97 protein-coding genes, 3 tRNA genes and 2 pseudogenes (1 of these 102 running past the window's edge) are annotated in these 115,343 nt (G+C 61.1%); 49 read left to right on the plus strand and 53 right to left on the minus strand.

All coding sequences use genetic code 11. The annotated features are described in order from the left end of the window. The 5 genes and pseudogenes from CAY35_RS05545 to CAY35_RS09865 all read right to left on the minus strand — a co-directional run. On the minus strand, positions 1–397 hold a 397-nt coding region (locus tag CAY35_RS05545; protein ID WP_109303691.1), incomplete at its 3' end, for a hypothetical protein. A 172-nt stretch (positions 398–569) separates the two neighbouring features. Further along, entirely contained in the window at positions 570–2,123 is a 1,554-nt protein-coding gene (locus tag CAY35_RS05550) for an SLC13 family permease (RefSeq protein WP_109303692.1), read from the minus strand. Between the two features lie 138 nt (positions 2,124–2,261). Further along, complete coding sequence (locus tag CAY35_RS05555) at positions 2,262–4,790, minus strand: excinuclease ABC subunit UvrA (RefSeq protein ID WP_109303777.1); 2,529 nt, start codon at positions 4,788–4,790, stop codon at positions 2,262–2,264. Positions 4,791–4,875: 85 nt separating this feature from the next. Next, positions 4,876–5,244 (minus strand): TetR family transcriptional regulator C-terminal domain-containing protein, encoded by a 369-nt coding sequence (locus tag CAY35_RS05560; protein ID WP_258265653.1) that lies wholly within the window; start codon positions 5,242–5,244, stop codon positions 4,876–4,878. Positions 5,245–5,364: 120 nt separating this feature from the next. Then, positions 5,365–5,460: pseudogene (locus CAY35_RS09865) on the minus strand (TetR family transcriptional regulator); the annotation flags it as partial. Positions 5,461–5,828: 368 nt separating this feature from the next. Here CAY35_RS09865 and poxB point away from each other — a divergent pair. From poxB to CAY35_RS05575, 3 genes are all read left to right on the plus strand, one after another. After that, positions 5,829–7,541 carry a ubiquinone-dependent pyruvate dehydrogenase gene (gene poxB / locus CAY35_RS05565; RefSeq protein ID WP_109303694.1) on the plus strand — a complete coding sequence of 571 codons (1,713 nt, stop codon included), beginning with the start codon at positions 5,829–5,831 and terminating at the stop codon, positions 7,539–7,541. A 392-nt stretch (positions 7,542–7,933) separates the two neighbouring features. Further along, positions 7,934–8,194, plus strand: a complete 261-nt coding sequence (locus CAY35_RS05570; RefSeq protein WP_109303695.1) for a type I restriction endonuclease subunit R, EcoR124 family — start codon at positions 7,934–7,936, stop codon at positions 8,192–8,194. Positions 8,195–8,556: 362 nt separating this feature from the next. Further along, on the plus strand, positions 8,557–11,280 hold the full coding sequence (locus tag CAY35_RS05575) for a choice-of-anchor M domain-containing protein (protein ID WP_109303696.1): 2,724 nt from the start codon (positions 8,557–8,559) through the stop codon (positions 11,278–11,280). On the opposite strand, the gene CAY35_RS05580 is transcribed toward CAY35_RS05575, so the two are convergent. The 6 genes from CAY35_RS05580 to CAY35_RS05605 form a co-directional block, all read right to left on the minus strand. Further along, positions 11,277–11,903 (minus strand): hypothetical protein, encoded by a 627-nt coding sequence (locus CAY35_RS05580; RefSeq protein ID WP_146191923.1) that lies wholly within the window; start codon positions 11,901–11,903, stop codon positions 11,277–11,279. The two genes, CAY35_RS05575 and CAY35_RS05580, sit on opposite strands and share 4 nt — an antisense overlap. Positions 11,904–12,149: 246 nt before the next feature. Further along, on the minus strand, positions 12,150–13,526 hold the full coding sequence (locus tag CAY35_RS05585; RefSeq protein ID WP_258265654.1) for a short-chain fatty acid transporter: 1,377 nt from the start codon (positions 13,524–13,526) through the stop codon (positions 12,150–12,152). Next, positions 13,523–14,524 (minus strand): 3-hydroxyacyl-CoA dehydrogenase, encoded by a 1,002-nt coding sequence (locus tag CAY35_RS05590; RefSeq protein WP_109303698.1) that lies wholly within the window; start codon positions 14,522–14,524, stop codon positions 13,523–13,525. Before CAY35_RS05590 ends, CAY35_RS05585 begins: the two co-directional genes overlap by 4 nt. Beyond that, the gene (locus tag CAY35_RS05595; protein WP_109303699.1) at positions 14,517–15,230 is read right to left on the minus strand and encodes an SDR family NAD(P)-dependent oxidoreductase; all 714 of its coding nucleotides are present in this window, start codon (positions 15,228–15,230) and stop codon (positions 14,517–14,519) included. The genes CAY35_RS05590 and CAY35_RS05595 overlap by 8 nt, the downstream gene beginning before the upstream one ends. A 56-nt stretch (positions 15,231–15,286) precedes the next feature. Further along, on the minus strand, positions 15,287–16,351 hold the full coding sequence (locus CAY35_RS05600; RefSeq protein WP_109303700.1) for a cyclase family protein: 1,065 nt from the start codon (positions 16,349–16,351) through the stop codon (positions 15,287–15,289). A 317-nt stretch (positions 16,352–16,668) separates the two neighbouring features. Next, the gene (locus tag CAY35_RS05605; RefSeq protein WP_309136527.1) at positions 16,669–18,177 is read right to left on the minus strand and encodes a short-chain fatty acid transporter; all 1,509 of its coding nucleotides are present in this window, start codon (positions 18,175–18,177) and stop codon (positions 16,669–16,671) included. A 269-nt stretch (positions 18,178–18,446) separates the two neighbouring features. Here CAY35_RS05605 and CAY35_RS05610 point away from each other — a divergent pair, with 269 nt between their 5' ends. After that, positions 18,447–18,677 (plus strand): amphi-Trp domain-containing protein, encoded by a 231-nt coding sequence (locus CAY35_RS05610; protein WP_070491850.1) that lies wholly within the window; start codon positions 18,447–18,449, stop codon positions 18,675–18,677. Between the two features lie 179 nt (positions 18,678–18,856). Continuing rightward, complete coding sequence (locus CAY35_RS05615) at positions 18,857–19,426, plus strand: hypothetical protein (RefSeq protein ID WP_109303701.1); 570 nt, start codon at positions 18,857–18,859, stop codon at positions 19,424–19,426. 124 nt (positions 19,427–19,550) lie between these two features. Here the strand turns inward: CAY35_RS05615 and CAY35_RS05620 are convergent, their stop codons facing one another. Further along, positions 19,551–20,117: an NADPH-dependent FMN reductase gene (locus CAY35_RS05620; RefSeq protein WP_109303702.1), complete on the minus strand. Its 567-nt coding sequence runs from the start codon at positions 20,115–20,117 to the stop codon at positions 19,551–19,553. 231 nt (positions 20,118–20,348) lie between these two features. On the opposite strand from CAY35_RS05620, the gene CAY35_RS09600 reads away from it, so the two are divergent. Then, the gene (locus tag CAY35_RS09600; RefSeq protein ID WP_180754698.1) at positions 20,349–20,507 is read left to right on the plus strand and encodes a hypothetical protein; all 159 of its coding nucleotides are present in this window, start codon (positions 20,349–20,351) and stop codon (positions 20,505–20,507) included. A 105-nt stretch (positions 20,508–20,612) separates the two neighbouring features. Here the strand turns inward: CAY35_RS09600 and CAY35_RS05625 are convergent, their stop codons facing one another. Both CAY35_RS05625 and CAY35_RS05630 read right to left on the minus strand, forming a co-directional pair. Continuing rightward, positions 20,613–23,339: a YhgE/Pip domain-containing protein gene (locus CAY35_RS05625; RefSeq protein ID WP_109303703.1), complete on the minus strand. Its 2,727-nt coding sequence runs from the start codon at positions 23,337–23,339 to the stop codon at positions 20,613–20,615. A 94-nt stretch (positions 23,340–23,433) separates the two neighbouring features. Further along, the gene (locus CAY35_RS05630) at positions 23,434–24,186 is read right to left on the minus strand and encodes a TetR/AcrR family transcriptional regulator (protein WP_109303704.1); all 753 of its coding nucleotides are present in this window, start codon (positions 24,184–24,186) and stop codon (positions 23,434–23,436) included. A 145-nt stretch (positions 24,187–24,331) separates the two neighbouring features. Between CAY35_RS05630 and CAY35_RS05635 the strand changes: the two genes are divergently transcribed. Beyond that, complete coding sequence (locus CAY35_RS05635; RefSeq protein WP_109303705.1) at positions 24,332–25,375, plus strand: DUF808 domain-containing protein; 1,044 nt, start codon at positions 24,332–24,334, stop codon at positions 25,373–25,375. A gap of 259 nt (positions 25,376–25,634) precedes the next feature. On the opposite strand, the gene CAY35_RS05640 is transcribed toward CAY35_RS05635, so the two are convergent. From CAY35_RS05640 to CAY35_RS05650, 3 genes are all read right to left on the minus strand, one after another. After that, positions 25,635–26,918, minus strand: a complete 1,284-nt coding sequence (locus tag CAY35_RS05640; RefSeq protein ID WP_146191924.1) for an MFS transporter — start codon at positions 26,916–26,918, stop codon at positions 25,635–25,637. An 82-nt stretch (positions 26,919–27,000) separates the two neighbouring features. Beyond that, positions 27,001–27,990 carry a PDR/VanB family oxidoreductase gene (locus CAY35_RS05645; RefSeq protein WP_109303707.1) on the minus strand — a complete coding sequence of 330 codons (990 nt, stop codon included), beginning with the start codon at positions 27,988–27,990 and terminating at the stop codon, positions 27,001–27,003. Between the two features lie 8 nt (positions 27,991–27,998). After that, entirely contained in the window at positions 27,999–29,099 is a 1,101-nt protein-coding gene (locus CAY35_RS05650; protein ID WP_109303708.1) for an aromatic ring-hydroxylating dioxygenase subunit alpha, read from the minus strand. 116 nt (positions 29,100–29,215) lie between these two features. Here CAY35_RS05650 and CAY35_RS05655 point away from each other — a divergent pair, with 116 nt between their 5' ends. Continuing rightward, positions 29,216–29,806, plus strand: coding sequence for a PadR family transcriptional regulator (locus CAY35_RS05655; RefSeq protein ID WP_109303709.1), 591 nt, complete (start codon positions 29,216–29,218; stop codon positions 29,804–29,806). On the opposite strand, the gene CAY35_RS05660 is transcribed toward CAY35_RS05655, so the two are convergent. Both CAY35_RS05660 and CAY35_RS05665 read right to left on the minus strand, forming a co-directional pair. Further along, entirely contained in the window at positions 29,803–30,663 is an 861-nt protein-coding gene (locus tag CAY35_RS05660; protein WP_109303710.1) for a cytochrome c biogenesis CcdA family protein, read from the minus strand. The two genes, CAY35_RS05655 and CAY35_RS05660, sit on opposite strands and share 4 nt — an antisense overlap. Positions 30,664–30,691: 28 nt before the next feature. Then, positions 30,692–31,525: a DsbA family protein gene (locus CAY35_RS05665; RefSeq protein WP_109303711.1), complete on the minus strand. Its 834-nt coding sequence runs from the start codon at positions 31,523–31,525 to the stop codon at positions 30,692–30,694. Between the two features lie 125 nt (positions 31,526–31,650). On the opposite strand from CAY35_RS05665, the gene CAY35_RS05670 reads away from it, so the two are divergent. From CAY35_RS05670 to CAY35_RS05710, 9 genes are all read left to right on the plus strand, one after another. After that, the gene (locus CAY35_RS05670) at positions 31,651–32,088 is read left to right on the plus strand and encodes a BCCT family transporter (protein ID WP_375231759.1); all 438 of its coding nucleotides are present in this window, start codon (positions 31,651–31,653) and stop codon (positions 32,086–32,088) included. 350 nt (positions 32,089–32,438) lie between these two features. Beyond that, a complete protein-coding gene (locus CAY35_RS05675; protein ID WP_109303713.1) occupies positions 32,439–33,962 on the plus strand; it encodes an ABC transporter substrate-binding protein in 1,524 nt (507 codons plus the stop codon). 31 nt (positions 33,963–33,993) lie between these two features. Next, positions 33,994–34,947, plus strand: coding sequence for an ABC transporter permease (locus CAY35_RS05680; protein WP_181377505.1), 954 nt, complete (start codon positions 33,994–33,996; stop codon positions 34,945–34,947). Further along, positions 34,947–35,759: an ABC transporter permease gene (locus CAY35_RS05685; RefSeq protein ID WP_109303714.1), complete on the plus strand. Its 813-nt coding sequence runs from the start codon at positions 34,947–34,949 to the stop codon at positions 35,757–35,759. Before CAY35_RS05680 ends, CAY35_RS05685 begins: the two co-directional genes overlap by 1 nt. 179 nt (positions 35,760–35,938) lie before the next feature. Continuing rightward, on the plus strand, positions 35,939–36,913 hold the full coding sequence (locus CAY35_RS05690; RefSeq protein WP_146191925.1) for a hypothetical protein: 975 nt from the start codon (positions 35,939–35,941) through the stop codon (positions 36,911–36,913). 66 nt (positions 36,914–36,979) lie between these two features. Next, positions 36,980–37,882, plus strand: coding sequence for a hypothetical protein (locus CAY35_RS05695; RefSeq protein ID WP_146191926.1), 903 nt, complete (start codon positions 36,980–36,982; stop codon positions 37,880–37,882). A 117-nt stretch (positions 37,883–37,999) separates the two neighbouring features. Continuing rightward, positions 38,000–38,512: a MarR family winged helix-turn-helix transcriptional regulator gene (locus CAY35_RS05700; protein ID WP_109303717.1), complete on the plus strand. Its 513-nt coding sequence runs from the start codon at positions 38,000–38,002 to the stop codon at positions 38,510–38,512. 47 nt (positions 38,513–38,559) lie between these two features. Next, positions 38,560–38,976 carry a YidH family protein gene (locus CAY35_RS05705; RefSeq protein ID WP_101629865.1) on the plus strand — a complete coding sequence of 139 codons (417 nt, stop codon included), beginning with the start codon at positions 38,560–38,562 and terminating at the stop codon, positions 38,974–38,976. After that, the gene (locus CAY35_RS05710) at positions 38,976–39,425 is read left to right on the plus strand and encodes a DUF202 domain-containing protein (protein WP_109303718.1); all 450 of its coding nucleotides are present in this window, start codon (positions 38,976–38,978) and stop codon (positions 39,423–39,425) included. Before CAY35_RS05705 ends, CAY35_RS05710 begins: the two co-directional genes overlap by 1 nt. 6 nt (positions 39,426–39,431) lie before the next feature. Here CAY35_RS05710 and CAY35_RS05715 read toward each other — a convergent pair whose 3' ends face one another. Continuing rightward, entirely contained in the window at positions 39,432–40,304 is an 873-nt protein-coding gene (locus tag CAY35_RS05715) for a LysR family transcriptional regulator (protein ID WP_109303719.1), read from the minus strand. Between the two features lie 131 nt (positions 40,305–40,435). On the opposite strand from CAY35_RS05715, the gene gabT reads away from it, so the two are divergent. The 7 genes from gabT to CAY35_RS05750 all read left to right on the plus strand — a co-directional run bounded on the left by gabT (position 40,436) and on the right by CAY35_RS05750 (position 50,263). Beyond that, positions 40,436–41,779, plus strand: a complete 1,344-nt coding sequence (gene gabT / locus CAY35_RS05720; RefSeq protein WP_109303720.1) for a 4-aminobutyrate--2-oxoglutarate transaminase — start codon at positions 40,436–40,438, stop codon at positions 41,777–41,779. Positions 41,780–41,875: 96 nt separating this feature from the next. Further along, the gene (locus CAY35_RS05725) at positions 41,876–43,366 is read left to right on the plus strand and encodes a flavin monoamine oxidase family protein (protein ID WP_109303721.1); all 1,491 of its coding nucleotides are present in this window, start codon (positions 41,876–41,878) and stop codon (positions 43,364–43,366) included. Positions 43,367–43,410: 44 nt separating this feature from the next. Next, positions 43,411–44,316, plus strand: coding sequence for a universal stress protein (locus tag CAY35_RS05730; RefSeq protein ID WP_109303722.1), 906 nt, complete (start codon positions 43,411–43,413; stop codon positions 44,314–44,316). Between the two features lie 59 nt (positions 44,317–44,375). Continuing rightward, positions 44,376–46,040, plus strand: a complete 1,665-nt coding sequence (locus CAY35_RS05735; RefSeq protein ID WP_258265655.1) for an APC family permease — start codon at positions 44,376–44,378, stop codon at positions 46,038–46,040. Next, positions 46,037–47,083, plus strand: coding sequence for an agmatine deiminase family protein (locus CAY35_RS05740; protein ID WP_309136528.1), 1,047 nt, complete (start codon positions 46,037–46,039; stop codon positions 47,081–47,083). Before CAY35_RS05735 ends, CAY35_RS05740 begins: the two co-directional genes overlap by 4 nt. Further along, positions 47,080–48,864, plus strand: coding sequence for an amidase (locus tag CAY35_RS05745; RefSeq protein WP_109303724.1), 1,785 nt, complete (start codon positions 47,080–47,082; stop codon positions 48,862–48,864). Before CAY35_RS05740 ends, CAY35_RS05745 begins: the two co-directional genes overlap by 4 nt. A 19-nt stretch (positions 48,865–48,883) precedes the next feature. After that, positions 48,884–50,263 (plus strand): NAD-dependent succinate-semialdehyde dehydrogenase, encoded by a 1,380-nt coding sequence (locus tag CAY35_RS05750; RefSeq protein WP_109303725.1) that lies wholly within the window; start codon positions 48,884–48,886, stop codon positions 50,261–50,263. A 140-nt stretch (positions 50,264–50,403) separates the two neighbouring features. Here the strand turns inward: CAY35_RS05750 and CAY35_RS05755 are convergent, their stop codons facing one another. Continuing rightward, positions 50,404–51,300: an NAD(P)-dependent oxidoreductase gene (locus CAY35_RS05755; protein WP_109303726.1), complete on the minus strand. Its 897-nt coding sequence runs from the start codon at positions 51,298–51,300 to the stop codon at positions 50,404–50,406. Positions 51,301–51,447: 147 nt separating this feature from the next. Next, positions 51,448–53,421: a primary-amine oxidase gene (locus CAY35_RS05760; RefSeq protein WP_109303727.1), complete on the minus strand. Its 1,974-nt coding sequence runs from the start codon at positions 53,419–53,421 to the stop codon at positions 51,448–51,450. Between the two features lie 216 nt (positions 53,422–53,637). Between CAY35_RS05760 and CAY35_RS05765 the strand changes: the two genes are divergently transcribed. The 8 genes from CAY35_RS05765 (at position 53,638) to CAY35_RS05800 (ending at position 62,950) form a co-directional block, all read left to right on the plus strand. Then, on the plus strand, positions 53,638–54,267 hold the full coding sequence (locus CAY35_RS05765) for a TetR/AcrR family transcriptional regulator (RefSeq protein ID WP_109303728.1): 630 nt from the start codon (positions 53,638–53,640) through the stop codon (positions 54,265–54,267). A gap of 12 nt (positions 54,268–54,279) precedes the next feature. Then, complete coding sequence (locus CAY35_RS05770) at positions 54,280–55,263, plus strand: AraC-like ligand-binding domain-containing protein (protein ID WP_109303729.1); 984 nt, start codon at positions 54,280–54,282, stop codon at positions 55,261–55,263. Between the two features lie 224 nt (positions 55,264–55,487). Further along, a complete protein-coding gene (locus CAY35_RS05775; RefSeq protein WP_109303730.1) occupies positions 55,488–57,023 on the plus strand; it encodes an APC family permease in 1,536 nt (511 codons plus the stop codon). A gap of 156 nt (positions 57,024–57,179) precedes the next feature. Beyond that, a complete protein-coding gene (locus CAY35_RS05780) occupies positions 57,180–58,610 on the plus strand; it encodes an aldehyde dehydrogenase family protein (RefSeq protein ID WP_109303731.1) in 1,431 nt (476 codons plus the stop codon). A 328-nt stretch (positions 58,611–58,938) separates the two neighbouring features. After that, complete coding sequence (locus tag CAY35_RS05785) at positions 58,939–59,922, plus strand: ABC transporter substrate-binding protein (protein ID WP_109303732.1); 984 nt, start codon at positions 58,939–58,941, stop codon at positions 59,920–59,922. Positions 59,923–60,070: 148 nt separating this feature from the next. Further along, positions 60,071–61,042: an ABC transporter permease gene (locus CAY35_RS05790; RefSeq protein WP_258265656.1), complete on the plus strand. Its 972-nt coding sequence runs from the start codon at positions 60,071–60,073 to the stop codon at positions 61,040–61,042. Positions 61,043–61,052: 10 nt separating this feature from the next. Then, positions 61,053–61,841 (plus strand): ABC transporter ATP-binding protein, encoded by a 789-nt coding sequence (locus CAY35_RS05795; RefSeq protein ID WP_109303733.1) that lies wholly within the window; start codon positions 61,053–61,055, stop codon positions 61,839–61,841. 182 nt (positions 61,842–62,023) lie between these two features. Further along, entirely contained in the window at positions 62,024–62,950 is a 927-nt protein-coding gene (locus tag CAY35_RS05800; RefSeq protein ID WP_109303734.1) for a cytochrome b/b6 domain-containing protein, read from the plus strand. A gap of 60 nt (positions 62,951–63,010) precedes the next feature. On the opposite strand, the gene CAY35_RS05805 is transcribed toward CAY35_RS05800, so the two are convergent. The 3 genes from CAY35_RS05805 to CAY35_RS05815 all read right to left on the minus strand — a co-directional run bounded on the left by CAY35_RS05805 (position 63,011) and on the right by CAY35_RS05815 (position 68,399). After that, positions 63,011–63,700 (minus strand): HAD family hydrolase, encoded by a 690-nt coding sequence (locus tag CAY35_RS05805; protein WP_181377506.1) that lies wholly within the window; start codon positions 63,698–63,700, stop codon positions 63,011–63,013. A 240-nt stretch (positions 63,701–63,940) separates the two neighbouring features. Further along, positions 63,941–67,264: a S8 family peptidase gene (locus CAY35_RS05810; protein WP_109303736.1), complete on the minus strand. Its 3,324-nt coding sequence runs from the start codon at positions 67,262–67,264 to the stop codon at positions 63,941–63,943. Between the two features lie 316 nt (positions 67,265–67,580). Continuing rightward, the gene (locus tag CAY35_RS05815) at positions 67,581–68,399 is read right to left on the minus strand and encodes a hydroxymethylpyrimidine/phosphomethylpyrimidine kinase (RefSeq protein ID WP_233430855.1); all 819 of its coding nucleotides are present in this window, start codon (positions 68,397–68,399) and stop codon (positions 67,581–67,583) included. 139 nt (positions 68,400–68,538) lie between these two features. Between CAY35_RS05815 and CAY35_RS05820 the strand changes: the two genes are divergently transcribed. Further along, positions 68,539–69,273 (plus strand): queuosine precursor transporter, encoded by a 735-nt coding sequence (locus CAY35_RS05820; RefSeq protein WP_101629885.1) that lies wholly within the window; start codon positions 68,539–68,541, stop codon positions 69,271–69,273. A gap of 38 nt (positions 69,274–69,311) precedes the next feature. On the opposite strand, the gene tgt is transcribed toward CAY35_RS05820, so the two are convergent. The 8 genes from tgt to CAY35_RS05860 form a co-directional block, all read right to left on the minus strand. Then, a complete protein-coding gene (gene tgt / locus CAY35_RS05825; protein WP_109303783.1) occupies positions 69,312–70,523 on the minus strand; it encodes a tRNA guanosine(34) transglycosylase Tgt in 1,212 nt (403 codons plus the stop codon). 151 nt (positions 70,524–70,674) lie between these two features. Further along, entirely contained in the window at positions 70,675–71,580 is a 906-nt protein-coding gene (locus tag CAY35_RS05830) for a DUF6707 family protein (protein WP_109303737.1), read from the minus strand. Further along, a complete protein-coding gene (locus CAY35_RS05835) occupies positions 71,577–72,119 on the minus strand; it encodes an NUDIX hydrolase family protein (RefSeq protein ID WP_109303738.1) in 543 nt (180 codons plus the stop codon). Before CAY35_RS05835 ends, CAY35_RS05830 begins: the two co-directional genes overlap by 4 nt. 70 nt (positions 72,120–72,189) lie before the next feature. After that, complete coding sequence (locus CAY35_RS05840) at positions 72,190–73,293, minus strand: NADH:flavin oxidoreductase/NADH oxidase (protein WP_109303739.1); 1,104 nt, start codon at positions 73,291–73,293, stop codon at positions 72,190–72,192. A gap of 77 nt (positions 73,294–73,370) precedes the next feature. Next, complete coding sequence (locus CAY35_RS05845; protein ID WP_109303740.1) at positions 73,371–74,114, minus strand: glutamine amidotransferase; 744 nt, start codon at positions 74,112–74,114, stop codon at positions 73,371–73,373. 26 nt (positions 74,115–74,140) lie between these two features. Beyond that, positions 74,141–75,601, minus strand: coding sequence for a hypothetical protein (locus tag CAY35_RS05850; protein WP_109303741.1), 1,461 nt, complete (start codon positions 75,599–75,601; stop codon positions 74,141–74,143). Further along, positions 75,558–76,196 carry a DedA family protein gene (locus tag CAY35_RS05855; RefSeq protein WP_109303742.1) on the minus strand — a complete coding sequence of 213 codons (639 nt, stop codon included), beginning with the start codon at positions 76,194–76,196 and terminating at the stop codon, positions 75,558–75,560. The genes CAY35_RS05850 and CAY35_RS05855 overlap by 44 nt, the downstream gene beginning before the upstream one ends. Further along, positions 76,193–77,200 carry a pseudouridine synthase gene (locus CAY35_RS05860; protein WP_109303743.1) on the minus strand — a complete coding sequence of 336 codons (1,008 nt, stop codon included), beginning with the start codon at positions 77,198–77,200 and terminating at the stop codon, positions 76,193–76,195. The genes CAY35_RS05855 and CAY35_RS05860 overlap by 4 nt, the downstream gene beginning before the upstream one ends. 160 nt (positions 77,201–77,360) lie before the next feature. Between CAY35_RS05860 and CAY35_RS05865 the strand changes: the two genes are divergently transcribed. The 3 genes from CAY35_RS05865 to CAY35_RS05875 are packed head-to-tail and all read left to right on the plus strand — an operon-like array spanning position 77,361 to position 79,959. Then, positions 77,361–78,128 (plus strand): metal ABC transporter ATP-binding protein, encoded by a 768-nt coding sequence (locus tag CAY35_RS05865; protein WP_070491859.1) that lies wholly within the window; start codon positions 77,361–77,363, stop codon positions 78,126–78,128. Beyond that, the gene (locus tag CAY35_RS05870; protein ID WP_070491791.1) at positions 78,125–78,961 is read left to right on the plus strand and encodes a metal ABC transporter permease; all 837 of its coding nucleotides are present in this window, start codon (positions 78,125–78,127) and stop codon (positions 78,959–78,961) included. Before CAY35_RS05865 ends, CAY35_RS05870 begins: the two co-directional genes overlap by 4 nt. Before the next feature lie 8 nt (positions 78,962–78,969). Beyond that, positions 78,970–79,959: a metal ABC transporter solute-binding protein, Zn/Mn family gene (locus tag CAY35_RS05875; RefSeq protein ID WP_181377507.1), complete on the plus strand. Its 990-nt coding sequence runs from the start codon at positions 78,970–78,972 to the stop codon at positions 79,957–79,959. A gap of 2 nt (positions 79,960–79,961) precedes the next feature. Here the strand turns inward: CAY35_RS05875 and CAY35_RS05880 are convergent, their stop codons facing one another. The 7 genes from CAY35_RS05880 to CAY35_RS05910 form a co-directional block, all read right to left on the minus strand. Continuing rightward, complete coding sequence (locus CAY35_RS05880) at positions 79,962–80,402, minus strand: hypothetical protein (protein ID WP_070508043.1); 441 nt, start codon at positions 80,400–80,402, stop codon at positions 79,962–79,964. A gap of 158 nt (positions 80,403–80,560) precedes the next feature. Then, positions 80,561–85,498, minus strand: a complete 4,938-nt coding sequence (locus CAY35_RS05885) for an Lhr family ATP-dependent helicase (protein ID WP_181377508.1) — start codon at positions 85,496–85,498, stop codon at positions 80,561–80,563. Positions 85,499–85,648: 150 nt separating this feature from the next. Next, complete coding sequence (locus CAY35_RS05890) at positions 85,649–86,062, minus strand: hypothetical protein (RefSeq protein WP_109303745.1); 414 nt, start codon at positions 86,060–86,062, stop codon at positions 85,649–85,651. Beyond that, on the minus strand, positions 86,059–87,063 hold the full coding sequence (locus CAY35_RS05895) for a prolipoprotein diacylglyceryl transferase (protein WP_258265657.1): 1,005 nt from the start codon (positions 87,061–87,063) through the stop codon (positions 86,059–86,061). Before CAY35_RS05895 ends, CAY35_RS05890 begins: the two co-directional genes overlap by 4 nt. Continuing rightward, positions 87,042–87,410, minus strand: coding sequence for a hypothetical protein (locus CAY35_RS05900; RefSeq protein ID WP_258265658.1), 369 nt, complete (start codon positions 87,408–87,410; stop codon positions 87,042–87,044). Before CAY35_RS05900 ends, CAY35_RS05895 begins: the two co-directional genes overlap by 22 nt. Positions 87,411–87,425: 15 nt before the next feature. Continuing rightward, entirely contained in the window at positions 87,426–89,087 is a 1,662-nt protein-coding gene (locus CAY35_RS05905; protein WP_258265659.1) for a radical SAM protein, read from the minus strand. Between the two features lie 95 nt (positions 89,088–89,182). Then, on the minus strand, positions 89,183–89,641 hold the full coding sequence (locus CAY35_RS05910) for a 23S rRNA (pseudouridine(1915)-N(3))-methyltransferase RlmH (RefSeq protein ID WP_181377509.1): 459 nt from the start codon (positions 89,639–89,641) through the stop codon (positions 89,183–89,185). A gap of 38 nt (positions 89,642–89,679) precedes the next feature. On the opposite strand from CAY35_RS05910, the gene CAY35_RS05915 reads away from it, so the two are divergent. Both CAY35_RS05915 and CAY35_RS05920 read left to right on the plus strand, forming a co-directional pair. Further along, on the plus strand, positions 89,680–90,336 hold the full coding sequence (locus tag CAY35_RS05915) for a GNAT family N-acetyltransferase (RefSeq protein ID WP_109303749.1): 657 nt from the start codon (positions 89,680–89,682) through the stop codon (positions 90,334–90,336). Positions 90,337–90,386: 50 nt separating this feature from the next. Continuing rightward, complete coding sequence (locus CAY35_RS05920; RefSeq protein WP_181377510.1) at positions 90,387–91,115, plus strand: phosphatase PAP2 family protein; 729 nt, start codon at positions 90,387–90,389, stop codon at positions 91,113–91,115. 90 nt (positions 91,116–91,205) lie between these two features. On the opposite strand, the gene CAY35_RS05925 is transcribed toward CAY35_RS05920, so the two are convergent. Both CAY35_RS05925 and tadA read right to left on the minus strand, forming a co-directional pair. Then, positions 91,206–91,296, minus strand: a tRNA-Ser gene (locus CAY35_RS05925). 62 nt (positions 91,297–91,358) lie between these two features. Next, positions 91,359–91,862, minus strand: a complete 504-nt coding sequence (gene tadA, locus CAY35_RS05930) for a tRNA adenosine(34) deaminase TadA (protein ID WP_109303786.1) — start codon at positions 91,860–91,862, stop codon at positions 91,359–91,361. Positions 91,863–91,945: 83 nt separating this feature from the next. Between tadA and upp the strand changes: the two genes are divergently transcribed. Continuing rightward, entirely contained in the window at positions 91,946–92,584 is a 639-nt protein-coding gene (gene upp, locus CAY35_RS05935; RefSeq protein WP_101629962.1) for a uracil phosphoribosyltransferase, read from the plus strand. 9 nt (positions 92,585–92,593) lie between these two features. Here upp and CAY35_RS05940 read toward each other — a convergent pair whose 3' ends face one another. The 3 genes and pseudogenes from CAY35_RS05940 to CAY35_RS05950 form a co-directional block, all read right to left on the minus strand. Then, entirely contained in the window at positions 92,594–93,409 is an 816-nt protein-coding gene (locus CAY35_RS05940; RefSeq protein ID WP_146191927.1) for a sensor histidine kinase, read from the minus strand. Continuing rightward, positions 93,394–94,176 carry a HAMP domain-containing protein gene (locus CAY35_RS05945; protein WP_109303751.1) on the minus strand — a complete coding sequence of 261 codons (783 nt, stop codon included), beginning with the start codon at positions 94,174–94,176 and terminating at the stop codon, positions 93,394–93,396. The genes CAY35_RS05940 and CAY35_RS05945 overlap by 16 nt, the downstream gene beginning before the upstream one ends. 49 nt (positions 94,177–94,225) lie before the next feature. Continuing rightward, positions 94,226–94,965: pseudogene (locus tag CAY35_RS05950) on the minus strand (response regulator transcription factor). A gap of 527 nt (positions 94,966–95,492) precedes the next feature. Between CAY35_RS05950 and CAY35_RS05955 the strand changes: the two are divergent. Together CAY35_RS05955 and CAY35_RS05960 are read left to right on the plus strand one after the other, a co-directional pair. Continuing rightward, positions 95,493–96,281, plus strand: a complete 789-nt coding sequence (locus CAY35_RS05955; protein WP_109303752.1) for a winged helix-turn-helix domain-containing protein — start codon at positions 95,493–95,495, stop codon at positions 96,279–96,281. A 121-nt stretch (positions 96,282–96,402) separates the two neighbouring features. Continuing rightward, positions 96,403–96,915 (plus strand): SixA phosphatase family protein, encoded by a 513-nt coding sequence (locus tag CAY35_RS05960; RefSeq protein WP_258265660.1) that lies wholly within the window; start codon positions 96,403–96,405, stop codon positions 96,913–96,915. 94 nt (positions 96,916–97,009) lie between these two features. On the opposite strand, the gene CAY35_RS05965 is transcribed toward CAY35_RS05960, so the two are convergent. Beyond that, positions 97,010–97,083 (minus strand) — tRNA-Arg (locus tag CAY35_RS05965). 313 nt (positions 97,084–97,396) lie between these two features. Between CAY35_RS05965 and CAY35_RS05970 the strand changes: the two genes are divergently transcribed. Both CAY35_RS05970 and CAY35_RS05975 read left to right on the plus strand, forming a co-directional pair. Then, entirely contained in the window at positions 97,397–99,232 is a 1,836-nt protein-coding gene (locus tag CAY35_RS05970) for a phosphoenolpyruvate carboxykinase (GTP) (protein ID WP_109303754.1), read from the plus strand. Positions 99,233–99,334: 102 nt separating this feature from the next. Continuing rightward, on the plus strand, positions 99,335–99,778 hold the full coding sequence (locus CAY35_RS05975) for a thiol-disulfide oxidoreductase DCC family protein (RefSeq protein ID WP_258265661.1): 444 nt from the start codon (positions 99,335–99,337) through the stop codon (positions 99,776–99,778). 6 nt (positions 99,779–99,784) lie between these two features. Here CAY35_RS05975 and CAY35_RS05980 read toward each other — a convergent pair whose 3' ends face one another. Continuing rightward, positions 99,785–101,191: a phosphomannomutase/phosphoglucomutase gene (locus CAY35_RS05980; protein ID WP_109303755.1), complete on the minus strand. Its 1,407-nt coding sequence runs from the start codon at positions 101,189–101,191 to the stop codon at positions 99,785–99,787. A gap of 103 nt (positions 101,192–101,294) precedes the next feature. On the opposite strand from CAY35_RS05980, the gene CAY35_RS05985 reads away from it, so the two are divergent. The 4 genes from CAY35_RS05985 to CAY35_RS06000 all read left to right on the plus strand — a co-directional run bounded on the left by CAY35_RS05985 (position 101,295) and on the right by CAY35_RS06000 (position 106,014). After that, entirely contained in the window at positions 101,295–103,454 is a 2,160-nt protein-coding gene (locus CAY35_RS05985; protein ID WP_258265665.1) for a RecQ family ATP-dependent DNA helicase, read from the plus strand. Positions 103,455–103,477: 23 nt separating this feature from the next. Continuing rightward, a complete protein-coding gene (locus CAY35_RS05990) occupies positions 103,478–104,425 on the plus strand; it encodes a hypothetical protein (protein ID WP_109303757.1) in 948 nt (315 codons plus the stop codon). A gap of 126 nt (positions 104,426–104,551) precedes the next feature. Further along, a complete protein-coding gene (locus tag CAY35_RS05995; RefSeq protein WP_101629907.1) occupies positions 104,552–105,097 on the plus strand; it encodes a YbhB/YbcL family Raf kinase inhibitor-like protein in 546 nt (181 codons plus the stop codon). Positions 105,098–105,282: 185 nt separating this feature from the next. Further along, positions 105,283–106,014, plus strand: a complete 732-nt coding sequence (locus tag CAY35_RS06000; RefSeq protein WP_109303789.1) for a VIT1/CCC1 transporter family protein — start codon at positions 105,283–105,285, stop codon at positions 106,012–106,014. Positions 106,015–106,117: 103 nt separating this feature from the next. On the opposite strand, the gene CAY35_RS06005 is transcribed toward CAY35_RS06000, so the two are convergent. The 3 genes from CAY35_RS06005 to CAY35_RS06015 all read right to left on the minus strand — a co-directional run bounded on the left by CAY35_RS06005 (position 106,118) and on the right by CAY35_RS06015 (position 109,493). Further along, positions 106,118–106,879, minus strand: coding sequence for a hypothetical protein (locus CAY35_RS06005; protein WP_109303758.1), 762 nt, complete (start codon positions 106,877–106,879; stop codon positions 106,118–106,120). A gap of 238 nt (positions 106,880–107,117) precedes the next feature. Then, positions 107,118–107,206: transfer RNA gene (locus tag CAY35_RS06010), tRNA-Ser, on the minus strand. A 127-nt stretch (positions 107,207–107,333) separates the two neighbouring features. Next, on the minus strand, positions 107,334–109,493 hold the full coding sequence (locus tag CAY35_RS06015; RefSeq protein WP_109303759.1) for a prolyl oligopeptidase family serine peptidase: 2,160 nt from the start codon (positions 109,491–109,493) through the stop codon (positions 107,334–107,336). A gap of 36 nt (positions 109,494–109,529) precedes the next feature. Here CAY35_RS06015 and CAY35_RS06020 point away from each other — a divergent pair, with 36 nt between their 5' ends. Together CAY35_RS06020 and CAY35_RS06025 are read left to right on the plus strand one after the other, a co-directional pair. After that, positions 109,530–111,566, plus strand: coding sequence for an FAD/NAD(P)-binding protein (locus CAY35_RS06020; RefSeq protein WP_109303760.1), 2,037 nt, complete (start codon positions 109,530–109,532; stop codon positions 111,564–111,566). Between the two features lie 165 nt (positions 111,567–111,731). Further along, on the plus strand, positions 111,732–112,115 hold the full coding sequence (locus CAY35_RS06025) for a hypothetical protein (protein WP_146191928.1): 384 nt from the start codon (positions 111,732–111,734) through the stop codon (positions 112,113–112,115). A 698-nt stretch (positions 112,116–112,813) separates the two neighbouring features. Here the strand turns inward: CAY35_RS06025 and CAY35_RS06030 are convergent. The 3 genes from CAY35_RS06030 to CAY35_RS06045 all read right to left on the minus strand — a co-directional run. Next, entirely contained in the window at positions 112,814–114,037 is a 1,224-nt protein-coding gene (locus CAY35_RS06030; protein ID WP_109303762.1) for a DUF3631 domain-containing protein, read from the minus strand. A gap of 478 nt (positions 114,038–114,515) precedes the next feature. Then, positions 114,516–114,719, minus strand: a complete 204-nt coding sequence (locus CAY35_RS10030) for a helix-turn-helix domain-containing protein (RefSeq protein WP_109303764.1) — start codon at positions 114,717–114,719, stop codon at positions 114,516–114,518. A gap of 187 nt (positions 114,720–114,906) precedes the next feature. After that, positions 114,907–115,343 carry the 3' portion of a hypothetical protein gene (locus CAY35_RS06045; protein ID WP_146191930.1) on the minus strand. Its footprint extends 430 nt past the window's final position, so only the last 437 of its 867 coding nucleotides appear in the window; its start codon lies beyond the right edge, outside the window; its stop codon occupies positions 114,907–114,909.

Raw genomic sequence — 115,343 nt, forward strand, 5'->3', positions numbered from 1 at the left:
CATCAGGCTCCACCGGATACCTCTGTCCACGTAGCTCAAAAACAGCTATCGTTCCCCTCTTCATGAGGGAAAAGGTGGCTGTTTCCTCGCTAAACTCCCCTTGCCCCTTACCAGTGGACACATAGCTCTCAAGAGTATTGAGTAGTTCCTGCCAAAAAATGGCGACGTTCGTCCAGGCGTCCATTGGCATAATCTGAACCCCGTTAAGCGTGAAGGAAACCCAGCCTTCACCAGGGAAACACTTATCTTTCTGCCAATGCCACCAACGAGCCGCCTCACCTGGATTAGCGGAAATAGATACCAGATGTTTGTCATGTTGCTTGGCGAAAAGCTCAAGAAACGTAACCTTTGTCCCTCTGAGGACAAAAGTTTCGATCTCCAGTTTCGTCTCATTCATCCAATGATTCATACGTTCCGCACCTACCGACGGTAAAACCGCATGACGCGGCTCGTGGGCATCACAAGCTTATATTCGCCGCCGGGGAAGTGCCCGCACCGCCCGCCGCGGCTCCCATAACGAAAAGGCGCGGAAGGGCCAAGCCCCTCCGCGCCTGCCTGGCGTGTTCGCGCTACAGCGAGACTCCGAACACGAGTGGTACGAGAGTGTACAGCACGAGCATGACCATCACGATCGAGATGAGGTTGAGCCAAATTCCGGCCCGGACCATTTGCTTGATGGTGACCTCGCCGGAACCGAAAGCGACAGCGTTCGATGGCGTCGCAACCGGCAGCATGTACGCCGAACAGACAGCGAGCGTCACGGCGATCGTCATGAACAGCGGGTTGATGCCCATACCCAATGCAACGGCGCTGAAGATCGGGAAAAACGCCGCGGCAGTAGCAGTATTCGATGTGAGTTCAGTGAGCACGAGTGCCAGCACAATAATCGCGACGAGCACAAGCACCTTCGGGAGCGCGGTCCATGCCGAAACCTGGCTTCCGATCCATTCGGAGAACCCAGTAACAGTGAACATTTCAGACAGGGACAGCCCGCCGCCGAACAACAGGAGTAGGCCCCACGGGATTTCCTTGGATGAAGACCAACGTAGAAGTGGTTGAGCAGTTGCATTCTCGCTACGTTTCCTAGCTGGAACCAGGAAGCAGGCGATTGCTGCGGCCATCGCAACCTGTGCATCGCTGATGCGTGTAAGGAAAGCGAGATTCGTGGCAACCCATTCGAGGTTCTTGACAAGCGGGACTACGATCCAGAACAGGATGGCGATGAGGAAGATCCATGCAACGCGACGTTCAGGGGTGCTCATCTTTCCGAGCTTGCGGAACTCGTTCTCGATCATTTCTTTGCCGCCGGGTAGCTCGTTGATTTCCGGGCGGAAGACGAACTTGGTGAGGACGAGCCATGCGATCCCTGTCATGACAATCGCCCAGGGAACACCTACCAGCATCCATTCGCCGAAGGTGACCTCGATGCCGTGCGCTTTCTCCAGGTGGCCCTTCATGAGCGCCATTGGCGGCTGGCCGATGAGTGTTGCGGTGGAACCGACCGTGACGCCGTAAGCGACACCCAAAAGCAGGGATGCGGCCAGGCGTGGGCTCGCCGCGTTCGGGTCTACTTCGCGAACGAGTTTCAGAATCGATAGGGCAATCGGCACCATGATGACTGCGGTTGCAGTGTTGGAAACCCATGCAGAAATGAATGCAGAGGCGATCATGATGCCCAGAACAATCTGCGACGGACGTGTACCCACCACCCGGATGGTCCAGAGCGCGATCCTGAGGTGTAGCTGCGATTTCTCCGTTGCTAAGCCGAGGATCACACCACCCATTACCAGGAAAACAACCGTGTTGGCGTAGGGTGCAGCGACCTCGCCCATCGGTGCCATTCCGAACAGCGGGAATACGGCCAGTGGCAGCAGCGAGGTCACTGGGATTGGTGCGGCCTCAGTCATCCACCAGATCGCCATCCAGAGCGCGACGCCGGCTACCGCTTTGCCTTCAAAGCTCAGCGAATCGGGCAGAACGAAACCCAGAATGAGGCCGGCGATGGGACCGAGGGCGAACGTCCACCAGTTACGGCGGGTTGATCGGTCCAGTGGGTCGTTAGAGGCGTCCTGCTGTCGTCCTTGTGGCGCAGCAGACGCGGTTGAGTTGAGATCGGCAGACATGTCGTCCTTTTGTGTACTTATGAGAGCTGGAACACAGTTTGCTGGTTGAAGCTTATGCTTCGATTAATGTTCCGTGAAGTACCCATTCGGGTGACATTGAGAGCCTGTGGATATAAGTCTGGTGAGGGCGCGCCAGTATCAGCCCAAGCCTGCTCGTTCGGCCAGTGCCCGGGCAGTCACCGAGCGTGAACCTGGATTCACGCCCTGCTGGGCGACCGCCGCCGGCGTCCCGGTGGCCAGGATCTGGCCGCCCTCATCGCCAGCTCCCGGGCCGACGTCGATGACGTGATCAGCCTGCGCAACCACCCGGAGGTCGTGCTCAACAACAACCACCGTCGCGCCGTCCTCGACCAAGCGACGCAACTGGGCGAGCAAAAGATCAACGTCCGCCGGATGCAGCCCCGTCGTAGGCTCATCCAACAGATACAAGCTGTGCTTGCGGCTAGAGCCGCGCTGCATCTCCGACGCCAGCTTGATGCGCTGAGCCTCACCACCCGAGAGCTCCGGGGAACCCTGCCCCAGCCGCAGGTAGCCCAGGCCGAGCGCGTGCAGGAACTCAACGGAGCGCAGAATCCGCGGCTCCTCCGCGAAGACCTCCAGCGCCTCATCCACGGTGAGGGTCAAAACATCAGCGATGCTACGGCCGTTCCACTGCACCTCAAGGATCTCCGGCTTATAACGCTTGCCGCGGCAGACCGGGCAGGTGGTGTGCGTGCCAGGCAGGAACACGAGCTCAACTTCGATGCTGCCCGCACCATCGCACTCCGGGCAACGGCCCTTCGTTGTGTTATAGGAAAAATCAGATACCGACATGCCGCGACGCTTAGCGTCCGGGGTCGCGGCGAAGATCTTGCGGACGTGGTCGAAAAGGCCCGTGTAGGTCGCGACGGTGGAACGCACGGTGCGGCCAATCGGCTTCTGGGTGATGTGAACCAGGCGGCGGATCTTATCGAGCCCCGTTGCGTTATCCACCCGGAAATCCCGTGACTCATCGGGCTCCGCTACAAACTCCGCATCTGGCTCCTCAGCAGAGGCCTCATCGGCGCCGACGACCTGTTTAGCCGAGCGGGCCGCCGCGTCAGCCAGCACCCCGATGACCAAGGTGGACTTGCCGGAACCGGACACACCCGTGACCGCGGTGAGCGCGCCGAGCGGGAAGTCGACGTCGGCCCCGTCGAAAGCGCGCGCGTGCACGCCGGTCAGGGCGATGGATTCGCCGGTTCCGGCCGGGGTGTCTGTCAGTTCCGGGAAGTCCGCGTTCAGCGCGGCAGCAGTGGGGGAGCCCAGCTGCTCTGCTTTGGCGCGGAACTCGCTCGTGGGGCCGGAGAACACCAGTTGACCGCCGCGCTCGCCGGCGCGCGGGCCGATGTCCACGATCCAATCGCATCCGGCCACCAAGGACATGTCGTGCTCCACCAGAAGCACCGAATTGCCCGCGTCGATGAAGCGCTGGAGAAGCTCGGAGACCGCTTTCCGCTCCACGACGTGCAGGCCTGCCGAGGGCTCATCCAGCACATAGGTTGTGCCGAACAGGTTCGAGTTCAACTGGGATGCCAGCCGTAGGCGCTGATGCTCGCCCGCGGACAAGCTGCGTGCTGGGCGGGAGAGGGTCAGGTGGCCCAGCCCCAGCTCGATAGCCGCGCGCACCGTAGGCAGAACCTGATCCAGCAGTAGCTTTTCGGCCTCGTCGTGCTCGTTCCACTGCTGCTTGCTGATCCCCTCCACGCGCTGGAGGCGGTCCTCCAACGCGGCCAGCACGTCCTTCAACGCCAAGTTGTTGAATTCGTCGATCGCGTAGCCGGCGTAGCTGACCTGCAAGGTGTCCGGCTGGAAGCCGCGGCCCTGGCAGGTAGGGCACGTCGATGAATGCATGAAGGAAAGCACGCGGCGGCGGTTCTTATCCGACTCCGTTTCCGCGAGGGTGTCGGTGAGGTAGGTGGCTACCGAGCGCCATTTGCCTTTATATGACCCGTGCACGGCGTTTTCGTCCCGCACAGGGTGGACGGTGACTACCGGCTGTTCGTCGGTGAACAGGATCCAGTCGCGGTCCTTTTGCGGAATGTCCCGCCACGGGATCTCGAGCGGGTAGCCGAGGGTTCCCAGGATGTCCCGGAAGTTCTTGCCCAGCCATGCTCCGGGCCACGCGGCGATCGCGCCGTCCCAGATGGACAGGCTGGGGTCCGGCACCATCGACTCCTCTGTGGGCCGGTGCACGGTGCCGGTTCCTTGGCATTCGGGGCACATGCCGGCGGTGGTGTTGGGGGAGAAGGCGTCGGAGTCGAGCCGGCCGTATTCGAGCCGCTCGCGCATGCCGGCCGGGTAGGTCCCGGATCGCGAGAAGAGCAGCCGAATACTGTTCGACATGTTGGAGATCGTGCCGACGGAGGAGCGCGCCCCGCCCAGGGTGGTGGACTGTTGCAGGGCCACCGTCGGCGGCAGGCCAGTGACCGACCCGACGCGCGGGTTGACTGCGCCACCGATGAGCCGGCGGGCGAAGGGGGCGACGGATTCCAGGTAGCGGCGCTGCGCCTCGCCGTGGATGGTGCCGAAAGCCAGGCTGGACTTGCCGGAACCTGAAACGCCGGTGACGGCCACGAGGGTGTCGCGCGGCAGGTCGACGTCGATGTGTTTCAGGTTGTGTAGGTGCGCGTCACGCACCCGGATCATGGGATCGTGCCCCGCACGCACCGTTGCGTGCGGAACTGTGTGCGGAACCGTGAACTCGGGCTGGGCGTGAGTCATGGTGGCCACTCTATCGGGCAAGCCGGGCCGGTGTAGGTGGTGAAGGCTCGACGATGAGCGCTAGGCCCGCATCGAGGTCTGCCAGTAACTGCTGAGCCGAGTTTTTCGGGCCGTTGAGGTAGTAGATCGTGAGCCCGTTGACGAGTGCCGTGACCAGCCGAGCTCCTTGTTCAGGCGATAGCTTGCCGTTCAGTTTCCCATGCTGTTCAGCTGTCGCGAGCTCGTTGCATACTAGCGCCCGGAAGCTCTCCACCTCGGCGTCGTATAAGTCGGCTAGCCAACCGCGTGTGGATGCCGCGGCGCCCACGATAACCCACACTGCAGCGTCCTCGCGCTGGACAGGGCCAATCGGTAAGAGCTCGGCTAGTCGGCCGTGCATGGCCGCATGAAAATCTGCCGCGTCTGTCTTTTCAAGTGCCCGGGACTCCTGCCGTTGAATAGACCTAATGAATGCTTTCGCGATGATGTCGTTTCGCGTCCCCATTTGATACTGGACAGTCCCAGGTGCGACCCCCGCCTCTGCGGCGACATTGCGCACGCTCAGAGCATCGAGTCCTTTGTTGACCATCACTCGAATGGCGGCGTCGGCTATCAGCGCTTGGGAGCGCCTTCATCGCCTACCGAATTCCGCACCTGACCATTGGAGTACGCCATGTCAGACTTCCTAGCCCTCGCTGGTCTTGCGCTTGTCGATAGTTTGAGCGTAGGAACCCTCGTCATTCCTATTGCACTCATCATCATGTGGCGCCGAGTTCGCATCGGTTTGATGGGGTGTCTACCTTGCGACGATCGGTGGGGCCTACTGTGACGAGGTTTCGCATGAAGCTGAAGGTTCGCGCAAACTGTTTACTTCCCGCCATCCGCGTGGGTACGTTTCGTGTAGCGAGTAAGAGAAATGCCTCGTGAAGGTCGGTTGAAGATGTGCCGGTGTTACCGGGGTTCGGGAAGACGGAAGGCTGAACGATGGCAACTATTGCTGAGAACGTGGTTGAAACTCTTGGGGCGAGTGGCGTAAAGCGAGTTTATGGCGTTGTAGGAGATTCCCTTAACGGTTTCACTGACGCGATCCGAGATTCAGATATCGAGTGGGTCCATGTCCGTCACGAGGAAGTCGCAGCCTTTGCGGCTTCGGCTGAAGCGGCGCTGACCGGTGAGCTTGCGGTGTGTGCCGGTAGTTGCGGACCGGGAAACCTTCACCTCATTAACGGGCTTTACGATGCTCAGCGGTCACGTGTGCCGGTCCTAGCGATTGCGGCTCAGATTCCCGGTGGGGAGATCGGTTCTGGCTACTTCCAGGAAACCCATCCTGTTGAACTGTTCCGGGAATGCTCGGTCTACGTTGAAGATGTAAGGTCGGCGGAGCAGATGCCGAGGGTTTTGCGGATTGCTATGAGAGAGGCACTCTCAAAGAGGGGAGTGGCTGTTCTCGTTGTTCCAGGTGAGATTTTCCTGGAAACAACGAAAGCTGCCGCCGAGGTAATCGTGGAATCCAAGTCGCACCAGGTTCCGGTAGAAGCTGATCTGGTTCAGGCTGCCAAGCTTCTCAATGACTGCAAGAAGGTCACGATCCTGGCGGGAGCAGGCGCTGAGGGCGCGCACGACGAGCTAGTAGCGCTTGCCGATAGGCTGCAGGCTCCCATTGTTCACGCCCTGCGCGGTAAAGAGTTTATCGAATACGATAACCCGTTTGATGTGGGGATGACCGGGCTGCTGGGATTCGAATCAGGGTATCGGGCTATGGAAGCCTGCGATACTCTCTTGATGCTGGGGACTGACTTCCCGTACCAGCAGTTCTTCCCAGAAGATGCCACGATCATTCAGGTTGATATTCGTGGAGAACAGATTGGTCGGCGTACCCCTGTCGATCTCGGTCTGGTGGGTGGAGTCAAAGAAACGATCGACCACCTGCTACCCAAGCTGCAAGAGAACAAGTCGAGCAAGCACCTCAAAGCGATGCTCAAGCATTACGGGAAGACCCGTAAGGACCTTGATGATCTGGCTACGCCTTCGCGTCGCACTATTCATCCCCAATACCTGACCAGGTTGATTGATGAGGGGGCTAGTGATGATGCGGTATTTATTCCCGATGTTGGTTCCCCGGTTATTATGGCTTCCCGGCACCTGACCATGAATGGGAAACGGAGACTCATTGGCTCCTTTATTCACGGTTCCATGGCCAATGCCCTACCCCAGGCTATCGGCGCTCAACTCTCTCACCCGGATCGTCAGGTGATTGCCTTGGCGGGCGATGGTGGGCTCTCCATGCTCATGGGTGACCTTCTTACGCTCACAACGTATGACCTGCCGGTCAAGGTTGTGGTTTACAACAATTCTTCGCTGAACTTTGTTGAATTGGAGATGAAGGCAGCAGGGTTCGTGACTCACGGAACCGGTCTCGATAATCCGAACTTTGCTTCCCTTGCGGAGGCGATTGGGATGAAAGGTTTCAGGGTGGAAAAGTCGAAGGACCTGCCCAGGGCGGTTGAGGATTTCTTGGCCCATGATGGTCCAGCGATTCTCGATGTGACAACCGAACGCCAAGAGCTCACCCTGCCTCCCACGATTGATGCCGAGCAGGTCAAGGGCTTCACGATGTACGCAGTCCGTACGGTGCTTGACGGCAAGGGAGCCGAGCTCGTCGACCTGGCAAAGGCCAACCTGCGGCAGCTGTTCTAGGTGGGATAACGTTTCCTCACAAACTGGATGGGGAGCTCGCCGATGCTATGTTGCAGTGTCCAAGTGCTTCCCATCCGGGTAAGGCAATGCCTGATAAAACCGCGTCGCGAAGTAGCGCAGTTACGGAGCTTCATGCCCGCCGAGTAGAACCGGCTCGGCGGACATTACTAATCGGGAGACACTCTACGCACTAACCCTTAGAATGTATGTCAGGGTCTTTTCTGGGTTTCCAAATCAAAACTGGAAACGTTCGTCGCATCTGAATGGCTCAGACATTCTGGTCTGTTTGTCACACTCTGCCCCTTCGAGGCATTTAGCCTGCTTTGTTGGCCTTGAAGTGTCCCAGGTTTTGTTCCGTTTGAGTAGATGGGAAAATCTAGGATACTTCAGTACTGCAGGCGGTTGAATCGAGCCCGACCCCGCGCGATAAACGCGACCTGTTCATGGACTTCATCGAACTCGTCAACACGGACGCGAGCGTAGCCGAACAGTGGGTTGCCTTCATCAGCCAACGCCGCGAACAAGAACTCGGAACCCTCATTGAAGAAGAGCGACTCCGTGAACCTGCCGCGAGGGACTTTATGGAGAGTGCCTTCGACGCCGGGGAAGTCCCCGCATCGGAACCGACATCGGCAAGGTACTGCCGCGCATGAGTTTCTTCGGCAACACCACCGGCGGTGAGAGCCGCACCGAAGTCAAGGAACGCGTGCTCGACAAGATGACCGAGTTCCTCGAACGCTACGAACCGCTCGGGTGAGCGGTGCTAACCGCCGGCAACTGCAAGTACGACCAATCGCCCCAGATGAACTGTACGTAAGCCGCGTAAGGGGGCTGACAGCACTAGCCATGTGGCACGACAAGCGCTAGCGATGTGGCGCCGCGCCCGCGGATCCGCTAATGTTGTCTCGCCAGCTATTGCAAATGAGAATGATTAGCAATATGCGAATCATTAGCAACTGAATCATTCGTAACAGCGTCATCACCAGCAGAGTTATCACCAGCTAAGGAGCGGTTCATGCGCGTCCTCCGGGCAACCCGTGCCTCCATCGCCGCTGCGGCCATCGCGGCAACCACCTTCGCCACCGCATCGAGCATCACGGCATCGCTGACGCTCGGCGCGGCCCCTGCCTACGCAGGCCCGGACGACAACCGCAGCGTCGAAACGAAAGCGCACATCGACGCCCCTAAGGTCTTCTGGAACAAGCAAGCTGGCACGTTCGCGATCAACTCGCAGGCCAACGGGAAAACCGTTCCGCTCGAAACCACCGCCAACTGGGTGGGCCGCGGCTACAACGACGACGGCAGCCAAAACTATACGTTCCCCATCACCTCGGACCCGCGCCTGGACTTTCTCGGCAAGGACGGCCAGCTGCTCTACATGGCGCCGCAAGTTCCCGGGCCGGGCAACAGCCCCATCTGGTCGGGCTTCGGAGCGGACACCGCGGTGCCCATCGAGCAGTTCCAAGACGGCAACTTCGCGCTGGAAATGGTCGGCTTCAACGGCCCCGGCCAGATGAACATGTTCAACTACTCGACGTACGGAAGCCTGCCGGTGACGCGCCTGTTCTCTTCGCATGACAAGGTGTCCCGCACCGTCTGGCTGGACCCGGGAACGCACACTCACAACATCACAACATTCAGCAAGCCCGGCCGCTACGAAGTCACATTCGACGCCACCGCACGCACAACCAGCGGCAGCTTCATCTCCTCGAAGCCAACGACGCTGGTGTGGCGGGTAGGTGGCACGAACCCTGCCGATGAAAAACTCGGCGACGTCCGCACCGCATACAACAAGGCCGCCGATGTTGCACCAGCCGATGTTGCGCCGGCGGAGGGTGCAGCGGCGGAAGGCTCCGAGGCATCCACGCCGACGTTCACCATCGCCCCGCATACCGGCAATGAACGCGACGGCGATAAGAACCTCACCGACCTGACCTTTAACGCCGGCACTGAAGCGGCGGAAGGCACGGTGGTGTTTTACATCGACGGCTACCACCTCGCCGAGGTTCCGGTGAAGAACGGCACTGCCACGTGGAGTGAGATGATCGGCTCCCAGACCTCGTCGTTCCAGGCGGTGTTCGTGCCAACCAAGGGTGCGGCCCGCTGGATCAGCGCGCCGTTGACCTCCACTACGGGGCAGAAGGCCGTGTCCACGCAGGATGCCGGCGAGTTCCCGGAGGAAACCCCGGATGCTCCGGCCGGTGACTTCTCGAAGGGCGAGGTTACGGTCGGTTCGCGCGACGTATCTGTCACTGCGCGGCAGCAGGGCAAGAGCGACCTCATCAATATCGACACCAAACCCGCCGACGATTCGCTGATCTATAACATCACCGGCGGCTTCTATGAAGAAGGCTACGACGAGCCGACCTGCCCCGTTGAAGGCGTGAGCGGCCCAGGCCGCCGCACACTCGTAGCGGCCAATGAGTATTGCAAGGGCGACGACTATTCGCTACGCCTCACGTTGGAGCCCCAGCCGCGTGCCGCGATCGGCAACACGGACGTGATCGACCTCGGCCAGGTGAGTGGCGAGGGCACAACGGTTGAAACGCGGTTCTCAGGCGTCGGGGAAGGCACCGAACCAGCGCCGAGTGAGCCGGCGCCGGGCGACCCGGGTGAAGGCGACGATGGCGGCGAGGACGGGAACGAAGGTTCCGACGGCGCGATCCTGGACACGCCTGTGACGATCAACAACGGCCACGTGGACCTGCGGGCCATGGAGGTTGGCGGGAAGTTCTCGGTGGCGTTGGGTGATGATTCGCGTCAGCACGCCAAGGAGTCCGTGACCCGAACCATCAACTCGACGACCCTGGAGGTCACCAAGCTCGCGAAGGTCAAGCGTGAAGGCAACGTACTGGCCGATGAAAGCTATGACGTTCTTGGCCCGAAGGGTAGCGAGCTGTATGTTCTGCCGCAGGGTCAGCAGCCGGGGCGTGTGTGGCCGGGCTTCTCGAGCGAGGCTTTGGACCGCGTGAAGTACCCGGAGGGTGCAACCATGACGCTCACCCCGGTGAGCGCTCCTGAGGGCGGCAAGTGGTTCGCCTACACCGAGAACCTGGGCGCCATCAGCCGCATGTATGCCTCGAGTGATAAGGCCTCGGATGTGCCGCTGCCTCCGGGCACGCACATGCACACCGCGTGGGCGTTCACTAAGCCGGGAACCTACACGATCGACGTGACGGCCCGAGCCAAGCAGTCCGGGGACGGCGAGCAGCGTGCGCGTGCCCGCAGCGCTGCCGCAAACAACGATGGTGGGGAGGCTACCGCTGAGACGCAGCGGCTGACGTTCGTGGTGGAGAAGAAATCCGCCACCGAAGAGCCAGGCGATTCGGCACCGCCGGTGGAAGAACCAACGGAACAGCCAACGGAACAGCCGACGGAAGAACCGACGGAAGAACCGAGTGAGCAGCCAACGCCGGGCGAGCAGCCGGGTGGCGAGCCGACCGAGCAGCCAACTGAGCAGCCAACTGAGCAGCCGGGCGATGATGTGGCGCCGGAGGAGCCTACCGGCCAGCCGACCGAGGGAATGGCTCCGAGCCAGCCAGCCGTCCCAGCGCAACCGGAAGCCACCGACAACGCAAGCACCCCATCGGAGGTTGGCTCCACCGATAACGCTGGTGCTGCATCGAGCGGGGGAGCGCTGGCGCGCACGGGTGCAGAGGTTGTGCCTGCCGCGCTTGCGGCTGTGACTGTTGTGGCGGGCATGGCGTTGTTGATGGTGATGCGCCGCCGACGTGCCTAAGGCGTCTTGAGGTGAGCCTCGTCGTTCCCTTTCTTACGAGGGGAGGCGCTCGTGGATGTGGTTTTCATTTTCGCGAGGAAGCCGCGCAACGTGATGAGTACGCCGTAGATGACGGAATACAGAACCAGGCGGTAGAGGAACGTGAGGAAGTCGTTGATGTCGCGGAGCTCGTTGCCCTCTGCATCCACGATGATGTTGTCGCCGGTGACGGCTGTTTCGCCTTGGGTGGGGTGCTCGATGATGACGCTAGCGGAGAGGTATTCGCCCTCGTTGAGGAACAGTGCCTCAAACGGCGCGTTGTAGATCGGGTTGCCAGGGACGTCCGTGAACGCGCTGACGATGGCCCCGACTATGAATAGGAGGGTACCGAACACGGTCCACCCCTTGCTTGGGAGGAGCAGTATGAGGAAGATCCCGAGGAGAATCCCTGATGCGACCCACGGCACTTCCAACATCACTACGACCAGGAGCATGAACAGTTGCATCCCTAGGTAGAACAGCCCGAAGATCAGGAGTAATCCGAGGACGCCGAAGATAATTCGGATCTGAGGCGGGACCTTCTTGAGAAGCCTGCGAGCCATCGGAGTTTTCGAAGTATTCGGTGCTTCTGGTGAGGTTGTCACAGCGACGTCCTTTATCTTCGGTGCAGTCACCGCTTTCGCTGGTGGAACTGCAGGAACCTGACGCTAAGGTTAAAGAAAGTACCTTTTGAGATCACGCTAGCTGCCCATGGTGAACTGGTCAGCGACCGTCGGTGAACGGCAGGTGAACCCGGGGGTGGTGTGTTGACGCAGAGACGGAAGCGGGGGTTGTCGCGACGCATCGCGACAACCCCCGCTTGTGTGTTTAGCCTGTCTCTGGCCGGTGGTTTAGGCGAGCATGAAGCCCCAGACCAGAACCGATACAGCGAAGATGATTCCGAGCACGATGAGGATCAGGACCATGTAGCCCATGACGTCACGCAGCTTCAGCCCGGAGATAGCGAGCACTGGCAGGACCCAGAACGGTTGAACCATGTTGGTCCACTGGTCACCGATCTGCACCGCAACTGCAGTCGCAGCGTGATCCGCACCCAGCGCAGCCGCAGCCTCCGCCATCACCGGACCCTGAACAGCGAACTGACCGCCACCAGACGGCATCAGGATGTTCAAAATACCGCCAGAAATGAACGACCAGAACGGCAGCGTTTCCGCGCTAGCGAACGTACCGAACGCATCAGCGAACGCAACTGCCAACCCGGACGCGCTCAAGATACCCATGATGCCCGCGTAGAACGGGTACTGGATGATGATGCCGGCAACAACCTTGACGCCATCGTTGACTGCCGCGAGGAACGCGGAAGGCCGCATGAACAGCAGGATTCCGAGGAACAGGAACATGAAGTTCACTGTGTCCAGGTTCAGCGTGCCGCCCTTGACGAAGTAGCGGACCGCGAACAGCATCGCAATCAATCCGAAACCGATGCCAACAACGCGGGAATTGTTCAGGCGGCTAGCAATGGTCGGAGTGCTCTCCTGCACAGGCTTCACCGAAACCGCAGGGAAGTCTTCGCGGTTGATCTCGCGAACCTTCGCCGGATCCTTCGGGTGCAGCAGCATGTTGAAGATCGGCAAAATGATAAGCACTGCCAGGTTCGTCAGCAACAGATACGGGGAGAACAGCGTATCCGTCAACGGGATCAGACCAACCTGCTCCTCCATGAAGTTGCCAGGCGTCGCGAGCAACAGCGGAACCGAACCAGACAAGCCGATGCCGTACACCGCGAACCCGGAATAGCCGGCCGCAATCGCAAGCGGATAGTGCAGGCCCTTAACGTTCATCGCGAGCTTCTGCGCAACGATGCCGCCCATGACCAGGCCGAAGCCCCAGTTCAACCACGAACCGATGCCGCCCACCAGCGTCGCCGCAACAATAGCGGCCCGCGGCGAAGAGATCTTTGAGGTCAGCACGTCCAAGAAGCGGTCCACCGGCGGAGTCTTAGCGAGCACATAGCCCGCCAACAGCACCACGGTCATCTGCATCGTGAAAGACAGCAGACCCCAGAAGCCCTCACCCCAGTAGTCAACAACCTGGAACGGGCTGGAACCCTGGAAAATAATCGCCAGAATCATCGTCAAGACCGTCAAGATCATGGCGATCACGAGCGGATCCGGCAAATACCGGTCCATCAAATTAGAGAAAAACTGGGCCGTCGCTTCGAGCGGTCCACGCCTCCGTTTTACGGTTTGAACCTCATTGTTCATCATTCCCCCAAGGGCTTATTGAGTGATTTTTGTTTTAGAAGTTGTTCATCGCGCCACAAGACGCGCTGTTCCCATTCGCTTGGCGAAAGCAGCTCGCCGCGCTGGCGAGCCACCTCCGCGACAAGGTCCTTAGTCCACGGTGTCCTGTCGCCAATGTCGTGTTCCATACGCTGGTACGACGGGCCCATTCGTTCCGCGTGAGCCTCGATCCCACCGCGAGTGTTGAGGTCCACCGTCTCGAAAGGCCCCATGAAAGCCCACCGCCGGCCCAAGCCGTCACGAACCACTTTGTCGATGTCGTCGACGTCCGCCACACCCTCCCGCACGAGTGCGTAAGCCTCCCTCAGCACAGCTCCCTGGAGTCGGTTGAAGAGGAAACCCTCAATCTCCTTGTGCAGAACCACAGGTGAAAGCCCCGCTTGCTCATAGAGCGCGCGAGCCCGCTCAACCGCGGCGGGGGAGGTGGCGGGGTTAGGGACCAATTCGATCACCGGGATCGCGTAGGGCGGGTTACCCGGGTGCGCTACCAGCGTCTGTTCCTCGATCCCGGTTCCTGCCGCGGATTTCGACGTCGGGATGAACGAAGTCGACGAGCACACAACGCAGGCCTGAGAGATCAGCTGAGCGAGCTCACTGAACAGTGAACGCTTCATCTCAAGCTTCTCCGGGATGCATTCCTGCACTAACGCCGCGCTAGCGACGGCTTCGTCGAGACAGTCCGTGGTGGATACATGTTCAACCAGTGCGTCAATATCGCCTGTGAAGAGATCATGCTTCTGCAGCAGCTCGCCGCGCTCGCGGATCTCCTGCGGGATCGCGTTCCGGCGCTCTTCCTCAGGCTCAAAAATAGAAACACGCATCCCTGCTTGCGCAAACATCACAGCGAAAGCAACCCCGATGGAGCCGCCACCAACCACCGCGATGTTGCCCTCGCTAACGGCATCGGCAGATACCGCGTTGGCCGATGCGTTGGTTGAACACACATGCTGGTCATTAGTCATGGTGTGCTCCTACAGTCATGCCGCCACATACATACAACGTCTGGCCGGTGATGAAGCCGGCGTCGGCGCTCAGCAAGAAGCCAACGGCGTGAGCGACATCATCAGGAGTGCCCATACGTCCAACTGGAATCCCGTTAACGATCGCCTTAGTGCGCTCAGAATCCGCTGGGTTCGCGTCCATGAATAACTCAGTAGCGATAGGCCCAGGTGCCACCGCGTTCACTGTGATGCCCCGCTTACCTTCCTCGAGAGCCCACGTGCGCGTCATGCCTTGAAGACCGGCCTTCGTAGCGGAATACGCGGTACGTAGCTCCTTGCCCAGAGCAGCGCGCGACGCGATATTCACGATCCGGCCGAAACCAGCCTCACGCATTCCAGGTACCAGCGCCTGAGCACATAAGAACGCGCTCCGCAGGTTGAGCGCAACAGCGTTGTCGAACTCTTCAACCGTCTGATCGCTGAGAGAGTTGGCGAAAACAGCGCCAACATTATTGACCAAGCGGGTAATCGGGCCGTCAGCAAGAGCCTGCTCCAGAGCAGTGCGGGTGGATTCCGGGTCGGAAAGATCGCAATCGATAGCGTCGTCTCCGGCACGATCCAGGATGACTGTTTCGTAGCCGGCCGCGTGGCATTTCTTCGCGATCGCGGCACCAATACCGTTGGCCCCGCCAGTAATTAGGACACGTTCAGGGGTAGCAGTAGACATCAGCAAACCTTCTCAAATAGGGGAGCGGAAGTTCGTGGCGAGTTAGTTCGTGGAAGCTAGATCGTGGCGATCGGGTTGAGCGGCGAACCAGCCGCGCCAGGAAGGTGAAGCGGCGGGGCAGTGAGCAAGAACGCGCTCCGGCCAGCCTCACGCAACGCCTGGGCGAGCTCTTGGGTGTACCAAAGTTCACCGAGCGGAACCCCGAGCTTGAAAAGGCAATGTTCGTGGAGCGGCAGGATCGCGGCCGGGCCCTCAGCAGGCAGTGCTGGATACAACTCAACCGCAGTGTTATCCGCAGCGATCGCCGCGATGCCCGCATCAGTGATCCACTGCAGCAACCGCTGATCCCGCCCATCGAGCCCAGCACCCAGCGATTCGAGCTTCTGCGCGTCAGGCTTGCCGCCCATCGCCATCAGCTCCGTCGCGAACCCGGTGTGGACCACCATGATGTCGCCCGGGCGGATATCCAGCTGGTCTGTGTGGATGATCCGTTGCAGGTCGTCGAAACCGACCGGCTTCCGGTCGCGGCCCAGGTGCTTCTCCAGGTCCACCAGAACCGCGCGTCCTTGGATAGGGTGCTGCGCCATCGAATGGATGCCGAGCGGGCCGAAATCGGCCGTCGATGTGGTCGGATCAGTGACGCTGCAATCTTCCGGACGCTGCGGAGCGTGGACATCAGTTCCAGCCCGGTAGCCGTTGTAATAGACGGGCTCCGGGACGCCGTCACCGTCCGCATCGAACATAGACCCAGCGTGAGCCAGCGAATCCCACTGAGTTGAGTACTGGTTGTGCAGCACCACGAGGTCATCGTTGAGCACGTCGGTTGCGCCCTCATGCACCTGGCTGATCTGGCAATTCGCGTTGACCAATCCGTTGCGCAGGTTAGGCCGGTGTACCGGCGGGAAACGGTTCGGGTTCAAAACGGTGCCGCCAGGCAAAGTGAGAGGCAGGCTCAGCGAAAAGGTGCGGTAGTCGCGGACTTCGGCGAAGCCCTCCCGGACCTTCTCCGGGGTGAGTAGATTTAGCCGTCCGAGCACATCGTCGGGTCCAAAGTCACCCCAGGTGGAGCCTGCAGGCTTCGACACCCAGCGGTTATTTTCTGTGTTGCGGTGCGTAGCCATAGAACCTCCATTTATATGCGTCTGCTTCAAGTTCTAGGTGATTTATGCAAGAACTGTCTAATTGTCTGTGCATATGAATCTTGATTAAAAACCTATGACGCTTAGAGCTGGGTGCCTCATGCCTGTTTAACCGCGAAATCACGCGATTCTTCGGCGGGTGCAGGGAATGGCTCTAGCGGTCGAAAGGGCGCGGAGTTGACGTTATCCACGTCACGAAAGCGAAATAAAAGCGGGGGTTATCGCGACGCATCGCGACAACCCCCGCTCGTGTGTTTAGTCAGCCCTCGGGCTGGAGACACAGCCTAGTGGCTGGTGGGTTAGGTGAGGAGGAAGCCCCACACCAGAACGGAAATCGTGTAGATGATTCCGAGCACCACGAGGATCAGCACAAGGTAACCCATCACATCGCGCAGCTTCAGCCCGGAGATCGCGAGTGCGGGCAGGATCCAGAACGGCTGGATCATGTTGGTCCACTGGTCACCAATCTGAACGGCCATCGCCGTGGCCGCCTGGTCCGCGCCCAGCGCGGTCGCCGCCTCCGCCATCACCGGCCCCTGAATAGCGAACTGGCCGCCACCCGAAGGCATGAACAGGTTCAGGAAACCAGCGGAAATGAACGACCAGAACGGTAGCGACTTCGCGGTAGCGAACGCACCGAACGCATCGGCGACAGCGACCGCCAAACCAGACGCACTCAAGATAGCCATGATGCCCGCATAGAACGGGTACTGGATGACGAGGCCGGAAATAATCTTGATGCCGTCATTCACGGCGTTAAGGAATGCCGATGGCCGCGCGAACAACAGGATCGCGAGGAACAGCAGCAAAATGTTGACCATGTCCAGGTTCAGGTCGCCGCCGCTGAGGAAGTAGCGGGCCACATACACCATCGCGATCAACCCGAAACCAATGCCAATAACCCGGGAATCATTCAACCGGCTAGCAATAGTCGGGCTCTGAACCTGCGTGCGCTTCGTCGAAACCGTTCCGAAAGCAGCCCTATTAATCTCGCGGACCTTCGCCGGGTCCGTAGGGTGCAACAGCATGTTGAACAGCGGCAAAATAACGAGCGTTGCCAACGTCGTCAGCAACAATTGCGGGGTGAAAATCGTTTCCGGCAACGGGATCACACCCACTTGTTTCTCCATAAAGCTGCCTGGCGTAGCCAACAGCAGCGGGACTGGAGCCGAAATCCCAAAACCAAATACAGCAAAACCTGAATAGCCCGCGGCAATAGCGAGCGGATAATGCAAGCCCTTAACGTTCATCGCGAGCTTTTGCGCAACAATGCCGCCCATCACCAGGCCGAAGCCCCAATTCAGCCAAGAACCAACACCAGCAACCACAGTTGCGGTGGCGATAGCGACGCGCGGCGAATAAATCTTAGAAGCCAAGCTGTCCAGGAAGCGGTCCACCGGTGGTGTCTTCGCGAGCACATAACCCGACAACAGCACCAAAGTCATCTGCATTGAGAAGGCCAACAGGTCCCATAAACCTGCGCCCCAGTAATCGACAACCTTGAGTGGGTTAGTGCCTCGAACTATGACCGCTAAAGCCATCGTCGTGACTGTTAGGAATATCGCTATGACGAACGGATCGGGTAGATATCGATCCATCAGATTCGAGAAGAACTGCACCGCCGCTTCAAGCGGCCCTCGTTTCTTCTTACCGGTCTGTAATTGGCTGGTCTTTAGTTGTGTGGATTGTGTCTGTGTTTGTGTTTCCGTTTGTGCGGATTGTGTCTGCGTTGTCTGCAAGCTATCTTCGTCTGGTTCGGCTTGCTTTTGACGCTTCCGCTTGAGGGTTAGAACCCCGTTTTTCATCATTCCCCCTAAGGGCTCGTTGAGTGTTGGTTTTTACACACTTTCAACGCCGCGCGGCATCGCGTTAACGCCCGGCGAAGAGGACCCCTTTCCGTAGCTACAAACTGGTATGCCGCGGACGTTGAGAAAGAGCGTATGCACTGCGGGAGGGTGGGGCGACGAACATGACGAAATAAAAACTGGGGCGTGCGAATACCCGGACTATGAACCTGACGATGGACTTGGTTGCGTAATGTCACCTTGCGTTTCCTTGCGGGTGTTTGAATGGGTTCATGAGCGAGAAACTTTTTGAACACGAATCCGAAGAGTCGATGAGCCGCGAACAGGCCGCCGCCCGCCTGCGCGACCTCGCCGATGCGCTCGAACGCCAAAACAAGGTGCGCGTCCAGTCCGGCGAAACCGACGTCGTCGTCGACGTGCCGGACCATGTGGGCTACGAATACGAAATCGAAGTCAAGCAAGGCGGAAAGTCCGAGATCGAAGTCAAGATCTTCTGGAAGTAGGGCCGCCGGGGCGGGTTATTCCCGCGCGTGAAAGCTGAAGAGCCGGGCATAGATTCACCGTGCCCGGCTCTTCAAATTCCAAGTCATCAGTACGGTATTTTGCGAACGCGGACTATGATGCTTCTACAGTGTGAAGCTGTTGCGAGTTACATACCTTTTGGGTCTAAAGAAAGTAAAAAATGAAGCGTTTTCCCGTACTGATGCTTGTTGGGCTCCTCGGTTTGACGGCATGCTCGTCGACTGCTCCGGAGCACGTTCCCGCCAGTGATAATCCTTCTGCAGAAGCCGAAGCCCCGCAGGGCTCTGAAGAGACGCAGTCCGCTGAGGAGAAAACTCAAAAGAAGAAACTGACGGTCCCTTTCGGCGATACGTATAAGTGGCCACATGGTCACGAAATCACTGTTGGAAAACCCGAAGAATTCACCATCTCAAATGAGTTCACCCGAGAAATGTTCGAGGGCAAAACAGTGAAACTCAAAGTGACTCACGTTAATAACAGTGAGGAACCTTACGAGGCTTCTGATGTTGTGTACTCCGCGACCTCAGGGGGCAAAGCTGCCGAAGAGGTATTTGCCACTGAAGATGACATCGACATGCCGATGGTCGAAATCACGCCGGGCGATTCACTTACTTACTACATCGGGTTCCAAGTGGAGGATCCGAAAGATCTGACGTTGAAGGTTCTTCCCGAAGATTACTCAAGCATGGACGTAATAGAGCCGGGTCGATTCAGCACCCGCGCGGAATAGAAACTACTGAAAATACGATGGCCGTCGGCCGGAATCAGATCCGGACGACGGCCATCGTCGTTAAACGCCGAGTGCAGCGCTAGGTGTGCAATAGCCGCGGCTGTGGCCGCAACCGAAACAGCGGCTACGAACGCAGGGTGCGCATCGCGCCTTCAACTCGCTGAAGCTCTTCAAGCATCGTCTTCGCGGCGGCTACGTGGTCCTCGGTGGCGACGAACTCGCCGTCCTTGAGGTACTTGCTGAAACCATGCAACGCGACCTGCTCGGTGAGCGGGAACAGCTTGAGCGTGGACGTGATCGGCTTCAGCGTCTGCACCGCACGCATACCGCCCGAAGCGCCGCCGTAGCTCACAAAACCGAGCGGCTTGTAGTGCCACTCAACCCACAGGTAATCCAGGGCGTTCTTGATCGCGGCCGAGAAACCGAAGTTGTATTCCGGCATCACAAACACAAAAGCATCCGAACCGTCCACGAGCGCCGACCACTTCTTAGTGTGCTCATGCTGGTAGTCACGCAGACGCGGATGCTTCGGCTCGTCCATCATCGGCAAGTTGATCTCGCCGAGGTCAGCAACCTGAACCTCAAACCCGTCAAACTCGCGCGCGACCTTTTCAAACCACCGCCCGACCGGCAACGCCTTACGGCCTGGTCGGGTACTAGCAATCACGATGGTCAACGTCGGCTTAGACACGAAGCGGCCTCCAAAAGATCTTTGAAATTTGTTCAGTGGACATTTTAGGTGAGGGGTAGCCGCACGATTCCACGCACTTCCACGGCCTAAAGCTTTCCCCACTACACGTGAAGCACCTCACACGAGACAGTGGATAACACCGAGACAGTGGAGCTCCCCAAAGGGATACATACCACTAAGGACCGCACCACAGGCCAACACCTGGGTGAACCTCGTGAAAGGAGCAGGACCGTGCTCACCAAGATCAAAAACAGCCTCGCCAATACCCGCGTGTGGGGCATGAACATGCTCGCTAGCGAAACCCGCATCATCCGCCTCAACCACAACGGAAAGCGCAAAGCCACACACTGCCCGGAATGCAACGAGGCCTGGGCCGGCTGGGCTGTGTAACGCTCCAGCGTCAACAAACACTCCAACGCCAACAAACACTGCAGCGCCAAAACACGGGGGCGCGGCCAGCAATAACGCTGGCCGCGCCCCCGTTTCAGTGTCTACTTAGGCGTCGACGTCGGCGTCGGCTTCCGCCTCAGCCTTTGCTTTCGCCTCGGCTTCAGCTTTCGCGGCCGCGGCTTGCGCTTTCTTCTTTTCGCGCACCTTCCGCTTCGCCTTCTTCCGGGCCAGCCGCATCTTCTGCCGCTCAATAGCCCGAGCGCGCCGCTCAGCAGCCTCCGCCTTAATCTCGGCGTGCTCTTCCTTCATCCCCTCAATCGCAGAGGACTTACCGCCACCCGGAAGCCCCGGCGCGAGCGTCGCCCAGTCACGTACCGCCTCAACACGCGTCACCAAGAAGCACGCGAGCACCAGCATCAGGAACCCGGTGATCAGCCACCCCATCAGGATGCTCGCCGCCGCCGACGTACCGAGGATCACGCCGCCACCAATCAGGGAACGGAACGCCTCAACCGTGTACGTCATCGGCAAGTAAGGGTGAATATCCCGCAGGATCCCCGGCATCGTCTGCCACGGATACGTACCGCCCGCTGAGGCGATCTGCAAGACAATCAGGATCAGCGAAAGGAACCGGCCCGGCGCACCCAACAAGCTCACCAAGCCCTGGTTCACCGCGAGGAACGCGAGCGAACCCAACGTCACCAGCCCCCACAACAGGAACGGGTGCGCCACCTCAAGCCCGAAAATGAACTGCACGACGACGGTGATGACCGCCGCCTGAACGATCGCCATGATCGCGGCACGGCTATAGGACGCGAACGCCATCTGAATGAACGAATACCACTTGCCGCGGTACTTACGCACCAAACGCTCAGGGATCGGCGCGAGCAGCATGAAGAACGCGATACCGCCAATCCACAACGCGAGCGACATGAAGTACGGGCTCAAACCCGTACCGTTATTCGCCATCTCATTGATGCGCTCCAGCTCACCCGTAACCGGCGCCGAGTTGACCTCGGAGAGCTTCTTCTTCTCATCCTTCGTGAACGCCGGGACCTTGCCCGCGCCGTCCTTCAGGCCATCCGTGAGCTCACCCGAACCATCAGCCAGCTCACCCAAGCCGTCATGCAACTGGTTGGAGCCATCGTGCGCTTCCTTCGCGCCATCATCGAGCTTGCCCACGCCAGCCTGCAACTGACCCGTGCCATCCGCAAGCTTGCCCGCACCCTTCGACAACTCACCGGCACCATCGTTGAGCTTGCCGATGCCAGCCACCAACTCAGGGGCCTGCTGCGCCAACTGCTTGGTCCCGTCCTTGAGCTTCTTGGCGCCGTCAGCGAGCTCAGGGGACTTCTCCGCCAACTGGCCCAAGCCATCCGAAAGCTTGGTCGCGCCATCATTCAGCTTGCCGGTCGCGACGTTGAGCTCGCCCGCGCCCTTCTTGAGCGCGGCATTGCCTTCACGCAGCTTCTGCAGGATCTCCTCCGGAAGCAACGGCTTCTTGCTGCCATCCGTCAAACCGGCGTTCTTCGCGGCCTCACGCACCGAATCGATGCCCGAACGAATAGCGGCAGCATCCTGCTGCGCCGTGCCGAACCGCTCAGCGAACTTCGGATTATCCTTCAGGAACTGCTGGAACTCCTCCGAACCCTCCAGGTCCTTCAGGAAACCATCCACACGCTTCGCCGCCGGATCCAGATCGATCGTGACGTCCGGACGCAACGCATCGAAATCCTTCTGAGCCTTCTCGGCGGCCGCCAGCAATTGATCGTTCGCGCCGGTCAGATCCTGCGCACGCTTATTCAGCTCAGTGATCTTGCTGTTGAGCTCACCCGTGCCCGAACTCAACTGCTTGGAACCCGAGAACAACTGCTGGATCGCATCATTCGCGGTACCAGCACCCTTAGCGAGCTTGCCGGCACCAGCATCCAGAGCCTTCGCCGCATCGGGCATTGACGCGGTCTTGGACTTCAACTCGCCCAAGCCGCCAGCCAAAGTGCGCGCGCCATCGGCAAGCCGCACCGCACCGGCGTTCAGCTCACCCGAGGCGTCCCGCAAGCTCTTGGTGCCATCGGACAACCGCAACAGGCCAGAGCTCAACTCACCCGAGGCGTCGCGCGCCGAATTCGCGCCATCAGTAACCTTGCCCGAACCATCCGCGGCATCCGTGAGCGAACCGTTGATCTCCGTGAGGCTCACATACACGTTCTCCAGGTATTCCTTAGCGAACTGCGAGCGCAACTCCGTGGTCAGCTTCTCCTGAACCGAAGAGGCGATCTGCCCCATGATGAAGTTGGTTGAGTCGTTCGTCTGGATAGTCATGTGAGCGGAGGCCGCGTCAGTGATCGAGGCCTCCTTCTGCGAAGCCTTCGCCGCGTGCGCCAGATGCTCCGAGAACCCCTCCGGGATCGTCAGCACCGCGAGCGCTTTGCCGTGCTCCAACGCATGCTTCGCTTCCGCGGCCGTGGCGGTATCCCAGTTGAGGTTCTTCTTCGAATCGTCCTCGACCAGCTTCTTGGTGAGCTCATCGCCCACGTTGATGCTCTCGCCCTTGACCTCCGCCGCGGTGTCCTCATTCACGATCAACGCGGGAACCTGGTCAAGCCTGCCCGTCGGGTCAAGGTTGGAGAGGATCAGCATCGCCGCGTAAATCAACGGGATGCAGCCCACCGCAATCAGCGAAACCGTGATCCGGCCATACCGATGCAGGAACCCCTTGAAACCGGTCGGTTCGCTGTGTTCGGTGGCGGGGCTGGCGTGGTCAACGCCGGCGCCGTCATGCGGCATTGATTCCGATGCGGGTTGTTGCTGTGAATCTGTGTGTGAAGCCATAATTGTCAGCTCTTAATCTCAGCTCGTAAAGCGGTGGGGCCTCAATGGTGTGGGATGAGTCCGTGGTGGGGGGAGGGGTGGCGCCGCCGCCAGGTCAGTGCCCGGGCACGCGTTCTGGGTGCAGGATTCGGTGCGCGAGGTTTTGCAGTGTCTTGGCTAGTTGCTTGGCGGTTTCGCCGCGGGTTCCGGCGAGCCATCCGATGGCCGCGCCAACCACCCCGTCGGCGACGAACTTGATCTTCTGGGCCAGCGTAGGGTCAGACGTGTCCGCGAGTTTGATCTGGGAAAGGTCTTTGCTCATGAACGGGTTGTCGTTGCGGTTGAGCCCTTCTTCGATCGCGAACCCATTCCACAGCTGACGCGCGAGCGCTTGCGTGATCGCGTGCATCACCTGATAGTTGCTTGGCCCATGGAGGACATTCAGGAAGAAGTCCCGGTCGTCCTGAAGGTGGTTCAGTAGCCGGCGGATTGCGTCGGGGCTGTTTTTCTTATTGGATGTGGTGCCCCGGTGCGGCGCCGGATCACCAGGAGCGGCAGGGCTACCGATCGCGTCCCCTTCCCATGCGGTGAAGAGGAGCTGCTCGAGGTTGTGGACGGCTGTGGCCTCGATGAGGCCGGTGAGGTCGCCGAAGTGCTGGTATAACGTTGGTCGTGACGTGCCCGCTTCCCGCGCGGCCATGGAAGCGGTGATTTTTTCGATGGGCTGGTCCCGTAGAAGGTCATCCATCGCGGCGATGAGGTTCTCGCGTGAACGCGCAACACGTGGGTCAGTGTGCGGATTGGCGTCAGATGACGAGTGACCGTCGATTGCGTTGACTTGCTCGCCCGTCGTAGCGTTGATTGTCACGAGCCCTCCGTTCTTTAGTGCTGAGTCGTTCAGTGTACGCCCATTCGAACTCACCTAACTATTCGAAGTTACTCAGTATATATTACACCTGTAAAAGAGGGTTTGCGAGTGAAGTGCGCTACACATACCTATTGAGGAGTATCCCATGGCTGGTGGACTTGCCGCCCTGTTCGATGATGTCGTCGCGATCGCTCGCGCCGCTGCCGCATCGTTGGATGATGTTGCCGCCGCAACCGGCAAGGCCACCGCGAAAGCCGCCGGCGTTGTGGTTGACGATGCGGCCGTAACCCCGCGCTATGTCCAGGGCATCACGCCGCAACGCGAGCTCCCAATCGTGTGGAAGATCGCGCGCGGATCCATCATCAACAAGCTCGTGATCATCTTGCCGCTCATCATGCTGATGAGCGAGTTCACTCCCTGGCTTTTGACTCCTCTGCTCATGGTCGGCGGCCTTTTCTTGTGCTTCGAGGGCGCAGAGAAAATTTGGGAAGTCCTGACCGGACACTCAGAGGATAAGAATCCTCCTGCCTCATTCCAAGGAGCGGCCGAAGAGAAGCAGATCGTGCGCGGCGCCGTCCGCACCGACCTCATCTTGTCTGCCGAAATCATGGTCATCTCGCTGTCTGCAGTGGACGAGATGGGTTTCTGGATGCGCCTCATCTCGCTGATCGTGGTGGCGCTGGTCATCACTGTCGCGGTGTATGGCGTGGTTGCGTTGATCGTCAAAATGGACGACGTCGGCCTCGCCCTGGCCAAGAAGCCGTCCACTGAGAAGCTTGGTGTTGGCATCGTCAAGGCGATGCCGGTGGTCATGAAGACCCTCTCGATCGTCGGCGTGGTCGCGATGCTGTGGGTCGGCGGGCACATCCTGCTGGTCGGCATGCACGACCTCGGCTTCCACCCGATCTATGAATGGGTGCATCACCTCGAGGTTGCGGTCGCTGGTGCGACCGGCGGAGCGGGTGCCGCGCTCGGCTGGCTCACCAACACGTTCTTCTCCGCCGTGCTCGGTTTCGTGCTGGGTTCCGTTGTGGTTGGCGTCGTTGCTTTGGTGCACACCGCGATGCGCGGGAAGGGTGGCGCGGAAACTGGCGCTGGCGAGGTCGCCGAAGGCCAAGATGGCGGCCAAACTAGCGCTACAGGCGAGGGAAAGGGTGACGAGTCCGATCCTCGTGTAACAAAGCAATAACTTTTGCTTCAAGCAGTGGATAAAGGTTTAAGTGTCACATAGATTTATACACAGGTGGCTCACAGAAGTTCGGCTGTGAAGTTGCCGCTGACCTCGGCGGATGCGCCTTGGGAAAACAGCCCCGAAGCGGCGAATGCCTCGCCGCACCGGGGCTGTTTCGCATTTAAGACGCACAGCGAGACACAAAAGAGCGTTGGGGCGACCAGCTCAAGCTGATCGCCCCAACGCGTTACTTATGTGAATTAGTTGTGTGAGTTCGCTATGCGACTTTTTCTTGTACTTGTTCTGTTGTTACAGAATCATTCGATCCAGCTTTGGGGAGACGGCTCAACGTGAAGATCGCCAGCCCCGCGATCAGCAGCACCGCTGCGGACAGCATGAACACCGCCTGCGGTGTCCAGCCGCCGTCGAGCAGCGCGCCGATTGCCGTTGGAGCGATGATCGCTCCAACACGACCCACGCCCAAGGCCGCGCCAACACCCGTACCGCGGAGCCCCGCTGGGTATGACGCAGGGGTGATGGTGTAGAGGCCGGCAACACAACCGTTGACCAACATGCCCACGAGGACACCCAGAGCGAAAGCCAAGAAGAGCATCGAGGTAGAAGAAATGAAGCCAACCATTGCGACGGCAGAGAAGATCACGAACCCGACCATCACTTGGTACGGAGTCCACTTGCTGCACAGCATGCCGTAGACCACGGAACCCAAAGCCCCGCCAAGCGTGAGCGCGATACCGCCGTAAACGCCCTGCTGCTCCGTCATGCCTGCCACAACCAGAAGCTTCGGAGTCCAGGAGTTCACAAAGTAGAACGCGAACATCGTTGCGAAGAACGCGACCCAGATGAGGATCGTGGTCGCCTTGAAACGGCCGATCAAGACATCAGTAATCTTGGCCGCTGGCTCGGCTTCGCCGGCGCTTTCGGTTGGTCGGCTTCGCGCCAACTCAGGATCGATGTTGAGGCGCTGAGCGACGCGCAACAGCTTCTGCTGCGAACGCTGATCGCGCCGGGTCTCGAGGAAGTCCACTGACTCCGGCAGGTACATAATCACGACCAACAGGGTCAGTCCCGTGAGTACACCGCCAAAGACGAAGACCGAATGCCAGCCGTACTGGCCCAGGAGCCATGCTGCTCCCATGCCCCCGAAGCCGGCGCCGATTCCGTACCCAGCGGTGTAGATGCTGATAGCAAGACCACGGTGTTTATCGGAAGCGTATTCGTTACAGATGATGTTTGCGCCTGCCAGGATGCCGCCAACACCTAGACCGGTTACGATGCGCCAGCAGGCGATCATCGTGGCAGAGTCAGCGCTTGCCGTCAGAAGCATGCCGACGGTGGCCAGAGCGGCTGAAGCAATCAGAACTGGCCTGCGGCCGACCTTGTCCGCCAAAGGGGAGAGGACGATCGCGCCGACGGCCATACCGATGAGGCCAGAGCTTAGGAGCATTCCGAGCTCGGCGCCGGAGAGCCCGAATTCATTAGAGACAGCCGACGCCGTGAAGGCCATAGCCAAAACGTCGAAGCCGTCGAGGGCGTTCAACATAGTGCAGACACCCACAATGAACACTGCTGCGGCCGCATCGGGGTTGAGTTGAGTACCGTACGGAGAGAAGAGTTCATTGGTGTCAACTCACTTCGATCGTGACAGCAGCGTTGCTGTTCTGGGTGGGAGTGATGCGTGAGACGCAACAGCACATGTTCTGTTGAGGTTCTTCGTTCTTCTGACGCTCGGAGAAGAACACATCGCGATGATCGACCTTGCCTTCAAGCTCCAAGATCTTGACCTGGCACAGTCCACATTCGCCTTTGCGGCAATCGAACATCATGTCTGCGCCGGCACGTTCTAGTGCTTCCAGCAGAGATTCGTCTTGCTCGACCTCGGTCGTTATGCCCAGGCGCGGCACCGTGACTGTGAACGGTTCTGGGTCGAACCAACCCGAATTGCCGAAGGTTTCGAAGCGCAGGTTGGTGATGTCTAGATCGGTGTCGCTCCAAGCGCGGCGCACAGCGTCCATGAGCCGGATGGGCCCGCACATATAGAACTCCGTGTCTTGTTCAATTGAGCCCACTAGAGTCGGCACGTCCAGAGTCTTGCCCTCAGCATCAACATAGATGGTCGCTTGTTCACCGTGATCGGTCAGGATGCGATCAAGGTAAGCCATCGCACCCCGGTGCCGACCTGCATAGATCAGCTGATAATCGGCGCCGAGGCGGCGCAATGTGTCGGCCATCGACAAGATTGCTGTGACCCCAATACCGCCGGCCAGCAACACATACTTCTTCGCCCCAATGCGCAGGGGGAAGTCCTGCTGCGGCATGCTGACGCGAAGCTGATCGCCGGGCTCGAGGGCATGCATCGCCTCGGAACCGCCTCGTGAATTAGGCGTTCGGAACACCGTGAGCGCAATCGTCTTGGCACCCTTATCGACATCAACGATGGAGTAGGAGCGCTTCAGGCTACGGTCTTCCCACGGGACAAGAACATCCAGGTGCTCACCGGCTTTAACATCGACCCCGTAGGGGACATTCAGTTCGATCCGGGCAATATTCTCAGCCACAGGAATCGTGGCCGCTACCGTTGCGTCGAACCACGTTTTTTGGTGCATAGTAGCCATGGGCGCTCCTAAGCTTTCGGAGCAACGGTCGTGGCGCGACCCTCGGCCTGGAGTGCTTCCTCCAAGATTCGACGCACCCACATGCCCCCGGCATCGATGTTCAGCGAATAGAACTCGTGGTCCGGGTTCGCCTCGATGGCTTCCTGCTGTGCTTTGAGCATCTCTTCGTCTTCTCCGAATACTCCGTGCACGCCGTCACGCAGCTGAGTGGTGATCAGCTGTGAGTCGAGGCAGTAGTTGCGCATGAAAGCCCAGAAGTAATGGCAGGACCGATCTGATTCAGGGCTGATGGTGTTCATGACAAAGCCGTTGACGCCCTGGCTACGGTCACCTTCTGGCGCGCCAGTGCCTGCTTTAGCGACGCCCACGTCGATGCAGATCGTTGATGGGTAGGTGTAGTGGATGATCTGCCAGCGGTCCACCTTGCCTTCGAAGCCCGGGAACTTGTCGCGCATGTTCTTCAGCCAGAAAGGTGGAGCGTCGATGTTGCGCATCCAACGCGTCACGGTCACGGTGCGGCCATCGTGGGTCGTTTCGAACTCAGCGTCTGAGAGTTCGTCTTGACCGATCGACGAGGAGTGCACGAATTCTTCGTGCGTGAGGTCCATGAGGTTGTCCAGTACCAACTGATAGTTGCAGTCGGCGTGGATGGTCTTGCCGTCACCGGCCCACTCGGTTGAGCTCATCTGGCTCATATCGGGGATGTCATCTGGGTTGGCGAGCTCTGGGTCGCCGAGCCAGACCCATACGTAGCGATAGCGTTCCTCAACCCGGTATGACGGGACCGTTGCGGACGGGTTCAAGGTTTCCTGCGCCGGCATGTGAGTGCAGCGACCTGCCGAATTGTACTGCAACCCGTGGTACGGGCATTGGATCTCATCGCGGCCCATGAGCTTGCCCTTAGAGAGAGGTGCCAGGCGGTGCCAGCAGGCGTCAGCCAGAGCTACAGGCTTCCCGTCCGTCGTGCGGTAGAGCACCAGAGGCTTCTTTGCGATGGTCCGCGCGAGCGGCTTCCGATTCACCTCATGATCCCAAGCTGCAACGTACCAAGCGTTGAGCGGGTGCGGAAAGATTTTGGCGGTGGTAATGGTCTCTGGCTGCGCCGTCATGATGCTCCTCCAACTAGCTGCATGTATAAATAACTAAAGAGTTAGTTATTTTGTGAGGTGAGCCACACATTACTTCAGCTGGGTATGCTTTGACAAGAGGTTGGAAAGGAAAATCTATGAGCCTGCGATCCGCACTGTTGGCGCTACTGTCTTCAGGGCCGATGACCGGCTACGACGTGGTCAAGCGGTTCTCCGGGTCAGTCGGGTATCTGTGGCAGGCGAAAGATTCACAGATCTATCCGGCCTTGCGCAAAATGGAAGAGGAAGAGCTACTCGAAGGTGAGCTCATTCCTTGGGGTTCGAACGGCGCCATGAAGACCCAGTACAGCGTGACAGAGGCCGGGCTGGCCGAGTTGCGCAGATGGCAGGCGTCCGACCATGAATATGGTCTTGAACGCGACCCGATCGAGTTGCGAGTGGCCTATGGGGAGTGGGCAGATCCGGGGGATCTAGAGCGAATGCTTGAAGCGCATATTGCTCACCATGAGGGCGAGATCGAGCAGGCCCACAAACAGGTTGAAGACATCGAAACCAGGAAATCTCCCGTGATTCAGCGGCGCCTACAGAACTACTCGGAAGCAGACGCGCAACGGATTATCCGTTTCAAAGTGCTGGCCTACGAAGGGCGCATCGCTCGCTCCCAAGCAGAGATCAAGTGGGCCAAGAAAACCTTGAAAGAGCTCGGGGGCCTAACTGAGCGCTCCTAATCCGAGCCCTGCCGCGCCTTCTGGTCTTCCTGCTCGCGTGCCTTCTCGCGGGCGAACCACCACCACAGCAACAACAGCGCAACCGCAACGATCACGATGATGTCAATCCACACATCGGACAGTGCAGCCGCCTGCGTTTGGAGCCACATCTGCGTCTCCAGCGGAACCAGCTGGGGCGCGGTCACCAAACCATTCGTGGTCCAGAACAGAACACCCACGGCGATCATCAAAACACCCGTGATCACCGAAACCACGTGGAACTCACGCCCCGCAACCGTGAAGGTGCGGCCCCGCAAAACGCCGCGGCCCCGCGTGCCCAACCGCTGCCACAACACCGCGATCACGAACAGCGGAACCACCATGCCCGCGCCGTACACCGCCATCATGAGCCCAGACATCCACGCGCTACCCGACGTCGCCGCAAGAGTCAGGACCGAACCCAAAATAGGTCCCGCACACGCGCCGGCAAGCCCCGACGTCAAACCCAACAGCAGGCTCTTGACCAGCCCTGTGGCCATCGACGTCCGCTCATGCACCGCATCGGACCCCGGGACCCAACGCGCAACATCGAACCCCAGCCCAAAAATCTGCAGCACACCCAAAACAATCAGCACGATGGCCGCAACAATGATCATCGGCGTGCGGTACTCGTTGAACAACTGAGCCAGCGCCCCCACACCCAAGCCCAGCGGGACCAGCACCGCGACCATGCCCACAAAAAACACGAGCGAATGCACCACAAGCCGCGCACCCGAACCCACAACAGTCCCGAAATACGCCGGCAACAACAACGCCGAACACGGGCTCAACAACGCAAGAGTCCCGCCGATGAACGCCGCAACAACCCCGATATCCATGACGTATGCCTCCTAAAGCAGGCGCCGCTTACTCGGAATCCTGCTGGGAACGCTCCTGGTCCAGCTGCTGCTCAACAATCAGCTCAAACTGCTCGGTCGGCTGCGCGCCGCTCACCGGCTGCGTGCCCACAATGAACATCGGAGTCGACGTCACACCCAGCTCCGCCGCCTTATGCTGATGCTGCGCCACAAGATCCGCGATCTTCTGCGAACCCATGTCCGCCTTGAACTTCTCCGCATCCAAGCCAAGCTCCTCGGCGATCTCAACCATCTTGTCCTCAGGGAAGCTCTTCATCGGCTTCCCGCCCGGATACAACGCCTTCTGGAACTCGAGGAACTTACCCTGCTCACCGGCCGCCGCTGCGGCCTGCGCCGCCTTAACCGACTCCTCGCCGAACACATTCGCCTCACGGAACTCAATCCGCAAGTCGCCCGGCTCAACATACTTCTCCATCAGAACCGGCAACGTATTCGTGGTCCACAAAGCACAGAAACCGCACTGGAAATCCGAATACATAATCATCTGAACCGGCGCATTCGGCTCACCGACCGCCAGCGTGTCATCCGGGTTCCGCTCCGGCAACGACCTAATCAGCTCAAGCCGAGCCTGCTCCTCGCTGTTCTGCTCACCCTGGTTCTTCCGCTGCTCGTTGACCGCGGCATCCTCCGCCGCATAATCCGGGACGTTGCCCTTGTTGCCGTTGCCGCCGTCGCCACCACGCAAACCCAACACCAACGCAATCGCCATCACAGCCGCCACAATCACGATGGCGGGGAACAGATACTTACGCCATGCCGGTGCGGTGCTCTCAGCGGTTTCCGATGGGGCGGCTTCCGTTGGGGTGGGGGACTGATTAGGCACGAAGGCTCCTTAGCCGGGGTCTCCATTAACAGGGCCCTAATAAACAACAGGGCTCTAATAAACAAGGTATAGGCGCCCCTATTTTCCCACGGAACGTCAATAACACAACCATTGCGCTATCCGCTATTCCAAGCACTGGAAATACATGCCAATTTGCGCATATTGACGCCATGCTGCTCTCCGCGATCTTCTTCATCACCTCCTCGGACTCCGGTTCCCTCGTGATGGCGATGCTCGCAACCGGCGGCGACAGCGAACCACGCTCGTGGATCCGTGCGTTCTTCGCGGTCGCAACCTCCGTGCTCGCAGCAGCCCTGCTGATGGCCGGTGGTCTCGAAGCGCTCCAGGCCGCTTCGATCTCTGTGGCTCTGCCGTTCTCGTTCGTCATGGTCCTCCTGGCAATTTCCACATGGAAATACCTTGGCGCCAACGTCCGGCGCAACGACAAGCTCCGTCGCGAAGCGTTCATCGAAGAAATCGGTGAGGCATACGGGCTCGAAACCGAAGCAACCGAATCCACCACCAAGAGATCAGACTCGTGGTGGCGCGGCCTACGGAACTAATCCGGGCGTAACGCTCCGGCTTTAAACACAGCGTGGGGAAGGTCGTTCAGCGGCCTTCCCCACGCTGTGTTTAAAGCGGTAACTGACCCCGGGCCGGCCTACCCCTTAGTAGACGGAGCCCCCGTGCAACGGAGCGCGTAAAGATACGCAAAAACCGGTAGGCTATTGTGCACTTGAATGCCCCGCTCGCTCCCGAGCGCAAGCAACCGCGACCACGCGGAAGGTACACACGCCACCGCGTTCACGCATCACACTGAAAGGCCGTAGCCATCAGACGCCCCGCACTGTTCAAACGAACTCACGCACGCAACAGCGAAACCCGCGCGCACCGCGGCACGCGACGCACCGGCGTGCTCGCACGAGTCACAGCCGTGCTCGCCGCCGCAACACTCGCACTCACCGCATGCGGCGCTGGCGGCTCCAGCAAGCAAAACGAAGGATCCAACGGCAAGGGCAACGGCACCAACAAAACCGCGGTCACCGTCGGGCTGACCGCGGCACCTGCCAACCTTGACTTCACCACGACATCGGGCGCCGCCATCCCACAAGCGCTCATGACCAACGTGTATGAAGGGCTCGTGACCGTGGACCAAAACGGCGACCTCCAGCCGCTGCTCGCCGAATCCTGGGACGTTTCGGAGGACCGCACCGAATACACCTTCACCCTGCGCGAGGGTGTAACCTTCTCCAACGGGACCAAGTTCAACGCGGAAACCGCTAAGTTCTCGATCGAACGAGTCAAGACCGACGCCTGGAAGAACGGCCTCAAAACCGGCATGGACGTCGTTGATAAGGTAGAAGCCGTCGACGACACCACGCTCAAAGTAACGCTCAAACACCCGTCCAAGGCATGGCTGTGGGACATGGCAACGCTCGTCGGCGCACAGTTCGCACCCGACGGCGTAGACAACCTCGCAACCAAGCCAGTAGGCACCGGGCCGTTCACCGTGACCAAATGGGATAACGGCCGTAGCCTGACACTCGAAGCGCGCGAGGACTACTGGGGCGAAAAACCAGCCTCCAAGAAAGTCACGCTGCGCTACTTCGCAGACGCCACCACGGCCGCAAACGCGCTCAAGACCGGTTCCGTAGACGCCATCCCAGCGTTCCAAGCCCCAGAGCTCATCCCAAGCTACGAAAAGAACCCTAAGTTCAAGGTTCAGCGCGGCACCACGACCAGCAAGGTCATGCTCGCGATGAACAACAAGAAGCCGCCATTCAACAACCTCGACGCGCGCAAAGCGATCATGTACGGCGTCAACCGCCAAGCAGTCCTCGACTCCGCATGGGGAGGCTACGGCGACCTCCTCGGCGCGCCAGTTCCGCCAACCGACCCGTACTACGAAGACCTCAGCGGCGAATACCCATACGACCCAGAAAAAGCCGCCAAACTCGTCGAAAAAGCCGGCATCAAGGGCGAAACCGTGACCATCGCAACGCCATCGCTCCCATACGCGACCGCGGCAGCGCAGGTCATCGTCTCCGACCTCAAAAAGATCGGCCTCAACGCCAAAATCGAACAGCAAGAGTTCCCGGCCGTGTGGCTCGACAAGACCTACACCAAAGGCAACTACACGCTCTCGGTGATCGCCCACGTCGAACCTAAGGACCTCCTCAACCTGGTCCGCGGCGACTACTACTTCGGCTACGACGACTCCCGCATCGCCAAGCTCCGCGAATCCGCAGACACCGCAGGCGACGAAGAATGGGCCAAGCTCACCAAGGAACTCGTCCGCAAGGTCTTCATCGAAGACGCCGCCGCGAACACGCTGTTCCTCATGGCGGGCATCACCGTCATGGCTGCAGACATCGAAGGCATGCCGGAAAACACCCCGACCACCGCACTCGACCTCACCAAGGTCCACCACAACTAATGTGTGCGCCACTCATGTGCGGGGGTAAGCGGTGATCCGCAGCCTGGCCCTGCTCGCGTTGCGGATGATCACAACGCTCATCGTCGCCTCCATGATCCTCTTCGCCCTGTTGAGGATCATGCCGGGCGACCCTGCGCAAGTCGCGCTCGGCCTGCAGGCATCCCCGGAAGCGGTCGCGGCACTGCGCGCCGAATACGGCCTGGACAAGCCACTCGTGGTCCAATATCTCGAATGGATCGGCTCGTTCCTGACCGGCAGCGCGGGCGAATCCCTGGTCACCGGCCAAGACATGACCCCCATCGTCGCCGACCGCTTCGCCGTCACGATGTGGCTCGTGATCCCGTCGGTAGCGCTGAGCCTGCTTGTGGCCGTGCTGCTCGGCGCGTGGTCGGCGCGCCGCGCCGGAAAGCCCGATGCGGTCCTCATCTCACTCATGACCCAAGGCTTCATGGCCGTGCCCGCGTTCCTCGCGGGCTTGTTGCTCGTGTTGCTCTTCTCGGTGAAGCTCGGCTGGTTGCCGGCCTCCGGCTGGGTCGCCCCCAACGAAGGCTTCGGTACGTTCCTTTCGCACCTCGTCCTTCCCGTCATTGCGCTCTCGCTCGTGCAAACCGCGGTACTGACCCGCTACGTGCGCACCTCGATGGCCACCGTGCTGCGCAAAGACTACATCCGCTCCGCCCGCGCCCGCGGCCTCAGCAAATCCGCGGCGATCCGCCGCCACGGCCTCCGCAACGCCGCCATCCCCGTGCTGACGGTTGCGGGACTGCAACTGGCAGCGGCAGTCATCGGCGCCGTCGTGATTGAGCGAGTCTTCGACATCCCGGGCCTCGGCGACCAACTCCTCATCAGCGTCGAACATCGTGACATGGTCACGATCCAAGCCATCGTGATGCTCTTGGTGACCGTGACCGTGGTGATCAACGCGATCGTCGACGCCCTGCTGGTGGCGGTTGATCCGCGGCTTCGCGTCAAGGCGGTGGCGTGATGCGCAAACTCCCCGTAACTCTGTGGGCTGGCAGCGTCCTGATTGCGATGGTCGTGCTGCTAGCGCTGTGGTCGTGGGTTATCGGTGCCCCATACGATCCGGTGGCAGCCGACGCGACCGCGCGACTGCAAGGCGCGAGCGCCGAACACATCATGGGGACCGACCGCTTTGGGCGCGACATATTTTCGATCATCCTCGGAGGTGCGCAAGTCGCGCTATCCGTGGGCGTGGTTGCGGCGCTCATCGCGTTGATGGTCGGAACCCCGCTGGGCATGTGGGCAGCGATCCGCCGCGGCTGGGTTCAAGGGGCAGTGACCCGTTCGTCTGACGTGATTCAGGCGTTCCCTTCGCTGCTTTTGGCGATCGTTTTCGCGGCCTCCTTCGGGGCGTCGCCCATGGTTGCTGCCGTTGCGATTGGCATCGGCGCGATCCCTGGATTCGTGCGGATGGTGAGAGCCGTGACAGCACGTATTCTGCGGGAAGAATATATTACTGCGGCGCGGGCAGCTGGCCGGAACTGGTTCAGCATCGCGTGGCGGCACGTGCTCCCGAACCTCGCAGGGCTTTTGCTCGTCGAGATCGCGGTGACATTCTCCATCGCGATCCTCGCTGAATCTGCGCTGAGCTACCTTGGCCTCGGGACGCCTGCCCCTGAACCATCGTGGGGTCGAATGCTCTACGAGCACCAGGTGTTCATCGAAGTAGCACCCATGACGCTGGTGTGGCCGGGGCTTGCAATCGCGATCAGCGTTCTAGGCCTCAACCTGTTCTCCGAAGGCCTGCGCGACGTGCTGCAAGAGCGCCGCTCTTAGGCGCGGTTTTCGCGGTTACAGGGCTTGAAAATCCCTTGATCTGTGCGGCTGAAAATTGAATGTTCACCTGTTGCTTTCCTGGTGTTTTCCGTTCTTTGTGCCTATGCATAGAAAACTCAGTAGTCTAAACTGCGACTATCAACAGCCTGAGACCCGAGTCACAGCGAAGGATGAACGACGTGTCGTCACGCGAGAACAGCACACCTGAAGGCAACAACCCCGAGGGCGCCGGCAATCCGGAGAGCGCTGGGATCCAGCCGCCGGCTGGCTACACCCCGCCGCCACCAGCGCAGGACGGCCACGGTGGCAACACCCAGGGCGTTCCGCCGCAAGACGACGCGACCGCCGTGTTCCCGTCGACCCCATACGGCGCCAACGACGACCAGACCCGCGAATACTCCGCAGTTTCCGGGCCGGTCGCTCCAGCGGCGCAACAGAACCAGGGCTACGGGCAGCAGGGTTATGGCCAGCAAGGTCAGTACCAACAGGGGTACGGCCAGCAGGGCCAGTACCAGCAGGGCTACGGACAGCAGGGCTATAACCAGCAGGGAGGCTACGGCGGCCCAGGCCAGGGTGGGCCAGGTTATGGCGGTCCCGGTTATGGTGGTCCTGGCCCGGGTGGCCCAGGCTATTACGGTCAGCCGGGCGACGAACAAGGTGGAGACAAGAAGAAAAAGGGCGGCCTTGCGTGGCTTTGGTGGCTCATCGGCGTTCTGCTTGTCCTCGTTGCCGCGGGCTTGGTTTACATGTTCGTGTGGGGGCCTTGGAGCAACCAAGAAAACGGCGGCAACAATGATCCATCGCCGAGCGTGACTGAGCCCGGCGGGAACAACAATGGAACCCCAGGCTGGAACACCGAACCCCCAGGTGGCGATAACCCTGGCGGCGACGACTTCTTCACGACCGACCCATTCGGTAACTCCGGTAACAATGGCGGTGGAGATACTGATCCGTTCGGTAGCAACTCGGGTGGCGGTGACACGGATCCGTTCGGTAGCAACTCCGGCGGTGGGGACACCGATCCGTTCGGCGGAAACAACTCTGGCGGTCCATCAGAAGATCCGTTTGCTTCGGCGAGCGACATACTCCGTGAACTCGAAAACCTGCCAGAAATAACGATGCCTCCAGTTGAAGACCTGGGCGTCAAGCGATGACCTGGGCGTGACTCCCGGTTTCCAAACCTCACCCCATAGCAAGGCTCACACCCGGAAGGTAATGCCATGACCTCAGGAAACTCGATGCCCCCAGGGCCGAACTCGCAGCCGGGTCCACAGCCAGGTCCACCGCCAGGTCCGAACTCTGAGCCGCAACCAGGCCAGTACCCCGGCCAGCAGTACCCCGGCCAGCAGTATCCAGGTCAAGGTGGTCCGGGCTACTACGGTCAGCCGGGCGACGAGAACGGCGGCGGCGACAAGAAGAAAAGCCGCGCGTGGCTGTGGTGGCTCATCGGCGTCCTCGCGGTCGCGATCATTGCCGGCCTCGTTTACATGTTCGTGTGGGGGCCATGGAGCAAGCGCGAAAGCAACACGATCGACGTTGACCGCCCAACCGCACCAACTGAGGCGATGCCAACCATTCCTGCACCGCCATCTGTGCCAGGTGGATCTACCGGCCCTAACCCGACCGAGGATCCCTTCGGGCCAAGCACTCCTGGTTCAACCGACGACCCATTCGGGCCAAACCCGACGTCCCCAGGTGGCACCAACCTGCCTTCCTATGACCCAAGCCACAACCCGTGGTCCAGCGCTCCACCATCTAACTTTGGCTCTCTTGACCCGAACACCGGAGCAACGCTCCAGTCCTTCAAGGACGTTCCGCAATACTGCGAGTGGCAGTTCGGGAAGTCCTCATGGCGAGCAACTGACGACGGCATGACCTACCAAGGGCCGAACAGCGGCGAGGCCTTCACTGACGTCACCTGCGGCATGTCCCTGATCTCCCTGAACAGCAGCAACCAGGCACCAGGCGTTGAGAAGATCATGGACGCCATGATCCATGGAAAACAGGGCAAGGGCACCATCGAAGGTAACGACCTTGGCAACTTCTTGCCAAACAACAAGCCGTTGCGCATCGACTACGAGATCAACCAAAACAACATCAAGATCGAGGTATCGGCGAAATAACCCGCCACCACAACTCACCTCGCTCATACTCAACGGAGGCCGCGGCATCGACATCGAGCCGCGGCCTCCGCTTCATCCGATCCACGCATCGAGGTCCTGGCCGTTAGACTCATCACTATGTCAGCCGCACTCCCTAGAGACCCCATCGCGTCCGCCCAAGCCAACTGGGAGAAATCCGGATGGGGCGAGGTCTCCGAACCCATGGCGACCGTGACCAGCATCGTCCGCGCCAACCAAATCCTCACCGGCCGCGCCGAAGCCCTGTTGCGCCCGTTCGACCTCACGTTCGCGCGGTACGAAATGCTCATGGTCCTGCGCTTCGCACGCCGCCCCATGGCGATGTCCAAGGCCTCACGCGTGTTGCAAGTCCACCCCACATCGGTCACCGCGGCGGCAGAGCGGCTTGAACGCGACGGCCTCATCACCAAGACCCCGAGCCCCGACGACGCCCGCACCGTACTGCTCGCCATAACCGAAGCTGGCCGCGAGCTCAGCGAAGAAACCACACAGATCCTCAACCGGGAACTCTTCGCCCAAACCGGTTTCACGCAACGCGAGATAACCACACTCAACCGCATCCTGCGCAAATTCCGGCAGAAAAACGGGGACTTCGCCGAACCCCTCGGATAACGTCACAATCCGCGGGAACACACACGCGGGTGGGTTAGATTGGTGTCATGTCGAGTACCCGCCGGAAAGCCTCCGCAAGCGAACCTGTAGCGCCACCAGCACATCAGAGCGCGATCGCTCGCCGTGTTTTCCCCACGGGTAAAGAACCAGACCCACGCTTCACCCTCGCGAACGAGCGCACGTTCCTCGCGTGGATCCGCACCTCGCTCGCGTTCGTCGCAGGCGGTGTCGCACTCGAGGCGTTCGAGGTCGGCAACTGGGATCCCGTGCTCCGCAAGTCGGTGGCTATCGCGGTGATCGCGATGGGCTTGCTCATCGGTCTGGGTGCCGCGTTCCGTTGGTTGCGTGTTGAGCGCGCGATGCGCCACGACCATCCGCTACCTGTCCCGCTGATCATCCCTGTGCTTGCGCTGATTGCTGCCGCAGGCTCGGGTGCCGCTGTTGGTTTGGTGCTGACGAACTGATGCCGGAACACGGAAGCGGCGAGAGGCGGGCGACCCGAGTCCGCCTCAGCACTGGGTGGCACACCGTCAAAGAAACGGGTGTCACGATCAGTCGCGCTGTGCGTCGTCGTATCCCGATCAAGCCGCCGCAACCACTTCCAGAACCCGTCGACGTAGGCCTGCAGCCGGAGCGCACATCGTTGGCATGGTCTCGCACGGGCTTTGCCGCGCTCGTCGCAGGGTTTATGGGTGTCCGCTGGTACGGGCAGATGGGGGCGCTGTTGCTCGTGGCGACCGCGCTGACGTTCGTGGGGGCTGTGTGGGTTTCGACGACCCAGCGGGGCCGTCTGCGCCGCATGGCTGAGTCATTCGAAGAGCGGCAACCGCCACCCGTGGTGCCGGTCATTACGATGACGCTCATGGTGGTGGGCATGGCCGTGATCGCGATCATCGTGGTGTTGCGCGTATAGCCGCCCCTAGTTTGCGTACCGCTTGATCACGAAGACCCTCAGCTGCTCCGCGAGCGCTGCGAGCTCTTGATGCGCGTAGTGGTCGGCGCGCCAGGCGGCGTGCAGGGTCACGGTGAGCTCATGGCCTCCGTTGGTGATACGTAGCGGAACGAGATCGAAGCTCGGGTCCTCGGTCACCACAGCGACCCCCTCCGTCGCGACGAGCGCTTGGGCTACGCGGCCTGAGTTGGTTTCGATGATGTCGGGCTGTGAGAGGCCAGCGGTTTCGCATGCGCCGTCGAACACGCGGCGGGCCTTGAATGCCCGCGATGGAATGTGGATGGTGTGCTGGGCGAGCTCCTCGAGCGGAACGCTGCGGCGCTGAGCCCATGGATGCTGCGCGGAAACATATGCCCACACCGGCATCTTTTGAAGCTGAACGTGGGGGATGTCGGCTGCCGGAGCGGAGGGCATCACTGCTAGATCGGACGTAGCGATCGTGTCCTGCAAGCTCGCATCCAAGGACGCCTCAACAATGTTTGGTTGCCACTCGGACTGCTCCAGTGTCGCCACGAACGGAATCACAACGTCGATGAGCGTGGTGCCTGGCGCGGCGAACGTCACTTCACGCATGCCGCCGTGGGCGAGTAGATCCGCGAAGTCGAGATTGTGCTGGAACTCGGTCAGTAGCTTCTTGGCGGCGGGGAGAAAATCGCGGCCAGCTTTGGTGGGAGTGAGTCCGGACGGAACGCGATCAAACAGCACAAGCCCGACGTCGCGGCTGAGCTTCTGAAGCTGTCGCGTGACTGCCGGCTGTGTGATGCCGAGGTCTCGAGCCGCGGAGGATACGGAGCCGGCTTCGGAGACGGCTACGAAGGCTTTCAGGTGCTCGATGTCCATGATTCCCAGTCTATGCGTATTCGTTATGGGGGTTATGCCGATAACTGATTAGACAGTCATAATGATTTCGGATCAGAATGTGATGTACGCAACTTTCTGCGATCCGTTTTCACCGGGAGGTTCACACCACAATGCACGCGGACAACACCAACGTCAGCACCCCGCTCGAACAGAGCCGCCACCTCGCAACTGACCTCCCGGGCCCTAAAGCCCAGGCACTGGCCGAACGACAGCGCGCATCGGTATCTGCCGGCGTCGGCGGGACCATGGCGACCTACGCTGTCCGCGCCGACCGCGGCATCATCGAAGACGTCGACGGCAACCGCCTCATCGACCTCGGCTCCGGCATCGCCGTGACCTCCGTGGGTGCATCCCACCCGAAGGTCGTCGCTGCAGTCCAGGATGCTGTCGCGAACTTCACCCACACATGCTTCATGGTGACCCCGTATGAGGCCTACGTTGAGGTCGCTGAAAAGCTCAACAAGCTCGCCCCGATCTCCGGCGAAACCCGCACTGTGCTGCTCAACTCCGGCGCTGAAGCCGTTGAAAACGCCGTCAAGATCGCGCGCTCCGCAACCGGCAAGTCCGCCGTCGTCGCATTCGATCACGCCTACCACGGCCGCACCACGCTCACGATGGCGCTGACCGCGAAAGCCAACCCGTACAAGAAGGCGTTCGGTCCTTTCGCGCCAGAGATCTACCGTGTAGCCGGCTCCTACCCGCTGCGCGACGGCCTGAGCGGCGAAGAAGCCGCGGCTCGAGCCATCAAGCAGATCGAAGTCCAGGTGGGTGCGGACGACCTCGCCGCGATCATTATGGAACCGATCCAGGGCGAAGGCGGTTTCATCGCGCCAGCGCCAGGCTTCCTGCCGGCGATCGTCGAATGGTGCAAAGCCAACGGCGTCCTGTTCATCGCGGACGAAGTCCAGACCGGCTTCGCCCGCACCGGCTCGATGTTCGCGTGCGAACACGAAGGCATCGAACCAGACCTCATCACCACAGCGAAGGGCATCGCCGGCGGCATGCCGCTCTCCGCGGTGACCGGCCGTGCCGAGGTCATGGACGCCGTCCACACCGGCGGACTCGGCGGAACCTACGGCGGTAACCCAGTCGCCTGCGCCGCAGCGCTGGCCTCGATCAGCGTCATGGAAGAAGAAAAGCTCGCCGACCGCGCGCAAGAAATCGACCGCATCATCACCGAAAAGTTCACCGCTGCGCAGGAAAAGGACAACCGCATCGCGGAAGTCCGCGGCCGCGGCGCGATGAAGGCCATCGAATTCGTTGACCCAGCCACGGGCGAACCAGATGCGGCACTCGCAGGTGCGGTCGCCAACGCAGCCCGCGCACAAGGCGTCGTAACCCTGACCTGCGGAACCTACGGCAACATCATCCGCCTCCTGCCGCCGCTGACCATCAGCGACGAACTGCTCACCGAAGGCATCGACATCATCCTCGAAGCCCTCGCACAGAACTAGCCCTCGCGCAGAACTAAACGGCACCGCGCAGAACCAAGCGGCGTAGCCAGCACTAGAGACTCAACTGACAATCCATACCAACAGGAAGCGATAACAATGACGAACGCTCAGAACCCAACCATCGACCGCGACGTGGTGGTCATCGGTGCAGGTCCAGCAGGACTCATGGCCGCATACACCCTCAAGAAGGCCGGTAAATCGGTCGCCGTCCTGGAAGCACGCGAACGCGTAGGCGGCCGCACCTGGAATGGTAAGGTCGCAGGAACTGACGGCAAGGAACACTTCATCGAAATCGGTGGCCAGTGGATCTCCCCAGACCAGACCCGCCTCTCCGATCTGGTTGAGGAACTCGGCCTCAAGACCTTCTCGCGCTACCGCGAAGGCATCTCGATCTACGTTGACCCTGAAGGCAACCGCCACGAGTACACCGGCGACCGCCTCCCAGTGAATGACGCGACGAACAAAGAGATGGATAAGCTCATCGACCTGATGAACTCCGTCGCAGAAGAGGTCGGCGCAACCGAACCGTGGGCCGCTGAACGCGCTGCGGAGCTCGACTCGATCTCCTTCAAGGACTTCCTCGCTCAGCACACCGACGACCAGGAAGCGATCGACAACGTCTCGATCTATGTCGCATCCGGAATGCTCACCAAGCCAGCGCACACGTTCTCCGCGCTGCAGGCGGCACTCATGGCCGCATCGGCGGGCTCCTTCTCCAACCTCGTGGACGAAGACTTCATCCTCGATAAGCGCGTTGAAGGCGGTATGCAGTCGGTATCGCTGACGCTGGCCAAGCACCTCGGCGATGACGTGTTCCTTGGCAGCCCGGTCCGTGAACTCGAATGGGCCACCCCAGACCCATCGACCGCCGATGAACTCAACAACATCGCCGCCGATGTGCGCAACGGCGTGGAAAACGGTGTGCTCGGCCCAGTGACGGCGGTGTCCGACAAGGTCACCGTCAACGCGAAGGCCGCCGTGCTCGCGGTGCCACCAAACCTCTACAACCGCATCCAGTTCGTTCCGCCACTGCCGCGCGAACAGCAGGTAGCGCACCAGCACATCTCGATGGGCCTGGTCATCAAGGTCCACGCGGTCTACGAGACCCCGTTCTGGCGTGAAGAAGGCCTCTCCGGCACCGGCTTCGGTGGCGGCCGCCTGGTCCAGGAGGTCTACGACAACACCAACTACGGCGAAAACTTCGCCGGCGGAACCAGCGGTGAAGAGGATCCATACGGAACCCTCGTGGGCTTCGTCTCCGACGTCTATGCCGAAGAGATGTGGGCCCTGCCAGCGGAGGAACGCAAGCAGCGCATCCTCTCCGCTATGGCTGACTACCTCGGCCCGAAGACCATGGAGCCGATCGCGTTCTACCTCTCCGACATGGCGGCAGAGGAATGGACCCGCGGCGCGTACGCAACCAGCTACGACCTCGGCGGCCTGAGCCGTTGGGGCCACCTGCAGAACCAGCCAACCGGCCCGATCTTCTACGCATGCTCCGATATCGCCGCTGAAGGTTATCAGCACGTCGACGGCGCTGTGCGTATGGGTGAGGCCGCGGCTCATGCGATTCTGGAAGCACGCTAACATTCACGCGCACCCGACAACCGGGTGCTGTTGAGGAGGACACCGTGCCAGTTCCATCCCGTCGAATCCTTGTAGGTTACGTCGCTACCGCGGCGGGCCGTGACGCCCTGAACTTGGGCATCACGCTCGCCGTGGACCGCGACGCCGAGCTCCACGTGACCATGGTCGCTCCGGAAGCTGAGCCGTACGCGGCCGCAGTCTCCCAGGGCGCTGGCTACGAGCGCGTATTGCGCCGCCAGTTGCAGGAATGGGTCGATGAAGCGGTCGCTTCGGTCCCAGAGGGCGTCCGTGTGTTCGGTCACGTGGTGTCTGCGCATTCGGATGCGGAGGGGCTGCTGGCTCAGGCTCGGGCGGTCGATGCGGGTGCGATTGTGATCGGTGCCCGCGGCGGCGGTGTTTTGGGCCGGTACCGGATCGGTTCGGTCGCTCAGGCGTTGCTGCATAGCTCGCCGGTCCCGGTGGTGTTGGCGCCTCGTGGTTACAGCGGCCACGGCCCGCTGAGCCGCATCACGGCACTGTTTGGCGATCGCCCTGGCGGTATGCAGGTGATCGCTGAAACCCTTGCGGCCGCCGATGCGACGGACACCCCGGTCCGGTTGGTGACGTTCGCTCAGGCGTCCACTACAGGTAAGTCTTCGGCCGCACACACAGGTGTTCCAAACGCGGAAGCGATGAAGTCTTTCGTTCTGGGGCAACTGGATCGGCTGGAGAGCGACGAGCACGGTGAGCGTGCTCGCGCGATGATTAGCTCCGGTCAGGCGACCACCGAAGTGGTTGCTGGCGAGGAGATCGAGAAGTCGGTGCGCCGCCTCGATTGGGAACCGAATGAGGTCGTGGTTGTGGGCTCGTCACGCTTGGCCCCTGCTGGGCGGGCGTTCTTGGGCTCTAAAGCTGCACGCGTTCTGCGTGCGATCTCGGTTCCCATGGTGGTGGTTCCCGCACCGCGGTGAGTTACTAGCGGCCGCGGTCACGTTGGGTCGCGGTTCTGATGGAAGGGGAGGGCGCGTCCATGGCCACCTCAACGGACAAACAAAAGAGCAGCGCAAGCTTCTCTGGCAAGGGGCTTGCGGCCGGTAAGGTCGGCGTGCTCGGAGCCGTCGTGATCGGTGTTTCGTGTATCGCACCGGCTTATACCCTGACGTCAGGCTTGGGCCCAACGATCTCCGAGGTGGGGACACACGTTCCCGCGATCCTTCTGTTGGGTTTCATCCCGATGCTGTTGGTCGCCTTCGGTTATAAGGAGCTCAACAACAGGGTCCCGGACTCCGGGACGTCGTTCACGTGGGCAACCAAAGCGTTCAACCCGTGGATCGGGTGGATGGGCGGCTGGGGCTTGATCGCGGCGACCGTGATCGTGCTTTCAAACCTCGCGGCCGTTGCGGTGGACTTCTTCTATCTGATGCTCGCGCAGCTGTTCGGGGACCCCTCCATCGCAGATCTCACACGGAACCTGTGGGTCAACATCCCCACGACCATCGTGCTGATCGCGCTCGCCGCGTGGATTTCCTATGTGGGTGTTGAGGCGACCAAGGCCGTCCAATATGTGCTGGTGGTCATCCAGATTGTTGTGCTGGGCGGCTTTGTTGTCATGGCGTTCCGCGGCGTCAGCGAGGGTACGGCCTTCGATGCGACGCCGGTGAGCTTGGACTGGTTCAATCCGCTTTCCGCTGGGGACTTCTCAGTCATCGCGGCGGGTGTTTCGCTTTCGATCTTCATGTTCTGGGGCTGGGACACGACCCTGACCATGAACGAGGAGACGAAGGACCCTAAGACGACCTCGGCGCGCGCATCGATCATCGTGATGCTCGTGATCATGACGGTCTACATCGGTGTGGCACTCGCCGTGGTTGCGTGGGCCGGTACGGGTGATGAGGGCCTCGGCGCCGGCAACCCTGAGAACCAGGAATCGATTTTCGCGGCGCTCGCCGGGCCGGTCATGGGTCCGTTTGCGCTCGCGATGGCGGTGGGCATCATGGCGTCGTCCTTTGCGTCGCTGCAGTCGACGATGGTCTCGCCTTCCCGAACGCTTCTTGCGATGGGCTATTACGGGGCGTTGCCGCCGAGCTTCGCGAAGATCTCTCCGAAGTACCGTACACCGTCTATGGGCACGATCTTCTCAGCTGCCGCCGCCGGAACCTTCTACATCGTGACCCGCGTGCTGAGCGAAAACGCGCTGTGGGACACGATCACCGCGCTCGGCCTCATGGTGTGTTTCTACTACGGAATTACCGCGCTCGCGGCGGTCTGGTACTTACGCCACGAGCTCTTCGAGAGCGCCAAGACGGTGCTGACTCGCCTCGTCTTCCCGCTGCTGGGCGGCATCATGCTGCTGGTCATGTTCTTCAAGACCGCATATGACTCACTCGACCCAAGCTACGGTTCCGGTTCATCCCTTGGCGGAATCGGCATGGTTTTCATCCTCGGGATGGGCGTTCTTGTGATCGGGGTCACTATCATGATCATTACGGCCATCAAGAACCCAGCGTTCTTCCGCGGTGAAACTCTGCCGCAAGTGGACTCCACGACCGACACCTACATGGGTGACGTCGTCGGGGCCGCCCTCGAAGACGGCGACGCAACCACCGCATCTGCCGCTGCTGGATCAAATGTAGCCAACGAACAGGCCGCCACCGCTAAAGCTGCCAACAACGTAAAGGATGAGGAGCAGAAGTGACCAACCAGTCCGCCGCCGCACATGTGATGCCTCCGGAGTGGGAACGCCACGAACGTACGTGGATGTCTTTCCCGACCCCGAATGACACGTTCGGCGAGCGTGGTTCCGAGTCGCTCGAGCGTGCGCGCGACGCGTGGACTCAGGTTGCGCTCGCGGTGGCTCGCTACGAGCCGGTGGTCATGGTCATGGACCCTGCTGATGAGGCCGATGCGCGGGCTCGCTTGGGTGAGAACGTCACGTATTTCGCGGCTCCGCTGGATGACGCGTGGATGCGGGATTCCGGTCCGACGTTCGTGCGTACCACCGACGGTGAGCTTGCCGCGGTCAACTGGGTTTTCAACGGCTGGGGCGCTCAGGACTGGGCTGCGTGGGATCACGATGCACTGCTCGCTTCGCGCGTCGCCGCGCAGGCTGGCGTGCCGCGCGTGGACTCGCAGCTTGTCAACGAAGGCGGCGGGATCCACATCGACGGCAAGGGCACCGTGCTGTTGACCGAGTCCGTGCAGATGGACCCGGGACGCAACCCTGGTGTGGATCGCGAAGAGATCGAGCGCGAGATCCACAGCAAGATCGGCACGACGCACGCCGTGTGGGTTCCGTACGGCCTGACCCGGGATAACGGACAGTTCGGAACCCGCGGCCACATCGACATCGTCGCGTGCTTCACTCCGGCCGGGGACGTCCTGCTGCACATGCAGAACAACCCTGACCACCCGGACTACAAGGTGTCCCGTACCATCAAGGAAGTGCTCGAGGCTGCGACCAACGCTGAGGGCGAGCCGCTGCGGATCATCGAGGTCCCGGCGCCGCAGGTGCTGACCGATGACGAAGGCTGGGTCGACTACTCCTACATCAACCACTACGTCGGCAATGACTGCGTGATCCTGTGCGGCTTCAACGACCCGAATGACGAGGTTGCCGTCAAGATCATGCAGGAAGCGTACCCAGGCCGCACGGTTGAGCTCGTTGATGCGCGCGAAATCTTCGCGTGCGGCGGCGGGATCCACTGCATCACCCAGCAACAGCCAGTGGTGGGCGCATGAGCAAGGTTTTTGATGCGGGCGACGTTGTTGTGCCGTTCGATGTTGCTGAGGCGAGCATCGCCGAGCTGCGTGCCGCGCTTGAAGAGGGCCGGGTGACAGCTGTCGAGCTGGTGACCGCGTACCTGGACCGCATCGATACCTACGATGGTGAGCTCAACTCGGTCATTGTGCGTAACCCGGATACGTTGGCTGAGGCGGAGGCCTCGGATGCGCGCCGACGTGCCGGTGAGTTGGCGTCGCCGCTGGACGGGATTCCGTACACCGCGAAAGAGTCCTACATGGTGCGGGGGCTCACGGTTTCGGCGGGTTCGCCCGCGTTCAAGGACCTCATTGCGCAGCGCGACGCGTTCACGATCGAACGGCTGCGTTCCGCTGGCGCGATCTGCCTAGGGCTCACTACGATGCCGCCCATGGCTAACGGCGGAATGCAGCGTGGCCTCCACGGCCGCGCCGAATCCCCGTACAACCGCAGCTACCTCACGAGCGCTTTCGCGTCGGGTTCTTCCAACGGATCCGGTACCGCGACGGCCGCGAGCTTCGCGGCGTTCGGGCTGGGGGAGGAGACCTGGTCTTCAGGCCGCGCCCCGGCATCATGCAACGCCTTGTGCGCCTACACGCCGTCCCGCGGCGTGATTTCGATGCGCGGGAACTGGCCGCTGGTCCCCACGATGGACGTGTGCGTACCCCACACGCGGTCGATGGCGGACATGCTCGAGATCCTCAACGTGATCGTCGCCGACGACCACACCCACGAGGGTGACTTCTGGCGCGAACAGCGCTGGGTCGATGTCCCGAAAGCCTCCGATGTGCGTCCCGCCGACTATCGCGAGCTGGCAGAGCAGCGCCCGCTGGCTGGCATTCGCATCGGCGTCCCGGGCATGTACATCAACCAAGATGAGCACGCTGGAACCGGCGGAGACCGAACTGGCGACACCGGCGTCGGCGGCCCCATGGGCCAGAAAATCAACACCCACCCCGACGTGATTGCGCTATGGGAGAAAGCACGTACCGTCCTCGAAGACGCCGGGGCTAGCGTGGAGATTGTGGACTTCCCAGTAGTCAGCAATTACGAAGGCGACAGGCCTGAAGCTCCCACGATCTCAACCCGCGGGATGGTGAGCCCCGAATACCTCACCGACGAGGTCGGATACCTCGCCGCATGGTCATGGGAGCGTTTCTTGCGCGCCAACGCTGAGGTCACTGAAGCCGGCGGGGAAGCGCCGCGGCCGGCAACGCTCACAGACGTTGACGGGGCGGACATTTTCCCGCATCCGGAAGGCGCGCTCGAAGACCGCTACGTGGGCTTCGACGACGACATCGCAACCTACCCGGACATGATCCGGGAGCGCGGGTTCTGTGAACTGGCGGACATCCCGGGCATCGGGGACGGCATCGCGGGTATGAACCAGACCCGCGAGATCGACTTCGATGACTGGATGGCCGAGCGCAACCTCGACGCAATCGTTTTTCCAGCGATGGCCGACGTCGGCCCAGCCGACGCCGACACCAACCCCGAATCAGCCGACAAAGCGTGGGCCAATGGAGTCTGGGTTGCCAACGGCAACCTCATCCCACGCCACTTCGGCATCCCGACCGTGACCGTACCCATGGGAGCCATGCACACCGCAATGCCCGTGGGTCTCACATTCGCGGGCAAGCCGTATTCGGACAACACACTGCTGGCGCTCGCCGCAGAGTTCGAAGCCCGGCACCCGGCCCGCACCACACCAAGCCTGACCGTAACTAGCAAGGATTCAGCCGCCACCATCGGCAGCGAGTGAAAACAAAGGAGCAGGAACAATGTCCCAGTCCTACGTTGGCATCAACCCGGCAACCGGCCAGGTCAACAACGAATACCCACACACCACTGACGCCGAAATCAGCGCGGCCCTCGACAAGGCCGTCAAGGGCTACAAGGAATGGCGCGCCAAGAGCATCAAGGAGCGCAGTGAGATCCTCGCGAAGGTCGCCGACCTGTTCGTTGAGCGCCGCCGCGAACTCGGCGAAATCGCGACCAAGGAAATGGGTAAGCCATTCGGCGAAGCCCGCGGTGAGGCCGCGTTCTCTGGCGAAATCATCCGCTACTACGTAGAGAACGCCGAAGAGCTCCTCGCTGACGAGGTCATCAAGGACGACGAAGACGGCAAGGCCGTCATCCAGAAGCGTCCGCTCGGCCCACTCGTGGGTGTCATGCCGTGGAACTACCCGTACTACCAGGTTGCACGTTTCGCTGGCCCTAACCTCATGCTCGGTAACGTCGTGCTGCTCAAGCACGCGGAATCCACCCCGGACTCGGCGCTGGCTATCCAGAAGATCATGGACGATGCGGGCGTTCCGGAAGGCGTCTACCAGAACATCTTCGCGTCCCACGAGCAGATCGCATCGCTCATCGAGAACCCACAGGTTGCGGGTGTCTCGCTGACCGGTTCGGAACGCGCAGGCCGCGAGGTTGGCGCGACTGCAGGCAAGGCCCTCAAGAAGTCCGTTCTTGAGCTCGGCGGTAACGACCCGTACGTGATCCTCTCGAGCAAGGATCCACGCCAGGCGGCCCGCGACGCGATCGCGATCCGCTTCGAGAACACCGGCCAGGCATGCAACTCGAACAAGCGCCTCATCATCATGGAGGACATCTACGACGAGTTCCTCGACGAACTGATCAAGGAAACCGAGAAGCTGCAGCCACACGACCCAATGGAGAAGGGCGAGAACGTGTTCGGTCCGCTGTCCTCCGAGAAGGCAGCTGACCGCCTCGTGGAGCAGCTCGAAAAGGCGGTCTCCGAAGGCGCGACCCTGCGCGTCGGCGGAACCCGACTCGACCGCCCAGGCTTCTACGTCCAGCCAGCCGTCCTGACCGACATCCCGAAGGACACCACCGGCTACAAGGAAGAGCTGTTCGGCCCAGTCTTGAGCGTCTACAAGGTTTCCTCCGATGAGGAAGCGCTCGAACTCGCGAACGACACCGCGTACGGCCTCGGCTCCGCAGTGTTCGCTGTCGAGGAAGGCCGCGCAGAACGCTTCGCCGAGGGCATCGAAGCCGGCATGGTCGGCGTCAACGGCCCAACCTTCGAAGACGTCGACATGCCATTCGGTGGCGTCAAGGGCTCCGGCTTCGGTCGTGAGCTCGGCAAGCTCGGCATCGACGAGTTCGTCAACAAGCGCCTCATGTGCTTCAACAAGTAAGCGACTGACGCTGGTGCTGACGCCAGTGGCGTCCGCTAACAACAGCTTCGGCTAAAACAGCAGTGGCGGGCGGTTCACACGAACCGCCCGCCACTCGCGTTTAAGAGGAGTGTTACTCCGCGCCTTCTGCTCCGCGATCTCTACTCCGCGCCGTCTACGAAGATCGTGGAGAAGTCGCGGTCACCGCGGCCCGTCTCCTGAGCCGCATCCAGCGAACGCAGAGCGGCATGCACGGCGGGCATGTTCGCATCGAACGCATCGGCATCAACCGCGCCCTGCTCGTACAGCTCACCGAAACGCTCCGAACCCGCCACGGCGGCGAGCATCAAGCGAGCGTCCTTAGCGATCGCGTCCACCGTGAAATCACCCGGTGAGGTCACCCGCTCACCCTCAACGAACGGGCGCTTCATGTTCGCGATGAACGCGAGGCCGGTCGAATCCAACATGTCCAGGGTCTCCGAGCCATCCAACCCAGCCGCGGCGCCCAACGTCAGAGCCTCACGCAGGCCCTGCGCCGAAACCGCCAACGCGAGGTTCGCGAGCAACTTGCCCGCGGTAGCCTTCTCTGCGGAATCAACCACACGCAAACGAGCCGGATCAGCCCACACAGCCACCACATCGGCGGCCTGGGTGCGCACGCTCTCATCCTGGGAACCCACATACACTCCGAGCTTGCCCGCACGAGCCGGACCCAACGTGCCCACCACCGGGGTCGCAACATAGCTCGGAACCGCGGCAGCGAACTCGCGCGCATCCTCCATGCCCACCGTCGTGGCATCAAGCCACGGCACACCGTCCGGGATCAAGCCCGCGCCCGTGATGACCTCACGCACCACATCAGGGCCAAACAAACACGAAACGACGACGTCCGCGCCAGCCACCGCATCGGCGGCAGACTCAGCGAGCGCGGCACCCTCCTCCACGAGCGGCTGCGCACGCTCAGCCGAGCGGTTCCACACCGTCACCTCATGATCTGCGAGCAATTTACGGGCGAGCTCGGTGCCCATCCGGCCAGTACCAAGAAAAGCAATCTTCATGCGTTAAGTCTCTCGCATTGCCGCGTTCAAGCCAACAAGCGGCTGGAGCCAACGAACGGTGCCAACCCCAACGAACCCGCGAACGCAGTTCGCCCCGGGTCTTCACGCGAAGACCCGGGGCGAACATGAACTAATGCGAATCAGCCGCTAGTGGGAGCAACCGCATCCGGCGTCGTTGGAGTCGCTGCCGTCGGTCACGCAACACACCTGCTGCTTCTCTGGCGCAGGAACGTCCAGGACAGGGGAGCGGTCGAAGAAGCCGTCTGGGCGCAGCTTGAACCCGACCGTGTCGACCGGCATGATCGGCCAGTCCTCAGGGCGTGGGAAGTGGGTCAGGCCGAAGGAGTGCCACACGACGTTCTGCTGGGTGTCGATGTCGCGGTCAGCTTCGATCCACTGCTTGATGCCGTGCTTACCCGGGTTCTGGTTCGGGTAGTCACCGGTCGGGTATTTCTCTTCCTTCGCGTAGCGGGTGACCCACAGTCCGTGGCACATCACGGTTGCGCGGCGGCCGATCGAGGAGTCCTCGTGGTCCGCCAAGAGCAGCGGCGTGCCGGCTGGGTGCAGCTTGTAGGCAACAGGGTGGCCCAAACGGTTGGTGGACTCTGGGTTGGAGATGACCCACGAACGGCCCACCGAGCTGTCCGGATCGCGTACCGCCTCAGATTCCTTGGTGAGCACGGTGCGCTTGCGGGTGAACGCGTTACCGCGCGGGTTGTCCACGGACACCGGCACGCGCACGGCATCTTCTTCCTCGACGCGGGTTGGCCCGCCGTCGAGTGCGAAGTCGAGGCGTGCCGCGAACTGGTGCTGGTGGAACGGCGCACCCAGGCCTGGAGCGATTTCGCTGTTGTAGCGTGGGTCGCCCGTGTAGCCGGAGGTGAACACGATGCCGGTGGCTTTGGCCTCGAACTCGATGTTGCCGTCGAGGTAGAGGTACCAGTAGAAGCCGTAGTCGTAGTTACCAACGGTGGTGAAGATCGAGAACACCATGCGGCGGTTACGGCGGGTGTAGGCGGTGTCTGCCCACAGGTCGGTGTGCTTAGCGAGCAGCGAGTAGTCTTCCTCGTGCATGCAGATGCCGTTGGTGATGGTCACCGGGTTGCCGTCGTTGTCCGCGATGGTCGGGGACAGGTAGGTGATGTCGCCGAGGCAGTCGCAGCCGAGCTCGAGCGAGTTGGCGCACTGGCCGATGAGGTACTCACCCGTGTCGAAGTAGTTCTGCCACGAGCGCACTGGGCTTGGGTCACCGTACGGGACCACCATCTCTGCGATGGATGCGCGGTTGAGGATGCGGCGGCGGCCCTTTACTGGGTCGTCGAAGCACACGTTGTGCAGCACGAGGCCGTCACGCATGTCGAAGCCGACGTCGAGGCTCCAGCGTTCCCATTCGACGTGGTTGCCGTTGGTCACGGTGAACGATGGACCCTCAGGCTGGGTGATGACGATCGGCTTCTGCGTTTCACGCAGCGGGTGCCCGGTGTCTTCCGGGGTCATGTAGTTGCCGTGATCTTCAGGGATTGGGTGATCGAAGAAGTCCAGGACCTGCATGACTTCCTTGTTACCCACATCGACGTAGGCGAGCAGACCTTCGATTGGGTGCGCCCAAGCGGAATCGGATTCGTGCTTCTGTACGAAAGCGAGGCCACGCAGAACACGCTTGCCAGCCTCTTCCGGGTATTCGAACACGCCGGCGGACAGCGGGGCTACACGAACGTCCTCGACCTTGAGCTCGCGCTTTTCGAGTGCCGCGATCCACTCGGGGTGGGTCGAGAGCAGCTCTTCCACGAGCGGGAACTCTTCAGCCAGGACCGGCAGCTCGCCGTATTCCTGGGTGTCGATTTCGTGGTGGCATTCAACGGTTCCGTTGGTCACGGAAACGGTCGCGTCGAAGGACTTCTGCTGTTCCGCGTCATACAGGAAGATGCGAACCAGACGGTTGACTGGGGCGTCCTCCGGCAAGTCGAAGTCAGGGTCGACGACGCCGATGTAGGCGAGGCGGGTTGCTTCGCTGAACTTGCCTGCTTCGCGCAGGATGCCCACGGCAGTTTCCACTTCTGCTGGGGTCAGCAGGGTGTGGTGCCCAGGGGTCGTGTTGGTTGGGGTGATGGTCTGCGACATGCTTTCTCCAATTCGACACGCGTGCGCCGGTGCGCCCGATGGCGTGGTTGGTGGTTTGTGAACCGGTGTCTGAACCGAGTGATGCTGGCTTGTGCATCGCGTGGGTTGAGCTTTCGTGGCACCCCACGTTTTTCTATACTTGTAGACGATAAATGTGATTCGCATTACATGCAAGTGATCTGGACCAAATACTTTCCGAGCCGTTGAAGGACGCCCATGCCGAAAGTCGTTGACCACCAAGCCCGCAGGGAACACATCGTCGATGCCGCATGGGCGCTCATCGGGCGCGAAGGTTTCGAAGCGGCCACGATGCGGGACATCGCCGCTGAAGCCGGCTTCGCCAACGGAGCGATCAAGCCCTACTTTGCGAGCAAACAAAAACTCCTGGAAGCGGTCTATAAGTCCGCATTCGACCGCACCAATGATCGCGCCGACGTCGCGTGCGCGGACCTCGCCGGCCGCGCCGCGATCGAAGCATTTGCCCGAGAAGTCCTCCCGCTCACACGTGAGACCCGCAAAGAAGCCGCGGGCGTCGTCGCCTTCTGGGGTGCCGCAACCGACAGCCCGGAACTCAAAGCCATTCACGAACGCTCGATGACCGCCTGGCGCAAACGCATCGCCGCGTGGTTCATCGAAGCGCAAGATGCCGGTGAGTTCGCGCCCTCCCAGGATCCGCGCCAAGCCGCCGATGCGCTCGTGACCTTCATGCTCGGGGCGCAGGTCGTGCTCACCATGGAGCCGCAGAACGCGCTCCCTGACATGCTGACCGCGCAGCTCGAGATGCTCCTCGATGGCTTCGCCCGCGACTCTGATCTAACCCGTGACATTGCCCCGGTAACGGCGTAGATTGAGCCCAATATGTTGTACACGTCACGTTTGCAGGGCGCAATCACGCGCTCGCCGGTAGCCCGCTCCTTCGGGGAATGGCAGCGGGCGTCTTCGCAAGCCTTCGTGCCGTTGCATGCCCACGCAACACGTGCCGGAAACTTCACCGCCAAGCTCGCGAGCTTCCAGCACACCGCGGCGTCGGCCATCCGCATCGACGCATCCGCGCACGCCGTGGAGCGAACCCCGGAACTGATTGCCGCGGGCGGGGGAGGGATGCTCAAGTTCACCCTCCAGGAAACGGGGCGTTCCTACCTGATCCAGGGTGGTCGCGAGCTCGAACTCACCCCCGGGCGGCTCGCGGTCTATGACACCTCCAAGCCGTACACGATGGTCGTCGAGGACGATTCGAGCATGCTCATCGTGATGCTCCCGTACGCTCGCCTGTCCGCGCCGGCCCGCGACCTGACTGCGTTGGCCCTCGGTGAAGACGGCGGAATGGCCGATGTTGTGGCCCCTTTGCTCACGGGACTTTCGCACCGCATTGCACGGCAAGGCTCTGCCGCGGCTGGCCGGCGCGATGCCGCGGGGCTTGCCGCTCTGTGTGCGCACTCTGTGGGGTTGATTGATGCGATGTGCCTCGAGCAGGCCGAGCGGGACTTCGGCAGGGACGCTGTTGAAGGTTCCGCTTTGGCGGCGGTCCGCGCCACGATCGAATCGAAGTTGCGCGACCCGTCGCTGACCCCTTCAACGCTTGCTCAGTTGCACTTCATGTCGTTGCGGCAGCTGTACACGGTCTTCGAGCCCATGGGCGTTCCCGTCGCGACGTGGATCCGAACCCGCCGGCTCGAAGAGGCGCGCAAGGAAATCCAAGACCCCGCGCTGGCGGGAGTTCCGGTATCGCATATTGGTGCGCGCTGGGGATTCCCTGACGCTGCGCATTTTTCCCGAGCGTTCAAGGCTGAGTTCCGGCAGACGCCTTCGCAAGCGCGCGAAGCCGCGCGGTTGGCTGGCTAGCGCTCAAGCTATACGCCCGCGGCGGTCTGCTGGCCGTGCACACATTCAAGCTGTGCATGCATTCAATAACTCTGCACAAAAACGCAAGGTGCGTGCACGGGAATACTAGATGGCAGGAACTCGCGCGAGCATGATGGTGAGCCACATCACATATCGTTCCTGGGTGGCTGCGGGACCTCTGTACCGGAACGTCTCTCGGCCCCATTTTCACAGTGAGGTGCCACATGACCGCTGAAACCACGGGGTCAGCTACGCCAGCGCCAGCGCAAAACAACCCAGCGCAACAGAGCGTCCGGCCGCCAGCATCCAAGCGCATCGGAACCTTCTCGCTCGCGCTCATGATTATCGCGGCGTCCGCGCCGCTCACCGTGCTCGCGGGCGGTGTCAGCTCTAACTACGGCGTGACCGGCCTGCTCGGTGTTCCGCTGAGCTTCCTTATCCTCGGCGTGATCCTTGCGCTGTTCGCGGTCGGCTATGCCGCGCTCTCCGCGCGTGTCCGCACCGCCGGCGCGTTCTACGCCTACGTAGCCCGCGGGCTCGGCCGCGTGACCGGCGTCTCCGCGGCATGGGTCGCGCTGCTCGCATATAACGCGATGCAGGTCGGCATCTACGGCATGTTCGGGTTCGCGTCCGCGGACACCTTCAACGCACTCTTCGGTATCGACGTCCCATGGTGGGTCTACGCCCTAGCCGGTTGGGTGCTCGTGGGTATCCTCGGCGTCAACTCGGTTGACCTTTCCGCTAAGGTCCTCGGCGTCCTCGTCATCATCGAGTTCATCATCGTGTTCGCCTACGACTTCTTCGCAGTCATCGACGCCCCGGCCGGCCTCTCCGCTGACGGCTTCATGCTCGGAGATCTGTTCGCGCCAGGTGTTGGCGCGGTCCTCGCGTTCTCGATGGCCGCGTTCATGGGCTTCGAATCCGGATCTGTCTACGTTGAAGAGGTCAAGGACCCAGAGAACACGGTCCGCCGCGCAACCTTCGGCGCCGTGATCGCTGTAGCGATCTTCTACGCGGTCTCCGCATGGGCCATGATCATGGTCCTCACCCCGGAAAAGACCGTCGCAGAAGCCGGCGAACAAGGCCCGGGTGTTGTGTTCTCGCTGTTCAGCGCGCACATCCCGAACAGCCTCGTGGTTTTCGCGCAGGTCATGTTCGTGACCTCGCTCATCGCAGCCCTCATCTCGTTCCACAACGTCGTGGCGCGCTACCTGCGTACCCTAGCGCGTGAAGGCGCGATGCCTAAGTTCCTCGCGATCTCACTCGGCCGCGGCCAGGCGCCAGCGCTCGGCTCGATCTGCCAGTCCTCGATCGCGCTCGCCGTACTCATCGTCTTCGCGATCGCCGGCTCCGGATCTGAAGATCCGATTATGTTCCCGGTCGTGACGCTGTTCACGTGGCTCACCAACGTCGGGTCCTTCGGCCTCATCGCGCTCATGGCACTCACGAGCTTCGCGGCGATGGCCTACCTGGGAACCAACGCCCCGGAAGCCTCGATGTGGACCAGGTTCGTTGCGCCGCTGCTTGCGGGACTCAGCCTGAGTGGTGTCGTGGTGCTCATCATCACGAACTTCTCGTTCCTCGTCGGCATCTCCGAAACCAGCCCGCTCAACTGGATCCTGCCGGGCCTCGTGGTTCTCGCAGCGCTCTTCGGCGGAATCTGGGCGGCGTGGCTGCGTTCAGCTCGCCCTGAGCGTTACCTCAAGCTCGGTGGCGGTGAGGCCGCAGAGCTCGAATGGGAGCCAACAGAACGGAACTGAAGCCACAACTGAACTAGCAACCGAACTGAATCCCCCATCGTCCATCCAACCGAATCGACCTTCCCGCACGGCGCGGGATAGGTTTAAACACATAGATGTGAGCTGCGCCTCACCAAGGCGAGCTTTACACACAGCCTCATACACACAAGGAGTGTCATGACTGCAGAAAACGTCACCTACGCAACCGCCGAAGAGCTTCGCGCAGCGTTCGACCTTCCAACCGAAGGTCGCGAAATCAAGGACCCAGCGACCGGCGAACTTGTCGGCTACGCGCCAGAGCCAACCGTTGAGGACCTCGACCGCGCAGTGGTCAAGGCACGCGAGGCGCAGAAGGCCTGGGCCGCTAAGTCCATCGAGGACCGCACCAACGTCATGATGGCGGTCGCCGATGCGCTCGACGAGAACGCTGAACAGCTCGCTCAGTTGCTCTCCCGCGAGCAGGGTAAGCCGCTCAACGGCCCGAACGCTCGCTTCGAGGTCGGCGCGTGCTCCGCTTGGTTGCGTGCAACCGCCGCGATCGAGGTCAAGCCAGAGGTCCTGTTCGACGACGAATCCGGTAAGGCTGAACTGCACTGGCGCCCGCTCGGCGTGGTTGGCGCTGTTGGCCCGTGGAACTGGCCGATGATGATCACGATGTGGCAGATCGCGCCGAACCTCAAGATGGGTAACGCTACTGTCATCAAGCCTTCCGAGTACACCCCGCTTTCGGTGCTCGCGATGGTTAACGTCATGAACCGCGTCCTGCCTGAGGGCCTCGTTCAGGTCATCGCTGGTGGTCGCGACGTGGGTGAGGCGTTCACCGCCCACAAGGACATCGATAAGATCATGTTCACCGGTTCGATCGAAACCGGTAAGGCTATCGCTAAGGCGTCCGCTGAAACCCTCAAGCGCGTAACCCTTGAGCTCGGCGGTAACGACGCCGGCATCGTGCTCGATGACGTCGACCCAGCTGCGATCGCTCAGGACTTGTTCTGGGGCGCGTTCATCAACACTGGCCAGACCTGTGCGGCACTCAAGCGTCTCTACGTACCTGACTCGATCTACGACGAGGTTGTCGAGGAACTGCGCAAGGTCGCTGAAGCGATGCCGATGGGTGTTGGCCTGGGCGAGGAGAACGTGCTCGGCCCACTGCAGAACCAGATGCAGCTCGACATCGTCAAGCGCTTGGTTCAGGCCGCTAAGGACAGCGGCGCCCGCATCGTAACCGGCGGCGAGGAACGCCCAGCGGACGAAGCTGGCTTCTTCTACCCAACGACCCTGGTTGCCGACATCGACAACGACAACCCGCTCGTCGCTGAAGAACAGTTCGGCCCGGCTCTGCCGATCATCCGCTACACGGATATTGAGGAAGCCATCGAGATGGCGAACGGCCTCGAGGTCGGCCTGGGCTCGTCTGTATGGTCCTCGAACCGCGAGCGCGCCCTTGAGGTCGCTAACCGCCTCGAAGCTGGCACCACGTGGATCAACAAGCACGGCGCGATCGACCCTCGCATGCCGTTCGGTGGCGCTAAGCAGTCCGGTTACGGCGTCGAGTTCGCGATGGAAGGCCTCAAGGAAGTCGCACAGCCACACGTGATCAACTACTGATTGCGGCGGCGCCGCGGCGCCGGGGTGGCTCTACCCCTGGGTGTCGTATGTAGGCGTTTCTGAGAGGGGTTTTGGGGTGCCTTGCGGGGCGTCCTAAAACCCCTCTCTGTGTTTCTTGCATGATTCAGCTTTGCGTCACACAGATTGGAAACGTGACCAAGAGCATAAAAGTAGTGGAATTATGAGTAGAATTAGGTTGCATCAAGAACAGTTCGTCCAAAGAAAACGGCACAATGTCGTCAATCTTTCGTATCTGGCTGATCTTTGATTACTTTCTGTGACAAAGTTCACATCACACTCTCATCTTTGACATGACGGGAAGAAAACCATGAAGCGTACTCGCGCAACATCCCTCGCGGCTGTAGCCGCAATTGCAGCTCTCGGTTTGTCTGCCTGCTCCGGCGACGATTCCAACGGCGGCGGCTCCAACGGTGGCGAAAAGAAGAAGGTCGACATCGTCCAGTTCGTTAAGCACCCGTCGCTCGACGCAGCTAACGAAGGCTTCAAGAAGGGCCTCAAGGACAACGGCATCGACGCCGAGGTCAAGGAATACAACGCACAGGGCGAAGCCGCTAACAACGCCCAGATCGGTTCCCAGATCTCGACCGGTAAGTCCGACCTGATCCTCGCTATCGCAACCCCAAGCGCGCAGGTCCTCTCGCAGGCCGTCAAGGATCGTCCGATCCTCTTCACCGCGGTCACCGACCCAGTTGACGCTAAGCTCGTCGACTCGCTCGAAAAGCCAGGCAAGAACGTCACCGGTACTTCGGATGCGAACCCAGTTGAAGAGCAGCTCGAACTGCTCAAGCAGATCAACCCAGACGCTAAGAAGATCGGTATCGTCTACTCCTCAGCAGAGCAGAACTCCAAGGTTCAGGTTGAGTGGGCTAAGGAAGCCGCAACCAAGCTCGGCATGACCGTTGAAGCCAAGGCAATCTCCGCATCCTCCGAGGTATCCCAGGCTGCAACCTCCCTCAACGTTGACGCGTTCTACGTGCCAACCGACAACATGGTCGTTGCATCCCTCGAGTCCCTCCTGAAGGTCGCAGAGAACAAGAAGATCCCAACCATCGCGGCAGAAGGTGACTCCGTCAAGCGCGGCGCAACCGCAACCGTCGGCATCAACTACATGAAGCTCGGCGAACAGACCGGCGCGATGGCCGCGAAGGTCCTCAAGGGCGAAGCGAAGCCAGAAGAGATGGCTGTCGAAACTCAGTCGGAATACGACGTCTACGTCAACGAGACCGCAGCTAAGAAGGCCGGAATCGAACTTCCGAAGGACCTCGTCGACAAGGCAGCCGAAAAGTACTGATCCACCCACGGATCACTCAAAACCCTGACGTGAAGCCCAGCGCACGCCACGCTTCACCGAAGACAACAGCGGCGGTGCAGGGAGCAGTACACAGCCCTCTGCACCGCCGAACTGTGAGAACACCACCACGCATGCAGGAGCACACACCATGTTTTTCAGCGACATGCTGGCTCAGCTACCCTCCGGAACGGAGCTTGGGCTGATCTACGGCATCGCAGCCCTCGGGGTCTACCTGACCTTCCGTGTCCTCGGTTTCCCTGACCTCACCGTCGACGGTTCTTTCACGACCGGCGGCGCAACCGCAGCCGCCGCGATCGTCGCAGGCGTGCCCCCATGGCTCGCAATGCTCATGGCATTCGGCGCGGGCGCTATCGCAGGCTCGCTCACCGGCATCCTGCACACCAAGGGCAAGATCGATGGCCTGCTCGCGTCCATCATCATGATGATTGCGTTGTACTCGATCAACCTGCACATCATGGGGAACTCCGCAGCCAAGCCACTGCTCGGTGAAACCACCATGCTGACCCCGCTCGAAGAAAACGGCCTTCTGCGCGACAACTGGGTCGGTTCCGGTCTGTTGCTCGTAGGCGTTCTCGCGGTCTCATTCGTCCTCATCTGGTTCCTGCACACCCGCACCGGCCTCGCGCTGCGTGCAACCGGTAACAACAGCCAGATGGCAACCTCGTTCCGCGTCAACACGGACAACCAGAAGATCCTCGGCCTCGCGATCTCGAACGGCCTCGTCGCAGTCTCGGGTGCATTCCTGGCCCAGTACCAGTCGATCGCAGACGCCACGATGGGTATTGGTCTGATCGTGATCGGTCTGGCCTCCGTTATCGTCGGTCAGGCGATCTTCGGTCAGCGCCGCGTATGGCAGGCAGTCCTCGCGTGTGTTGCCGGTTCGATCCTCTACCGCTGGGTTCTGCAGATCGCACTCGGCGCGGGCCTCCCAGCATCGGACATGAAGCTTGCATCCGCGGTCCTCGTCGTCATCGCGTTGCTGCTGCCACGCCTCGAAATCTTCAAGAAGATGAAGGGCCGCAAGCTCCGCCGCGAACAAACGGAAGCTGAAGCCGGACTTCCAGACGACGCTGACACCCCAGCTAAGGCCAAGGCATAAGGAGAGACACATGCTTGAAATTCAGAACCTCTCCCGCACGTTCTTCCCGGGAACCGTCAACGAACGCAAAGCCCTGCGCAATATCAACTTGAAGCTCAACAACGGTGACTTCGTGACCGTGATCGGCTCCAACGGTGCAGGTAAGTCGACGCTGCTCAACATGATCGGTGGGCGTTTGCGCCCGGACACCGGCAAGGTAGCGATCAACGGTAAGGACGTCACGAAGATCAAGGAACACAAGCGGGCCCTGTGGGTCGCGCGCGTGTTCCAGGACCCGATGGCCGGTACCGCGCCTGGCCTCACGATCGAAGAGAACCTCTCGGTTGCGGTCTCCCGCGTTCGTAGCCGCGGCCTACAGAAAGCCGTGTCCTCGAAGGATCGTGCTCAGTTCCGCACCGCGCTCGAAACCCTCGAGCTCGGGCTCGAGAACCGCATGAAAACCCCGGTCGGGTTGCTTTCGGGTGGTCAGCGTCAGGCGCTCAGCCTGCTCATGGCAACTATGACGCACCCGCAGATCCTGCTCCTTGACGAACACACCGCGGCGCTCGACCCGCAGCGCGCAGCGCTCGTCTCGCGTCTGACCGGCGAGATCGTGGAACGCGACCAGCTCACCACGCTCATGGTCACCCACAACATGGAACAAGCGATCCAGCTGGGCAACCGCCTCATCATGATGCACGACGGGCAGATCATCCTCGAACTCGACGGCGAAGAGAAGAAGAACGCAACCGTCTCGAGCCTCCTGGCAGAGTTCGACAAGATCGGCGGAGAGCTCTCCGACCGTTCCCTGCTTGCATAAAAGAAGGCTGGCGTTAGCCTCAGCTGGCCCAATCCGGCAGCCAAGCTAGCCAACAGCACGATGCGGTGCACACCTCACGCAAGGTGTGCACCGCATCGTGCGTTAAGGCACCGCGGTCCATCTAAAGGCCGCGCGCCGCGAGTATTTACCGCACAGACGTGAGGCGCGGTATCTTGAAGAGTATGCCCACACAGTCTGTTAAGCGCGGACAACGCCCGCCCATGAACCCTGCCGTCAAGATCGGTGCGCTGGTGCTCGGCGCGATCGTTGTTGTCGCGGTACTTGTGCTTGCCGCCCGCGGACTGCGGAGCCTCGACGCCGTTGAGCAGTTCATTCAACGCTATCCAGGCACCTCAGAACCGCCTGCGTTCAGCGAGCCCGGATTCCCGCTGTGGGTGCGCATCACGCACTACCTGAACTTCCTGTTCATCCTGCTTCTGATGCGTTCCGGGATGGAGAAACGCGCGATCGGTGCGCGCAAGCACCCCGCGTATTGGACACCGAGCAAGCGCGGCGGTCGCAAGATCCCGTTCTTGCTGTGGTGGCACCAGTTCGTTGACGTTCTGTGGGTTGTCAACGGGCTCGTCTACGTGGTGCTTCTGTTCTCGACCGGCCGCTGGGGCCGCTTGGTGCCGACCAGCTGGGATGTCTTCCCGAACGCGGTCTCCGCAGGCCTGCAGTATCTTTCGCTGGACTGGCCGCTCACCGAATCGTGGGGCGCCTATAACTCACTGCAGCTACTCGCATACTTTGTGGTCGTGTTTATCGCGGCGCCGCTGGCGATCATCTCGGGCCTGCGGCTCTCGAGCTTCTGGCCTAAGGACGCCCCGAAGCTCAATAAGGTCGTGTCAGCTAAGGTCGCTCGCGGCCTGCACTTCCCGGTAGTTGTTGTGTTCATTGGGTTCGTAGTGTTCCACGTGTTCCTCGTGTTCACCACGGGGATGCGGCAGAACCTCAACCACATGTTCGCAGGGACCGCTGACACCTCGTGGGTTGGTTTCTGGGGCTTCGTGATCTCCACGGTTGTTGCGGTGGGCCTAACTGCTGCCGCAACAACGCCGGTTCTACGGCCTATCGCCGCGACCCACGGCAAGGTCACGACCCGCTAGGTCACGGTTCGCTAAGCCGCGCCTCGCTGGGTTGCACGCCACTGACCACTGTCCTCTGAGTCAGCGCGCGTGTATCAGCGCAACCATTTCCGCGAGCCGCGCCGGGGTCATGTCGGCGAGGGTTTCACGGATGATGAGCCCGTCGCGTCCCGTGATGGCCGCGGTGTGGGGGATACCCAGGGTTGCTAGTCCCGCGTTGACTGCGGAGGCTGTGCCGGGCGTCGAGTCTTCGATCGCAATCACCCGGGTTGCCGGCAGCTCCAACCCCGTCGCCTCGCGCAACAGACGCAGCCCCTTGAGGTAGGGCTCAGGCTCTGGTTTGTGTGGGTACACCGTGTCTCCGGTGACGATCGCATCGAATGGATTGCGTCCCAAGACCTCGATGAAAGCGCTCGAAAGAGGCGTCTCAGACATCGTGACGAGCGCCTGCGGAACCCCGGCCTCACTGAGCGCTTCGAGGAGCTCGCGTGCGCCTGGTCTCCATGGGATACCGAACTCTCGCACCCCTGCGGCGACCTCCGTGATGAGGTGGTCGATGATCTCCCGGACTGACAAGTTCAGGCCCGCTTCCCGCATCTTTTCGGCGGCAGAAGGTAGGGAAGCGCCTACGAAGTCCTCGACGTCTTGCTGAGTCCAGGGTGCACCTGCACGTTCCATGAGTGAGATCTCGGCCCGGCCCCACAGCGGGTCGGAATCGATGAGGGTTCCGTCCATGTCCCACAGGACTGCCGCTGGTAGCTGGTTGCTCATGTTCACTCTCACTCGCTTTGGCATCGTCGATGGGTGGCTGATGTGGTCGACGATGCGGTGGCCCCGTTCGCGCTGGTATGTGTGCGCTGGTATGTTCGCCTCCAGTCTAGGCAGGGGACCTGGAGGGGCAGACCGGGCAAGAGAAATTGCGGCGCTTAAAGCGCTGTGAGGTATGGGATGAAAATCCCATACCCCACAGCCGATGGTGGTGATCGGTTAGTTCAGTGAACTACTCCGCGATTATGGAGCGGTGATCACCTGTGCGCGAGAGCCGTACTGCTTCTCGTTGCCGCCCTTGAGGTTGCCGGTGCGGTTGTTCAGGTGCAGGACCAAGAACTTCTTGGATGCGTCCTGAACCAGTACCGGAGCGGCGGAACCCTGAACCGAAGTGACAAGCAGGCCGTCGGTGCGGTTCGCGATACCTGGGTTAGCGGCATCGAATTCGATCCAGTCGGTCTTGTCAACCGCAACGTTCTTACCGTTTTCGTCAACGTGGTACATGGACCAGGACGAGACCTTGTAGCGGATCTTCGCTGCGTCTTCCTTGGTCAGGCCAATCTCCTTGAGGGATACCGGGAAGATAGCGACGTTCGAGTCGAAAGTCGCTGGGTCCTGGTTACCCAGCAGGTCGTTGACCGGACGCAGGTCGACGGTCTTGCCCGACTTCGCATCGGCGGTTACTGCGAGGTCCAGATCGAGGGAGTCGAGCCGGGTGTTGAACATGTTGTAGTCGGCCTTGCCGTCACCGTTGACATCGATGTCGATGTTGAATTCGGTGGCGCTGTTCATGCGTGCCCAGTTGCCCCAGGTCGAAATACCGAAACCGAGGAGGCCGTCCTCCATGCCAGTGACCGGTACGGTCGAGGTTGCGCCGACGTACTGGAGGTCCATTTCACGGGCGGCAGGAACCTTGTCCAGCTCCTTCTTCCCGCGCTCCGAGGTTGCGCCGAGCTCGAGCACGGCTGCCTTGGAGATGAACGCTTCGTTGCGCAGACCGGAGTCTGCATCAGGGCCGCGGAACTGGACGGTCGAACGGTCGCCGCGGAGCTTGGTCAGCTTGGCGGTTGCGTTACCTGCTGGCTTTGGTGCCGAGGTCACTGGGACGCGCAGGGTTGGCTGGGTCGAGGAAGTGAATTCGACGCGGCCGGTCGTGTCTGCAACGTATGCACGTGGCAGATCTTCCTGCTTTGCATCCATGGTTGGGTCCATGGTGCGAGTCATCTTGTTCTTGTCGAAGGTGAGAGTCACCTTGACCTGTGCGATGCCCTTGGATGGAACCGTGACGCGCTGCTTGTCGAGGGAGACCTTGACACCCTTCTGCTGGGTTGCGCCCTTGTATGCGACGTTGTAGGTCTGTGCGCGGGTGGTCATGTTGCGCAGTTCGACCGTCTTGGTCACGGAATCGGTGTTCTGGACAACCTCAACGACACCGAAGTTAGCGGAGACGAGGTCCTTGCGGTCCTTGTCGTAGGCGATAACCGGGGTCTTGAGAGCGGCGTCAGCCATCACACGGCCGGAACCAACACGGTTTGGACCGTAGACGTTCTTGCCCTTCTTGATGTCGGCAGCCGCGGTGTTCATGACGATGTTCTTGATCTCGAGTGGCGTGTAGTTGCCGTTAGCTGCAACCAGAGCCGAAACACCCGCGGTGAACGGGGTAGCCATCGAGGTACCGGACATGTTCAGTGCACCGTTACCCATGCCAACACCTGCGGAAGGAATCGAGGTACCTGGTGCTGCCACGTCTGGCTTCACAACGGCATCCGAGCCGTGCAGACCACGCGAGGACGATGGGTTCAAGGTGTCCAGGGCGTCGGTGTTGATGGACATCGAGGAGGTCTTGGCAGGATCAACGCTGATCTCGAGCTCGCCCTTCTTAGCGGCCTCGACAAGCTCCTCAGATCCGGACTTGGTGAACTGAACGCCTGGGATCTTGTCGTTACCGGCAATACCTGCGGTGAAGACCTCGTTCGGAGCGTTGAGAACAACACCCTTAGCGCCTGCTGCGGCAGCGTTGTCGAAGCGAGCCTTGGAGCCACATTCGAGCTTCTCGCCGGCTGGGTCGTCAGTCCAGTGCAGCCATACCCACTTGCCCTTGATCGACTCGTCGCCGGTCAATGGGGCACAACCGGTGGTCTTGAGGCCAGACTTCGGAACAACAACCTGACCGGACTCTGCCTTCTCCCATGGGTAGGAAGCGGAGAGCTGGCCTGGGTAGTCCTTCGCGAGGTCCTTAGGCTTGGTCACGGTGATCGCGTCAGCTGCGGCCTGCGAGCCGACGGAGTTAGCAACCGTGAGGGACGATGGTGCAACACCTGGTGCGCCACCGATGTCGGTGATGTCACCGGAGTTACCGGAAGCGATGACGGTCAGGATGCCCTGCTTGGTGAGGGCGTCGACCATGTCGGCCTCTGGGTCATCGGCCGGGGTGTTGGTCGAGCCCAGCGACATGTTGACGATCTGTGCGCGGTCAGAGAAGTCGCCGTCACCGTTCGGGTCGAGCACACGGTCGAGTGCTTCGCCGACAACGTTGGTCGAACCTTCACAGCCGAACACGCGCAGGGACACGATGCCAGCTTCTGGGGCGGCACCTGGGCCGATGCGCATCGCGTTGACCAGGTCGTCGTTGAGGGATTCGTAGTCGCCGCGGAATGTCTTGCCGTTTTCGTCGACGCCGTAGCCTGCAGCGGTGCCGGCTACGTGGGTTCCGTGGCCGCCAAGTTCACAGTCAAGCGGGTTGGAGTCTGGCTTTGGGAGCGAGAAGAGAGACGCAGCGTTGTAGTCATCGCCGACGAGGTCCCAGCCGCCCTTGTACTTCTTTGGATCGTAGAGGCCGGAATCAGCCGATGGCATGTCCTTGGAAGCCTTAGCTTTCTTGTAGGCTTCCTTGGTGCCTGGGCCGCCGAAGGCTGCGTGGGTGTAGTCCAAACCGGAGTCGATAACCGCGATGGTGACGCCCTTACCGGTCTGCTTCTGAGCGGCCCATGCCTGGACGGAGCCGGTGTCGATCACGGTGCCCTTGTTGTTGCGGGTCTTTGGAATGATCGCGGAAATCTTGACGACGTCGTCGCGGGATGCGAGTGCGCGCAGGCTGTCAGCGTCACCCTGAAGTGCAACGCCAGGAAGAGCGTTGGTGGTCTTGTAGAGGACCTTCGAGTTGGACTGCTTTGCAGCGGAGGTGCCCTGTGCCTGGATCTGCTTGCGGAGCTGGCGGACCTTAGCGACGTTCTTGACTGGACGCTTTTTGCCGCTACGCACCTGGGCTGGCTGGGAGAGCTCGTAAGCACCTTTACCGGCGAACTGTACGTAGACGGAAACCTGGCCCTCCATCTTGGCCAGAGGGCCCTGGACCTTGAGAGAGTTGAGTTTCTTCAGATCAAGGTCAGATGGCTTGAGCTTGTTCTTATCAACCTTGTCCTTGTTTTGGCTGAGCGAATCTGACTTAGCTGCAGGGTTCATGAATGACGATGCGTTAGCGGCGGGCACTGTACCCACGGCTAGCGCAGCACCTACAGCCAGCGCTGCGGCGCCGCGTGCTACGCGGCGCGTTTTGCTGTTTTTCAAGAGATCTCCTCAAGAGTGCTTTGGTGTCGAGTAATGGGACAAATGCTGATGAGAACGACGCGGTCAACAGAATGTGCGGTACATCACATCAACACTGATGAGATTTGTCTAAACCGGAGGTAATGTCAAGGGAAATTTTTGTACTTGATAGTCCGCTAAGGCGCACCTTTGAGCTAGCTGTGTAGGGCGGAGTTGCCGGATGTAAAACATCCCGGGTTTCTCAGACCTTGCCTGTGAAGTCTGAGAACCGGGATGAAAAAAATTTTCAAAATATGTCAGGAGTTTTTTGCTCGCGGACAGGTGGCGCACAGCGCTTCTAGTTTGAGCGCAGGCCACCCTGCCACAGAGCGTCGAATGGGAGTGAGGATTCCACACGCTGGCTGATTCCGCGCGTCACGAACTCTTTGGCTTCGCGGGCCGCCTCGAGCGGGGAGCGGCCCTGAGCCAGCAGCGCGGCAATAGCCGCAGCGAGCGAGCATCCAGCGCCGGACACCGCATGATCGCCAACCTTAGGCGTCGAGAGAACCTCGAACTCGCCGCCGTCATAGAAAACATCCACAGCATCAGGGCCGTCCAAACGGATACCGCCCTTAGCGAGCACAGCGGCGCCGGACTTCTCGTGGATCACCTTGGCGGCCTTCTTGAGGCCCTCAACGTCAGTGATCTCAAAGCCCGCCAACGTCGAGGCTTCAAAGAGGTTCGGGGTCACGAACGTAGCCTTCGGAAGAAGCTTGGCAACCAATGCCTGGTCGGTGTCCAAAGCCGCGCCCGGCTCCTGGCCCTTGCAGATCAAAACCGGATCCAGGACCACGTTGTCCCACTCCTGGTTTTCAAGAGCGCCAGCCACCGTTTCGATGGTCTGCGGGGTGCCCATCATGCCGAGCTTGACGGTGCGAAGCTTGCCATCGTACGAGGTCTGCGAGGCCTCGAGTTGATCCGCGATCACCTGCGGATCAACCGGCACGAAGCGGTGGTTCCAGTTGTCCTTCGGGTCGAAAGAAACGATGCAGGTGAGCCCGACAATGCCGAAAACGCCGAGCTCCTGGAACGTCTTGAGGTCAGCCTGAGCGCCGGCACCGCCGGTGGCTTCAGAACCTGCGATGGTCAATACGATGGGGGGATTCTCAAAAGTCATAGTCATATCGTAAAACCGTGAGATGTCATGATCAGCCAAACTGGCCGAACGACATGCCAGAATAGGTCGGGAACTTTCATGTTTCGTAGCAACCCGGTGGTGGCAGGACCGGGCCGCGCACATCCCCTTAAGGAGAGCCATGTCCAGCCGGCCTGAAACCATCCCTGCCAGCCCCGCATCAGACGCCGCACGCGAGCATCGAGCCGTGTTCGCATCGACGGGTTCGCGTTTTTACCCCACCATCCTGGCCCTCATGGGGCTGGTGTTCGTGCTCAGCAACATCGGCGCCAGCAAGGGCGTTGAGCTGTTCGGCCTCGTAACGGACGGCGGTTTCTTCCTCTTCCCGCTCGCCTACATCTTGGGCGACGTGGTCTCGGAGGTCTATGGGTGGAAGGCCTCACGCCGGGCCATCATTACGACGTTCGTGTTTGGCGCGCTCGCGGTGCTCACTTTCCAGACGATCATCGCGCTGCCTGCCGCGAGCTTCTACGAAGGCCAGGAAGCGCTTGCAGCAACGTTGGGACCGGTATGGCAGATCGTGCTCGCGTCCCTGTTGGGGTTCATGGCCGGCCAGTTGTCTAACGCGCTGATCATCGTGTGGCTCAAGCGTCGCCACGGCGAGCGCGGCCTGTTACTGCGCATCCTGGGTTCCTCAGGTGTGGGTGAGGCGTTGGATACGCTGATTTTCTGCTCGATCGCCGCACCGGTTATTGGGATCGATTCGTTCGGGGTTTTCCTGCAGTACTTTGTGATTGGTTTCTGCTGGAAGCTCGGTGTTGAGGTTGTGTTCTCACCGGTTACGGTCGTGGTGATTAAGCTCGTGAAGCGCTTCGAGCCGAGCTACCCGAAGAACGGTGCCGCAGTAGCCGTCTAGATTTCCGGCCCGTCGGCGTTGGTCGACGGTGTATCCACCTAGCTTTCCGGCCCATCTGGCGAGCCGCTGCCGCCGTAGTAGTTGCTTAAGACGGTGTGCTTGTAGTCCTCGTAGGTTCCGTTTTCGATCGCTTCGCGGGCGCGGTCCACAAGCCTCACTGTGAAGGTGAGGTTGTGGATTGAGATGAGCGTGTGGCTCAGCATTTCCTTCGCCTTGTAGAGGTGGTGGATGTAGGCGCGCGAGTAGGTGCTGCAGGTTGCGCAGTCGCAGCCGGGCTGTAGCGGGCGGAAGTCTTCGCGGAAGCGCCGGTTGGAGAGGTTGTAGCGGCCGTAGTCGGTGTAGAAGGCAGAGTTGCGGGCTACGCGGGTCGGGGAGACGCAGTCGAAGGTGTCGGCGCCGTTTTCGATGGCCCACAGGACGTCGTCGGGTTCGGAGATGCCGAGCAGGTGGCGCGGCTTATTTTCCGGTAGCTCTTCGGCACACCAGCCCACGATGGTCCCGAGATTTTCTTTCTCGAGCGCGCCGCCGATACCGAAGCCGTCGAATGGCATGGCCCCGAGGTCTTGGCAGGCTTGGCGGCGCAGGTCTTCGTATTGCGCGCCCTGGATCACGCCGAAAAGCGCTTGGTAGGGGCGGTGGCCGCGTTCGTCGGTGAGTCGGAAGTGCTCGAGGATGCAACGTTCAGCCCAGCGGCGCGTGCGTTCGAGCGATTCGATCTGGTACTGGCGCGAATTGTGCAGGGTTGTGAGCTCGTCGAATGCGAACATGATGTCCGCGCCGAGGCCGTGCTGAACCTGCATCGAAATCTCTGGCGTGAAGCGGTGTTTATCGCCGTTGATGTGGGATGTGAACCACACGCCGTCGTCATCGACGTTAGCCATGCGTTCATGTCCGGGTGCGACCGCATCGTCGGCTCCGCCACCCACGGGGGCGCCATCCGCGCCCATGTCGATGACTTTCTTGAAACCTGAACCCAGGCTCATGACTTGGAAGCCGCCGGAATCGGTGAAGGTCGGGCCGTCCCAGCCCATGAACTTACCCAGCCCGCCCGCGGCGTCCACGACCTCGTGGCCAGGCTGAAGATACAGGTGGTAGGCGTTGGAGAGCACGGCCTGCGCTCCGAGTTCGGCGACATCGCGCGGAAGCACAGCTTTGACGGTTGCCTTGGTTCCGACTGTCACGAACGCCGGCGTCTTGATGTCCCCATGTGGAGTGCGGATCACGCCGGTGCGGCCGCGCCCGTTATCCATGCGGGTGCCCACGGTGAAGCCGAACTCCGACTGCCGCTCGTGCCCGGCCGGAAGCTCCGGCTTGACGTAATCCGCGGACGGCGCGTGGCTAGCTGGAGCGGAGCTGTGCCCACCTGGAGCGGAGCTGTGTCTAACTGGAGCGGAGCTCGGCCTAGTTTGCGCGGGAGTGGTCTTCACGGGGTTCTCCTGAGGCGGCGCGGATGATCGGTATTTCGCGTTCGATCAGCGCGATGTATTCGGGGCGTTCACGTTCGAACGCTAAACGGTAGGCGGTCGTGACCATGAGGGATTTCAGGCGGTTCCACCGCAACTCCAGTTCGAGGTCCGCGTTGAGGGCGTCGCGGGCGCGCTGTATTTCACGGTCGTATAACGATGCGTGCTCAAGCTGGCGCCGGTGGATGTCACGTGCGCTGCCCGGCAGGGTCGCGATAAGCGCTTCCTCACCATCCTTGAGCTGTTCCGCGTAGCCGGCTGCCCCATCGTCATCCCCGGCCTGTGCCGCAAGCCAGCTCGCCAACGCGAGGCCCTGGCGGGTGGGAACCCAGCGGGTCGTGTTGTCGGCGAATGTCTGCTGAGTCAGGACGTTGAGGACCGGCCACGCGAGGTCAGTGTTCTCGTACACGATAGCGAGCTGGTACGCGGCCCACGCGAGCGTGTCGAGGTGGGAGCCAGCCCGCGTGTTGATGCCTGGTGCAACGCGGAGCGCTGCGGTCAGCATCTGGTGGTCTTTGCGGTAGGTCGCTGCCGCTTCAACGAGCGCTGCCTCCGCGGTCCCGTCCTCAACGGGAACCGCGAGCAACTCGTCAATGCCGGGGCCAAGGTCCCGCTCGGTGAAGACCCGGATGGTCGAGTTGATGGCCACGGTTGCGTGTGTGCCGTCCTCCAGGACCACGTCGACGTAGGCATCGGTCCCGAACGAGTCTTTCACGATGGTCGCGGAACGCACCGGCTGCGAGGGCATACCGGAACGACGCATGAAACGGTCGCCCTTGGTGATGTCGCGAGCGGGGATCGCCTGACGATAGCGCGGAAAGTTACCGTCGAAGTTGACGGTCACCGTCCCCACCCCACGTGGGCGAGCGCTTGGTGGATGATCTGCCCGCGTCCGCCGGTGAACTCGGCCTGGACGCTTTCCGAAAGAGCTTCTTCCGGTGTGAGCCACGACAGCTCGAGGGCGTCTTGGCGCGGATTGCATTCGCCCTGAACTGGGATCACGTAGGTCAGCGCGACGGCGTGCTGGCGTTCGTCGGTGAGCCCTGTTTCGGACGGCGACGGGAAGTATTCTGCGACCGTGCACGGAACCAGCGAGGCCGGCAACGACGGCATCGCGAGCGGGCCGAGGTCCTTTTCGAGGTTGCGCATCAGCGCGGCGCGGATCGTCTCACGGTACATCACGCGGCCGGAAACGAAGGTCCGCTCGAACTGACCGTCATCGGTGGTCGTGTAGAGCAGGCCGACCTCAGAAACGTAGCCCATCGGATCCACACGCACAGGGATTGCCTGGACGTAGACGATCGGTAGGCGTCGTCGGGCTTCGTACAGGTCCTCTTCTGAGAGCCAACCTGGGTTTGGGTCTGGGGTCCGTACTGCGCTCATAGTCTTTGTTCTACCTCACTGGGTGCGTGGTTGCCAGCGTTGCGCGGGGCGTGGTTGCTGTGTTCAGCGGTTAGCGCATTCCGCGCCAGTAAGCGTCCGATGCGGGGTTGTTTTCAACGCGGACGCGCAGCGAACGTGCGGTGACGGCTGCCCAGTGTGGGTTGCGGAGGGCTTCGCGGCCGATGCAGATGGCGTCAGCTTGGCCGCTGGCGGCGATCGTTTCGGCTTGCGCGGGTTCGGTGATGAGGCCGACTGCGCTGACCACGGCGTCGCCGGCTGGTAGCGCTTGGCGGACAGCGGAGGCTAGTGCGACTTGGTAGCCGGCTCCGATCGGGATGACCTTAGGGTCTGGGTGGATGCCGCCGGAAGAGATGTCGAACCACGTCACGCCGGCTTCGTCGAACAGGCGGCGGGTGAGTTCGATCGTTTCTTCGACGGTCACGCCGTGTTCGACCCAGTCGGTTGCGGACAAGCGGATGCCCAGCGGCTTGTGTGCCGGCCAGACCTCGCGCACCGCAGTTGCGACCTCGAGCGCGAAACGTGCACGGTCCTGCCCGTACTCGTCATCGCGCTGATTGGTGAGCGGGGAGAAGAACTCGTGGATCAGGTAGCCGTGGGCCCCGTGGAGCTGCACGGCGTCGTAGCCGGCTTGATCCGCGCGGCGCGCGGCCTCACGGAACGCCTCGATGACGTCGCGGATGTCCTCGGTGGTCATCGCGCACGGAGTGAGAAGTCCCGGCTGGATCGGTTCTGAACCCGGCGCGATGACCTCCCACGCACGGTCTTCGTCCAACGGCCCTTCAGGTTCGTTAGGCAAGTGTGGATAGGTCGAGGCTTTGCCGCCCGCGTGCCCCAGCTGAACAGCGGCAGCCGCGCCGTGAGCGTGCATGAACTCCACCATCGTGCGGTGGGCATCAATCTGCTCATCCGACCACAAGCCGAGGTCTTGATCCGAGATCCGGCCGCGTGCCTCAACAGCGGTGGATTCGACCGTGATGAGGCCGAAACCGCCGGTCGCGAACGCTCCGTAATGCACCAGATGCCACGGCTGTGGAACGCCGGTGCGTGGCGCGGAGTACTGGCACATCGGGGAGACGAACGCGCGGTTGCGTACCGTCAGGCCCGCACCTTCGCGCGCCGGGATGGTCAGTTCAGTAAACAGCGTGGAAGCCACGGAACTCCTTAGTCGTCGGCTTAGTCGCGGGCAGGGGGTCTGCCGTGCGGCGGACCTCCAGCTTACGAGGTAGGTCTTCAGCGGGGGAGGTAGGTTTTCGCGAAGTTGACGAGGATGCGGTGCGCCGCCGACACGTCCGCGTTGCGGGCCATGCTCGCAATCGCATCGAAATCTTCCGGATCAAAGTATCCGTTTTCACGATACGCTTCGATGCGTTCGATGAGCCCGGCCGGGTCCAGCTCGGGGTGGAACTGGGTTGCGTAGATGTTCTGTTTGAGCTTGTACATCTGCACCGGCGCAGGGCCCGATGTGGCGAGCAGTACCGCCTCGGGTGGCAGCTTGGTCGTTGACTCTTTGTGGCCAACGAACGCATCGAAGTGCGGGTCAACGCCGGCGAGCAGCGGGTCGGTGAGGCCCTCCGGGGTAAGGCTGATGTGGGAGATGCCGGCGGGTTCGGAATACGTGCGGTCGATGACTGCGCCCGAGGCGAGACCGAGCACCCCAACGCCGTAGCACAGGCCCAGGAACGGGAGGTCTTTTTCGATGACGACCCCCACCAGGCGAGCGAGCTCTTCCTCAACGCGGACTTGGGTTTCGCTGCGGTCGGCATCGGTTGCCGTGAAGGGGCTGCCACCGAGCACGAGCGCCGAATAGCGTTGATGCCACGTGTTTTCGAAACCTACTGGGAGCGGCTCGGCTTCGAGCCGGAACCGTTCAACATCGCGTTCCTCGAGGCCTGAAAGCCGCACGAACGCTTCATATTCGGCGTCCGCCAAAGCATCTTCCGGGCGGGTCTGGATGAGGAGGAATGGTGCGCTCATGAGGCCCGTCCTTTCACGTGCGTGATTCAGTTGCTGCGGCGCAGATTGGCGTCGATGAATGCTTCTTTGACGCGGATGTCGTTGCGACGCGTGATTGCTGCGATGAGTGTTCCGACCATCGTGAGCCCGGCCGCGAAGATGAGGGCCGCGTTGAAACCCAAGGTCACGATGTGGGCGGTGATGAGCCACGTAGCTCCCCACGCGAACGCGATGGGCGCCCAGATGCGGCCGCGCTCGGATACCGCGGCGAGCAGAACAGGGATGCTTGCCACAATGAGCGCGAGCGGAGCCCACAGCCCTTGCGGCGGCACGGCCCATCCGGACGCGGTTGCCGCCACGCCTGCGGTCCACGCGGCGATGAAGGCGCCGGCACCGAGGCTTAGTTCCGCTGGAAGATCAGTTTCGAAGTATTCACGATGCGTGCGTGCCGTGAGCAGGTTGAGCCGCCGCACAGACTCCGCGGCCAGCGCCGTCCACAGTACCGCGCACGCCACGGCGAGCCACCACGAGCCGGTCATGGCAGATGCGACCCAGCCTCCGATGGCGGCCGCAGTCGCCGCGGTAACCCACCCGGTGCTGCGCTGGCGGCGCGCTGAATGCTGATTGCGTTTCCACGAGAAGCCGCTTGCGACGAGCAAGCTGAGAGCGGCGGCGGGAACCAGCGCCAAACCAGGAACCAACGGCGCAAGTTCAACACGTGCACCGGATTGCCCCATGAGCCCGGCTGGGATGCCACCGCTAAAGAGCACGAAGCTCGCCACGACCGCAACGATGGAGACAACGGTGGCCGCGATGCGCCGGAAGACATCGCCCGCGCGAGGCTCGGGAGGAGCGGAAAACTCAGGCAAGTTGTATGGGATTACCACGGTCTGTGGCGCATGATCCTGCGTGGCCGACGATGACGGCCTGCGCGAGACCGCGATCGGAACGTACTCGGTTGGTTTGTAATCAGGGTCGCTGTGGCGCACGGACTGTTCCCGGAGAGCCTCGCGAGCCTCCCACACGCTCTCTTCGAGCGTGAGCTCGCGAGCCTGCTCATCACGTGCGGTGCGCTCAGCGATCGCTTCCTGCGCCATAGCAACCGCGTCTTCCAAGCTGCCATCAAACGGCGCGGCGTTTTCAGAAACCTTGTTGCGCTCAGAAGACTTGCCCTGCTCAGAAGACTTGCGCTGCGCCGCATCGGGCCCCTTGCCGGCCTTGCGCATCCGCTCACGCGAAGCTTCCGCCGCCGCAGCGCGACGTGCCGCCTCAGCGTTCGCATCATCCACATCGAACGGCGCTTCACGTTCAGGGAAACGCAACGTCTCCGGGCGGATCCGCGCCGGGAAATACAAGGTCTCGCCGTAGCCCTCTACAGACTCGCTTGCGCGCTCGCCGTGGCTAACTTCCGTGTTCTGGGCATCAGAAAGATCCCGAGCATCATCAACCTGCTCGCCTGAGCGGTCATTGTTCTTCTCGGGATTGCTCCAACGGGAGGGAAGTTGCACTGACGTCTCCTCGAAGTCGACGGCGGCGTCTCTGTATCCACACAACAGGGACTACCCCAAAAACACTACCGAGGATCATGCCAAGAACCGCGGAAGCCCACGCCGGCAAACCGAGAACAGTGTGCAGAATCCCACCGATCAGCACCATATAGATGACCCACAAAACAGAACCGACGAAAGAGGACCACCACACGGTTGACCACTTCAACCGAGCCAGCCCCGCACCGACATACGCGACCGAGCGACCGCCCGAAATGAAGCGCAAGCCCACAAGCACCGAAAAACTGCCCGCCGTACCAAGTGAGCCCGCCGTCGAGTCCACGCTCGCGAGCAACCGGCGGCCCCATCGTCGTTTTTCAAGCGAAGCGCGGCGCGTACGCACCATCCACGTGAGCCAAACTTCGCCCAAAACATGGCCGACCACCGTGACCGCGGCCGCGAGCGGGCCGTTGATGACGCCTTGCTGAGCCAGGGCGGGGATCGCGAGCGCGAACAGTTCCTGCGGTAACGGCGGGAAGATCACGTCGAGGATCTGCGTCAGAAACGTCCCCAGGTAGAACCAAGCGCCCCACGCGTTCGGGTCAAGGAGATTCATGGCCGCCCGCTCCGGGATGGAGTGTCGATGTGCTTGAGAGGGCCTAGCGTCAGGCGCTGCTGCGTTGTGAAGCTGCGCGGCTGGCCCGTGAGCGGGTCAGTGAAAGAGATTGTGTGGGCGAGGAGCTGGAGCGGTTCGTCGTGGTTGTCCGGCCCGTCATCGAGTAGGTACGGGTAATGCTGGTCGCCGACGATGCCGGAGCCCAGTTGCGCGAGATGCACGCGCAACTGGTGGGTGCGGCCGGTCACGGGGGAGAGGTTCCACAGGCACACGTCTTCCCCGCGGCGGTTGGCGCCGTGGGCGGCGAGCTGAATGCGGGTTTCCGCGTTGGGTGGGAGGTCGTGCAGGCGCACCACGATCTCGCCCTTGGTTTTCTTGATGTGGCTGCGGACCGTGAAAGGAAGTCTCGTGCCGCCCAGGGTGGGGCGCAGCGGATTCCAGTCAGGCGGGGTCAGCGTTACGGCCTGGTACTTCTTGGTGACTTCGCGGCGTTCAAACATGGTTTGGTATGCGCCGCGGGTCGCCGGGTTGATCGAGAACATGACCACGCCGGCTGTTGCGCGGTCGAGCCGGTGGATTGGCACAAGGTCGTTCATGTTGAGTTGTACGCGCAGCCGGGCGAGAGCGGATTCGCGGACATAACGGCCGCCTGGCGTCATCGGCAAGAAGTGAGGCTTGTCCACGACGAGCAGGTCAGCGTCGCGGTGGATGATGCGGCAATAAAACGGGATGTGCTCCTCGTTAGGGGAGTTCCGGTAGTACCAAATGAACTCGTGCGCACCCAGCGGGGTGTCCGGGGTGACGCGGCTGCCATCCACCGCGGCGACCTCGCCGTTGGCGAAGCGGCGGCGCAAGCCTTCGGCGTCGATGTGCCCGAACCGATGCAGCGTGTACTCCTGGATGGTCTCCCAAGGGCCGGTCGTGGGCACGCGAAGGCGGGTCGCGTTGATGCCGTCTTTGACCGGTAGTGGGGAGTCTTTATAGGAGGAAGGTTTGAAGCTCATGCGTTTCGGTGGCGGATTGTTTGCTGTTGCGTGCCCATTGTCTCAGCAACCGCCAAGCGTGAGGGAAATGCTTGACGCCTGTTTGGGCCTCCAGAAAAAGTTAAGGTAGCTTAACAATTGCCGGGGTATGTTGAAGCCTTAAGCTGGCCAGGAGGACACCATGCAAGCAGCCGATGCGGTGCGCGTCGAAGAGCTGACCGTGCGCTACGGACACAACACCATCCTGAGCAACGTCAACCTCAGCATCCCCGCAGGACGCATGGTGGGAGTCATGGGCCCCAACGGCGCCGGGAAATCCACCCTCGTCAAAGCTTGCATGGGGCTCATTCCGCGAGCCACAGGCCGCATCAACATCAACGGTAAAAGCCTTGACGAGGTGCGTGGCGAAGTTGCCTACATTCCCCAACGCACCACAAGCGACTGGGACTTCCCGATCACCGTCCTAGAAACCGTGGTGCTCGGAAGCTATCCGCGGCTACGCACCTTCCAACGGCCCAGCCGAACCGACCGCGAACACGCCCGCGAATGCCTCGATGCGGTCGGGATGAGCGAGTACGCCACAACCCAGCTAAGGGAACTCTCCGGAGGCCAAGCCCAACGCGTCTTCACCGCGCGAGCCCTCATGCAAGAGGCCACCGTGTTCTTCCTCGACGAGCCTTTCGTGGGTATCGACGCCGCATCCCAGGCCCGCATCACACACATCCTCAAGCAACGCGTCGCCCACGGCGCGACCGTCATCGTGGTCCACCACGACCTCAACAACGCACGCCTCATCTTCGACGACATCGTGCTCGTCAACCGCCGTATCATCGCCAACGGAGCCACAGCCGCGATCTTCACCGCAGACAACCTCTCCGCAACCTACGGGCCCGACATCATCACCTACGCGCCGGCGCTGCTCGGCGGCGGGGAGAACGAGAACCTATGACCTTCATCAACGACCTTTTCGAATACACATTCCTCGCCCGTGCACTCTTCACCGCAAGCGTTGTGGGGCTTGTGTGCGGGGTCATCGGCAGCTTCATCATCCTGCGGGGGCTCTCACTCATGGGGGACGCGATCTCCCACGCCGTGCTGCCGGGGATCGCGCTCGCGTTCATGTTCGACGTCTCATTCTTCGTGGGAGCGCTCGCCGCGGGGCTGCTCGCGGCGTTCGGGATCGGCGTGGTCTCGACCACCACAACGCTCAAACGTGACACCTCGATCGGGATCGTGTTCACCGCGTTTCTCGCGTTCGGCATCATCTTGCTCTCCAACACGACCGCGACGTTCTCACTGACCGATGTATTGTTCGGCAACGTGCTCGCGGTTCGGAAGCAAGACATGTGGCTTGCGGTGGTGATCGGCGCGGTTGTGTGCGCGGCGGTCTTGTTGTTCTATAAACAGCTGAAGATCACGACGTTCGACCCGGTCCTCGCTGACTCTTACGGGGTTCCCGTCAAAGCCGTGCATTACGGCGTTCTGGTTGCGCTTGCACTCGTGACGGTCGCGTCCGTGCAGACCGTGGGCGTGATCCTCGTGGTCGCTTTGCTCATCACACCCGCCGCGACCGCGTATCTGCTGACCACCCGGTTGCCAAGCATGATCGCGGTCTCCGCGCTCATCGGTGTCGTAGCGGCTGCTGGAGGGATGTATTTCTCCGTGAGGTTCAACATCGTGTCCGGGCCAGCCATCGTGCTCACCGCGTTCACCATGTTCACGCTCGCATATCTCTTCGCGCCACGCACCGGCGTCGTTACGAAAGCGATCGCTGGGCGATGACGCGGAAAGTGACTTTCAAAGCGGTGCTTGCTGCCATCGCGGTGGCGTTGCTTGCCGTGACAGGTTGTAGCGTGGTTCCGCGAGACGAGGCCGGTAGTGGCGCCGGGTTCGGTGGTGACGGCAAGTTCAACGTCGTGACGAGTTTTTCTGTTCTCGAGGACATGACGCGGCAGATCGGCGGGGAGCACGTGAATGTCTATAACCTCGTTCCGGTGGGGCAGGACCCGCATGAATACGAGCTCCGCCCGGCTGACACGACTCACGCTCAGGACGCCGACCTACTCATTTCGAGCGGCATGAATCTTGAGGGCGGGAACGACGGCTGGATCAGCCGCCTCATGACCGCCGTGGACCTGGACACCAGCCAACACGTGGAGGCGACCCGCGGCATCAAACCGCTCTACATCAGCGACGGGGTGGAACAGGACGAAGCTGACGGCGATCAAGCATCCGATCTGGATGAGGACGAAGTTAATCCGCATGTTTTCGTTGACCCGGCTAACGGGGCGAAGATGGCGGAGAATATCGCGGAGGCCCTGATCCGGGCGGACCCGGAGCACGCCGCTGAGTATCGTGCCAACCGGGACGCCTACGTTGGGCGCATCAACGAGTTGGCGGGCAGTTATGACGAACTGTTCGCAGGCGTCGCGGAGCGTGACCGGATCATCGTGACAAGCGAGCGTGCGTTCCAGTATCTAGCAAAGCGTTACGGGCTTGCCGAGGGCTACATCTGGCTGATCGATACGGAGGACGCGGGTAGTCCCGAGCAGCTGAAGCGTGCCGTGGATTTTGTGCGGGAGCATCGGCCGCGGGCGCTGTTTGTGGAAACGAACGTCAATCAGCGGCCTATGGAGACTGTGTCGGAGGAGACCGGTGTGCCGATCGCAGGAACCCTGTACTCGGATGAACTCGGTGCGCCAGGCACGCCGGCTGGGACCTACATCGGTTTCCTGGAACACAACCTTGAAAGCCTGACCCGCGGGCTCGGTGAACAGTAGGGCTAGATCTTCGGGAACCGGCGCTTCTCAGTGAACGGTTCGACGTGGAACATATCAACGCCGCGTTCTCTGAGCCCTTCAAGTACGCGTTCGCTCACGATCCACGCGAAACTGTGGGCGCTTTCCCGCCAAGCATATGACGTAATCTCGCTGGTGCCTTCCGTGTTTTCGACGAATCCGACGTAGCCGGTGACGCGCCCCTCGTTCGCGCTGAAAAGGTTTACCTCGAATGTTGAGCACCCTGCTACCCCGAGTTCAGCTACTGCATCCGCGAAACGTTGGGACACGAGCGTGGGCGGGCCACCCCAGAGAATGTCGCCCCGACGTTTACCGCGACTTATTGTTTCTCGTTCGAACCACACGTCGAATGGGAGCTCTTCGAGGTTGCCGTCGGCAACAACATCGTAAATATCGCGTCCATCGTCAAGGGTGTACGGCCCCAACGGGGGTTTCCCTTCCCAAACTGTGCGAATCCAAAAGTCTCGGCGGGTGCTCAGCGGAAGTATCTCGTACCAAGTCGTCACGGGGTCCCTCGTCAGGTCTAGGCGGTGTTCGGATAGGTCCGATCCTATACCTCTACTGCTTTGGAACTGCCGAGTTCTCAGAAATCCGGGCGGAATCGCACGCCCGACGGCAGTGAAGAGAACCCTGCCCCGAGGAGCGCCGCAGCCAGATTCGTGCCCAGGATGTCTTCGCCGTTGACCTTCTGGAGCGTGATGACCTGCGACCGGGCACGCCGCAACGCCTCAACCAGTGAGACTGCAACGATCGAGGTCAACGCTGACTGCACATCGGCCGCCGATGCGCTGGCAGGCACCGCGCCGCTTGCGGTAGTGAGATGGTGCGCGAGCTCATCGATCCACGAAATGACGGTCCGACCACCCCGCTCCACATACAGTGCCGCGTGACCATCCACTATGACCACGAGGGCGCCAGCCTTCCGGCCCGGTCGTGCTTTCGCGGGCGGGTCTGGCCACGGCAGAACCCCGCCGAAAGGGTTCGCGGGATCAGTCGCCGCGAGCGTCACCGCAGTGTATGCAGGTGTGCCCGTGGCAAAGGTTGCGGACGGGGCAGCGGCGGGTGCATCGTTGTCGCGGACAAATTCACGCAGCCGGTCTACCGTCCCCGACAACGCGAACTGGGCCGCCCCGAGCTTCTCCACGAAATAGCCGCGGCGAACCGTCCCGGTCTCCTCACGCCGCTGGAAAACCTTATACAGCGTCCCGAAACTGGCGCCCTCAACCGAGGCGCCACCCTTCGTGACGACCCCGTAGCGGGCCAACAGCATCTCGGCGCGGGCGGCAGCCAGCAACGTCGGGTCGGTCTCCGGGGCAGGCAGCGCGGCCCATCGTCCCGCGTTCAACCGTTCCGCAGGCGACAACACGGCCGGCTTCGACGCGGATGCCGACCGCAAACCACGCAAACCGGCCCGCCCCACCCTCGTGGTGCGGGTGCGGGCACGCGAACGCGACTGATGCGTCGCCTTACCCTGCGTCAACAGAGAACGCACCGGCAGGAAGGAATCGTTCGTGACCCGGCCGGACCACAATAAATCCCACAAAACCGAACCCACAACGGAGTCTGTGACTGGGGTGGCGCCAGGGTCCGCGCCGTCGGCGGCCAGCGCCTGCGCGATCTGCCCTACATAGAACGCACCGCCGGAACCCAAAACCCTAAGCACGCGCTCATGCAAGGTCGAGTGGGTGGCCACCTCGGGCGGATCGGCCGCGTAGTCGGCGCCGGTTGCGGCCCCCGCTCTGCCTTTTGCATCCGCGCTCTTAGCCACCACTGCATCGGGCATAGCCAGAGGCAGCGAGAGCGCGGCGGTGTCCGTTGTGTGGAACGCGATCCAGCCGTCATCTGAAGCGAGCGCTCCCGCGCCAGAGAACACAACATCGCCCGAAGCGAGGAGCTCCTCGAGCATCGCCGGCGCATAATCCACCACGCGCGCCGGGAACACGTAGGACTCCCACACGCTCGCCGGCAACGGGACCCCGGCAAGCTGCTCAATCACGGTGTAGACGCCGTCCACGCCACGCAACGCATCAGCGCTATGCGACGCTTTAGCGCCGGGCCCAGCACCCGTGCCGACGTCCTGCCAGTCGAGAAGGAATCGCGCGTACGCGTCTTGCGGGGTGGGTTCGACCTCGCTGCGCAGTGCCGCGAGTGTGCGGGCGCGGATGCGGCGCAGAATCTCGATATCGCACCATTCACCTCCGGTGCGTCCGGGCGTGAATTCGCCGGATTCGATGCGGTTGTCCTGCACCAGCCGCCGCAGGGTCTGGAACACGACGGCGTTGGCCAGCCCCAGCGAATGCGCGGCCTGTTCTGTGGTGAAGGGGCCGTGGGTGCGGGCATAACGGAGCACGATGTCTTCGAGTGGCGCTTCGACGGGTTCGAGGAACGCGACCGGGACACCCATGGGTAGCGGGATGCCGAGCGCATCCCGGAGGCGTGCCGCGTCTTCGATCGCGGCGTACACCTCAGCCCCGCGGATCCGAACTTTGAGCGCGCGCCGCTGAACCACGAGCTCATCAGCCCACGCCGCCGCGACCTCAACCGACGCGTGCGGTGCTGCAGTACTCGATGTTGCAACATGCGGTGCGGAAGCCGTGCCGGCATCGCCAGCCCCGCCATCGTCGTCCTGACCATCGGGCGGGTTGAGGCGGGCCGCGAGTTCTTCGGCGTTGAGCGGGCCGAGCACCCGCAACAAATCGGCGGCGCCTTCAAGCCCCCACGCCCGCCGTGAAGGCGCGAGGCGTTGGGCTTCGGCTTCGACGGCGGCGATGATGTCCGCGTCGAGCAGTTCGCGTAGTTCCCCGCGGCCCAGGATTTCGTTGAGTAGCTTGGGGTCCAGGCTGAGCGCGGCCGCGCGCCGTTCCGCGAGCGGGGAGTCGCCTTCGTACAGGAACTGGGCGACGTACCCGAACAGGAGGCTTTGCGCGAACGGTGAGGGTTCGCGGGTCTCAACCTCGGTGATGCGCACCGCGCGGGAAGCGAGCTTCTCGGTCAGCACCCGCAGCGCTGGCATGTCGTAGACGTCTTGGAGGACTTCTCGCACGGTTTCCATGACGATAGGGAACGTCGGATGCTTGGCCGCCACAGCGAGCAGTTGCGCGGCTCGTTGGCGTTGTTGCCATAGCGGTGTGCGGCGGCCTGGGTCGCGGCGGGGAAGCAGGAGGGCGCGGGCGGCGCATTCACGGAAGCGGGCCGCGAAGAGCGCGGATCCGCCGACGCGTTCGGTCACGATGTCTTCGAGTTCGTCGGGCTCGAAGATGAAGATTTCGGCGCCGGGTGGTTCGTCTTCGGCGAGCGGTAGACGCACGACGATGCCGTCGTCGGCCGCCATCGCGGACCCATCGAGTCCGTAACGTTCCTCGATCCGGGCGGAGACCGCGAGCGCCCACGGCGCGTGCACGGCTTTACCCCACGGCGAGTGGAGCACGAGCCGCCAGTCGCCGAGTTCGTCTTTGAACCGCTCGATCACCAGATGCGTATCGCTCGGTACGCGTCCGGTCGCTTGTTCTTGGTCTTTGATGTAGCGGATGAGGTTGGTCGCGGCCCACTCGTCGAGCCCGGTTTCGATGAGTTCAGCGTGGGTTTCGGTTTCGGGCTGGTGCGCGATGCGGGCTTGGAACTCGCCGAGTGCTTGGCCGAGTTCGGCGGGTCGGCTGAGGTCGTCTCCGTGCCAGAACGGTAGCTTGCCGGGTTCTCCGGCGGCTGGGGTGACGAGGACGCGGTCGAACGTGATGTCTTGGATGCGCCACGCGCTGGCGCCGAGTTGGATGACTTCGCCGATGCGGGTTTCGTAGACCATTTCTTCGTCGAGTTCGCCTACGCGTTTGTTGCCGGTTCCGGCTTGGTCGCCGTCGGCGAGGAATACGCCGAAGAGCCCGCGGTCTGGGATGGTTCCTCCGCTGGTGACGGCAAGCCGTTGAGCGCCGGGCCGGGCGGTGATGGTGCCTTCGTCGCGGTCCCAGATGATGCGGGGGCGTAGTTCCGCGAAGTCTGCGGACGGGTATTTGCCGGCGAGGAGGTCGAGTACGGCGATGTAGGCCGAATGCGGTAGCGATGCGTAGGGTGCGCTGCGGCGGACGGTGTCGTACCAGGTTTCGACATCGAGGGTGTCGAGCGCGGCCGCTGCGACGGTGTGTTGTGCGAGGACGTCGAGCGGGTTGGCGGGGATCGCCATGGTTTCGATGAGTCCTTCGCGCATCCGCTGCACGGTGATGGTCGTGGAGACGAGGTCGTTGCGGTGCTTGGGGAAGAAGTGGCCGTGGGATTCGGCGCCGACGTGGTGGCCGGCTCGGCCTACGCGTTGCAGTCCGGCGGAGACGGCGCCGGGGGATTCGATTTGGATGACGAGGTCGACGTCTCCCATGTCGATGCCGAGTTCGAGCGAGCTGGTCGCAACCACGCACGTGAGGGCACCGGTTTTGAGGGATTCTTCGATCGCGGCGCGGCGTTCTTTGGATACGGAGCCGTGGTGGGCCATCACGATGTCCGGCACGGGTGTTTCTGTTCCGGTGCGTTCGTTTTCGTGGCGGGTGTTGAGTTCGTTGAGCGCGGTGGTGAGTTTTTCTGCGAGCCGCCGCGAGTTGACGAACACGATGGTGGAGCGGTGGGCGCGGATGAGGCTGAGGACGCGTTCTTCGATGTGGGGCCAGATGCTGGCGCTCGCGACGTCGGTGGGGAGCCCGGTTTGTGGGGCGGGTGCGGTCGCGAGGTCCGCGAGGTCGGGGACTGGGACGGTCACGCGGAGGTCCCATGTTTTCTCTGATGGCGGGGCGACGATCGTGACCGGCTGGTTTCCGCCGAGGAAGCGCGCGACTTCTTCGTGTGGTTCGACTGTTGCGGAGAGCCCGACGCGTTGCGCGGGTTTAGCCAGGAGGTTGTCGAGGCGTTCGAGCGAGACCGCGAGGTGGGCGCCGCGTTTGGTTGAGGCGAGTGCGTGGACTTCGTCGATGATGACGGTGTCGATGTTACTGAGGGTCTCCCGTGCTTTGGAGGTCAGCATGAGGTAGAGGGATTCCGGCGTGGTGATGAGGATGTCTGGAGGGTTGGAGATGAGTTTGCGGCGTTGGTTGACGGGGGTGTCGCCGGTGCGAATCCCTACCGTGATCTCCGGGTTGGTGTTGGCATCAGGTGTGGCGTTGGCGTCGGCAGCTTGGTTGAGGTGCCGTGCGGTTTGTGTGATGCCGATGAGGGGCGCGCGGAGGTTGCGTTCGACGTCGGTTCCGAGCGCTTTGAGTGGGGAGATGTAGAGGACACGGGTGCGTTTCTTTTTGCTGCGTTTCTTTTTGCTTGGTGTTTGTGTCGCGCGTGGCTGGAGGAGCTGGTCGAGTGACCAGAGGAATGCGGAGAGTGTTTTACCGGAGCCGGTGGGTGCGATGACGAGTGTGTGGTTGCCTTGGGAGATTGAGTCCCAGGCGCCGAGTTGGGCCGTTGTGGGCTGTGGGAAGGCGCCGTTGAACCAGGTGCGGGTGGGTTCTGAGAACCGGCCCAGGATGGTTTCTGCGTTAGGTGTTTGTGGTGCCACTCGTTGTTAGTGTATCCCCCTGCTGGGCCTAGTTATCTTCGGCTGGGTCTAGTTTTTGCTGGTGCTGAGGACATAGATCAGGAGCGCGATCACCACGATGAACGCTATGGCGCTTCCCGCGAGGATGCTCGAGCCGAGGCGTCTGCACTGTTAGTGGAGCGAACTCAGCATCGCGACGCACACGCCCCACGCGATGATGAGGCCGGCGAAGGGTCCTGCGATGAGTCCCCATCCGAATGCTTTGTTTTCCCCTTTGACGACCATGATGATGCCGATGACGGCGAGGATCGTGGGCGGAATGAATAGGACACCGAAGTTGCCTGTTCCGAGAGTCATCGGGGTCAAGAGGACGGTGAAGAGGATCGAGACGAAAGCACCTGCGACCATGAGCCCGCAACCGCCTTCGTCGTTGCCGTCTTCATTGGATCGAGGCGGTTCGTAGCCGCCACTGCTTTGACCCGGCGGGGCGGCCGGCGGTTCCTGCCCCATCCGTTCCAAGGGCTCCCATGCAGGCTTTTTGTCGGGATCGTTGCTCTCGAACTCGTCTTTGCGGTCTTCGCTCATGCCGGCACCCTGTCTTTCAAAGGTACAGAGCCTTTCATAGGTACAGAGCCTTTCGTAGGTACAGGGTCCTTCTTAGCTGCAGGGTCCTTGTCAACCGCAGGCGTGTGCTCTGGCCCAACCGCAGGCGTGTGCTCTGGCGCTGCTTCGGGCGCCAGGCGGGTGTCCCGTGCAGGGAGAACGTCGGTTCCGGCGGCCGGTACCCAGAGTTTGCCGCGTTTGATGAGGTAGGCGATGCGGATCGCGAAGATCGGGATGGTCACGAGCAGGAACATTTGTGGCCGGGTGAGGCCCATCCACGCGACCTCGTTGCCGCGAACGAACTCGACGAAGAACCGGAATACCGCGTACGCGCCGATGTAGAGGGTCAGGGTCTCACCTGGTGCGATGGGCTGGAACCGTAGCCAGAACCACAAGATGCAGAACGCCATCAGGTGGAATGCAGACTCGTATGCGAAGCTCGGGTGCAGACCCACACCCGCTGGGGTGAGGAGATGGGCGCCTTGCTCCTCGGTGAGCACAACACCCCAGTCGCCTCCGGTAGGAGTCCCGGGCCTTTCGGTGAGATAGCAAGCCCACCGACCAAACGCCATCGCGAGCGCCACAGCTGGCGCGAACAAGTCACCGCTACGGGACTTATAGCCGATGATCTTCTTAGCGACGTGCACACCGAGCCACGCCCCAACCAACGCGGACAAGAAGGACGCGTTGCCGTGGAGGAACTGCTCGATGAAAGTCAGGTTTTCGCGCGGGTCGAGGTGCTGCGCCCACGTTCCCAGACGACCAAGGGCAGCGGCCCCCGCGAGCGCTCCCAACACGAGGATGCCGGTGCGCTGATTGAGACGTGAACGGCGGCGCGCTTCGATCCAGAACACGATGGTTCCGAGGAATAACGCGATCGCCACGAACACGGAGTGTGTGTCGAGCTGGACCCCGGGGATGAGTTCGAAACCTAGCAGATCAGATAAGTCTGGGTACATGGTTAGCTCACTATCTTGATCCATGCCATGACCCACAGTGGGGTCAGGGCGGCTGCGAGTACGGCGAGTGTGGTGAGGTAGGCGATCACGCGTTTAGTGTCGCCAAGTTTGCACTTTGATTTCATGAGGCCCGCGCGCCGTGCTTTCGTGTAGCCGCGGATGCCAAGAATCGAGAAGAACAAGAGCGAAATCGGCCCAAAAATGCACGTCAGGAGAGCGACTGTCGCGAAGATACACAACCGCAACGGATCGAAGGGCTGAGTTGTTTCCGGCCGGGCTGCTTCCGGCAACCCGCTCGTGACACGCTGGTTCAGCGCCGGAGTATTCGGCGTCATGAACGTCTGCTCTGTCTCGTGCGCGTTACTGCTCATCGTGCATCCCCATCGTCAGCCCTCACCGTGTACCTTGACCGTGACAGGTAGCCGGTGGCGTCCGCCGCTGTTATGTGCAGGCGTGCTCGAGGTCTTTGGCTTCCCTGTCGCAGTGGAGATGCGGCGCTCGCCGAGCGGAGCCCATGCCTGAACGGCGCAGAACGGCGCACACTGGTGGATCGCGTTGCCGTTCTCGTCTGCGCCTTCGCGCACGGTGGCAACGTGTACGCAACATTGGGTCAGGCGTTCTTCGATCATCGTGTTGATGTCCATGAACGGCTTGATCGTGATGCGTTTGACGCGTTCGCCCATGAACTGGCGTAGACGGTGCTGTTGCCCAGGCAAGGATGACGCGGCGAGCTTGGCGAGCGTTCCGATGCCGAGGTCGCATCCCACACAAATGTCGCGCCACAGCGAACCGATGGACGGATGCGATAGCGAGGACTGCTCAGAGAACAGATCCAACAGGGACTGCTTGACCTGCTTCTTGAGGGTCTTGTTGACGCCGGAGTCCGCGATGCGGTTGGCGAGCATGTCGGGGTTCAAGTCGAGGAACTCTTTAAGCTTCTCGGGTCCCACGAGGCTCGTGAGCGAAGACCACTTTCCGGAGTCGTCTTTGAGCAGGTAACCCAGTGAGCAGCAGTGCGGGTGGGAACAAGGCAGAGCGGTCATATCCCGCCACGTCACAAGCCCATCTGTCTGCTCCTCAAGCCGAGCCAGAACACCCGTGTGGGTCAAACGGTCATTCGGATCAATACCTGCGGAACGGCCGGAACCGAATACCGGCTGGATCGTCACGCCACCCACAAAAGGGGTGTCCAGGGCGCGGCGAATCACGGTACCGATCTCGTGATCGTTGACGCCCAGTGCGGCCGTCATCGTGAGGGTCGTGAAAATCCCGGCCTCAGACAACCGATCCAGCGCCTCGAACTTGATCTTTCGAATATCTCCGCCTCGGTGATGCCGAACGGAGCACTCTTCTTCGCCGTCGTACTGCAAATAGACTTCGAGCCGCTCGCGGTGTTTCGCGAGGAAATCAACGAACTCCTGATCCTGGGCAATGCGCAAGCCGTTGGAGTTCAGCAGGATCCGGACCACTGGGCGCGCAGCCAGCTCTTCGATGAGCTGCTCAAGCCACGGGTATAGCGTCGGCTCCCCGCCGGAGAGCATGAGGACGTCGATGCGGTTCTCTTCGCGGGACAAACGCGTATCAACTGAGGCGAGAACTTCAGCCAGCGGAGCAACAGAGGACTCTGCAGGCGAAGATGAGGCGAAGCACGTAGGGCACTTGAGGTTGCAGTGGTCGGTGATGTCTTCCAGCAGGATGCACGTGTGCTGGGTCTGCATTGTCGGAAGCCCATATTCATAGGCCTCCGGAACCGGCAGGAAGTTGTTCGCCATGTCTGGCGTATGCACCTTGGTTGGGGCCGTCCACTGCTCAAGATAGCTGAGGATCTCAGCAGACTCGTCATACAGGGTGCGCTGCAGACCGTGCTTGCGGCACCCACGCTCGAGCCACACCTGCCCGTCGGGATATTCAGCAAGCCAACCGGTCAACCGTTCAACCTGGGCGAGCGGCCGGTATGGGTCTTCCTCATGGCACACGGGACAGAACGCATTCACGTATCGGTGAATGCGGTATGAACGAAGCGGCATCCCAGGTGCATCAACAGGCATGTTATGAGCCTAGGACATGAAAATGGCGCCGGCCACACTCCAGACAGAATTGTGGATTAAATCCGGCATTTCGGCCGCTGTGTACAGCCGAACACTCACACGTGGTGGTAGCCGCTTCCTGCCATGATCTCTTGCGAGCGGTACACCTGCTCCACCAACATCAACCGCACGAGCTGATGCGGGAACACCAAATCTGACAACGACCACACCAAGTCCGCGCGCCGGTGCACACTCTCATCCACACCGAACGCCCCGCCAATCACCACGACGACTCGTTTGCCCTGATCTATCGGCCCGCGCAGAGCCTTCGCGAGCCGCGGCGAGCTCAGCATCTTTCCGCGCTCATCCAACAACATCACGTAGTCGCCGGTGCCAATCTTCTTCAGAAGGCGAGCTGACTCTTCAGCCCGCGCCGCATCGTCGGCTTTGGAACTGTGCTGCAACAGATCCCACTGAATATCCCACGGCTTACGCAACCGGCGTTCATAACGCTCGATGCCCTCTTCAACCCACGACTCATGCTTACGGCCTACAGCCAGAACCCTGATACTCACACAAACCATCCTGGCATGCGTGTGCAAGACTGAACCACATGAATCACGCCCACACAACGGAAGCGTCCGCGCCAGAGCCGCCCGTGCAAGAACCGGGGAGCCGCCCGCATCTTCGCCGGTTGCGGGGCAGCGATGCCGACGCGGTGCGTTCAGCGTTCGCTTCGTGCCCGGAGATGGTGCGCCAAGGCAACGTGACTGACGCCGACTCGGCCGCCCGCTATGTCGCGGCCCTCGTCAACGATGACGACTGCGCCGACGCAGCAGGTGTGGACCAGACCGGCGACGACGCCGCTGACTCCACTGCAGATGCGTGCGATGACAAGGATGCGTTCGCTGTCGTGGACGAAAACGACAGGCTGTGGGGGCTCGTCTGTATCAACCGCGATGCGGCGAATAGAGTTGGCTGGTTCTGGTACTGGATGCACGCTGCCACGCGGAAGCGGGGCTGGACGTCGCAAGCGGCGGCGACGGTTGCAAACTGGGCTCTTCGCGATGGCGGCTATGAACGGCTCGAGCTGGGGTATCGCGCCAACAACCCTGGCTCAGCGTGCGTCGCGGCCGCGGCAGGTTTCGTGCCGGAGGGCATCGAACGGAGGAAGTTCCTCGTTAAAGGTGAACGTATCGATGTTCATGTGAGTGGCAGGTTGCTCACGGACCCAACCCCGCAGACGCCGGAACTCGAGATCGTATGGTGACTAACCGCGCCCAACCCCAACATCAACCCACCACCTCGAATCGCCGCGGCGTGTGGGGTCCAGTTTCTGGACGCACCGCGCCGCACGTGGCGCCACGCCCCGGCCTGAACATGTCGGTTTTGCTCGTGTGCGCCGTCGCAGCGCTCACCGGCGCCGTCGTACTCCTTTCTTATGTAGGCATCAACGCAACAGGCCTGCCTGTCGACCGCAACGTCCTGGACGCCGCCGTCGACGCCCGCACGGAAGCCATGGACCGCATCGTCCCGCCGTTCACCATGGTTGGCAGCACGCCGGTTTTCACGCCCATCATGGTTGTGATCGCGGCGGTCATCGCTCTAGCTAAGCGCACGATGTGGCCGGTCGTGATGCTGGCTGTCACGGCAACGCTGTCGGTCGGCACAACGGTGATCGTGAAGAACACGTTCAACCGCGAGCGTCCGCCGCTTGAAACACAGCTCCAACCGCATGAGTTTTCCGGTTCGATCCCATCCGGGCACACGCTGAATGCTGTCGCGTTGGTGAGCGTTAGCGTCGCGATGATCCTGCGGTGGGCCGCACGCTCATGGGTGCGGTGGCTCACCGTTGTGTTGGCGGTCGCATATATGGTCGCTATGGCGCTGTCCCGCGTCTACATGGGTGTGCACTGGGCCTCGGATGTCGCGTGCGGCGCGCTTTTGGGCACGGCGATCGCGTGCTTGGTTATAGCGTTCGATGTGTGGGCTAGGTCGCGGGGGAGCGCGCGGCAGCAGAGTCGCTCAGTGGCCAGGGCCACTCACTAGGCAGCGCCAATCACTAGACAGGCCGCCTCACTAGCCGGAGCTTAAAACCAAGAGGGTTCCAGAACTTTTGTTCTGGAACCCTCTTGTTCGTGGCGGTAGCGGTGGGATTTGAACCCACGGTGCAGGTTCGCTGCACACAACATTTCGAGTGTTGCACCTTCGGCCGCTCGGACACGCTACCAACTCCGGACACTCTATGCCATAGGCGGGGTTGATTCCAAACCGGAGCGGTGGTTGCGGGCATCACGTGGAGGCTTCATTGCGCATCGTGGCAAAGAAACCCTGGAGGATCTTTTGGCATTCATCGGCGCGTACCCCGGCGAAAACTTCGGCCCGATGATTGAGCCGCGGCTCCCGCAGGATGTCCATGATGGAGCCGGTTGCGCCCGCTTTCTCGTCCCACGCGCCAAAAATAACTCGCGGGATGCGAGCAAGCACGATAGCCCCGGCGCACATCGCGCATGGTTCGAGCGTGACCACAAGTGTGCAGTCCGTTAGCCGCCAGCCGTCGCCCGCCTCGGCATCATCCGCGAGAACGCGCGCGGCCTCGCGGATCGCTACAACCTCGGCGTGGCCGGTCGGGTCGCCGTCGCGTTCACGGATGTTGTGGCCGCGTGCCACGATCCTCCCGTCCGGCCCCACGATGACCGCGCCGATGGGAATGTCGCCGTGAAGGGCGGCCGCGCGTGCTTCTTCGAGCGCGGCGTCCATCCATTCGTTGGCGCCTGAAGGTGGTTTGATCGGCATGTCCATAACGGTAAACCATGATTCTTCGCACCATGTAGTCGGTTGAGGCCCCGACGCGGATGCGTGGGCGGTATTCTGTTTCTATGCGCGTACATGTTGTTGAGCATCCCCTCGTGGCCCACAAGATTTCGGTTTTGCGTGACAAGACGACCCCCTCGCCGGTATTCCGCCAGTTGACTGAGGAACTTGTGACCCTACTTTCTTATGAAGCCACACGTGACATCCGTACCCGTGAAGTCACGGTTGAGACGCCTGTCGCGACGACCAAGGGCGTTGCTTTCGCTAAGCCAACCCCGCTCGTCGTGCCTATTCTTCGCGCTGGCCTGGGCATGCTTGAAGGCATGATGCGCCTGCTACCTACCGCTGAGGTGGGCTTCTTGGGCATGGCGCGCAATGAGGAGACCCTCGACATCATCACGTATGCGGAGCGGCTCCCGGAGGACCTATCGAACCGTCAGGTTTTTGTGATCGACCCGATGCTTGCAACGGGTGGAACGTTGGTTGAATCGATCGGCTATCTCTTCGATCACGGCGCGGATCAGGTGACCTGCATTTGCTTGATCGCGGCTCCGGAAGGTGTTGAGCGCCTGCGCAAGGCCTATGGCGATGACGAGCGCGTGAACCTGTATGTCGCCGCTTTGGACGAGTGCTTGGATGAGAACGCCTACATCGTCCCGGGCTTGGGTGATGCGGGCGACCGCTTGTACGGCCTCGCTGAGTAATTCGCAGCGCTAGACATCAGCGCGGTGGCGTGCTGGCGCTGTTTCTTTTGGAGGGCTGTACGGTAGCCGGATCGTGAAGACCGTGTTGCCCGGCTCGGATTGGGCGCTGATGGTTCCGTGGTGGGCTTCGACGATCGCTTTGGCGATCGCGAGCCCGAGTCCACTTGTTGAGGACGAGCCCGAGCGTGCCTTGTCGGCGCGGGCCAGCCTGTCGAAAATCTTTGGCAGGAACTCTGGATCGATGCCTTCCCCGGTGTCATGGACTCGGAGCACGACGTCGTAGCCGCTGTGGCGTGAACGTGCCCGTTCTTCTGCATGTAGCTGCGTGGTGGTTGCGTTGCGGGGTGAGGATGGGGTGCTCGGCGCTGGAACGCTGGTCGCTTCGGACGGTTCGATGCCGACCGTGATGTTGACTTGGGTTCCGCGGCTCGTGTGTTTCGCTGCGTTGGACGCGAGGTTGGAAAGGACACGGCTGAGCTGTGTCGCGTCTCCTTCAACGTAGGCGGGCGCGCCTTCAGTGAAGGCGTCGAACTCCCACGTGTGGTCGGAGAACGCGGCTTGGGAGTCAAGGTAAGCGTTGGCGGCGAGCTGAACCATGTCGATGGTTTCCATTGCGCAGGCGGTGCTGCCTTCGTTGAGTCGGTTCAGCAGCAGGAGTTGCTCGACCAACTCGGTCATGTTTTCTGTCTGCTCGATGAGCCTTTCGAGCGAGCGTTCTCCGTCGGGGGATAGCTGGTCGGTGACGTGGATAAGTTGTGCGTAGCCGCGGATTGCCGCGAGTGGTGTGCGTAGTTCGTGGGAGGCATCGGCTACGAAGCGCCGCATTTTCGTTTCGGATGCGGTACGGGTTTCGAGCGCGCCACCAACGTTGTCGAGCAGACGGTTGAGGCTCCGCCGAGGCGACCGAATTCGGTTGATTTGCCCGCGAGGTCGCGGTCCACTCGTTGGTCGACGTGCACGTCTGACTCTGAGAGCGGCAAGGTCGCGATCGAGTCGGCGACGTCGACGACGTGTTCTAGCGGTCTCATCGTGGACCGCACGACCAGGGTTCCGATCGCACCGACGAGCACGATACCGATGGTCGAGACGATCAGCATCGTGAGGTCGAGTGTCCTGAGCGTCGCGTAGGTGCGTTCGGTTGGGAGGCCCGCGACCATCACTGTTGATGCGGGGAGCTCGGAAGAGCTGACCGGTTGAATTCGGAGGCGGTAATCGCCTGCGTCGAGGCTGATAGTGATACCCGCGGAGGTCTCTGTTGGGTCGACTTTCGCGACTTCGGAAAGAATCGTGTTGCGGTCGGTGTCCGAGAGCTTGGTGGGCATGCCTGTGACGGGGTCGGAGAGCTCTGGTCCGGCACGAAATTGACCATCCGCGACGAGGGCAGCGAGGGTTCCGACGGGCTGGCCGCTGACGTCGGTGACAGGCATGTGGTCGCTAGCGGACGTCGCGCGGTCGATGGTCGCGGTGAGGCTGGAATCCAGTTGTCCCCACAGTCGGGCAGCCATGAGGGCGTGCGTGAACCCGCCGATGATCATGGATCCAGCGGCGAGCATTAGGGTCAGCAAGACCACCAAGCGTACGCGCAGTGACATGCGCGCATTCTTGTGAGCTGTGTGGCGCTTGCTGAGACGCACGTGTTAATCACGCTCCGGGCTTGAGGACATATCCAGCTCCACGAACCGTGTGAATCATAGGTGAGCGGCCTGTATCGATCTTTTTACGCAGGTAAGAGATGTAGAGCTCAACGATGTTGGCTTGCCCATCGAAGCCGTAGTTCCACACAGACTCCAGGATCTGTGGTTTGGATACTACACGACGCGCGTTCTCCATTAGGTACTTCAATAGATCGAATTCGGTTGCTGTGAGCTGGATCTCTACGCCGTCGCGGTGGACTTCGTGCGAGGCGGTGTTGAGGCTGAGGTCTCCGACGACGATTTCAGTTTCGTCGGCGCTTGCCGCTCCGGAGCGTTGCACGAGGCGGTGGAGGCGGAGGAGGAGCTCTTCTAGGTTGAAAGGCTTGGTGACGTAGTCGTCGCCACCTACCGCGAGGCCTTCGATGCGTTCGTTGGCGGAGTCTTTTGCGGTCAGGAAGAGCGCTGGAAGCTCTGGTTTGAATCCGCGGATTCGCTTGAGGACTTCGGGGCCTTCGATTCCGGGCAGCATCCAGTCGAGGACGACGATGTCTGGGTTGATTTCGCGAGTGAGCTGAACGGCTTCGAGGCCGTCGTGGCAGACGGTCGCTTCCCAGCCAAGCATGCGTACGCCCATTGCTACAAGGTCGGCAAGGGTTGGCTCGTCTCTACGACGAGGGTGCGGATTGGGGAACCGTCTGGGTGTTCAAGACGCGGGAGTTCTTGAGGAGAGAAACGAGAAGTGCTCATATAACTACTTTTCCTGAGAGACGTGAGGCAACTCTATGTGCTAACTGTGTATTGGCTGTGGTGAATCGCTACATGAGTGAGGGCGGATTGTCAAGAGTTGATCGAAAGTATATGCAATACATTGAATCAATATTCATTCGATAGCCAATAGATCTGTGCGCGGCTGCACTGGGTGACTAGCGTCAGCCATCCCTTGAGGTCCGCTAGATATGCAAAAAGTCTTTGATAATTCGCATCTGTAGTTCAAGGTGTCTAATAAAGTGACCTTGGTCACATAAATGGGCGCAAATCTCGGATAGTGAGACGAATGAATAAATTTTGCTTGCGGTATTGGAATATTGAGAGCAATATCTTGTCATACAAGGAAATGAGTCGAAACTTATAACGTTTCAGGATTTCGGACCTTTGTGAAAGTCGCCGTGTTATACGGCGTCATCTTCGCTCAGGCGCGTTCGTAAGCGTTAGGGCTTCGGCCGGCAGAACCCTGGGGGCAGCCCGTGCGCCGGGGTTACGTCTAAGGAGCAGGTATGTCCACCAATGCCGGATACGTCCACATCTCTGTCCGCGCCGCACAGAAGCGCGCAGCAGCAGCTCGCCGAGCCGCTGAACTAGGTCGTGCAGGGTGGGGGAACCTTGCGCCAGTGCCACAGGGGCGTCACGGCATTCATCCGATGTCGGGGCATCTTGGGCAGGAACAGGCCGCTCCTGAAGCCGGCTCTGAGCCGACGGCTCGCGGCTTCGTTGTTTACGTGGGTTTGGATGAGGAAACCGCGGCGGCCGCAGGCACTTCGCTCTCGCGCTTGTCTTCGCAGGTGACCACGTTCCTGCAGACCCTCGTCCCGGATGCGCAGACGCACGCAGCAGTCGCGCTCGCACCAGCAAACGCTGGCGGAAACAACATCGACGTTGTGCGTCAGGCCCTCGGTGACCCAACCGTTGCAGGTAACGCACAGGCTCGCCCTGTACCAGCTGTCGCTGATCCGGCTCGCCACACCGTTGGCGTGCTGATTGACCTTTCCCGCCGCGAAGTGCAGCTCGATGGCGAGATTCTGAACCTGACCCACAAGGAATTCGAGCTGCTTAACTACCTCGTTGAGAACGGATCCCGCACCGTGGGCCGCGAAGAACTGCTTGAGAGCCTGTGGCGCGGCGCTGACGAAATTCCGAACGAGCGCACCATCGACGTTCACATCCGTCGCCTCCGTGCAAAGCTCGGCCGTCTCTCCAATACGGTTCGCACTGTCCGCGGCCAGGGCTACCGCTTCTACGATCACCCAGAGGTGACCGTCTGGGCGGTTCCGGAATACTCGATCTAGTCGAGAACTAAATAACGTACGCAGTGGGGCGGAGCTTGATGCTTCGCCCCACTCGCATTTAATGGTGGTGAGTCAGCATGGTGTTGAGCCAGTGGTGTTTCGATGCGAAGTGAGGATGACGATGGCGCTAAAGACTTTGTTGATCATGCGGCACGGTAAAGCTGAAGCTCCGTGGGGTCAGGAGGACCGGATGCGTCAGCTCACCGAGTTCGGCCGTGAGCAGGCGCGCCGTGCGGGGGAGTATGTGCAGGCTGAGGGGCTTATGCCCGATGCTGCGCTGGTGTCCGATGCGGTGCGTACGCGTGCAACGTACGCGATGTTTTCGTCGGCCCTCGGCGAGGACGCCCCGAGCGCATATCTGGATCCGTCCTTGTACCTCACTAATGCGGCGGGGTTGATCGCTGCAATCAATCATGTCCCCGAGACTGTCTCGCGCCTGATCGTGGTGGGGCATATGCCTTCTGTGCAGGATGCGGCGATGCGGTTGGCGTCTATTGATTCGGATGAGCGTGCCGTGATGGACATGGCGGATCACTATCCACCCGCATCGTTGTGTGTGTTCCGCTTTGACGGCGTGTGGGCTGAACTTGATGGGCGCGATGCGACCCTTGAGCAATTCGTGACGTTCAGGTAGGGCTCGCGGGAGCCGCACTTAGAGCCGCGCATAAAGTATGGTCGCGGTTAAAAGAAAAACTCCGGAAAGCGATGCTTTCCGGAGTTTTGATTTGCGCGCCCTAAGGGATTCGAACCCCTGACCTTCTGTTCCGTAGACAGACGCTCTATCCAGCTGAGCTAAGGGCGCATTCAATTTTTCACCTGATGTTCACCTGTTCGGTTCTCATCGATGGCGACCTGCACAACAATACAGACACTTGGATGGATGCGCAAATCGGATGGAGGCCAACACACAAAAGATATACCGGTCTATTTGATGTGTGCTACCTCTATAAGCGAAAGAAACCGCGAAAAATCAACGAACTTCCCACTTTCTCCCCGCCTCCAAACCTCTATCCACGTGGGACGCCTCACGTCACAGGCGTCACGCTTCTGCAAACCATCCGTCTGCACGGCTACTCTTGTTGGAGACGCAACAGTCCATTTGGAGGCACAGTCTTATGACCGCGAACGCCGAGCAGACCGCATTGTCCGCGCCTACTTCCCACCAGAAGTTGGCCCAATGGGTGTCCGAGGTGGCAGCACTGACCCAGCCGGATGCAATCCACTGGGTCGACGGTTCCGAATCCGAAGACCTGAAGCTCAAGCAGCTCCTGGTTGACTCTGGTACGTTCACCAAGCTCAACGAGGATCTGTTCCCTAACTCTTATCTCGCGAACTCCGACCCAGCTGACGTCGCTCGCGTGGAATCCCGCACGTTCATTTGCTCCGAGAAGGAAGAGGACGCCGGCTTCACGAACAACTGGATGGACCCAGTTGAGATGAAGACCAAGCTCAACGGCCTCTTCGAGGGCTCGATGCGCGGCCGCACGATGTACGTCATCCCGTTCGTGATGGGTCACCTTGATGCGAAGAACCCTAAGTTCGGTGTTGAGATCTCTGACTCCGCATACGTCGTGACGTCGATGCGCATCATGGCCAAGATCGGTAACGAGGTCTTGCGCAAGATGGAAGAGACCGACGCGTTCTTCGTTCCAGCATTGCACTCGGTTGGCGCTCCGCTCGAAGAGGGCGAAGAGGACGTCGCTTGGCCATGCAACGAAGAGAAGTGGATCGTTCACTTCCCTGAAGAGCGCTCCATCGTCTCCTACGGTTCCGGCTACGGCGGTAACGCGCTACTTGGCAAGAAGTGCTACTCGTTGCGTATCGCTTCCGTCATGGCTCGCGATGAGGGCTGGCTCGCCGAGCACATGGTTCTCATGCGCCTGACCAACCCAGAAGGTAAGTCCTTCAACATTTCCGCTGCGTTCCCATCGGCGTGCGGTAAGACCAACCTCGCGCTCATCGATCCAACCGTCGAAGGCTGGAAGGCCGAGGTTCTGGGCGACGACATCGTCTGGATGAACTTCGACGAAGACGGCTCCCTGCGCGCGGTCAACCCTGAATATGGTTTCTTCGGTGTGGCTCCGGGCACCGGCTGGTCCACGAACCCGAACGCTATGCGCGCCATCGCTAAGGGCAACACGATCTTCACCAACGTCGCGCTCACTGATGAAGGTGGCGTGTGGTGGGAAGGCATGACCGACGAAGCCCCAGCCCACCTGATCGACTGGCAGGGCAACGACTGGACCCCGGATGCTGGCCGCCCGGCAGCGCACCCGAACAGCCGTTTCTGCACCCCGATCAGCCAGGCTGACATGCTCTCCGATGAGTACTACAACCCGGATGGCGTCAAGCTCGACGCGATCATGTTCGGCGGTCGCCGCAAGACGACCGTTCCGCTGGTTTCCCAGGCCCGTAGCTGGTCCCAGGGTGTGTTCTTCGGTTCGACCCTGTCCTCCGAGACGACCGCCGCTGCAGAAGGCGCGGTTGGCGTTGTGCGTCGCGACCCAATGGCGATGCTTCCGTTCATCGGCTACGACGCGGGCGATTACCTTAACCACTGGGACAAGCTCCGCGACCTCCCAGCAGCTCAGGGCGGCAAGAACCTCCCGGCTGTGTTCCTGGTCAACTGGTTCCGCCGCAACGCTGACGGCGGCTTCGCATGGCCTGGCTTCGGCGAGAACTCGCGCGTTCTGAAGTGGATCTGCGACCGCATCGAAGGCAAGGCTGAAGCGACTGAGACGCCACTGGGCCTCATCCCTGCGGAAGGTTCGCTGGACCTGGTTGGCCTCGAGATCAGCGATTCGGACCTCGAAGCCGCAACCCGCTTCGATGTTGAAGAGTGGAAGAACGAACTGCCGCTCATCGAGCAGTGGTACGAGAACTTCGGCGACCACCTGCCAGCCTCTATGCGCGCTGAGCTGGACGCCTTGCGTGAGCGCCTCGGTGCATAACGTAAGCCGTTGCAGCTGACGCTGTGAACTGATGACGATGCCGCAGTCCCTTTGTGAGGTGACTGCGGCATCGTTGTTTTCTGCTCAGGAAGGCGGGGCCACATGGCGGAGCTGACGTTGATTTTCGATGGCCGCTGCGGTGTGTGTACGCGGGCCGCGGCCTGGTTGCGGCGCCTGGATAGGGGCGGCCGGGTTGAGTTGCGGGCCTCGCAAGAGCGCGGGGTGCGGGAGGCGTTTGGGCTCACGCGCGAGCAGACCGATGTTGAGATTTGGGCTTTCCGCGTGCAGCCCGGTGGGCAGGACGTAACGGTTTCGCGGGGCGCGGGCGCGGCGGCTGTTGCCTTGGATGTGGCGCTGGGTACGCGAATCTTTAGAGCTGTGTATCGGTTCCCTCCGGTCAGGTGGTGCGCTGACCGCGTCTACGCGTGGGTGAGTGCCCATCGCGGTCGGTTCCCGGGCATCACGCCGTGGTGTGCGCAAAACCCCGAGGCTTGCGAGGGTGCTGAGGCATCCGGTGCAAACCCCGGGGCGTGCGGTGCGGTGTAGCTCGAGCTAGCCGCGGAGGAATCCGAGCACGGAGTCGCGGACGCGCTCCATGGTTTCGCGGTCGTTGGCTTCCGCGTTGAAGCGGAGTAGCGGCTCGGTGTTGGACGGCCGTAGGTTGAACCACCAGGAGCCGTCGGTTGCGCTGACCGTGGTGCCGTCGAGCGTTTCGACCTCGGTGTCAGCGCCGGATCCGAGTTCGTCTACAACCTTCTGGGTTGCGGCGGCAGCATCAGCGACTTTGGTGTTGATCTCCCCGGACGCGACGTACGGTTCGTACTGAGCTACGAGCTCGGAAAGTGGTTTGTTCTGCCGGCCAAGTGCGGCAAGAATGTGCATCGCGGCGAGCATCCCGGTGTCGGCGAAGTAGAAGTCCCGGAAGTAGTAGTGGGCGCTGTGTTCACCACCGAACACGGCGTCTTCTTCCGCCATGACGGCTTTGATGAACGAATGTCCCACGCGGGTTCGCACAGCGCGGCCACCGGCCGACTCAACCGTCTCTGGCACAGCCTTGGACGTGATGAGGTTGTGAATCACCACTGGAGTTTCTTCGCCCGCGGCCTTCGCGCGAGCGATTTCGCGGGCCGCAACCAATGCGGTGATCGCGGAAGGGGAGACAGCGGCGCCGTTTTCGTCCACAACAAAGCAACGGTCCGCATCGCCATCGAAAGCAAGACCAAGGTCAGCGCCGTGCTGCTTCACGGCGGCCTGGAGGTCAGCGATATTTTCAGGCTCGATGGGGTTGGCAGGGTGGTTCGGGAAGGAACCGTCGAGCTCGAAGTACAGCGGGAAGATCTCTAACGGCAGGGCTTCAAGCTCTGCATCGCCCAGGACCGCCGGGGTCGTGAGGCCAGCCATGCCATTGCCCGCATCAACAACCACCTTGAGTGGGCGGATGCCGGAAAGGTCTACAAGCGAACGCAAGTGCCGTGCGTAGTCAGGAAGCACGTCGCGGTGTTCAATTTCAGCGGGAGCGTTGAGTGGTTGCGGGATGCCCTCTTCGAGGTATTTCTGCGCGAGGATGCGGATGTCTTCGAGGCCTGAATCCGCGGAGATCGGCTTGGCGCCGGCGCGGGTCATCTTGATGCCGTTGTAGCCGGCGGGGTTGTGGGATGCGGTGAAGGTGACCCCGGCTGCGTCGAGGGAGCCGCTCGCGAAGTAGAGCTCATCGGTTGAGATCTGGCCGAGGACCACGGGCCTAGCGCCACGTGCCGCGAGTGTCTCAGCGAAGACGTTCATGAACTGTGTGCTGGATGGCCGCATGTCGCCGCCCACAAGCACGGTGGACCCGGCTAGACCAAGGACATCGACGAAAGCGGCGGCGGTGGCTTGGACGGTTTCGTCTGTGATGGTCTCGCCGACGATACCGCGAACGTCATAGGCTTTAAACGAATCGCTGAGATTGATTATGGTCATAACTGTCAGACTACGCTGTCATGCTTGTGCCACTGGTCAGGCTCACTGAAACAGCGGGAGGCGTGAGATGGAACATACGGATAACGAGGCATTGTCAGCGGGCATGCCTGCTGGCTTGTCTGCCGATTTCGATGCGGATTCCGCGCTCGCCGCCCTGCGCCGACTGGTGGGTAACGATTCGGCGCAGTTTCATCAGGGACAGCTCGAAGCGATCGAGGCGTTGGTGGGGCGCCGTCGCAGGGCGTTGGTGGTTCAGCGGACCGGTTGGGGTAAGTCGGCTGTGTATTTTGTGGCGACTGCTTTGTTGCGGGCTCAAGGGGCCGGCCCGACCTTGATTATTTCGCCGTTGTTGGCGTTGATGCGGGATCAGATCGCGGCGGCTGAGCGGGCTGGCGTGCGTGCGCACGCGATCAATTCGGCGAACGCGACGGAGTGGGAGCAGGTTCGAGCCAAACTCGCAGGGGATCAGGTGGATGTTCTGTTGGTGTCGCCGGAACGGTTGAATAATCCGCGGTTCCGTGAAGAGCAGCTTCCGCAGTTGGTGGAGCGGATGGGTCTGCTTGTGGTGGATGAGGCGCACTGTATTTCTGACTGGGGGCATGATTTTCGGCCGGATTACCGCCGAATCAAGGACCTCATCGAACGCCTTCCCCAGGGAGTTCCTGTTTTGGCGACCACCGCGACCGCGAATGAGCGGGTGGTGCGGGATGTTGAGGAGCAGCTCGCGGAGGGTGGCCAGGACGTTTTCACGTTGCGCGGCCCGTTGGCAAGGAAGTCGCTGAGGTTGGGTGTTTTGCGGATGGCGAGCCCGCGCAAGCAGCTCGGTTGGCTCGTCCAGCATGTGGGGGAGCTTGAGGGATCCGGGATTATTTATGCGTTGACGGTTTCTGCGGCCGAAGACATCGCGCAGATGCTACGTGAGGCCGGGTTGAACGTGCGGGCTTACACAGGCCGCACGGACCAGGATGAGCGGCATGAGCTTGAGGATGCGCTCAAGAACAATCAGGTCAAGGCGTTGGTTGCGACCTCGGCGCTGGGTATGGGCTTCGACAAGCCTGATCTTGGTTTCGTGGTGCACGTGGGTGCGCCTAGCTCACCGGTTGCGTATTACCAACAGGTAGGGCGTGCCGGCCGTGGCACCGATCGGGCCGATGTGCTGTTGTTGCCGGGGCCGGAGGATCGCGAGATTTGGCGGTATTTCGCGTCCGCTTCGATGCCGCAGGAATCGGCTGCCCGGGCCGTGATTGATGCGTTGGCTGAGGCCGGTGGGCCGGTGTCGGTTCCGGTTTTGGAAGCGCGGGTCAATGTCCGGCGGACCGCGCTCGAGTTGTTGCTCAAGGTTCTGGCTGTCGATGGCGCGGTTGAGCGAGTTCAGGGTGGCTGGGTTGGCACGGGTGTTCCGTGGGTCTATGACCGTGAACGTTACGAGAGGGTGGCTCAGGCGCGTGAAGCGGAGCAGGAAGCGATGCTGGCGTATGAGCAGACCGACGGTTGCCGTATGCGTTTCCTTTCGGAGCAACTGGATGATCCGCATGCGGAGGACTGCGGGATCTGCGATAACTGTGCCGGCCGATGGTTCCCGTCTGATGTGGGGGATGAGGCCACGCACCTTGCCGAGGGTGGTTTGAGCCGGGTTGGTGTGGAGATTGAGCCGCGGAAGATGTATCCGACGGGGCTGTCCGCGTTGGGCTTAGACATCAAGGGTCGGATCCCTGCTGAGCTTCAAGCCGGTGAGGGACGTGCGCTGGCTCGGTTGACGGACCTCGGGTGGGGTACGAGGTTGCGTGAGATGCTGCAGCAGGCACCGGACGCTCCTGTGGCCGCCGATGTGGTGAATGCGTGCGTCAAGGTTGTTGCGGATTGGTCGGCGGCGGCCGGTTGGATGGGGGAGGACGGCACGCCATCGCCGGAACGTCCAGTGGGTGTTGTAGCGATGCCTTCGGCGCGGCATCCGCAGCTCGTGTCCAGCTTGGCGTCCGAGCTGGCTCGGATTGGGCAGATGCGGTTCATCGGTGCGCTCGAGTATGCGGGGGCTCCTCCGCGTTCGGGTCCGGGAGGTAACTCGGCTTACCGGTTCGCGGACGTGCACGGTGCGTTCGTGGTGCCTGATGCGATGCGCGATGCGGTGGCGTCGGCGCCGGGCCCGTTACTGTTGGTGGATGACCTCGTGGACTCGCGATGGTCGCTAACTAGCGCGGCCGCTGTGCTGCGCCAAGCGGGTGCGCCAGGGGTGCTGCCTTTTGCCTTGGCGGTTGTTGGTTAGCGGGGCTTCGTAGAATTAGAAGTATGGAACCATCGTTTCTGGTCTTGGGCGTTGTAGTTGTTGTAGTCGCGATTGTGTTGGGTCTGCGGTCCGCGGGTAAGCGTGCGCGGAAGAATTTGCAGGCTAACACTACGCCTGGGCGTGCCCACGAGGTTTCGGAGCTTTTGGACGTCGAGACCCACAAAGCTGTTTATGCCCGGATCGCTCAGAACGATCTGATGGGTGCGGCGCAGTTGATCAAGAGCGCGACTGACCGTTCGAACATGGACTGTATCACCGATGTTGTGGCGTTACAGAAGTACCCGCAGGTGAAGTCGCAGGCCGCGTTCCGAGAGATTGAAACTCCGGAATTCGAGACGCCGGAATTGGAGACCCCGGAGCACGAGGCCTCTGAGGCGTCGCCTGCTGAACCGTACGCTGACGTCCAGGATTCGACCGCATCGGGGCCTGTTGATTCCTCTGATCTTGATGTTCCTTCTGACCAGGATTGGGCGATCCCGGAAGACTGGGCGGTCCGGTACGGCGATGAGGCGGCCGCGTCTGAGCGTCACATGAACTTCACCCACAATGATGGTGAACGTGAGCATTCGTTCAGCACTCAGGACATTCCGGCTGCTGAACGGGACCAGCTGATGGCTAAGTTGCGTGACCGTCGGTTCGATGAGGCATCCGAGATCATCGGCCGGCATATCGATCTGGATCAGGGGATCATCCGCCGCGCATTGGAAGCAAACATGGCCGCTGGTTCGGGCAACGGAGTCACGTTGCAGGTCAACGTTGGGGACGGGCGCACGGTCACGTTCAGTACGGACCGTTTGAGCGAAACCGAGCGGGGTATTTTCATGACGGCGATGCACATGGAAGACGTGGACGCCGCCGTAGACATTTTCATGCGTCATACCGGTGTTGATGAGGAACACGCACGAGAGGTTCTCCAACAGGTAGCGCACCTATATAAGCGCGGCCACTAAGCGCGCATCTGCTTCGTTTAGCTTTCCGCTAAGGCTATTCACCTGGGTGAGTCATTCACCTTTAATGATCGTGTAGGTCTGATCTAGTTTTCTCGCCTTATACGTTGTCCTGCTAAGGAGGAACACATGGCATTGGCACCAAACGGAAACGATCCATTTGCTGGCTTGGGTGAGGTCCCAAGCTTCGAGCTGACGTCCACCACGGTTGAGGATGGTGGGATGTGGCCGGCTGAGCAGTACTCCGGCGCTTTCGGCGTTGAGGGCGGTAAGGATATTTCGCCGCAGCTCAGCTGGTCTGGCGCGCCTGAGGGCACTAAGAGCTTTGCGGTCACGGTGTTTGACCCGGACGCTCCAACTCAGTCGGGCTTCTGGCACTGGGTTCTCACGCGTATCCCGGCTTCGGTTACGGAGCTCCCGGAGGGTGCGGGCGATGGCCTGGATCTGCCGGAAGGTGCGTTCCAGCTGAAGAACGATGGCGGCCAGCCGGGCTTCATCGGTGCCGCTCCGCCGCAGGGCCATGGCCCGCATCGTTATGTGATTACGGTGCATGCTTTGGACGTTGAAGACCTGGGTGTGGACGGCGACACCTCGCCGGCTAAGCATGGTTTCATGATGTTCGGTCACACGCTGGGCCGCGCCACGATCGTGGTCAACGGGGAGATCCCAGCCTAGTTTCAGCCGTCACGCGGCTTGTGTGATTCGGGGGTGGTTCCGCGGCAGAGCTCGCGGGACCACCCCCGACGCGTTTGCTTCTACCTCCGCCGCGGATGGTGAGGTCTCACTAACTTTAGGTGATGCTTAGTAAGCGAAGCCTTCCTTTGCTGGCGGTTGATGCCGAAGTGGAGGATGCTGTTCATATGACTTCAACGAATGTAGGGCATGAGAACAGGCAGGAACCGCATCAGGCTTCGGGACACGCGCAAAAGCTGAACTGGTTGCGCGCGGGTGTTTTGGGCGCCAACGACGGCATCGTTTCTGTCGCTGCTGTGGTGGTTGGTGTCGCAGGTGCGACGACGCAGATCGGCCCGATTTTGACGGCCGGCGCCGCCGCTGTGATTGGCGGCGCGGTGTCGATGGGGCTGGGCGAGTACGTTTCGGTTTCTTCGCAGAAGGATGCGGAGGAATCCCTGGTCGCTAAGGAGAAGCGCGAGCTTCAAGAGGATCCTGAGGGTGAGCTTGAGGAGCTGACTCAGCTGTATCAGGAGCAGGGGCTTTCGCGGGACACCGCGGAGAAGGTCGCGGTTGAGCTGACTGAGAAGGATGCGTTGAAGGCGCACCTGCAGATGGAGCTCAACATCGATGAGGATGACATTGTGAGTCCGTGGCATGCGGCTTTCGCGTCGATGCTCGCGTTCCTTGCTGGCGCGATCTTGCCGATGCTGACGATCGTCCTGCTCCCGCACGGCGCGAACATCGTGGGCACGTTTGTCGCGACGTTGGTTGCGCTCGCGCTTACGGGTGCGGTTGGTGCCAAGCTGGGTGGCAGCTCGCCGGTCAAGGCCGGTATACGCGTGGTGATCGGTGGCGCGTTGGCGCTCGGATTCACCTACCTCGTGGGCTACCTGCTGGGAGCATCCGGAGTAGCGTAGCCGCAGAAACGCAGAAGGCGGGGCAACACCATAGGTGTTGCCCCGCCTTCTCGTGTAGAACTCGGCGTTTCAGTGATTGGGCCAGCGTTTATTGCTCAAGCGTTTATTGGTCGCGTGGTTCGACTTTAAGGGTCTTGAGCATCTCGATCACCTCGTCGCGAGACTTGGAGGTCTGGAAGCCTCGGGCGTCTTCAATGCCCTGTTTGCCGCTGGCGTTGTCATTGTTCCGGACCATGATGAAGGCCGAGCTTGGCTGACGGTTATTGAGGTAGGCCTTCGCGTGGTATTCGCTTTCGTCATGGGGAGTCTTGGTGACGATGCGGGCTATCCACTTGTAGTCGCCTGTCTCGGGGTCCTTGATGGTTTGTTCGACAAGGTAGGTTTCGCCCTCGACGCCTTCCATGTCGAGGTCCTCCAAGCGCCAGGAGTTGAAGTTCTCTACGGATTCTGCCGGCGGCCCGTCTAGATCTGTGATGATGCCGGTGTTGATGGCGCCGTCGGCGGAAGGCCCTTTCAGAATGATGTCTTCTTGTGGGTCGAAGCCTTCTTGTTGTGGCTCGCCCTTCTTCTCTAGGGTTGCTGTCCAGTCGCCAACGGGTGTGATGGTGTAGGCGCCATTGCTTGTGCTGACCGGTTCTCCCTTGGTGGATTCGGAGGTGTTGTCAGAGCTTTCGGTGTTTTCTGCAGGCGCGCTGGTTTCGGTGCTAGCGGTTTCTGTTTCCGTCACCGTTTGTTCCTCAGACGCTTCGGAGCTGGCGTTATCGTTTCCGCCAGCATCTGCTTGGCACGCAGTCGCAAACAGCAATGTTGCAGCGAACGAGGTTGCTAGGAGTTTGTTTCCGTGTTTGGGGACAGTGCGTTTCATAATGATCGCCTCCTAAAAAGCGTTCATTACGAGCCTAAAAGATTCGAACTACCGTTTCTACCCCTAGATGTGAAGTCCGGGGTGTGAGGTCCGGGGCGGGAGAACGGTGTGCCAGTTTTCCGCTTAAATATGCCTCTTTGACGCCGCGATAAGGGACGCCGTAACCCGTCTACTTCCGCGTGATTCCAGGGTTAAACGGGAAAACCCCGGAACTTCAATAAGTTCCGGGGGCCGCGAGCGGAGACGGGGGGATTCGAACCCCCGGTCCGGTTTAACCCAGACCCTTCATTAGCAGTGAAGTCCAATCGGCCACTCTGGCACGTCTCCACGTTGCGCCGATAAAAGGGCAACATCCCATAGCTTAGCCGAGGGCACGCACTCACATCAAAGTGAACACCCGACGCTAGACGGTCACGCGTCCGTTCATACTAGTTAAACGCGGGCCGGAAAACCATCAGCCGCGGGCCAGTGCGTCCCAGATGAAGCTGTAGCTTCGGGCCGCTGTGCGGGCCGCCGATGCATGGTCAACTGAACCTGAATGTCCGCCATCCACTTCCTCGTGGTACCACGCGTTACGGTGGCCGAGCTCCTCCAGCAACGCATAGAAGTGGCGGGCCTGGACGGGGCCTACACGGTCGTCGGACGCTGTGGTCCACACCAGCAGTTCAGGCCACGCAACATCACGGGCATCGTCGGCGGTATCAGCAAGCCGGTGTGTCGCGGAAATGTCACGCAAGTGCTTAACATCCGCTGGAACATCGGGATCGCCGTATTCAGCGATCCACGAATGCCCAGCCGAAAGTTGCGTGTACCGCAACATATCCAGCAGCGGGACACCGCACGAGATCGCGCCGAACAGCTCCGGATAGCGCACGTACATGTTGCCCGCGAGCAGACCACCATTGGAGCCGCCGGCCATACCCGTGAAATCCGGGGAAGAAACGCCGCGCTCGTGAAGATCGCGAACCACGGCGGCGAGATCCTCGTACGCGCGCGGTCGATTCTCGCGCAAAGCTGCCGCATGCCACTCGGGTCCGTATTCGCCGCCACCACGGATGTTCGCGACCACAAACGCTGGAGCCCGGCCTTCACTCGTGCGGCGCTCAAGCCAGCCGCGCCCCACCGCCGCCGAGTAGCCAGGCGTACGGGATACCCGGAAACCGCCATAAGCGCTCACATACACCGGAGTCTCACCGTCCAGCGGCGCATCCTTCGGCGCAACCAAAAAATACGGGACCCGGGTCCCATCATCGGACACCGCGAAATGCTGCGAAACCTCGTGCACGCTCGCATCGAAACGCTCCGGCGCAACCCCGATGACCCGCCAGCCAGCGCCGCTGTCAGAGCCGGCCTCAGCGCCGCCGCCAGAATCAGCAGCGCCGCTACCACCAGCGTTACCGGCGGTCGCGAGCGAACCCAACTGCAGCGTCGGAGGCTGGAGGAACCCTTCCGAAACCATCCAGATGTCGTCGCTGTTTTCCTCATCGAATGGCCACATGCTTACCGAGGACAATTCAGGAACGCCAGGTAGCTCGGTCACAGCCCAGTCGTTGCGCGGGTCCAAACGCACAACGCGGGAAGCAACGTCCTTCATGATGACTGCGAAGCCGAAGTTCTTAGTGAAACCCACCGCCTGAACAGACTCAGACTCCTCGGGCACAAGCACGGCACGCAAGCTGGAACGCTCACCAGCGAGCCACTCCGCGGCTCTGACCACCAGCACCGTCCCGGCCGGGTAGGTCTGCCCGCCTACCTCCCATGTGCTCATCGGGCGGATCAGCAACCAGTCTTGATAGAAGCCAACGCGGGCGTCCCCCGGGGCATCGATCTTCTGAACACCCGCCCCGTCGCACATGTCCACGTAGTTCGTGCCCGTGAAGAAGTCCTCCGAATCCCGGAACACCGTCTTCTCGAAACCCGGGGTCGTGTCTACGCCGGCGCCAGCCGAAACGTGGCTCGCGTCGATTTCGAACACAACCTCCGCATCCGCCAGGCTCTGCCCCCGGCGCACGCTGCGCACACACCGCGCATAGGTCGAACGCGTCACGTCGTCATCGCCCGTCACCGTGGAAACCAAGAACGAATCATCAAAACCCCAGCTCACGGACGTCTTCGCCAACGGTAGCTCCAAGCCGCCTTCCACGAACTCGCGGTCCGCCGCATCGAACTCGCGGACCACCACCGCGTCACCACCATCAGGGGAGAGCACCACCAACGCTCGCCGCGGCTGCCCGCCTGGCTTCGGTTCCCACGAGGCACCACGCCACACCCAGTTCACGCCCTCATCGGCGCTCAGCTCATCGAGGTCCAGCAACGTTTCCCACTGCGGATCTCCAGCAACATAGGAATCCCAGTCCGTGGTGCGCCAGATACCCCGCGGATGCTGGGCGTCCTGCCAGAAGTTCGTGTGGAACTCACCGTGCTTGCTCACAGCAATGAGCCGGTCTTCAGCATCCATCGCTTCCTGGATCCGCGCCACCACGTGATCATGCTCGTCAGAGGTAAGGCGCGCATCGGTTGCTTGCGTGCGCTCCGCCGCCCACGCGAGGGCCTCTTCGCCGCGGATCTCGTCCAAAAAAGTATGAATATGCGTCAGATCAGTCGGTTTAGTCACAGCCTAAGAATACGTTGAGGTGATAGAGATAAGTACATGGAACAAGGAACAGATCATGCTCAGGATGCCGGCCTTCTCCGTGTGGTGGTGATCGGCGCTGGCCCGCGTGGAACCTCGGTCGTGGAGCGGCTTGCGCTCGCCGCGGCGGGGCGGCAGGCATGGGCTCCGACTGATTTGTTGATTGATGACGACGACGGTGGCGCCTTGGATACGCGGCCGTTGCGTATCGATGTGGTTGATCCGTACCCTGCTGGTTCTGGCCGGGTGTGGGATCCGGGGCAGTCGCGGAACTTGTGGATGAATACGCCGTCGATGTTCCCCACGGTTGCGCCGGAGCGTCCAGCTGGTGTGTCGCGGGCTGATCATCCGGGGCTGAGCTTTGAGCAGTTCCGTCTGTCGGGTGGCGATGGCGCCGAGCTGAGCGAGGTTGAGCGGGCTGAGCTCGAGGCGTTGGGGCCTGGCAGTTTCCCTCCGCGGCCGCTGTATGGGCGCTACTTGCAGCACGTGTGGGAGGGTGTCGCCGCGCAGCTCGAGGGCTTGGATCATGTGGATGGCCCGCATGTTCACGCTACGTTGGCGGTTTCGGTTGATCCGCATGTTGGCGGTGGCTACCGAGTCGTGTTGGGTTCGGGGCAGGTCTTGTATGCGGACCGTGTGGTTCTGGCTGTTGGGCATGTTCCTGCCCGGATTTCACCTGAGCAGGAGGCCGTGGGCTCGGCCTGCACGTCGCATCCGGGTGCGCACTATGTTCCGCCGCATGTTTCCACTGACGTCGATTACGATGCGCTCCCAGCTGGCCAGAACGTCCTGGTTCGCGGCATGGGTCTGAACTTTTTCGACCTCCTGGCCGAGGTCACCTTGAGCCGTGGCGGCCGCTTCGAGGAGACCGGCGGCCCTGCAGGCCAAGCCCTCAAGTACATCCCGAGCGGCAAGGAACCCATCCTCATCGCCGGCTCGCGCCGCGGAACCCCGTACCGTGCGAAAGCGGCCATCCCAGCGTTCATCCCGCCGGGCATCGAACTCAAGTTCTTCACGTATGACCGCATCGTTGAAGCCGCGGAGAAGGGCGCGACCGGCCGCCTACCGGGCACCGTGGACTTTGAACGTCACGTGTGGCCGTTGCTGAACCGCGACGTGATCCGCACCTACTACAACGAGCTCGCCGCCGCGGCGCCCGAGGTTTTCGAATCTACGCCGTCCTCGTTCCTGGACGAGCTGGACGAGATCCTCGCCGCCCCGACCGATATCGGCGATGAAGTGTGGGTCCTGAAGCTCAAGGATGCGCTGGCTCGCGCGCTTCCGGAACGCGAACTGTTCGATATCCGCTCATTGGCGCGTCCGTGGGCGGGGCACGGCGCGATCACCGCGGAAGCGTACCGTGCCGCAACCATCGAGATGCTGGAAAGCGACGTCGCTGCCGCCTCCCTGGGCACGGGGTCGCCGCTGCACATGGCGATCGGTGCACTGCACGCGGGCCGCATGATCGTGAAGCGTCTGATCGCGGAAGGCTACATCGACGAACGTTCCGTCGCCGCCCAGGTGCGCGGCTGGTTCGAGCCACTCGTTGAGGGGCTGGCCTCGGGGCCACCTTTGGAACGTATTGAGCAGATGGTCGCCTTGGTGCGCGCCGGGATCATCGAGGTTCTGGGCCCTGAGCCGTCCTACACCTACGATGCGGAGGCCCGCCTCTTCCGCGCTGTGTCGCCATGGGTGGGTGGCGCGGAGCCGGAAGCGACGTGGATGGTTGAGGCGATGATGCCGGCCAACCGTGTTGCGATCACGGATTCGCCGCTGTTGCGTTCGATGCTGGCCTCGGGCCTGGCGCGGCCGCGTGTGCGCATCACCGATGATGGTGAGCAGGTCCCCGGCTCTGGTCTTGACGTAGAGGGGGCCGACCACCGTGTGGTCGGCACGAGCGGTGCCGCCGCCGACGGAGTGCACGTGCTTGGTCTGCAGCTATCTTCTGTGCAGTGGGGGACAGCGATCGCGGCTGAGGCCGGCGGTGACCCGCACGTTGGCGCCCGGACGCTCGCGGACGCGGAAGCAATCGCCCGCTCCATCTTGCTGGACTAGTCCTGGCCTAATCTTAAAGCGGAAAACCCCGGAATCTCTAGGATCCCGGGGTTATATCGCGGAGGGTAAGGGAATTTCACCCAAATCCCGTAAATACGCGGTAAAACAAGGGTCGCATGAACCGTGTGCCTAATTTATGCCTAGTCATCTGCAGTTGTGGGAAAAATGACCACCAAGAAAGAAGCACAGATGAGCACCTCAGGCACTGAGAAAACCGTTCCGTACACGCTCAGCGAGTACCTGCACAACTTAGGGCTAACCCCCGGGCAAATAGACACGCTAACCAATAGCCCGCTATTCATCTTCCAGAATGAATCTCTAAACACCGCGGGGTTTGTCGAATATGTAGGACCTCAACAACATCATGGGGGCGTACGCCTTGAAATACGGTGGAACAATCTCGACGGCATTGCCGCCCGTGTCGAACTCACCGAAAGCACTGAAGGCTATGCCACCTTCACGGCAGAAGGGCTAAGAGAGCTTGCGAAAGCAATCACAGATTTTTCATGGCTCTTAGAAGCAATTGCAGAACCTTTTGAACGGGCGTAGGTCAACGCCTGTAACCCCGGCCTCTATAGCTAAGACGCTCGCTAGATATGAGATAGAGGCCTGTAAAGCCTTCTGTAAGCGCCTATAAAGCTCACTGAAGCTTAATAACCTCGTAACGTATCCATAGCCCCCGGTAATGGCCTTGTAAGGCTGTTAGCGGGGGTTATCTTATGTCCTTTAACGTTTGAAATACTTTAGCGGCATAGGGCGCCCCTAACAGAAAAACAGCCGGGGAGAGATCGCAATGCCGGCGGGGGGCGAAGTGGCGAGCGACGTGGGAGGGGTGACCCCGTGGGGCGTGTGCTTCGTGCGTGTACGGTCTGCACGGGGGCGGGTGAGGCGGTTCTGTGTGAGGCTCCACGGCGAGCGCTCACCGTCTCGCGATGCTCTGGTCTGTGATGTCTAGTTGTTCCGGCTGCCTGTGTTTGTGGGGTCACATGCGTGCGTGCGGTTTGTATTTGTACAGTCTGTACAGGCCGGCGGTGTGTGGTGAGGTGCCTGTGTCTGTCTGTGTGAGACGCCCGGCGCTCGCCGTGAGGTTCTTGGGGTGCTGTGAAGGGGTTGCCCCGTAGGGGAGGGTCTGAGGGGGTCGGAGGGGTTGGAGACGTGAAGGAGGCCCGCCGTGGGCCTATGGACATGGAAAGACCCGGGCTAAGGTTTCTTCTGTGTTCCTTAGCGCCGGGCCTTCCCGTTAGTGGTTATGCGATTTTGAAGAGTGCTTCATCTTTGGCCGTACTCGACGGCTTAGACGGTTCAGACGGTTCAGACGGTTTCCTTATGAGTCCCTCTGCTTTCCATGATCTGAGGAAGTCTTGCCGAAAATAGCCGCGTATATCGTTCAGTTTGCCGGGGCGTATCTTGTACTTGCCCAGCATCCTCCCTAATCGTTGGGGAGTGAGTTTGGAACCTATGCGGTTACCTTCGCCCCAGGTGTCAGGTTCTGCTCTGATTAGTTCAGATATCAGCTTTCCTGTTGGGATGAACGGTTGATTCTCTGGCAGTAACTCGTAAATGTGTCTGATGAGTACCCGGTGAGGGGGCATGTGCCGTAACCCTTCTTCTTCGTCTCGCTTCGTTTCCTCGATGTGCCTCAGTGCGAACTCATCCACGCGTTGACACCATGAAGGGCTGTTCACTGCTGCAGCTACTTGCTTCAGCGGTAGCCATATTTCTTTGAACCGCCCCTTCACGTCATCCGGGATTCTCGGACGTGAAGGCTTCTTCTGTAGAACGCCCGCGGCCCACTGTTCGGCTTCCGCTTTCAGCTCGGCTGCTTCTTGTTCTAGTTCGTCATCCCAGTACGTTTCAGCCTTGACACCTTCCAGGTCTGGCAACATCGTGATCGGGATGATTCGGGTCATAGTGTCCTCAGGAAGAAGCATGTTGTTCCCAGCCATCGCTACCGGCCCGTAAGTCGATAGTTTGAGCGATTCCGGCTCTTCGCCGTTTCCTTTCCTCTCGCTAGTTATGAGCCTGTACCCGTCGCGTTTATAGCCGCTGTTGATCGTCTGGATCAGCTCTTCCCTCCCGGGCCTTTTGGGGTCAAGAGTTCTGTCAGCTTCATCCAGTAGAACCGTTCTCATAGACGCGTGCACCGCTCTCGAAAGAGCCGCGTTCGTCGCATTCGCGGCCAGTAGCGGATTAGCGGTAAGCCTGTGCAGATGATCTAACAGCGTGGTCTTTCCGCTTCCCGGTACGGGGCTAGTAATCAAGAGCCGCGGCGTGGAGATGTTGATCTCCATGAGGAACGTGTGAAGAGCCCATAAAGTTAGAACCTCGTAATCTTCATCGGACGCCGTGAGAATGTATTTCTCGAAGTGGTCACGGTACTTGTCCAGGATCGTCACAGGCCCTTCATTTGAGCCGTCTAAGCCGTCTAAGCCGTCGAAGCCGTCTACGTGTGGCGTGTAGTTCGTGTTCATGCGTTCACCCCCTCGAACGTGTCACCGCGCCCGGCTCCACAGTTGTAACAGCGGGGGCTAAATGCCGCGGTCAGCGCTAGCTCCACGGTCTTGCGGTGCTGTGTCGAGATACGGACGTGCATAGCGTCCCACCATGCATCTAGGTACAGTTCTTGGCGCTCTGCCTCTCGCATCGGGGCTAGCCGCGCGGTGGTCTCTCGGACTCCGTAGAAGTAGCCTTCCCACCATCCGCGGTTATGCTCGCCCTGTCGTAGCAGCTCCTGTTCGGCGAGCGTGAAACTGCTTCGCCGCGTGTGGATGCTCTCACCCTTCGAACCTGTGTTCGAGTCAGGTAAACTAGATGACACGGGGCTACTGTTCTTCTGGATACGGTCAGCCCCGCCGCCATGTCTAGGGTGCTGACTTCTGCGCTCGCCGTGACGTGGGTACTGGCCCCCGTTGCTTTCATGAGCGGCGGGGGTCTGCTGTTGGTAGCTCATTAGTTAGCGCCCCCTTCTTCTGCGTAGTTCCATACGTATTTAGAAGGGGTTAGCTGATGGAAGAAGTTGAGGAAGTCAGCGCGGTGAACGCGAATCATTTTCTTCCCGGCCTTGTAAGCCGTTAGATCACCTGATGCAATCCACCGGTGAACGCTAGAAGAATGTACGCCCGCATACTCAGCTACCTGAGCTACGGAGAGCATAGGGGCTAGATCGTTAAACGCTACGTAAGGGGTAGTTTGTGTTTTGCTCACGACAAATAAGCCCTTTCAGACTTATTTACGGAGCTAATCCCGAAGGCGTGAAAGAAAGAAGCCCTTAAGGCCAGCCAACAGCCAGTAGCGCGAATACTGATTCAAGACCTATTGCAGGTCTTAGCTCACTATAGCATTAAGCGCCATCTGTTTCAGTGGTACCGGCCCGCTTTTCTTTAGCTAGCCTCAACGCTTCAGCTTTCACGGCTTCAAAGCCACCCGAAACGCCAAATAAGCCATAGACGTATTCGCCTATATACGCGTTTTCTTCTATGTCGCGATGCATAAACCGTTCATGGCTACTGTCAATGCGCCCCTGTTGTCTCCCGCTGTATGAAGGCTTAAGGCTAATCGTCTTCTGTTTGGTCTGCCTGGCGTGGTTTAGATCGGCGCTAATATCGTCACGGGTTAAGCGAATCTCAACCCTATGCGATCTGCACACCCAAAGACCCGATATAAAAAAATCATCTAACCATGTGACGGCTGATTCAGTATGAAGCCCCTTCGCTTTTATCTCACCGTTAAGGGTCTGCCGTTCCAGGTGAGCGCTGACACACCCGGAACTTAGAAACG

Source organism: Pseudoglutamicibacter cumminsii (assembly GCF_003143995.1).
Taxonomy (GTDB): Bacteria; Actinomycetota; Actinomycetes; order Actinomycetales; family Micrococcaceae; genus Pseudoglutamicibacter; species Pseudoglutamicibacter cumminsii_B.

What these genes read in the sequence shown, in the direction of transcription:
- CAY35_RS05760 (WP_109303727.1), bottom strand. Translation starts at nt 53,421, where the DNA reads ATGTCGCAGACCATCACCCCAACCAACACGACCCCTGGGCACCACACC.
- CAY35_RS05595 (WP_109303699.1), bottom strand. Translation starts at nt 15,230, where the DNA reads ATGTCTACTGCTACCCCTGAACGTGTCCTAATTACTGGCGGGGCCAAC.
- CAY35_RS05755 (WP_109303726.1), bottom strand. Translation starts at nt 51,300, where the DNA reads ATGAAGATTGCTTTTCTTGGTACTGGCCGGATGGGCACCGAGCTCGCC.
- CAY35_RS05940 (WP_146191927.1), bottom strand. Translation starts at nt 93,409, where the DNA reads ATGCGGCGCTTCGTAGCCGATGCCTCCCACGAACTACGCACACCACTC.
- CAY35_RS05655 (WP_109303709.1), top strand. Translation starts at nt 29,216, where the DNA reads ATGAGCCTGCGATCCGCACTGTTGGCGCTACTGTCTTCAGGGCCGATG.
- CAY35_RS06030 (WP_109303762.1), bottom strand. Translation starts at nt 114,037, where the DNA reads ATGAACACGAACTACACGCCACACGTAGACGGCTTCGACGGCTTAGAC.
- CAY35_RS05780 (WP_109303731.1), top strand. Translation starts at nt 57,180, where the DNA reads ATGACTGCAGAAAACGTCACCTACGCAACCGCCGAAGAGCTTCGCGCA.
- CAY35_RS05890 (WP_109303745.1), bottom strand. Translation starts at nt 86,062, where the DNA reads ATGAGCGAAGACCGCAAAGACGAGTTCGAGAGCAACGATCCCGACAAA.
- CAY35_RS05955 (WP_109303752.1), top strand. Translation starts at nt 95,493, where the DNA reads ATGTCCACCAATGCCGGATACGTCCACATCTCTGTCCGCGCCGCACAG.
- CAY35_RS05660 (WP_109303710.1), bottom strand. Translation starts at nt 30,663, where the DNA reads ATGGATATCGGGGTTGTTGCGGCGTTCATCGGCGGGACTCTTGCGTTG.
- CAY35_RS05805 (WP_181377506.1), bottom strand. Translation starts at nt 63,700, where the DNA reads ATGAGCAACCAGCTACCAGCGGCAGTCCTGTGGGACATGGACGGAACC.
- CAY35_RS05725 (WP_109303721.1), top strand. Translation starts at nt 41,876, where the DNA reads ATGACGAACGCTCAGAACCCAACCATCGACCGCGACGTGGTGGTCATC.
- CAY35_RS05960 (WP_258265660.1), top strand. Translation starts at nt 96,403, where the DNA reads ATGGCGCTAAAGACTTTGTTGATCATGCGGCACGGTAAAGCTGAAGCT.
- CAY35_RS10030 (WP_109303764.1), bottom strand. Translation starts at nt 114,719, where the DNA reads ATGCTCTCCGTAGCTCAGGTAGCTGAGTATGCGGGCGTACATTCTTCT.
- CAY35_RS05790 (WP_258265656.1), top strand. Translation starts at nt 60,071, where the DNA reads ATGTTTTTCAGCGACATGCTGGCTCAGCTACCCTCCGGAACGGAGCTT.
- tadA (WP_109303786.1), bottom strand. Translation starts at nt 91,862, where the DNA reads ATGCCGATCAAACCACCTTCAGGCGCCAACGAATGGATGGACGCCGCG.
- CAY35_RS05605 (WP_309136527.1), bottom strand. Translation starts at nt 18,177, where the DNA reads ATGATGAAAAACGGGGTTCTAACCCTCAAGCGGAAGCGTCAAAAGCAA.
- CAY35_RS05895 (WP_258265657.1), bottom strand. Translation starts at nt 87,063, where the DNA reads ATGGATCAAGATAGTGAGCTAACCATGTACCCAGACTTATCTGATCTG.
- CAY35_RS05615 (WP_109303701.1), top strand. Translation starts at nt 18,857, where the DNA reads ATGAAGCGTTTTCCCGTACTGATGCTTGTTGGGCTCCTCGGTTTGACG.
- CAY35_RS05900 (WP_258265658.1), bottom strand. Translation starts at nt 87,410, where the DNA reads ATGAGCAGTAACGCGCACGAGACAGAGCAGACGTTCATGACGCCGAAT.
- CAY35_RS05795 (WP_109303733.1), top strand. Translation starts at nt 61,053, where the DNA reads ATGCTTGAAATTCAGAACCTCTCCCGCACGTTCTTCCCGGGAACCGTC.
- upp (WP_101629962.1), top strand. Translation starts at nt 91,946, where the DNA reads ATGCGCGTACATGTTGTTGAGCATCCCCTCGTGGCCCACAAGATTTCG.
- CAY35_RS05975 (WP_258265661.1), top strand. Translation starts at nt 99,335, where the DNA reads ATGGCGGAGCTGACGTTGATTTTCGATGGCCGCTGCGGTGTGTGTACG.
- CAY35_RS05765 (WP_109303728.1), top strand. Translation starts at nt 53,638, where the DNA reads ATGCCGAAAGTCGTTGACCACCAAGCCCGCAGGGAACACATCGTCGAT.
- CAY35_RS05860 (WP_109303743.1), bottom strand. Translation starts at nt 77,200, where the DNA reads ATGAGCTTCAAACCTTCCTCCTATAAAGACTCCCCACTACCGGTCAAA.
- CAY35_RS05820 (WP_101629885.1), top strand. Translation starts at nt 68,539, where the DNA reads ATGTCCAGCCGGCCTGAAACCATCCCTGCCAGCCCCGCATCAGACGCC.
- CAY35_RS06025 (WP_146191928.1), top strand. Translation starts at nt 111,732, where the DNA reads ATGACCACCAAGAAAGAAGCACAGATGAGCACCTCAGGCACTGAGAAA.
- CAY35_RS05835 (WP_109303738.1), bottom strand. Translation starts at nt 72,119, where the DNA reads ATGAGCGCAGTACGGACCCCAGACCCAAACCCAGGTTGGCTCTCAGAA.
- CAY35_RS05650 (WP_109303708.1), bottom strand. Translation starts at nt 29,099, where the DNA reads ATGACGGCGCAGCCAGAGACCATTACCACCGCCAAAATCTTTCCGCAC.
- CAY35_RS05785 (WP_109303732.1), top strand. Translation starts at nt 58,939, where the DNA reads ATGAAGCGTACTCGCGCAACATCCCTCGCGGCTGTAGCCGCAATTGCA.
- CAY35_RS05645 (WP_109303707.1), bottom strand. Translation starts at nt 27,990, where the DNA reads ATGGCTACTATGCACCAAAAAACGTGGTTCGACGCAACGGTAGCGGCC.
- CAY35_RS05855 (WP_109303742.1), bottom strand. Translation starts at nt 76,196, where the DNA reads ATGAATCTCCTTGACCCGAACGCGTGGGGCGCTTGGTTCTACCTGGGG.
- CAY35_RS05685 (WP_109303714.1), top strand. Translation starts at nt 34,947, where the DNA reads ATGCGCAAACTCCCCGTAACTCTGTGGGCTGGCAGCGTCCTGATTGCG.
- CAY35_RS05710 (WP_109303718.1), top strand. Translation starts at nt 38,976, where the DNA reads ATGCCGGAACACGGAAGCGGCGAGAGGCGGGCGACCCGAGTCCGCCTC.
- CAY35_RS05915 (WP_109303749.1), top strand. Translation starts at nt 89,680, where the DNA reads ATGAATCACGCCCACACAACGGAAGCGTCCGCGCCAGAGCCGCCCGTG.
- CAY35_RS05640 (WP_146191924.1), bottom strand. Translation starts at nt 26,918, where the DNA reads ATGTTGAACGCCCTCGACGGCTTCGACGTTTTGGCTATGGCCTTCACG.
- CAY35_RS05560 (WP_258265653.1), bottom strand. Translation starts at nt 5,244, where the DNA reads ATGCACGGCCGACTAGCCGAGCTCTTACCGATTGGCCCTGTCCAGCGC.
- CAY35_RS05995 (WP_101629907.1), top strand. Translation starts at nt 104,552, where the DNA reads ATGGCATTGGCACCAAACGGAAACGATCCATTTGCTGGCTTGGGTGAG.
- CAY35_RS05800 (WP_109303734.1), top strand. Translation starts at nt 62,024, where the DNA reads ATGCCCACACAGTCTGTTAAGCGCGGACAACGCCCGCCCATGAACCCT.
- CAY35_RS05845 (WP_109303740.1), bottom strand. Translation starts at nt 74,114, where the DNA reads ATGAGCGCACCATTCCTCCTCATCCAGACCCGCCCGGAAGATGCTTTG.
- CAY35_RS05815 (WP_233430855.1), bottom strand. Translation starts at nt 68,399, where the DNA reads ATGACTTTTGAGAATCCCCCCATCGTATTGACCATCGCAGGTTCTGAA.
- CAY35_RS05985 (WP_258265665.1), top strand. Translation starts at nt 101,295, where the DNA reads ATGCCTGCTGGCTTGTCTGCCGATTTCGATGCGGATTCCGCGCTCGCC.
- CAY35_RS05770 (WP_109303729.1), top strand. Translation starts at nt 54,280, where the DNA reads ATGTTGTACACGTCACGTTTGCAGGGCGCAATCACGCGCTCGCCGGTA.
- CAY35_RS05575 (WP_109303696.1), top strand. Translation starts at nt 8,557, where the DNA reads ATGCGCGTCCTCCGGGCAACCCGTGCCTCCATCGCCGCTGCGGCCATC.
- CAY35_RS06020 (WP_109303760.1), top strand. Translation starts at nt 109,530, where the DNA reads ATGGAACAAGGAACAGATCATGCTCAGGATGCCGGCCTTCTCCGTGTG.
- CAY35_RS05945 (WP_109303751.1), bottom strand. Translation starts at nt 94,176, where the DNA reads ATGTCACTGCGCGTACGCTTGGTGGTCTTGCTGACCCTAATGCTCGCC.
- CAY35_RS06005 (WP_109303758.1), bottom strand. Translation starts at nt 106,879, where the DNA reads ATGAAACGCACTGTCCCCAAACACGGAAACAAACTCCTAGCAACCTCG.
- CAY35_RS05635 (WP_109303705.1), top strand. Translation starts at nt 24,332, where the DNA reads ATGGCTGGTGGACTTGCCGCCCTGTTCGATGATGTCGTCGCGATCGCT.
- CAY35_RS05990 (WP_109303757.1), top strand. Translation starts at nt 103,478, where the DNA reads ATGGAACCATCGTTTCTGGTCTTGGGCGTTGTAGTTGTTGTAGTCGCG.
- CAY35_RS05870 (WP_070491791.1), top strand. Translation starts at nt 78,125, where the DNA reads ATGACCTTCATCAACGACCTTTTCGAATACACATTCCTCGCCCGTGCA.
- CAY35_RS05695 (WP_146191926.1), top strand. Translation starts at nt 36,980, where the DNA reads ATGACCTCAGGAAACTCGATGCCCCCAGGGCCGAACTCGCAGCCGGGT.
- CAY35_RS05600 (WP_109303700.1), bottom strand. Translation starts at nt 16,351, where the DNA reads ATGGCTACGCACCGCAACACAGAAAATAACCGCTGGGTGTCGAAGCCT.
- CAY35_RS05865 (WP_070491859.1), top strand. Translation starts at nt 77,361, where the DNA reads ATGCAAGCAGCCGATGCGGTGCGCGTCGAAGAGCTGACCGTGCGCTAC.
- CAY35_RS05745 (WP_109303724.1), top strand. Translation starts at nt 47,080, where the DNA reads ATGAGCAAGGTTTTTGATGCGGGCGACGTTGTTGTGCCGTTCGATGTT.
- CAY35_RS05750 (WP_109303725.1), top strand. Translation starts at nt 48,884, where the DNA reads ATGTCCCAGTCCTACGTTGGCATCAACCCGGCAACCGGCCAGGTCAAC.
- gabT (WP_109303720.1), top strand. Translation starts at nt 40,436, where the DNA reads ATGCACGCGGACAACACCAACGTCAGCACCCCGCTCGAACAGAGCCGC.
- CAY35_RS06000 (WP_109303789.1), top strand. Translation starts at nt 105,283, where the DNA reads ATGACTTCAACGAATGTAGGGCATGAGAACAGGCAGGAACCGCATCAG.
- poxB (WP_109303694.1), top strand. Translation starts at nt 5,829, where the DNA reads ATGGCAACTATTGCTGAGAACGTGGTTGAAACTCTTGGGGCGAGTGGC.
- CAY35_RS05735 (WP_258265655.1), top strand. Translation starts at nt 44,376, where the DNA reads ATGGCCACCTCAACGGACAAACAAAAGAGCAGCGCAAGCTTCTCTGGC.
- CAY35_RS05905 (WP_258265659.1), bottom strand. Translation starts at nt 89,087, where the DNA reads ATGCCTGTTGATGCACCTGGGATGCCGCTTCGTTCATACCGCATTCAC.
- CAY35_RS05775 (WP_109303730.1), top strand. Translation starts at nt 55,488, where the DNA reads ATGACCGCTGAAACCACGGGGTCAGCTACGCCAGCGCCAGCGCAAAAC.
- CAY35_RS05980 (WP_109303755.1), bottom strand. Translation starts at nt 101,191, where the DNA reads ATGACCATAATCAATCTCAGCGATTCGTTTAAAGCCTATGACGTTCGC.
- CAY35_RS05550 (WP_109303692.1), bottom strand. Translation starts at nt 2,123, where the DNA reads ATGTCTGCCGATCTCAACTCAACCGCGTCTGCTGCGCCACAAGGACGA.
- tgt (WP_109303783.1), bottom strand. Translation starts at nt 70,523, where the DNA reads ATGGATAACGGGCGCGGCCGCACCGGCGTGATCCGCACTCCACATGGG.
- CAY35_RS05715 (WP_109303719.1), bottom strand. Translation starts at nt 40,304, where the DNA reads ATGGACATCGAGCACCTGAAAGCCTTCGTAGCCGTCTCCGAAGCCGGC.
- CAY35_RS05705 (WP_101629865.1), top strand. Translation starts at nt 38,560, where the DNA reads ATGTCGAGTACCCGCCGGAAAGCCTCCGCAAGCGAACCTGTAGCGCCA.
- CAY35_RS05610 (WP_070491850.1), top strand. Translation starts at nt 18,447, where the DNA reads ATGAGCGAGAAACTTTTTGAACACGAATCCGAAGAGTCGATGAGCCGC.
- CAY35_RS05590 (WP_109303698.1), bottom strand. Translation starts at nt 14,524, where the DNA reads ATGACTAATGACCAGCATGTGTGTTCAACCAACGCATCGGCCAACGCG.
- CAY35_RS05585 (WP_258265654.1), bottom strand. Translation starts at nt 13,526, where the DNA reads ATGATGAACAATGAGGTTCAAACCGTAAAACGGAGGCGTGGACCGCTC.
- CAY35_RS05970 (WP_109303754.1), top strand. Translation starts at nt 97,397, where the DNA reads ATGACCGCGAACGCCGAGCAGACCGCATTGTCCGCGCCTACTTCCCAC.
- CAY35_RS05700 (WP_109303717.1), top strand. Translation starts at nt 38,000, where the DNA reads ATGTCAGCCGCACTCCCTAGAGACCCCATCGCGTCCGCCCAAGCCAAC.
- CAY35_RS05555 (WP_109303777.1), bottom strand. Translation starts at nt 4,790, where the DNA reads ATGATCCGGGTGCGTGACGCGCACCTACACAACCTGAAACACATCGAC.
- CAY35_RS05625 (WP_109303703.1), bottom strand. Translation starts at nt 23,339, where the DNA reads ATGGCTTCACACACAGATTCACAGCAACAACCCGCATCGGAATCAATG.